Source organism: Pseudophaeobacter sp. (assembly GCF_048267565.1).
Classification (GTDB): Bacteria; Pseudomonadota; Alphaproteobacteria; order Rhodobacterales; family Rhodobacteraceae; genus Pseudophaeobacter; species Pseudophaeobacter profundi.
The window spans coordinates 111,196-221,963 of the sequence record NZ_JBLWXG010000005.1 but is presented as its reverse complement, the minus strand read 5'-3'; the positions used below and the strand labels follow the sequence as shown (position 1 = coordinate 221,963).

General features: G+C 59.8%; 110 protein-coding genes (2 of these 110 only partly in view). 61 read left to right on the top strand and 49 right to left on the bottom strand.

The window, feature by feature from the left end; genetic code table 11:
• Positions 1 to 148 carry the start of a MurR/RpiR family transcriptional regulator gene (locus tag ACN0VH_RS13715; protein WP_278923107.1) on the bottom strand. Its footprint begins 791 nt before the window's first position, so only the first 148 of its 939 coding nucleotides appear in the window; it begins with the start codon at positions 146 to 148; the stop codon falls past the left edge of the window.
• A gap of 173 nt (positions 149 to 321) precedes the next feature.
• Between ACN0VH_RS13715 and ACN0VH_RS13710 the strand changes: the two genes are divergently transcribed.
• From ACN0VH_RS13710 to ACN0VH_RS13680, 7 genes are all read left to right on the top strand, one after another.
• Entirely contained in the window at positions 322 to 828 is a 507-nt protein-coding gene (locus ACN0VH_RS13710; protein ID WP_278923106.1) for a TRAP transporter small permease, read from the top strand.
• Positions 825 to 2,111: a TRAP transporter large permease gene (locus ACN0VH_RS13705; protein WP_278923105.1), complete on the top strand. Its 1,287-nt coding sequence runs from the start codon at positions 825 to 827 to the stop codon at positions 2,109 to 2,111. Before ACN0VH_RS13710 ends, ACN0VH_RS13705 begins: the two co-directional genes overlap by 4 nt.
• Positions 2,112 to 2,139: 28 nt before the next feature.
• Positions 2,140 to 3,177, top strand: coding sequence for a TRAP transporter substrate-binding protein (locus ACN0VH_RS13700; RefSeq protein WP_278923104.1), 1,038 nt, complete (start codon positions 2,140 to 2,142; stop codon positions 3,175 to 3,177).
• A gap of 60 nt (positions 3,178 to 3,237) precedes the next feature.
• Positions 3,238 to 4,704: a M81 family metallopeptidase gene (locus ACN0VH_RS13695; RefSeq protein WP_417700885.1), complete on the top strand. Its 1,467-nt coding sequence runs from the start codon at positions 3,238 to 3,240 to the stop codon at positions 4,702 to 4,704.
• The gene (locus tag ACN0VH_RS13690; protein ID WP_278923102.1) at positions 4,704 to 5,756 is read left to right on the top strand and encodes a D-TA family PLP-dependent enzyme; all 1,053 of its coding nucleotides are present in this window, start codon (positions 4,704 to 4,706) and stop codon (positions 5,754 to 5,756) included. The genes ACN0VH_RS13695 and ACN0VH_RS13690 overlap by 1 nt, the downstream gene beginning before the upstream one ends.
• Positions 5,757 to 5,814: 58 nt before the next feature.
• On the top strand, positions 5,815 to 6,216 hold the full coding sequence (locus tag ACN0VH_RS13685; protein WP_417700884.1) for a RidA family protein: 402 nt from the start codon (positions 5,815 to 5,817) through the stop codon (positions 6,214 to 6,216).
• 517 nt (positions 6,217 to 6,733) lie between these two features.
• Positions 6,734 to 8,965 carry a histidine kinase N-terminal 7TM domain-containing protein gene (locus ACN0VH_RS13680; RefSeq protein ID WP_278923100.1) on the top strand — a complete coding sequence of 744 codons (2,232 nt, stop codon included), beginning with the start codon at positions 6,734 to 6,736 and terminating at the stop codon, positions 8,963 to 8,965.
• A gap of 166 nt (positions 8,966 to 9,131) precedes the next feature.
• Here ACN0VH_RS13680 and ACN0VH_RS13675 read toward each other — a convergent pair whose 3' ends face one another.
• The 5 genes from ACN0VH_RS13675 to dctP form a co-directional block, all read right to left on the bottom strand.
• Positions 9,132 to 10,649: a malonate--CoA ligase gene (locus ACN0VH_RS13675; protein WP_417700883.1), complete on the bottom strand. Its 1,518-nt coding sequence runs from the start codon at positions 10,647 to 10,649 to the stop codon at positions 9,132 to 9,134.
• A 13-nt stretch (positions 10,650 to 10,662) separates the two neighbouring features.
• Positions 10,663 to 11,910, bottom strand: a complete 1,248-nt coding sequence (locus tag ACN0VH_RS13670; protein ID WP_417700882.1) for a malonyl-CoA decarboxylase — start codon at positions 11,908 to 11,910, stop codon at positions 10,663 to 10,665.
• On the bottom strand, positions 11,907 to 13,223 hold the full coding sequence (locus tag ACN0VH_RS13665) for a TRAP transporter large permease (RefSeq protein ID WP_278923097.1): 1,317 nt from the start codon (positions 13,221 to 13,223) through the stop codon (positions 11,907 to 11,909). Before ACN0VH_RS13665 ends, ACN0VH_RS13670 begins: the two co-directional genes overlap by 4 nt.
• 5 nt (positions 13,224 to 13,228) lie before the next feature.
• Entirely contained in the window at positions 13,229 to 13,774 is a 546-nt protein-coding gene (locus ACN0VH_RS13660; protein ID WP_278923096.1) for a TRAP transporter small permease, read from the bottom strand.
• 113 nt (positions 13,775 to 13,887) lie between these two features.
• Positions 13,888 to 14,874: a TRAP transporter substrate-binding protein DctP gene (gene dctP, locus ACN0VH_RS13655; RefSeq protein ID WP_417700881.1), complete on the bottom strand. Its 987-nt coding sequence runs from the start codon at positions 14,872 to 14,874 to the stop codon at positions 13,888 to 13,890.
• A gap of 138 nt (positions 14,875 to 15,012) precedes the next feature.
• Between dctP and ACN0VH_RS13650 the strand changes: the two genes are divergently transcribed.
• Complete coding sequence (locus tag ACN0VH_RS13650; RefSeq protein WP_417700880.1) at positions 15,013 to 15,666, top strand: GntR family transcriptional regulator; 654 nt, start codon at positions 15,013 to 15,015, stop codon at positions 15,664 to 15,666.
• A gap of 97 nt (positions 15,667 to 15,763) precedes the next feature.
• Here ACN0VH_RS13650 and ACN0VH_RS13645 read toward each other — a convergent pair whose 3' ends face one another.
• The 4 genes from ACN0VH_RS13645 to ACN0VH_RS13630 are packed head-to-tail and all read right to left on the bottom strand — an operon-like array spanning position 15,764 to position 18,952.
• Positions 15,764 to 16,543 carry an ABC transporter permease gene (locus ACN0VH_RS13645; protein WP_278923093.1) on the bottom strand — a complete coding sequence of 260 codons (780 nt, stop codon included), beginning with the start codon at positions 16,541 to 16,543 and terminating at the stop codon, positions 15,764 to 15,766.
• Positions 16,540 to 17,292, bottom strand: coding sequence for an ABC transporter permease (locus ACN0VH_RS13640; RefSeq protein WP_417700879.1), 753 nt, complete (start codon positions 17,290 to 17,292; stop codon positions 16,540 to 16,542). The genes ACN0VH_RS13645 and ACN0VH_RS13640 overlap by 4 nt, the downstream gene beginning before the upstream one ends.
• Before the next feature lie 8 nt (positions 17,293 to 17,300).
• Complete coding sequence (locus ACN0VH_RS13635; protein ID WP_278923091.1) at positions 17,301 to 18,071, bottom strand: transporter substrate-binding domain-containing protein; 771 nt, start codon at positions 18,069 to 18,071, stop codon at positions 17,301 to 17,303.
• A 41-nt stretch (positions 18,072 to 18,112) separates the two neighbouring features.
• Positions 18,113 to 18,952 (bottom strand): ABC transporter ATP-binding protein, encoded by an 840-nt coding sequence (locus ACN0VH_RS13630; protein WP_417700878.1) that lies wholly within the window; start codon positions 18,950 to 18,952, stop codon positions 18,113 to 18,115.
• 92 nt (positions 18,953 to 19,044) lie between these two features.
• Between ACN0VH_RS13630 and ACN0VH_RS13625 the strand changes: the two genes are divergently transcribed.
• The 3 genes from ACN0VH_RS13625 (at position 19,045) to ACN0VH_RS13615 (ending at position 21,449) form a co-directional block, all read left to right on the top strand.
• Positions 19,045 to 19,677, top strand: a complete 633-nt coding sequence (locus ACN0VH_RS13625) for a TetR/AcrR family transcriptional regulator (RefSeq protein WP_417700877.1) — start codon at positions 19,045 to 19,047, stop codon at positions 19,675 to 19,677.
• A 323-nt stretch (positions 19,678 to 20,000) separates the two neighbouring features.
• On the top strand, positions 20,001 to 20,621 hold the full coding sequence (gene rpsD / locus ACN0VH_RS13620; protein ID WP_278923088.1) for a 30S ribosomal protein S4: 621 nt from the start codon (positions 20,001 to 20,003) through the stop codon (positions 20,619 to 20,621).
• 255 nt (positions 20,622 to 20,876) lie between these two features.
• On the top strand, positions 20,877 to 21,449 hold the full coding sequence (locus ACN0VH_RS13615) for a PA14 domain-containing protein (protein WP_278923087.1): 573 nt from the start codon (positions 20,877 to 20,879) through the stop codon (positions 21,447 to 21,449).
• A gap of 51 nt (positions 21,450 to 21,500) precedes the next feature.
• On the opposite strand, the gene ACN0VH_RS13610 is transcribed toward ACN0VH_RS13615, so the two are convergent.
• Positions 21,501 to 21,962: an Lrp/AsnC family transcriptional regulator gene (locus ACN0VH_RS13610; RefSeq protein WP_278923086.1), complete on the bottom strand. Its 462-nt coding sequence runs from the start codon at positions 21,960 to 21,962 to the stop codon at positions 21,501 to 21,503.
• 107 nt (positions 21,963 to 22,069) lie between these two features.
• On the opposite strand from ACN0VH_RS13610, the gene ACN0VH_RS13605 reads away from it, so the two are divergent.
• From ACN0VH_RS13605 to ACN0VH_RS13585, 5 genes are all read left to right on the top strand, one after another.
• Complete coding sequence (locus ACN0VH_RS13605) at positions 22,070 to 23,521, top strand: aminotransferase class V-fold PLP-dependent enzyme (protein WP_278923085.1); 1,452 nt, start codon at positions 22,070 to 22,072, stop codon at positions 23,519 to 23,521.
• A gap of 95 nt (positions 23,522 to 23,616) precedes the next feature.
• A complete protein-coding gene (locus tag ACN0VH_RS13600) occupies positions 23,617 to 25,272 on the top strand; it encodes a peptidoglycan-binding protein (RefSeq protein WP_417700876.1) in 1,656 nt (551 codons plus the stop codon).
• Between the two features lie 185 nt (positions 25,273 to 25,457).
• Positions 25,458 to 26,549 (top strand): histidinol-phosphate transaminase, encoded by a 1,092-nt coding sequence (gene hisC, locus ACN0VH_RS13595; protein WP_278923083.1) that lies wholly within the window; start codon positions 25,458 to 25,460, stop codon positions 26,547 to 26,549.
• On the top strand, positions 26,546 to 27,466 hold the full coding sequence (locus tag ACN0VH_RS13590; protein ID WP_417700875.1) for a prephenate/arogenate dehydrogenase family protein: 921 nt from the start codon (positions 26,546 to 26,548) through the stop codon (positions 27,464 to 27,466). The genes hisC and ACN0VH_RS13590 overlap by 4 nt, the downstream gene beginning before the upstream one ends.
• The gene (locus tag ACN0VH_RS13585; RefSeq protein ID WP_417700874.1) at positions 27,463 to 28,389 is read left to right on the top strand and encodes an extensin-like domain-containing protein; all 927 of its coding nucleotides are present in this window, start codon (positions 27,463 to 27,465) and stop codon (positions 28,387 to 28,389) included. Before ACN0VH_RS13590 ends, ACN0VH_RS13585 begins: the two co-directional genes overlap by 4 nt.
• A gap of 134 nt (positions 28,390 to 28,523) precedes the next feature.
• Here the strand turns inward: ACN0VH_RS13585 and ACN0VH_RS13580 are convergent, their stop codons facing one another.
• Entirely contained in the window at positions 28,524 to 29,531 is a 1,008-nt protein-coding gene (locus ACN0VH_RS13580) for a DUF2125 domain-containing protein (RefSeq protein ID WP_417700873.1), read from the bottom strand.
• A 70-nt stretch (positions 29,532 to 29,601) separates the two neighbouring features.
• Between ACN0VH_RS13580 and ACN0VH_RS13575 the strand changes: the two genes are divergently transcribed.
• The 3 genes from ACN0VH_RS13575 (at position 29,602) to ACN0VH_RS13565 (ending at position 33,806) form a co-directional block, all read left to right on the top strand.
• Positions 29,602 to 30,132, top strand: a complete 531-nt coding sequence (locus tag ACN0VH_RS13575) for a gamma-glutamylcyclotransferase (RefSeq protein ID WP_278923079.1) — start codon at positions 29,602 to 29,604, stop codon at positions 30,130 to 30,132.
• Positions 30,133 to 30,206: 74 nt separating this feature from the next.
• Positions 30,207 to 31,427 (top strand): biopolymer transporter ExbB, encoded by a 1,221-nt coding sequence (locus tag ACN0VH_RS13570; protein WP_417700872.1) that lies wholly within the window; start codon positions 30,207 to 30,209, stop codon positions 31,425 to 31,427.
• Positions 31,428 to 31,430: 3 nt separating this feature from the next.
• Positions 31,431 to 33,806, top strand: coding sequence for a peptidoglycan -binding protein (locus tag ACN0VH_RS13565; protein WP_417700871.1), 2,376 nt, complete (start codon positions 31,431 to 31,433; stop codon positions 33,804 to 33,806).
• A 57-nt stretch (positions 33,807 to 33,863) separates the two neighbouring features.
• Here the strand turns inward: ACN0VH_RS13565 and ACN0VH_RS13560 are convergent, their stop codons facing one another.
• The 3 genes from ACN0VH_RS13560 to gloB form a co-directional block, all read right to left on the bottom strand.
• Entirely contained in the window at positions 33,864 to 34,865 is a 1,002-nt protein-coding gene (locus ACN0VH_RS13560; RefSeq protein WP_278923076.1) for a M23 family metallopeptidase, read from the bottom strand.
• 2 nt (positions 34,866 to 34,867) lie between these two features.
• Positions 34,868 to 37,195, bottom strand: a complete 2,328-nt coding sequence (gene clpA / locus ACN0VH_RS13555) for an ATP-dependent Clp protease ATP-binding subunit ClpA (protein WP_278923075.1) — start codon at positions 37,193 to 37,195, stop codon at positions 34,868 to 34,870.
• Between the two features lie 210 nt (positions 37,196 to 37,405).
• Positions 37,406 to 38,173 carry a hydroxyacylglutathione hydrolase gene (gloB, locus tag ACN0VH_RS13550; RefSeq protein WP_417700870.1) on the bottom strand — a complete coding sequence of 256 codons (768 nt, stop codon included), beginning with the start codon at positions 38,171 to 38,173 and terminating at the stop codon, positions 37,406 to 37,408.
• A gap of 61 nt (positions 38,174 to 38,234) precedes the next feature.
• Between gloB and ACN0VH_RS13545 the strand changes: the two genes are divergently transcribed.
• The gene (locus tag ACN0VH_RS13545) at positions 38,235 to 38,981 is read left to right on the top strand and encodes a class I SAM-dependent methyltransferase (protein ID WP_232405213.1); all 747 of its coding nucleotides are present in this window, start codon (positions 38,235 to 38,237) and stop codon (positions 38,979 to 38,981) included.
• Between the two features lie 86 nt (positions 38,982 to 39,067).
• Here the strand turns inward: ACN0VH_RS13545 and ACN0VH_RS13540 are convergent, their stop codons facing one another.
• Complete coding sequence (locus ACN0VH_RS13540) at positions 39,068 to 39,250, bottom strand: hypothetical protein (RefSeq protein WP_417700869.1); 183 nt, start codon at positions 39,248 to 39,250, stop codon at positions 39,068 to 39,070.
• A gap of 156 nt (positions 39,251 to 39,406) precedes the next feature.
• Here ACN0VH_RS13540 and ACN0VH_RS13535 point away from each other — a divergent pair, with 156 nt between their 5' ends.
• From ACN0VH_RS13535 to ACN0VH_RS13510, 6 genes are all read left to right on the top strand, one after another.
• Positions 39,407 to 39,967 carry a F0F1 ATP synthase subunit delta gene (locus ACN0VH_RS13535; RefSeq protein WP_278923072.1) on the top strand — a complete coding sequence of 187 codons (561 nt, stop codon included), beginning with the start codon at positions 39,407 to 39,409 and terminating at the stop codon, positions 39,965 to 39,967.
• Positions 39,968 to 41,506: a F0F1 ATP synthase subunit alpha gene (gene atpA / locus ACN0VH_RS13530; RefSeq protein WP_278923071.1), complete on the top strand. Its 1,539-nt coding sequence runs from the start codon at positions 39,968 to 39,970 to the stop codon at positions 41,504 to 41,506. It begins immediately after the preceding gene.
• A 12-nt stretch (positions 41,507 to 41,518) separates the two neighbouring features.
• Entirely contained in the window at positions 41,519 to 42,394 is an 876-nt protein-coding gene (locus tag ACN0VH_RS13525; protein ID WP_417700868.1) for a F0F1 ATP synthase subunit gamma, read from the top strand.
• Positions 42,395 to 42,415: 21 nt separating this feature from the next.
• Positions 42,416 to 43,840, top strand: a complete 1,425-nt coding sequence (gene atpD / locus ACN0VH_RS13520; RefSeq protein ID WP_278923069.1) for a F0F1 ATP synthase subunit beta — start codon at positions 42,416 to 42,418, stop codon at positions 43,838 to 43,840.
• An 11-nt stretch (positions 43,841 to 43,851) separates the two neighbouring features.
• Complete coding sequence (locus tag ACN0VH_RS13515) at positions 43,852 to 44,265, top strand: F0F1 ATP synthase subunit epsilon (RefSeq protein WP_278923068.1); 414 nt, start codon at positions 43,852 to 43,854, stop codon at positions 44,263 to 44,265.
• Positions 44,266 to 44,430: 165 nt separating this feature from the next.
• On the top strand, positions 44,431 to 44,781 hold the full coding sequence (locus ACN0VH_RS13510) for an H-type lectin domain-containing protein (RefSeq protein ID WP_417700867.1): 351 nt from the start codon (positions 44,431 to 44,433) through the stop codon (positions 44,779 to 44,781).
• 128 nt (positions 44,782 to 44,909) lie between these two features.
• Here the strand turns inward: ACN0VH_RS13510 and ACN0VH_RS13505 are convergent, their stop codons facing one another.
• Entirely contained in the window at positions 44,910 to 45,932 is a 1,023-nt protein-coding gene (locus ACN0VH_RS13505) for a ribose-phosphate pyrophosphokinase (RefSeq protein ID WP_278923066.1), read from the bottom strand.
• A gap of 106 nt (positions 45,933 to 46,038) precedes the next feature.
• On the opposite strand from ACN0VH_RS13505, the gene ACN0VH_RS13500 reads away from it, so the two are divergent.
• Both ACN0VH_RS13500 and ACN0VH_RS13495 read left to right on the top strand, forming a co-directional pair.
• Positions 46,039 to 46,632: a 2-hydroxychromene-2-carboxylate isomerase gene (locus ACN0VH_RS13500; protein WP_417700866.1), complete on the top strand. Its 594-nt coding sequence runs from the start codon at positions 46,039 to 46,041 to the stop codon at positions 46,630 to 46,632.
• A 19-nt stretch (positions 46,633 to 46,651) separates the two neighbouring features.
• Positions 46,652 to 47,473, top strand: coding sequence for an alpha/beta fold hydrolase (locus tag ACN0VH_RS13495; RefSeq protein ID WP_417700865.1), 822 nt, complete (start codon positions 46,652 to 46,654; stop codon positions 47,471 to 47,473).
• On the opposite strand, the gene ACN0VH_RS13490 is transcribed toward ACN0VH_RS13495, so the two are convergent.
• The 8 genes from ACN0VH_RS13490 to ACN0VH_RS13455 all read right to left on the bottom strand — a co-directional run bounded on the left by ACN0VH_RS13490 (position 47,470) and on the right by ACN0VH_RS13455 (position 53,304).
• Positions 47,470 to 48,516, bottom strand: a complete 1,047-nt coding sequence (locus tag ACN0VH_RS13490) for a threonine aldolase family protein (protein WP_278923063.1) — start codon at positions 48,514 to 48,516, stop codon at positions 47,470 to 47,472. The two genes, ACN0VH_RS13495 and ACN0VH_RS13490, sit on opposite strands and share 4 nt — an antisense overlap.
• Entirely contained in the window at positions 48,516 to 48,986 is a 471-nt protein-coding gene (locus ACN0VH_RS13485; protein ID WP_278923062.1) for a YcgN family cysteine cluster protein, read from the bottom strand. Before ACN0VH_RS13485 ends, ACN0VH_RS13490 begins: the two co-directional genes overlap by 1 nt.
• Positions 48,983 to 49,930, bottom strand: a complete 948-nt coding sequence (locus ACN0VH_RS13480) for a bifunctional riboflavin kinase/FAD synthetase (protein ID WP_278923061.1) — start codon at positions 49,928 to 49,930, stop codon at positions 48,983 to 48,985. The genes ACN0VH_RS13485 and ACN0VH_RS13480 overlap by 4 nt, the downstream gene beginning before the upstream one ends.
• 118 nt (positions 49,931 to 50,048) lie before the next feature.
• Complete coding sequence (locus tag ACN0VH_RS13475) at positions 50,049 to 50,492, bottom strand: MaoC family dehydratase (protein WP_278923060.1); 444 nt, start codon at positions 50,490 to 50,492, stop codon at positions 50,049 to 50,051.
• A gap of 235 nt (positions 50,493 to 50,727) precedes the next feature.
• A complete protein-coding gene (locus ACN0VH_RS13470; RefSeq protein ID WP_278923059.1) occupies positions 50,728 to 51,603 on the bottom strand; it encodes a TIGR01459 family HAD-type hydrolase in 876 nt (291 codons plus the stop codon).
• 232 nt (positions 51,604 to 51,835) lie between these two features.
• Positions 51,836 to 51,970, bottom strand: coding sequence for a hypothetical protein (locus ACN0VH_RS13465; RefSeq protein WP_278923058.1), 135 nt, complete (start codon positions 51,968 to 51,970; stop codon positions 51,836 to 51,838).
• Between the two features lie 16 nt (positions 51,971 to 51,986).
• Positions 51,987 to 52,172 carry a hypothetical protein gene (locus ACN0VH_RS13460; RefSeq protein WP_278923057.1) on the bottom strand — a complete coding sequence of 62 codons (186 nt, stop codon included), beginning with the start codon at positions 52,170 to 52,172 and terminating at the stop codon, positions 51,987 to 51,989.
• Between the two features lie 211 nt (positions 52,173 to 52,383).
• Positions 52,384 to 53,304 (bottom strand): manganese-dependent inorganic pyrophosphatase, encoded by a 921-nt coding sequence (locus tag ACN0VH_RS13455; RefSeq protein WP_417700864.1) that lies wholly within the window; start codon positions 53,302 to 53,304, stop codon positions 52,384 to 52,386.
• Positions 53,305 to 53,505: 201 nt separating this feature from the next.
• Here ACN0VH_RS13455 and ACN0VH_RS13450 point away from each other — a divergent pair, with 201 nt between their 5' ends.
• From ACN0VH_RS13450 to ACN0VH_RS13425, 6 genes are all read left to right on the top strand, one after another.
• Positions 53,506 to 54,186 (top strand): DUF2161 domain-containing phosphodiesterase, encoded by a 681-nt coding sequence (locus ACN0VH_RS13450; RefSeq protein WP_417700863.1) that lies wholly within the window; start codon positions 53,506 to 53,508, stop codon positions 54,184 to 54,186.
• Positions 54,187 to 54,552: 366 nt separating this feature from the next.
• On the top strand, positions 54,553 to 54,840 hold the full coding sequence (locus tag ACN0VH_RS13445; protein ID WP_278923054.1) for a co-chaperone GroES: 288 nt from the start codon (positions 54,553 to 54,555) through the stop codon (positions 54,838 to 54,840).
• Between the two features lie 65 nt (positions 54,841 to 54,905).
• The gene (gene groL / locus ACN0VH_RS13440; RefSeq protein WP_278923053.1) at positions 54,906 to 56,555 is read left to right on the top strand and encodes a chaperonin GroEL; all 1,650 of its coding nucleotides are present in this window, start codon (positions 54,906 to 54,908) and stop codon (positions 56,553 to 56,555) included.
• 196 nt (positions 56,556 to 56,751) lie between these two features.
• Positions 56,752 to 57,612: a DMT family transporter gene (locus ACN0VH_RS13435; RefSeq protein WP_417700862.1), complete on the top strand. Its 861-nt coding sequence runs from the start codon at positions 56,752 to 56,754 to the stop codon at positions 57,610 to 57,612.
• 42 nt (positions 57,613 to 57,654) lie between these two features.
• Positions 57,655 to 58,458, top strand: coding sequence for an esterase/lipase family protein (locus tag ACN0VH_RS13430; RefSeq protein WP_417700861.1), 804 nt, complete (start codon positions 57,655 to 57,657; stop codon positions 58,456 to 58,458).
• A gap of 14 nt (positions 58,459 to 58,472) precedes the next feature.
• A complete protein-coding gene (locus tag ACN0VH_RS13425; RefSeq protein ID WP_417700860.1) occupies positions 58,473 to 59,624 on the top strand; it encodes an alpha-D-ribose 1-methylphosphonate 5-triphosphate diphosphatase in 1,152 nt (383 codons plus the stop codon).
• A gap of 94 nt (positions 59,625 to 59,718) precedes the next feature.
• Here the strand turns inward: ACN0VH_RS13425 and ACN0VH_RS13420 are convergent, their stop codons facing one another.
• From ACN0VH_RS13420 to ACN0VH_RS13410, 3 genes are all read right to left on the bottom strand, one after another.
• A complete protein-coding gene (locus ACN0VH_RS13420; protein WP_278923049.1) occupies positions 59,719 to 60,795 on the bottom strand; it encodes a 5-(carboxyamino)imidazole ribonucleotide synthase in 1,077 nt (358 codons plus the stop codon).
• Positions 60,788 to 61,288: a 5-(carboxyamino)imidazole ribonucleotide mutase gene (purE, locus tag ACN0VH_RS13415; protein WP_232405190.1), complete on the bottom strand. Its 501-nt coding sequence runs from the start codon at positions 61,286 to 61,288 to the stop codon at positions 60,788 to 60,790. The genes ACN0VH_RS13420 and purE overlap by 8 nt, the downstream gene beginning before the upstream one ends.
• A gap of 259 nt (positions 61,289 to 61,547) precedes the next feature.
• Positions 61,548 to 61,772: a YdcH family protein gene (locus ACN0VH_RS13410; protein WP_278923048.1), complete on the bottom strand. Its 225-nt coding sequence runs from the start codon at positions 61,770 to 61,772 to the stop codon at positions 61,548 to 61,550.
• A 175-nt stretch (positions 61,773 to 61,947) separates the two neighbouring features.
• Here ACN0VH_RS13410 and ACN0VH_RS13405 point away from each other — a divergent pair, with 175 nt between their 5' ends.
• The 3 genes from ACN0VH_RS13405 to ACN0VH_RS13395 all read left to right on the top strand — a co-directional run bounded on the left by ACN0VH_RS13405 (position 61,948) and on the right by ACN0VH_RS13395 (position 63,630).
• Positions 61,948 to 62,361 (top strand): Hsp20 family protein, encoded by a 414-nt coding sequence (locus tag ACN0VH_RS13405; RefSeq protein ID WP_232405186.1) that lies wholly within the window; start codon positions 61,948 to 61,950, stop codon positions 62,359 to 62,361.
• A 5-nt stretch (positions 62,362 to 62,366) separates the two neighbouring features.
• Positions 62,367 to 62,591 carry a DUF1150 family protein gene (locus tag ACN0VH_RS13400; RefSeq protein WP_278923047.1) on the top strand — a complete coding sequence of 75 codons (225 nt, stop codon included), beginning with the start codon at positions 62,367 to 62,369 and terminating at the stop codon, positions 62,589 to 62,591.
• A 154-nt stretch (positions 62,592 to 62,745) separates the two neighbouring features.
• A complete protein-coding gene (locus tag ACN0VH_RS13395; RefSeq protein ID WP_278923046.1) occupies positions 62,746 to 63,630 on the top strand; it encodes a PhzF family phenazine biosynthesis protein in 885 nt (294 codons plus the stop codon).
• Here ACN0VH_RS13395 and ACN0VH_RS13390 read toward each other — a convergent pair.
• The 5 genes from ACN0VH_RS13390 to trxB form a co-directional block, all read right to left on the bottom strand.
• On the bottom strand, positions 63,627 to 64,739 hold the full coding sequence (locus tag ACN0VH_RS13390; RefSeq protein ID WP_278923045.1) for a hypothetical protein: 1,113 nt from the start codon (positions 64,737 to 64,739) through the stop codon (positions 63,627 to 63,629). The two genes, ACN0VH_RS13395 and ACN0VH_RS13390, sit on opposite strands and share 4 nt — an antisense overlap.
• 168 nt (positions 64,740 to 64,907) lie before the next feature.
• Complete coding sequence (locus tag ACN0VH_RS13385) at positions 64,908 to 66,983, bottom strand: bifunctional sulfate adenylyltransferase/adenylylsulfate kinase (protein WP_278923044.1); 2,076 nt, start codon at positions 66,981 to 66,983, stop codon at positions 64,908 to 64,910.
• Positions 66,984 to 67,162: 179 nt separating this feature from the next.
• Positions 67,163 to 68,848: an adenylate/guanylate cyclase domain-containing protein gene (locus ACN0VH_RS13380; protein WP_417700859.1), complete on the bottom strand. Its 1,686-nt coding sequence runs from the start codon at positions 68,846 to 68,848 to the stop codon at positions 67,163 to 67,165.
• Positions 68,849 to 69,011: 163 nt separating this feature from the next.
• Positions 69,012 to 69,350 carry a ribonuclease E inhibitor RraB gene (locus ACN0VH_RS13375; protein ID WP_278923042.1) on the bottom strand — a complete coding sequence of 113 codons (339 nt, stop codon included), beginning with the start codon at positions 69,348 to 69,350 and terminating at the stop codon, positions 69,012 to 69,014.
• Between the two features lie 5 nt (positions 69,351 to 69,355).
• Positions 69,356 to 70,297 carry a thioredoxin-disulfide reductase gene (gene trxB, locus ACN0VH_RS13370; protein WP_417700858.1) on the bottom strand — a complete coding sequence of 314 codons (942 nt, stop codon included), beginning with the start codon at positions 70,295 to 70,297 and terminating at the stop codon, positions 69,356 to 69,358.
• 301 nt (positions 70,298 to 70,598) lie between these two features.
• On the opposite strand from trxB, the gene ACN0VH_RS13365 reads away from it, so the two are divergent.
• Positions 70,599 to 71,099 carry an Lrp/AsnC family transcriptional regulator gene (locus ACN0VH_RS13365; protein WP_278923040.1) on the top strand — a complete coding sequence of 167 codons (501 nt, stop codon included), beginning with the start codon at positions 70,599 to 70,601 and terminating at the stop codon, positions 71,097 to 71,099.
• Between the two features lie 62 nt (positions 71,100 to 71,161).
• Here the strand turns inward: ACN0VH_RS13365 and ACN0VH_RS13360 are convergent, their stop codons facing one another.
• The 5 genes from ACN0VH_RS13360 to lgt all read right to left on the bottom strand — a co-directional run bounded on the left by ACN0VH_RS13360 (position 71,162) and on the right by lgt (position 75,409).
• Positions 71,162 to 71,941: a Hint domain-containing protein gene (locus ACN0VH_RS13360; RefSeq protein WP_278923039.1), complete on the bottom strand. Its 780-nt coding sequence runs from the start codon at positions 71,939 to 71,941 to the stop codon at positions 71,162 to 71,164.
• A gap of 326 nt (positions 71,942 to 72,267) precedes the next feature.
• The gene (locus ACN0VH_RS13355; protein ID WP_417700857.1) at positions 72,268 to 72,435 is read right to left on the bottom strand and encodes a hypothetical protein; all 168 of its coding nucleotides are present in this window, start codon (positions 72,433 to 72,435) and stop codon (positions 72,268 to 72,270) included.
• A 255-nt stretch (positions 72,436 to 72,690) separates the two neighbouring features.
• Positions 72,691 to 73,446 carry a peptidoglycan editing factor PgeF gene (pgeF, locus tag ACN0VH_RS13350; protein ID WP_278923037.1) on the bottom strand — a complete coding sequence of 252 codons (756 nt, stop codon included), beginning with the start codon at positions 73,444 to 73,446 and terminating at the stop codon, positions 72,691 to 72,693.
• Positions 73,443 to 74,513 carry a class I SAM-dependent methyltransferase gene (locus ACN0VH_RS13345; protein ID WP_417700856.1) on the bottom strand — a complete coding sequence of 357 codons (1,071 nt, stop codon included), beginning with the start codon at positions 74,511 to 74,513 and terminating at the stop codon, positions 73,443 to 73,445. Before ACN0VH_RS13345 ends, pgeF begins: the two co-directional genes overlap by 4 nt.
• Entirely contained in the window at positions 74,510 to 75,409 is a 900-nt protein-coding gene (gene lgt / locus ACN0VH_RS13340) for a prolipoprotein diacylglyceryl transferase (protein ID WP_278923035.1), read from the bottom strand. The genes ACN0VH_RS13345 and lgt overlap by 4 nt, the downstream gene beginning before the upstream one ends.
• A 96-nt stretch (positions 75,410 to 75,505) precedes the next feature.
• Between lgt and ACN0VH_RS13335 the strand changes: the two genes are divergently transcribed.
• From ACN0VH_RS13335 to ACN0VH_RS13315, 5 genes are all read left to right on the top strand, one after another.
• Positions 75,506 to 75,748, top strand: coding sequence for an accessory factor UbiK family protein (locus ACN0VH_RS13335; RefSeq protein ID WP_278923034.1), 243 nt, complete (start codon positions 75,506 to 75,508; stop codon positions 75,746 to 75,748).
• 542 nt (positions 75,749 to 76,290) lie between these two features.
• The gene (locus ACN0VH_RS13330; RefSeq protein WP_278923033.1) at positions 76,291 to 76,791 is read left to right on the top strand and encodes a type III secretion system chaperone family protein; all 501 of its coding nucleotides are present in this window, start codon (positions 76,291 to 76,293) and stop codon (positions 76,789 to 76,791) included.
• 128 nt (positions 76,792 to 76,919) lie between these two features.
• On the top strand, positions 76,920 to 77,735 hold the full coding sequence (proC, locus tag ACN0VH_RS13325) for a pyrroline-5-carboxylate reductase (RefSeq protein ID WP_417700855.1): 816 nt from the start codon (positions 76,920 to 76,922) through the stop codon (positions 77,733 to 77,735).
• Positions 77,728 to 78,066, top strand: coding sequence for a tRNA-binding protein (locus ACN0VH_RS13320; protein WP_278923031.1), 339 nt, complete (start codon positions 77,728 to 77,730; stop codon positions 78,064 to 78,066). The genes proC and ACN0VH_RS13320 overlap by 8 nt, the downstream gene beginning before the upstream one ends.
• 2 nt (positions 78,067 to 78,068) lie before the next feature.
• Positions 78,069 to 79,019: a 2-hydroxyacid dehydrogenase gene (locus ACN0VH_RS13315; protein WP_417700854.1), complete on the top strand. Its 951-nt coding sequence runs from the start codon at positions 78,069 to 78,071 to the stop codon at positions 79,017 to 79,019.
• 54 nt (positions 79,020 to 79,073) lie between these two features.
• Here the strand turns inward: ACN0VH_RS13315 and ACN0VH_RS13310 are convergent, their stop codons facing one another.
• Positions 79,074 to 79,658 (bottom strand): thymidine kinase, encoded by a 585-nt coding sequence (locus ACN0VH_RS13310; protein ID WP_278923029.1) that lies wholly within the window; start codon positions 79,656 to 79,658, stop codon positions 79,074 to 79,076.
• A gap of 528 nt (positions 79,659 to 80,186) precedes the next feature.
• On the opposite strand from ACN0VH_RS13310, the gene ACN0VH_RS13305 reads away from it, so the two are divergent.
• Complete coding sequence (locus tag ACN0VH_RS13305) at positions 80,187 to 80,660, top strand: hypothetical protein (RefSeq protein WP_232405157.1); 474 nt, start codon at positions 80,187 to 80,189, stop codon at positions 80,658 to 80,660.
• A gap of 88 nt (positions 80,661 to 80,748) precedes the next feature.
• Here the strand turns inward: ACN0VH_RS13305 and ACN0VH_RS13300 are convergent, their stop codons facing one another.
• On the bottom strand, positions 80,749 to 81,879 hold the full coding sequence (locus tag ACN0VH_RS13300) for a beta-ketoacyl-ACP synthase III (RefSeq protein ID WP_417700853.1): 1,131 nt from the start codon (positions 81,877 to 81,879) through the stop codon (positions 80,749 to 80,751).
• A gap of 193 nt (positions 81,880 to 82,072) precedes the next feature.
• Here ACN0VH_RS13300 and ACN0VH_RS13295 point away from each other — a divergent pair, with 193 nt between their 5' ends.
• The 4 genes from ACN0VH_RS13295 (at position 82,073) to ACN0VH_RS13280 (ending at position 87,102) form a co-directional block, all read left to right on the top strand.
• Entirely contained in the window at positions 82,073 to 82,621 is a 549-nt protein-coding gene (locus ACN0VH_RS13295) for a MarR family winged helix-turn-helix transcriptional regulator (protein ID WP_417700852.1), read from the top strand.
• A gap of 33 nt (positions 82,622 to 82,654) precedes the next feature.
• Positions 82,655 to 83,713, top strand: coding sequence for an efflux RND transporter periplasmic adaptor subunit (locus tag ACN0VH_RS13290; protein ID WP_278923135.1), 1,059 nt, complete (start codon positions 82,655 to 82,657; stop codon positions 83,711 to 83,713).
• A 10-nt stretch (positions 83,714 to 83,723) separates the two neighbouring features.
• Positions 83,724 to 86,780: an efflux RND transporter permease subunit gene (locus tag ACN0VH_RS13285; protein ID WP_278923026.1), complete on the top strand. Its 3,057-nt coding sequence runs from the start codon at positions 83,724 to 83,726 to the stop codon at positions 86,778 to 86,780.
• 160 nt (positions 86,781 to 86,940) lie between these two features.
• Positions 86,941 to 87,102, top strand: a complete 162-nt coding sequence (locus ACN0VH_RS13280; RefSeq protein ID WP_417700851.1) for a hypothetical protein — start codon at positions 86,941 to 86,943, stop codon at positions 87,100 to 87,102.
• 227 nt (positions 87,103 to 87,329) lie between these two features.
• Here the strand turns inward: ACN0VH_RS13280 and carB are convergent, their stop codons facing one another.
• Positions 87,330 to 90,686, bottom strand: coding sequence for a carbamoyl-phosphate synthase large subunit (gene carB, locus ACN0VH_RS13275; protein ID WP_278923024.1), 3,357 nt, complete (start codon positions 90,684 to 90,686; stop codon positions 87,330 to 87,332).
• A gap of 242 nt (positions 90,687 to 90,928) precedes the next feature.
• Between carB and ACN0VH_RS13270 the strand changes: the two genes are divergently transcribed.
• From ACN0VH_RS13270 to ACN0VH_RS13250, 5 genes are all read left to right on the top strand, one after another.
• Positions 90,929 to 92,110: an aminodeoxychorismate synthase component I gene (locus ACN0VH_RS13270; protein WP_417700850.1), complete on the top strand. Its 1,182-nt coding sequence runs from the start codon at positions 90,929 to 90,931 to the stop codon at positions 92,108 to 92,110.
• Positions 92,053 to 92,727: an aminotransferase class IV family protein gene (locus ACN0VH_RS13265; RefSeq protein ID WP_417700849.1), complete on the top strand. Its 675-nt coding sequence runs from the start codon at positions 92,053 to 92,055 to the stop codon at positions 92,725 to 92,727. The genes ACN0VH_RS13270 and ACN0VH_RS13265 overlap by 58 nt, the downstream gene beginning before the upstream one ends.
• A gap of 265 nt (positions 92,728 to 92,992) precedes the next feature.
• On the top strand, positions 92,993 to 94,846 hold the full coding sequence (gene aspS / locus ACN0VH_RS13260) for an aspartate--tRNA ligase (RefSeq protein ID WP_278923021.1): 1,854 nt from the start codon (positions 92,993 to 92,995) through the stop codon (positions 94,844 to 94,846).
• Positions 94,847 to 95,240: 394 nt separating this feature from the next.
• Positions 95,241 to 96,626, top strand: a complete 1,386-nt coding sequence (locus tag ACN0VH_RS13255) for a DUF1800 domain-containing protein (RefSeq protein ID WP_417700848.1) — start codon at positions 95,241 to 95,243, stop codon at positions 96,624 to 96,626.
• Positions 96,627 to 96,664: 38 nt separating this feature from the next.
• A complete protein-coding gene (locus ACN0VH_RS13250) occupies positions 96,665 to 97,909 on the top strand; it encodes a DUF1501 domain-containing protein (protein WP_417700847.1) in 1,245 nt (414 codons plus the stop codon).
• Positions 97,910 to 98,252: 343 nt separating this feature from the next.
• Here the strand turns inward: ACN0VH_RS13250 and ACN0VH_RS13245 are convergent, their stop codons facing one another.
• Positions 98,253 to 98,972, bottom strand: a complete 720-nt coding sequence (locus ACN0VH_RS13245; RefSeq protein ID WP_278923018.1) for a response regulator — start codon at positions 98,970 to 98,972, stop codon at positions 98,253 to 98,255.
• 255 nt (positions 98,973 to 99,227) lie between these two features.
• Between ACN0VH_RS13245 and mce the strand changes: the two genes are divergently transcribed.
• Together mce and ACN0VH_RS13235 are read left to right on the top strand one after the other, a co-directional pair.
• Positions 99,228 to 99,632 (top strand): methylmalonyl-CoA epimerase, encoded by a 405-nt coding sequence (gene mce / locus ACN0VH_RS13240; protein ID WP_278923017.1) that lies wholly within the window; start codon positions 99,228 to 99,230, stop codon positions 99,630 to 99,632.
• Positions 99,633 to 99,688: 56 nt separating this feature from the next.
• Positions 99,689 to 99,964, top strand: coding sequence for a DUF1467 family protein (locus ACN0VH_RS13235; protein ID WP_417700846.1), 276 nt, complete (start codon positions 99,689 to 99,691; stop codon positions 99,962 to 99,964).
• Between the two features lie 127 nt (positions 99,965 to 100,091).
• Here the strand turns inward: ACN0VH_RS13235 and ACN0VH_RS13230 are convergent, their stop codons facing one another.
• Positions 100,092 to 100,784 (bottom strand): EI24 domain-containing protein, encoded by a 693-nt coding sequence (locus ACN0VH_RS13230; RefSeq protein WP_278923015.1) that lies wholly within the window; start codon positions 100,782 to 100,784, stop codon positions 100,092 to 100,094.
• Positions 100,781 to 101,359 (bottom strand): nitroreductase family protein, encoded by a 579-nt coding sequence (locus ACN0VH_RS13225; RefSeq protein WP_278923014.1) that lies wholly within the window; start codon positions 101,357 to 101,359, stop codon positions 100,781 to 100,783. The genes ACN0VH_RS13230 and ACN0VH_RS13225 overlap by 4 nt, the downstream gene beginning before the upstream one ends.
• Positions 101,360 to 101,525: 166 nt before the next feature.
• On the opposite strand from ACN0VH_RS13225, the gene ACN0VH_RS13220 reads away from it, so the two are divergent.
• Positions 101,526 to 101,813: a DUF167 domain-containing protein gene (locus tag ACN0VH_RS13220; RefSeq protein WP_278923013.1), complete on the top strand. Its 288-nt coding sequence runs from the start codon at positions 101,526 to 101,528 to the stop codon at positions 101,811 to 101,813.
• A 104-nt stretch (positions 101,814 to 101,917) separates the two neighbouring features.
• Here the strand turns inward: ACN0VH_RS13220 and ACN0VH_RS13215 are convergent, their stop codons facing one another.
• A complete protein-coding gene (locus tag ACN0VH_RS13215; RefSeq protein ID WP_417700845.1) occupies positions 101,918 to 102,157 on the bottom strand; it encodes a DUF8831 family protein in 240 nt (79 codons plus the stop codon).
• A 158-nt stretch (positions 102,158 to 102,315) separates the two neighbouring features.
• Here ACN0VH_RS13215 and ACN0VH_RS13210 point away from each other — a divergent pair, with 158 nt between their 5' ends.
• The 4 genes from ACN0VH_RS13210 to ACN0VH_RS13195 all read left to right on the top strand — a co-directional run bounded on the left by ACN0VH_RS13210 (position 102,316) and on the right by ACN0VH_RS13195 (position 104,197).
• The gene (locus ACN0VH_RS13210) at positions 102,316 to 103,053 is read left to right on the top strand and encodes a M48 family metalloprotease (protein WP_278923011.1); all 738 of its coding nucleotides are present in this window, start codon (positions 102,316 to 102,318) and stop codon (positions 103,051 to 103,053) included.
• Positions 103,054 to 103,084: 31 nt separating this feature from the next.
• On the top strand, positions 103,085 to 103,468 hold the full coding sequence (locus ACN0VH_RS13205; RefSeq protein WP_417700844.1) for a YigZ family protein: 384 nt from the start codon (positions 103,085 to 103,087) through the stop codon (positions 103,466 to 103,468).
• A gap of 133 nt (positions 103,469 to 103,601) precedes the next feature.
• Positions 103,602 to 103,865, top strand: coding sequence for a DUF6455 family protein (locus tag ACN0VH_RS13200; RefSeq protein WP_278923009.1), 264 nt, complete (start codon positions 103,602 to 103,604; stop codon positions 103,863 to 103,865).
• Between the two features lie 53 nt (positions 103,866 to 103,918).
• Positions 103,919 to 104,197 (top strand): DUF6455 family protein, encoded by a 279-nt coding sequence (locus ACN0VH_RS13195; protein ID WP_417700843.1) that lies wholly within the window; start codon positions 103,919 to 103,921, stop codon positions 104,195 to 104,197.
• Positions 104,198 to 104,262: 65 nt separating this feature from the next.
• Here ACN0VH_RS13195 and rimO read toward each other — a convergent pair whose 3' ends face one another.
• On the bottom strand, positions 104,263 to 105,669 hold the full coding sequence (gene rimO / locus ACN0VH_RS13190) for a 30S ribosomal protein S12 methylthiotransferase RimO (RefSeq protein WP_278923007.1): 1,407 nt from the start codon (positions 105,667 to 105,669) through the stop codon (positions 104,263 to 104,265).
• A 193-nt stretch (positions 105,670 to 105,862) separates the two neighbouring features.
• Between rimO and ACN0VH_RS13185 the strand changes: the two genes are divergently transcribed.
• Positions 105,863 to 107,818: an AsmA family protein gene (locus tag ACN0VH_RS13185; RefSeq protein ID WP_417700842.1), complete on the top strand. Its 1,956-nt coding sequence runs from the start codon at positions 105,863 to 105,865 to the stop codon at positions 107,816 to 107,818.
• A gap of 129 nt (positions 107,819 to 107,947) precedes the next feature.
• On the opposite strand, the gene ACN0VH_RS13180 is transcribed toward ACN0VH_RS13185, so the two are convergent.
• The 3 genes in view from ACN0VH_RS13180 to ACN0VH_RS13170 are tightly spaced (at most 23 nt apart) and all read right to left on the bottom strand, a layout consistent with a single transcriptional unit that may run on beyond the window.
• Positions 107,948 to 109,444, bottom strand: a complete 1,497-nt coding sequence (locus ACN0VH_RS13180; protein WP_417700841.1) for a phosphomannomutase/phosphoglucomutase — start codon at positions 109,442 to 109,444, stop codon at positions 107,948 to 107,950.
• A 23-nt stretch (positions 109,445 to 109,467) separates the two neighbouring features.
• The gene (kdsA, locus tag ACN0VH_RS13175) at positions 109,468 to 110,301 is read right to left on the bottom strand and encodes a 3-deoxy-8-phosphooctulonate synthase (RefSeq protein ID WP_278923004.1); all 834 of its coding nucleotides are present in this window, start codon (positions 110,299 to 110,301) and stop codon (positions 109,468 to 109,470) included.
• Positions 110,302 to 110,304: 3 nt separating this feature from the next.
• Positions 110,305 to 110,768: the end of a KpsE/RkpR family capsule polysaccharide export protein gene (locus ACN0VH_RS13170; RefSeq protein WP_417700840.1), read on the bottom strand. It continues 1,288 nt past the right edge of the window; 464 of the gene's 1,752 nt are visible here — the last part of the coding sequence; its start codon lies beyond the right edge, outside the window; it ends in the stop codon at positions 110,305 to 110,307.

Here is a 110,768-nt window from a genome sequence, read left to right as displayed (position 1 = left end):
GGGCCTTGACGAAATCTGCAACCTTCTGTTCGCGGGCGGCAAAGCTGCCATCATGCATCCGGAGTTCCGAAATCACATCGGCTACCGCGGCGCGCCCGCGGACCGGAAGTTCAGCTATGGGCGCAGGATCGGGTGTCTTGTTTGACATGGCTAGGAACGGCTTTCAGATGTGTACCTTAGATACGCTTTAGGACACATAAGTACAGGAGAAGCAAGAATTTCAGCGCCATTATGTATCTTAGTAACGAATTTTGTTGATTTTGCGGCTCGATTTGCAGAAGTTGTATCTGAGGTACAAATGAGATTCGGGGGAGACGCATCGTGAAATCTTGGGCTGAAAAAGCCAGCGCAGGGGTCAATTCGGTTGTTGAGGGCATCGTGGCCTGCCTGATGCTGGCGCTGGTCCTGGACGTTTGGCTGGGGGTCGTGGACCGGTATTATTTCCATTGGCAGCTGCCCTGGCCGGAAGAATTTGCCCGCTATTTGATGATCTGGGCGGCGATGCTGGGGGTGTCTTGCGGCGTTGCCGGGCGCGAACATATCGGCCTGACGGCCTTTATTGATCAATTGCCCAAACCGCTACGTCGCGCCAGCCTGGTTGCGATGGATCTGCTGGCGCTGGCGCTTTTCCTATATGTTCTGTGGTTCGGCATTGCCTTTGCCAATGGGGGGGCAACCCGGCAGGCAGCGATCTTTGGCACCAGCCTGCGCCCTTATTACGCTGCAATCCCTGTTTCGGCGGCTATTGCTTCGCTACAGCTGATTTTGGTCTTGCTGCGCGATCTTGGCACCCATGGGGAACCCATGTTTGAAGAGGATGCGGTATGATCTGGGTTCTGGCGACATTCATTTTGCTGATCCTGTTTGGCATGCCCATCGGCTTTGCCATCGGCCTGGCCGGGGTGGTCGGTCTGATCGATCTTGGCGGGGCGCAGTTTCTGGCCGTCGGTCCGTCCAAGATCTTCAACGGGCTGAACGTCTTTCCCTTCCTGGCGATGCCGTTCTTTATCCTTGCCGGTGAAGTCATGAACGACACGGGTATCACCAACCGGCTGGTGGGGCTGGCGCGGGTGCTGGTAGGGCGGTTCCGGGGCGGTCTGGCGCATACCAATATGCTGGCCTCGGTGTTTTTTGCCGGGCTGACCGGATCGGCGACGGCAGATGCGGCCGCCTTTGGCCGCACGCTGGTGCCGGCAATGGTGAAAGAGGGCTATAGCCGGGACTATGCCTGCGCTGTCACCGCTGCTGGCTCTATCATCGGGCCAACCATTCCGCCCTCTGGGTTGATGGTGGTCTATGGCTCGCTGATGGGGGTCTCTATTGCCGGGCTGTTTGCGGCAGGGTTGCTGCCGGGGCTGGTGATCTGCCTGGTCTGCATGGCGGTCATCGCCATTGGCGGCAACCGTGAGAACCTGCCCAAGGCGCTGCGCGGCGCGTCGCTGCGAGAGGTCTGGCAGACCTTTGTCTCTTCGCTGACGGCGCTGGCGATGCCAGTGATCATTCTGGGCGGTATCCTGGGCGGCGTGGTGACACCTACCGAGGCGGCCTCTATTGCTGTGGGCTATGCGCTGTTCATCGGCACCTTTGTCTACCGCACCCTGACCTGGCGCAGCCTCTATGGCATGCTGGTACGGACCGGGCGTATTACCGGGGTGATCTTTGTCATCATCGCCTTTGCCGGCATTCTTGGCTGGTGGATGAGCTTTGAGCGCATCCCGCAGATGATCGCTGAAGGCGTGCTGAGCCTGTCGGACAACCGTTACATCGTGATTGCAATTATCATCTGCCTGTTGCTGATCATTGGCATGGTGATGGATATCACCGCGATCCTGATCATTCTTGCGCCGGTTCTGGTGCCCTTGACCGAACAGGTCGGACTAGAGCCGATCCACGCCGGGATCATCTTTGTGCTGGCGTTGAACATATCCTTGATGACGCCGCCGGTGGGGGCCTGCCTCTTTGTGCTGGCCTCGGTTACGGGGGAGAAGCTCGAACGGATCTCGATCAAGCTGTTTCCGTTCTTGATCGCCGAGGTGGCTGTTCTTTTCATCTTTGCGTTCTGGGAGGACGCGGCGCTCTGGCTGCCGCGCCTGCTGGGATTTGCCCAATAATCGTTTCATATCAATTGGAGGAAATAACATGAAACATCTTGCAACCTGTGCCGCCCTGGCTGGCCTGATGACAGCATCTGCGGCCTTTGCCGACAGCACCATCAAGTTTGGCCACGACAACAAGGCCGATCCATTCGAGAACCCGGCCCATGCCTGTACTGCCGTGTTTTCCAACATTCTGGAATCGGGCACCAATGGCAGTGTCGAGGTTGAGGTCTTTGGCTCCAACCAGCTGGGCTCTGCCTCGGAGCATGTGCAGCAGGTGCGGGATGGAATTTTGCAGGCAACGCTGACCTCGACCGGCGCGCTGGCCAGCTATTATCCACGTATCGATGTGCTGAACATGCCTTTCGCCTTTGCCGATAACAGCGCGACATATGAACTGTTCGACGGCGCCTTTGGTGCCGCCCTTGCGCGTGACATCGAAGAAACACTGGGCGATGTTGTCGTGCTGGGCTTCCCCGATACCGGTGGGTTCTTTGCGGTGACCAATTCGGAACGCCCGATTGCCAAACTGGCAGATTTTGAAGGCGTCCGGGTGCGGACCATGTCCCTGCCGTCGCATCAGAAAATCATGCAGGCGCTGGGGGCCGAGGCCTATCCACTGGCCTGGGGAGAGGTCTACTCTGGCCTGCAAACCGGCGTGATCGACGGCCAGATGAACCCGGTGCCAATCATCTCTTTTGCGAATTTCGCCGAAGTGCAGAAATACATGACGCTGACCAACCACCTGTTTTCGCCCTACACGCTCATGATCAACCGGGCGTTCTACGAGGCGCTTTCTGATGATGAACGCACCGTACTGCATCATGCGGCGGAAAACTGTGTCACCGCCAGCCGCGGCATCAGCCGGATCATCGAAGCTTCGGATCGGGGTCTTGCGGGCCTGATGGAGCAGATGGAAGTGACCGCGCTCAACGCTGAGCAGCGCAGTGCCATGGCGGCAGCAACCCAGCCGGTGTTCGAGGCCCATGTGCAGGAAAACCTGGACGCCAAGGCCGGCGAACTGCTGGAGCTTCTGAAGGCCAATGTCGCCACTGCCAATGGCAGTGTTTATCTCAAGTAGTTGTGAAAATGCGGGCCGGGGGCGCAGTGTCGTCGGCCCCAAGAAAATAGGTTTTCCAAAATGCGTGTCTTTTGTGCGTCCGTTGCGACGGAATGCAATACCTTTTCGCCGCTGCGCGCTGATTTCACTGATTTCGCCCAGAGCTTTTACGCCGCTCCGGGGGAGCATCCGGAAACGCCAACCCTGTGCAGTGCGGTTTTTCCAGCGCTGCGCCGCCGGGCTGTTGCTGGCGAAATAGAGCTGATTGAAGGCACCGCGACCTGGGCCGAACCGGGGGGCATCGTCAATGCACCGACTTGGGACCGGCTGCGCGACGAAGTGCTGGATCAATTGCGCGCGGCGCTGCCGGTACAGGCGGTTGTCCTGGGGCTGCATGGTGCGATGATCGCCAGCAATTGCGTCGATTGTGAGGGGGTGCTGATCGAACAGGTGCGCCAGATCGTTGGGCCGGATGTCACCATCGGCGTCAGCTTTGATCCGCATAGCCATCTTAGCGACAGGCGTATCGATAACGCCGATATCATCACTGTTTTCAAAGAGTTTCCCCATACGGATTTTGTCGAAGCGGCAGAGGCCTGCGTTGAGCTGACACTGCGCGCGGCGCGCGGCGAAATCACGCCTGTGCTGTCGGTTTTTGATGTGCGCATGATGGATGTGCTGCCCACCAGCCGTGACCCGATGCGCGGCTTTGTCGATAGGATGATCGCGCTTGAGACGCAGGGCGTGGCGCTGTCGATTTCGGCGATCCACGGGTTCATGGCGGGGGACTCTCCTGATCTTGGCGCCAAAATGATTGTCATAACCGACAATGATCGCGCCGCCGCAGACCAGCTGTCGCGGCGACTGGGGATGGAGCTGTTTTCCTTCCGGGGGGCGGCGCGGCCCGAATTCTTACCAGCTGACGAGGCGCTGCAACGCGCGGCTGCGGCCCCCAAAGGCCCGGTTGTTATTGCCGATGTCTGGGATAATCCAGGCGGCGGCGTGGCGGGGGACAGCACGCTTATCCTGCGGCAGGCGATGGCGCTGGGGCTGCGTGATATTGCCTTTGGCACCATTTGGGATCCGATGGCGGTCCGGCTGTGCCACGCGGCGGGCGAGGGGGGGCGGCTGAGCCTGCGGTTTGGTGGGAAGACCTCGCATTCGGCCGGTGATCCCGTCGATGGCGAGGTGCTGGTGAAACGGGTGCAAAAGGACGCGGTGCAGAGCTTTGGATCCTCGGTTGTGCCGTTGGGGGATTGCGCGGTGATCGAAATGGACGGGATCGAAATCGTGCTGAATTCAAACCGTGCCCAGGCCTTTTCGCCGGATCTGTTCACCGGCCTTGGTATTGACGCAGCTGCCCGCAAGATTCTGGTGGTCAAGTCGACCAACCACTTCCACGGGGCCTTTGCGCCACTGGCGGCTGATATTCTGTATGCGGCGGTTGATGGGCCCTATCCAAACGATCCGCGTACGAATGCCTATACCCGCGTGAACCGGAAGCTCTGGCCGATTGTTGACGCCCCGCATGAGGAAGAGGTGCTGTAATGTTTCCGGAAATTGACACGCCGGCGGTGCTGATCGATCTTGATATTGCCGAGGCAAATATCGACCGTTTCCAGGCGCATTGCGATGCCAAGGGGCTGCACTTGCGCCCGCATATCAAGACCCACAAACTGCCGCAGCTGGCGCGCAGGCAGATTGCGGCGGGGGCCATTGGCATCACCTGCCAAAAGATTTCCGAAGCCGAGGCGATGATCAGCGAAGGTGGCATCGAGGATCTGCTGCTGACCTATAATATCGTCGGCAAGGCCAAGCTGGCGCGCCTGCGCGCGCTGGCAGAGCGGGTGCGCCTCTCTGTGGTCTGCGACAATAGTCAGGTGGCACAGGGCCTGTCAGCGGCCTTTCAGGACGCACCAGGCCCGCTGGATGTGCTGGTTGAATGCGATACCGGTGCCGGGCGCTGTGGTGTCCTCTCGCCCAAAGCGGCGGCTGATCTTGCGGATGTCGTGAATGATCTGCCCGGTCTGCGCTTTGCCGGGCTGATGACCTACCCCCCGGTTGGCCACGAGGCAGAGGTGCAAGACTGGCTGGCCAATGCTATCGCCTTGATCGAAGCCCGCGGGCTGTCCGTGGGCGTTGTGTCAAATGGTGGCACACCGGGGATGTGGCAGGCGCAGGCCGTGCCTGCCACCACCGAATACCGCAGTGGCACCTATGTCTACAACGATCGCTCTCTGCAGGCGCGCGGGGTCTGCGGCTTTGCCGATTGCGCCCTGACGGTTTTGGCCACCGTGGTTTCGGTGCCCGCTGCGAACCGGGCAATCATCGACGCAGGATCCAAGGTGCTGACCTCTGACCTGCTTGGCCTGGAGGGGTTTGGCCATGTGCTGGGGCGCCCCGACATATCAGTCGCGGCCCTGTCAGAAGAACACGGTACGCTGAGCGCACAGGCCATTGGCCTGCAGGTGGGGGACCGGCTGCGCATTGTACCCAACCATGCCTGCGTTGTGACGAATATGCTGGATCAGATCGAACTGGTCCGCGGCACCACCCGCCTTGGCCCGGTGCCGGTCCTGGCCCGCGGCCAGGTCTGGTGAACGCCCGCGCCGCCCGCTTTCTTTCTCAACTTAGCTACACACAATCAGGAGTTTTAACATGAGCAACCCGGCCCTTCGCCGCTTTGATACCGCCGACGCCCAGGCCGGCGGCCAGAAACGCCCCTTCGCCAAGGCTGTCCGCGCCGGCGATTTTGTCTATATCTCGGGGCAGGTGCCTACCGTTGACGGCGAGGTCGTGACCGGTGGCATCGTTGCCCAGACAGAGCAGGTGGTCGTCAATGTCAAAGCCGCCCTGGCCCTGGCCGACTGCGACCTGAACGATGTCGTCAAGGTCAACTGCTGGCTGGATGATGCACGCGATTTTTCCTCTTTCAATGCGGTGTTCGAAAAGCACTTCATTGATCATCCGCCGACCCGGTCGACCGTACAGTCGCCGCTGATGGTCGATGCCAAGGTCGAAATCGACGTGATCGCATGGAAGCCTGTCGCGGCAGACTAAAAGCCGGTCCAAAGCTCTGCTGCGGCTTCGTAAAGGCGCCGCACAGGCCGCGGGGCTTTGGCACCATCCGCGCCGTTAAAACCTGGCGCAGCTTGCGGCCGGGGGCAGGCGTCAGACAGACCAGGCGATGGCAGCTATCTGTCTGGGGATCGTAGCAAAAGCGCGGATGTCGGCGCGCAAAGGCACCCGCAACTGGGCAGCTGCCATCAATTTATCGTAAAAACATTCTGGTCCAGGCCCCGGTCGCGGGGCCTGCGTTTCCCTTTGGGGCATGGTTCCTTCGGGTGGCGGCCAGGCCTTGGTGGGGAAATCCCGCTTACGGCCTGGATCAAGCCTGTCCTATTCTTGTCTCGCCATTTGCCGCAGCGTGATGAAATTTTACAATTTTCCACGCTGCCGACCGTCGATATTAATAGGTTTGCAATACATTTTCATCTTATTGGGGTAACAAATTCCGTATCGTTATGAGAGCAATAGTGGAGTTTATGAAACTTCAACCCGAATATCATGATCATCTATGACCTGCCTGAACAACCTTGAGGTAAACTTGGCCTCTGGCTCTGCAGCCGTCCTTTGGGTGGTCTGTTTCTTTGTCATGGTGGCGGTGGCGCGAAATAACCCCTTTGGGGGGCAGCCTGCTTTTGTTTTGACACTGGCTGCGATGCTGTGGTGGCTGTTCACTGTTGGCTTTGATCTGGCATCGCCCAGCGAAGGCTGCAAGATTGGCTGGTCTCTGGCGGCATGGCCGGGCATCATCTTGCTGCCCATCGCCTGGACCTTCTTTATTTTCGACTACACCCTGAACACCACGCAAGAGCGCCACCCGATCCGACTGTTTACCTATATCGGGCTGCCGGGATTGGTGAGTGTAATTGCCCTGACGAACAGCTGGACGCAGTTGCTCTATGGGCCGGATACCCATCTGGTGACCGAAGAGAGCAGCCACTATGTCGTCTTTGACCATGGGCCGATATTTTACCTGATTGCTTCCTGCCTGTACCTCTTCATCATGGCCACCCTCGGGGTGCTTTGCCTTGCCTTATTGAAATCAAAGAAGGTTATCCGTCCTTTCCTGAGCGCGTTGTTCGTTGTCACTGCTGCTCCGGTGGGCGCCAATCTGGCCTATATTGGCTGGGGGGTAACGCTGTTTGGCTTTGATCCGACGCCGTATACTTTTGCGGTTTCGCTGATCGCATTGAGCTGGCTGTTGCTGAACAATTCGATGATGGACACGGCGGCCCAGGGGCAGGCGCTGATTTTCTCTGCCACGCATGATCCGGTCTTGCTGGTGGATGGGCGCGGGCGGCTTGCGGATGCAAACCCTGCGGCGCGGGCTCTTTTTGGCCTGCACATGCCGGGGCTTGGGGACAGGATTGACCGCTTGCCGGGCATTGGGCCAGTGATAGAAGAGCTGATCCATACCAAGGTTCGCTGCGCGGCAGAACCAATACGGATTGGTCATCGCATCTTTGATCCGCGTGCCTTACCCATTGAAAGCCCGATCCAGACCACAACCTCGCTGCTGGGGTGGTCGGTTTCTCTTGTCGATATCACTGAAAGAGAGCGCACTGCCGAAGCCCTGCGCGCTGCCCTGGCCCAGGCCGAAGCTGCCAACCGGGCAAAGACGCATTTCCTGGCAAATGTCAGCCATGAGATCCGAACGCCATTGAACGGGGTGCTTGGCATGGCAACGGTGCTGAGCGAAACAAGGCTCGACGAGGAGCAGAAAGACTATCTGCAGGCGATTGAAGATTCCGGGCGCGTCTTGCTGTCGACAATCGGCGATGTGCTTGACCTGTCGAAGATCGAAGCTGGCAAAATGGAGCTGGAGAACAAACCCTTCCTGCTACGCGACGCTGTGAATGGCGCCTGCAATCTTTTCGCGGGGGTTGCCAAGGAAAAGAGCTTGCGGCTTAGCGTTATGGTCGATCCGGATTTGCCACAGACAATTGTTGCAGACGAATATCGCCTTCGCCAGGTTCTGCATAATCTGGTGTCGAACGCCGTCAAATTCACGCAGGATGGGGGCGTTACTATCATAGCAGAACCAACCGAGGGCGGCACGCTGCTGTTGCTTCGGGTCTGCGATACTGGGCCGGGTGTCCCGACGGCGGCGCGTGATACGATCTTTGAACCCTTCCAGCAGGCGGATGGCAGCGATGCCCGCAAATTTGGCGGTACGGGTCTGGGGCTTTCGATTTCAAGACAACTTTGCCAGGCGATGGGCGGCAGTCTGCAATTGGCTGCAGAAACGGATCAGGGGGAAACCTTTGAAATCAGATTGCCACTCCAGTCGGGGGCTGATCTGGTGGCAGGGCCAAGCCGTGGCGACGCGGCGTTGCCTCTTGGCTCTGATCTTCCCGAGCTTGCCGTTCTGGTGGTGGATGACAACAAGACAAACCGGCTGATCCTACAAAAATTCCTGGCTTCAACCGCCTGCCGGGTTGAAACCGCGGCCAGTGGCGGCGAGGCGGTGGATCTGGTTAGCAGATCGGCATTTGATGTGATCTTGATGGATATCCAGATGCCGGGGATGGATGGTGTCGAGGCCACCCAGAAGATCCGCTCTGTTGAACAGGCCAAGGAGCGCGATCCCAGTTTTATTGTCGCTGTGACAGCCAACGCAATGCCCAAGCAGATGGCCTATTACCGTGCCACGCATATGGACGACGTCCTGGCCAAGCCGGTCTCAAAACCACAGTTGCTGGCGATGATGCAGGGGGTCAGCCGTCGGGCCGTCCAAGTCTGACTGCATGGCATTTGCGTTGCCAAGGCCAACCTGCCTGAAAGCGACCGCAAGCTGGTTGGGAATGCCATCAGAAACCGCCCGGAGCAATTCTCCCTTCCCGAGGGTTGGCCTTCGCCCGGAAGGCCAACCCTGCTGGGTCTGCAATAATGTTATTGGCGCGCTGGCCCTAGGCCCCTGTGAACATTGATTGATAGCTGTCGCGTAGGATGTTCTTTTGTACTTTGCCCATCGTATTTCGGGGCAGCTCTTCCAGAACAACCAGCTTTTGCGGGTGCTTGAACCGGGCAAGCGACTGTTTCACCGCCGCCATGATGGCGTCAAGATCAGGGCTCTGGCCTGCTTCGGGGATGACGATGCCAACAACAGTTTCGCCAAAATCGGGATGCGGCACGCCGATAACGGCGCTTTCTAGCACGCCGGGCTGGTCATCCAGCACGAGTTCAATCTCTTTGGGGTAGATATTATAGCCGCCAGAGATGATCAGATCCTTGTTGCGGCCGACAATCTGCACATAGCCATCGGCATCAATGCTGCCCAGATCGCCGGTGATGAAGAACCCGTCGGCGCGCAGCTCTTCTGCGGTTTTCTCCGGCATCTGCCAGTAGCCCTTGAACACATTGGCACCACGCACCTCGATCTGGCCGACCTCGCCATCGGGCAGCGTGTTTCCGGTTGCCGGATCGGTGATCTTCAGTTCGACCCCAGGCAAGGGGAAGCCCACCGTGCCGGCGCGTCGCTCGCCCTCATAGGGGTTGGAGGTGTTCATGTTGGTTTCGGTCATGCCATAGCGCTCAAGGATCCGATGCCCGGTGCGACCCTCGAATTGGGCATGGGTTTCGCTCAAGAGCGGCGCAGAGCCGGAGATGAACAATCGCATATGCGCCGTCAGCGTGCCGGTGAAACGGCTGTCGCCCAACAGCCGGGTGTAGAAGGTCGGAACCCCCATCATCGTGGTGGCCTGGGGTAACATCTCGATGATCTGGTCCAGATTGAAACGGGGCAGAAAGATCATGCTTCCACCCGCCGCAAGAGTGATATTTGTCGCCACAAACAGCCCGTGTGTATGGAAAATCGGCAGGGCGTGCAGCAGCACATCCTCGGCTGTGAACCGCCAGTGTTCCACCAGGGTCTGGGCATTGGACAGCAGGTTTTCCTGCGTCAGCATCGCCCCTTTGGAACGCCCGGTTGTGCCAGAGGTATAGAGAAAGGCCGCCAGATCATCCCCGCCGCGCGCTACCGTTGCAAACTGCTTGGGGCTATTGTCTGCCAGGGCCATCAGGGATCCGGTGCCATCGTCATTCAAGGTTTCCAGTGTCGCGCCCAGAGAGGTGGCAATCGGCGTCAGGGCCGCTGCGCTGGTGCCACCACAGACAATCAGCGCAGCGCCGCTGTTTTCAATGAAATAGGTCAGCTCATCAACCGTGTAGGCGGTGTTGAGCGGCAGGAAGACCAGCCCGGACTGCACACAGGCCGCATAGAGCGCCAGCGCCTCGGGGGATTTTTCCACCTGAACAGCAACCCGATCACCGGGTTTCAGCCCGCTTTGCACCATGACATTGGCGATCTGCGCTGCCCGCGTGAGAAAGTCCTGATAGGTGACAATATCGCCATTTGACAGGTGTAAAAACGGTGCGGTCTTGCCAGCGTGGACCCCAAAAAGACTGTCATACAAAAGGTTTGCCATTGGATTGCCTTTCTTAGGCTTGCGATTGCGCGGCGGATTTTGCCAGCGCCTGAACTGCGGTCGAGGCCACGACCTCTTTGCCTGCGGCAAAGGCTTCGTGGTTTTGGGCGATATTTTTCAGATCGTATAGGTAATTTACCATTGCGCCGCCAGATTGGGCCTGCCCCTTTTGCGAGGTATCCGCATCGGCGTGCACCGCATGCACGATGGCACCATTGCCAAGGTGAAACCGCGCTACCGGGTCAAAGGGCGCACCGCCGCGCCCCTTTGCCGTCAGCAGGTAGTGCGCGGCGCGGGCCTGCATGTCCTGCGGCGTGGCGGGCTGCCAATCGGGGTCCTCCTGCGCGAGCCACTGCATCAATCCCGGAATGGGCGAGAGGGTGACAAAGGTGTCCAGCCCCGCCAGTTCTGCCGCCAGATCCGATGCAACCTGCTTGATCAGAGAATTGCCAAAGGAAATGCTGGCCAGCCCGGCCTGACAATTTGAGATCGAATAGAACACCGCCGTATCGGCATCTTCGGCGGGCAGGGGGGTGCGGTCTTCAGCCAGCAACATCTGGATAGATCCGGGAATGCCACGGGTCAGGGCCACCTCGACAAAGATCAGCGGCTCATCCGGCATTGCCGGGTGAAAAAAGGCAAAACAGCGCCGGTCGGCGGGTTGCAACCTGCGGCGCAGATCGTCCCAGCTGTGGATGGCGTGCACCGCCTCATAGGCGATGATCTTTTCCAGAATATATGCGGGGCTTTGCCAGTTGATCGGGCGCAGCACCAGAAAACCACGGTTGAACCAGGACGCAAAGAGATGGCGGAAATCCTGATCCAGTGCTTCCAGTTCTGGCATGCCCTTGCCCAGTCGCAACAGATCAGCTCGCATCCGCACCAGTGCCTCGGTGGTGCCGGGTATTCGGTTGATCCGGCGGATCAGCTCCTGACGGCGGGGCTCTGCTGCGGCCATAAAGGCCCGGTAACTGGCTTTGGAAGGATCCTGTTCATAGGCCGCCAGGGTGCTGCGCACCGCATCTGGGTCGATGTTCAGCGCGGTGGCGATATGGCGAAAAAACGCCAGCTTCTCATCATCATTCATTGCGGCGAAGCGCGATAGCAAATCCCCCGCCAGCGCCAGACCAGAGGTTTCGTCGGCCGAACCAACCAGGGCTTCGGCCAGGTCTTCGGCGGGGCGATCATCGCGTACCTGTCGCGCAGGCTGGCGATAGCGCCGTTCGAAAACGGTGGAAAGGAGATCGGCCAACAGGGTCATAGTGCTGCTCCCATTACATAGTTTGGTAACCAGGTGGCAATTCCGGGGAAAAGGCATAGCAGCACAATGGCCAGCACCATACAGGCCACAAAGGGCAGTGATCCCGTCAGGATGGTCTTGAGCGAGATATCAGGCGCAATGCCGTTGATCACATAGAGGTTCAGACCGACAGGCGGAGAGATCAGGCCGATTTCCATGTTTATGGTCAGCACCACGGCAAACCAGATCGGGTCAAATCCAGCGGTGTCGATGATCGGCAGCAGGATTGGCGCCGCCATCAGGATCACCGCGACCGGCGGCAGGAAGAAGCCGGCGATCAGCAGAAAGACATTCACTACCCCCATCAGGACCCAGCGGTTTACATCCAAGGTGCCGATCCATTCGGCAATCGACTGGGTGATGAACAGCGAGCTGAGCATATAGGAAAACACGCCGGCCGCCGCGATGATGAACAGAATCATCACGGATTCCTTGGTGCTGTCGCGCAGCACCACCCACAGATCCGCCGGATGCCACAGCTTGTAGATCACCATGGCGATCACCAGGCAGAGCAGGGCCCCGACAGCCGCTGTTTCAGATGGCGTGGCGATGCCGCCATACATGGCGTAAAGCACCCCAAGGATAATAGCGAGAAAGGGCAGGACGCGGGGCAGGATCTCAAATTTCTGTGCCCAGCTGTAGCTGCCCGCGCCCAGGCGCGCGGCATCACCCGATTTCCAGGTAGAGTAAAGTGACCAGGCCATGAACAGCCCCACCAGCATCAGCCCCGGCAGCACACCGGCAAGGAACAGCCGCCCGATAGAGGTTTCGGTTGCGATGCCATAGACGATCATGGTGACGGAGGGTGGGATCAGGATGCCCAGGGTGCCGCCCGCCGCGATCGACCCGGCGGCGACGCCATCGGGGTAGCCGCGTTTGCGCATCTCGGGGATGCCCATCTTGCCGATCGCCGCACAGGTTGCAGGCGACGACCCGGACATGGCCGCGAACAATGCGCAGGCACCGAGGTTGGAGACAACCAGCCCACCGGGCACCCGCGTCAGCCAGCGCTCCAGCGCCTCGTAAAGATCGGCACCGGCGCGGGTAGAGGCAATCGAGGCCCCCATGATGATGAACATCGGAATGGACAGCAGGGCAAAATTGTCCAGCTTGCCAAACAGCAGTTCGGGCATCAGTTCTAGCGAGCGTGCGCCATCAAATACCAATAGAAATCCGGCTGAGACGATCAACAGCCCGATAGCCACCGAAACGCCAGAGAATAGAACGAGGATCGTGACAATCGCCACAAGCCCGCCAAGCAAGAGAGGATCCAAGGGAGTTACTCCAGACCAAAGGGTTTTTCGATGCCGAGCAGCACAGCAACGAGGTCGGCGATAAGTTGCAGCAGGAACAGGCCAAAGCCGATGGGCAGGGCCAGATAGGGAATCCAGAGGCGCACGCCCCAAACGGTGTCTGATCGCCAGCCGCGTTCCCAGGCGAAATGCCAATACTCGGCGCCGTAAAACAGCATCAGCGCGACAATGGCGATCGACAGGCAAGAGGTCATGATGGCCATGACCAGGCGCGGGCGTGGTGGCAGTGACAGCGGGATCAGATCCACATTCACATGACCGCGCAGCCGCTGAACATAGGGCAGGCCAATCAGGGTGGCGGCGATGATCAGATAGATCACCGCTTCGGTCTGCCAGACGGTCGACCCGTTCAGCACGTAGCGGACAAAGATCATCTGACAGGTGATCGCCACGGCCGCGACGATCATGCCGGCGGCGCACCAGCCGGCGATGTTGGACAGCATCGCGACAAGGCGCAGAAACAAGTTGTTGCCGGATTGAGCAACGGGTACCGAGCTACCATGACCTGACATGATTGCTTCCCCCTTATATAGGTGTGTTTTTCGTCGTGCGGGGGCAGCATTTCACGGCTGCCCCCGACGAGATGAAAGCTATGTGCGCCCCAAAACAGGGTGCTCAGCGTTGGCTATTCGACAGCCAGCGCCAGATCGAGCAGGGCCTGCCCATCCGGAACTTCGGCGACGAATTTGGCATAGGATGTTTCCTGTGCCAGGGCGCGCCAGGCGGCAAAATCTTCGGCTGACATTTCAGCGATTTCAACACCTGCATCGCTGAACACCTTGGCTGAGGCCGCGTCTTGCATCTTGGCCTCTTCCAGATAGAAGGATTCGGCCTTTTCGGCTGCGGCACGCAGGGCGTTTTGCTGATCTTCGTTCAACCCGTCAAAGGTGCTCTTGTTCATCAGGACCGGCTGATACATGAACCACAGCGCCACATCGCCCGCCGGGGTGTAGCATTTCACCTGTTCATAGACCCGGTAGGATACAAAGGACGAAGACGATGTATTGGCGGCGTTCAACACCCCGGTCTGCATCGCGTTATAAATCTCGGATGAGGCCATAGAGGCAATCGAGGCCCCGGCGCCGGCCAGCATCTGTTCAAAGGCCTTGCCCGCCGCGCGGGTTTGCAGCCCTTTCACGTCGTCAGGGTGGGTGATGCATTTTTCAGTGCCGGCAAAGCCACCTGCCAGGTAGCCATGCACCAGCACCATAACATCATCCTCAGCCATCTTGGCCTCCAGGGCCTCCATGAAGGGGGATGCGCTGAGACGGGCGGCATGGTCGTGGTTCTTTACCAGCCCCGGCATCAGGGTCAGGTTATAGGCCGGCTGCTGTCCGCCCGCATAGCTGAGCGGCAGAACGGTCATGTCCAGCTGGCCGCGGCTAAGCGGCTTGTATTGCTCGCGCGGTTTGAACAGCGATTTGGAGCCAAAGATCTTGATGTTCAGATCGACATCGGCAGCCGCCACATCATCCGCGATCATCTGCGCAACTTGATGCCGGATATCCTTGTTCGACCACTGGTGCGACAGGCGCAATTCAGTTGCATTGGCCATGCTGGAAAGCGCCATCATCGCAACTGCGGCGCCGGTCATTAGCAAATTCTTTTTCATGTCATCCTCCCTAGGTGCCCATGATTTGAACTATGGGCTGACCATCGCAAGCATCGGTGAATGGCATTCAAAGTCAATCTTTTTGTATACAAGAAATAACATATTGCGCACAAATGCGCGACTTGCTACCTGTTTCATATGGGAATGAAGCGCGCAGATATTATTGCACAAGAACTGGAAGAGGCGGTTTTTTCTGGTGAATTCCAGGATGGAGACCGGCTGGATGAGATCAAGCTGGCGGCTCAGTTCAATGTGTCACGCACCCCCATTCGTGAGGCGCTGCAAAAACTGGTGAATTCAAACCTGGCGGAACAAATCCCACGGCGCGGGGTCTTTGTGCGCCAGCCCGGCCCGGTAGAGCTGATGGAAATGTTTGAAACCATGGCGGAGACAGAGGCCGTCTGCGGTCGCCTTGCCGCGATGCGCATTTCCGACACCGCCCTGGCAGAGCTGGAGGCCGCCAACCGCCGCTGCCAGGAGGCGATAGAGGCAGGCGATACCGATGGCTATTACCTTCATAATGAACGCTTTCACCACATCATCTACCATCAGGCGGGCAATGCCTATCTTGAATGTGAGGTGCTGAAACTGCATCGCCGTCTCAAACCTTATCGCCGGATGCAGCTGCGGGTGCGGGGCCGGATGGAGCAATCCATGACGGAGCACCTGGCGGTGGTTGCCGCCCTGCGCGCCGGAGATGCCACGGAAACTGCCAATATCCTGCGCGACCACATTGCGATCCAGGGCGAGAAATTTCACCATCTGATGGCCGGCCTCAAGATCGGTGCTTGACGGCCCTGCGGCTGTTCTGTGTGGCGGCAGTCTGGCATTGACCGCCGCCATATTGGGGGCTGGGCTTGGGGCGCTTGGGGCAACAGGCGGCAGCTGATTAGCGCCGCAACGTCGGCCCCATGTTTTCAAATCGTTTGAAGGCCAGGCCAATCAGTGCCGCGATGACCATATAGACCAGGGCGAGCAGCAAGAGTGGCTCGTAGACGATAAAGGTATCCGCGCGCACCCGTGAAGAGACGGCATAGATTTCAACCACGGTGATGGTGGCCACCAGCGGTGTCGCTTTGAGCTGCAGGATGGTTTCGCCGCCCAGGGTGGGCAAAACGTTGCGGATGGCCTGCGGCAGCCAGATGCGGCGGAACATGGTGAATCGCGGCATGCCAAAGGATTTCGCCGATTCCAGTTGCCCCTTGGCAACCCCGGAAAAGGCGCCACGCATCACTTCGCCCTCATAGCCGGCATAAGACAGGGTCAGCGCCAGCACCGCATAGGGCCAGGCCTGACGCAGATAGGGCCAGAGTTCGCTTGAGCGGATCCAGGGGAACTGCGGAAACAGCGATCCCAGCCCATAGTACAGCAGCCAGATCTGCAACAGCAGTGGCGTGCCGCGAATGACGGTACAAAAGATCCGTGCCGGGGCCGAAAGATACCAAGGCCCGATGGCCTGGGCCAGCCCAAGGGGCACCGCCAGTAAAAAGCCAAGCACGGTGGTGACTGCCAGGATCCAGAGCGTAGTCCAGAGCCCTTCGAGCGCGAGCGGCGCATATTTTGGCAACCAGTCCCAGCGCATCGACAGCGCGCACCACAGGACAAAAGCGGCAAACAGGGCCATCAGCACAAGGCGATGGGGCTGCATAAGAGACTTCAAACCAGTCATAGGCCCCCCTGTCTCAACGAAGGTTGGCCGCGGCGGGCCCATTTCTCGATGCGGGCAAAGACCACGCCAGAGCAAAGTGTCACCATCAGATATAGGCCGCCAGCAGCAAGGAAGAAGGTAAAGTATGAGCGGGTGCTGCTGGCAGCCTGCTTGGTTTCAAGCGTCAGTTCATTAAAACCGACAACCGCCAAAAGCGCCGTGTCCTTGGTTGCAATCAGCCACAGATTGGCCAGACCCGGCGTGGCAAAGGCCATCAGTGCCGGGACGGTCACCCGGCGCAGGGTCAGCAGGGCAGGCATGCCATAGGCGCGCGCCGCCTCGATCTGGCCGGGCGGGACCGCCTGAATGGCACCGCGCAGAATTTCGGTGGCATAGGCGCCCTGAACAATGCCCAGAACCCAGATGCCAGCTACCACGCCGCTGATCTCGACCCGGCCATAGCCCATGAACTGGGCCAGTTTGTTGATCAGGTCGGTGCCAACATAATAGAGGATCAGGATCAGCACCAATTCCGGTACTGCCCGAATAACGGTGGTATATATGGCGAGCAGATCCCGTAGAATTGGCCCGCCATATAGTTTGCCATAGGCCCCAAACAGCCCGATCACCAGCCCCATGCCAAAGGCCCCCAGCGCAATCTGGAGTGAATTTGCCAGACCGCGCAGCAGATTTGCGCCCCAGCCTGGGGAAGAGAGCGACAGCAAGGCCGCAGTCTCAGTGAGACCGAGCGTTTCGAGGATCAGTTCCAAGGGAAGCCTTATTCGCTGTAGATGCTGGCGTTGAAGAAGCGCGCGGTGATGGCCTCGTGTGTGCCATCTGCCAGAATGGCGGCAATCCCGCTGTTCAGCGCAGCCTGCAGATCTGCATCGCCCTTGCGGATGGCTGCCCCAACGCCAAGACCGAGGATGGCGGTGTCATTGGCAACGGCGCCCTTGATCTCGCAGCAGGCGCCCGCGTCAGAGCCGACAAAGTCGGCCATGGCGATGCTGTCCGCCTGGGTTGCGTCGATCCGCCCGGCAAAGAGATCCTGGTTGGCTTCATCCTGGGTCTGATAGACGCGGATTTCGGAATCCTTGAAGTATTCCTGGGCATAGGTCTGGTGGATGGTCGAGGCCTGAATGCCAACGATCTTACCTGCCAGCCCTTCGGGCGTGGGCGCGATATCCATGGATTTATCTGCCACGATCACCGCCGGAGTGTTGTAGTATGGGTTTGAAAAATCGATGGTTTTCAGGCGCTCTTCGGTGATCGACATGGATGCCATGATGGCGTCGATCTGCTGACCTGTAAGCGATGGAATGATGCCATCCCAGGCCACTGGCGTCAGCACGCAGTCCAGTTCTGCGGCGGCACAGACCGCATCAATCACTTCAATTTCCCAACCAACCCAGGTGCCGGAAGAATCCAGCGATGCAAAGGGCGGATAGGGTTCGGCGGCGATGCCGATCTTGACCTGATCAGCCTGGGCGGCACCAGCGGTGAGGGCCGCAAGCGACAGGCCTGCGGCCATAAGTGTTTTCAAAGACATTTGAGATCTCCCTGTTTTGGATTTGTTTTTCTTGTTTGTCGTTACGAGACGGACTGAAGGAACTGGCGCAGGCGATCGGATTTTGGATTGCCAAAAACCTCGGCCGGGGGGCCCTGTTCTTCGATCTGTCCTTGATACAGATAAACCACGTGATCAGCCACTTCGCGGGCAAAGCGCATCTCGTGGGTGACCAGCAACATTGTGCGCCCTTCGGCAGCCAGGTCGCGGATTACTGTCAAAACTTCGCCAACCAGTTCGGGATCAAGCGCGCTAGTAGGTTCATCAAACAGCATTACCGAAGGATCCACCGCCAAGGCGCGGGCAATCGCGGCGCGCTGCTGCTGGCCACCAGACAAAAAGGCCGGAAATGAATCTTCCTTGTTGGCCAGCCCGACGCGCTGCAACAGGGTACGGGCCTGGGCGATGGCCTCAGCTCGTGGTACCTTCAGCACATGGATTGGAACTTCGATGACGTTTTCCAGCAATGTGCGGTGGGTCCAAAGGTTGAAGGATTGAAACACCATTGCAAGGCGGGTGCGGATCCGCTCAATCTGGCGGCGGTTGGCGGGGCTGCCATCGGCGCGCATTTCGATTTCTTCGCCATCAATCACGATCTTACCAGCAGAGGGCGTTTCGAGGAAATTGATGCAGCGTAACATGGTCGATTTCCCCGAACCGCTGCCGCCGATGATGGCCACCACATCGCCCTGCTTGGCTGTGAGGGAGACCCCTTTGAGGACCTCTAGTGTGCCAAAGGATTTATGTAGCCCCTCAATTCGCACGGCGTCCTGTCCGGACGGGCCTTGCGCGGCAGAGGGGGGGCGGGTGCCGGGGGTCGCGGTGGCTGCGGGGTCGGGATCTGCGCTGGCAGCTGTTGGCATTGTCGGGCGTCCTTGGTTATTGGGGGTAGTAAGGCGTAGTTGGCTTAATTATGCAAGTGTATAATTAGATTGACGCCAGGGAGAGGGCAGGAATGCAGGAAGAGCGCCGAAAATTTACCCGCGAAAGCGCGGATGAACGCAAGCGGGCCTTGATCAACGCAACCCTGGAGCTGGTGGCGGACAAGGGGGTGCGCGGTGCAACCGTGCGTGGCATTGCCGAGCGGGCCCAAGTCACGCAGGGGCTGATAAGACACTATTTTTCCTCAAAAGAGGACCTGATAACCGCCGCTTTTGAATACCATATGACGCAGATGACGGACCAGACCTTTGCTCCGGCGGCTTCGGTCACGGACTCGGCGCGGGCGCGGCTGCGGGTTTTTGTGAAATCCTCGCTAGAGCCGCCAGTGGTGGACCCGCGCTCCATTGCGCTCTGGGCTGGGTTTCTGAACAAGGTGCAGCACGATGCGCAGATGAAGGCGACCCACGCGCGCACCTATGTCTATTTTCGCGATCAGCTAGAGGCCTTGATTCGTGCCGCCTTGGAAGAGGCCGGAATCGCCGCAGCGCCGGAACGGTTGTACCAGCTGGCAACTGCCTGCAACGCCTTGATCGACGGGCTATGGATGGAAGGCGGCGCACTGCCCGAAGCCTTTGCCCCCGGCGAGCTGTCGCAGATCGGGCTGACCTCGGTTGGGGCGATCATCGGTTTGCCACTGGAACCGTAGTCTGCGCGACACTGTTCTGCCCGAACTGTTCAGACGGGGATGCCGAAAGTGCCGGGGCGGCAAAAACCGGGGGAAGCAGTGTTGACTCTGTCTCCGTTGCGCCTATAAGCGCCTCTTCATTGGTGTTGGTGGACCCCGCAAGGGGAAACCTGTCATAGGTGTGGATCTTCGGACCCAACCCTAAGAGGACAACGCCCTTCGAATGTTGCGGTGAACCCGGAGCAGGTTAGCATTTTGGCTGGCATGTGCGAAAGCAGATGCAGCTGAACAGTGACAACCGGTTTTGGCAGAGCCCGTAACGCCATTTATGAAGGAGAACAGCCGTGACTAAACGTACGTCTGCCAAGTATAAAATTGACCGCCGCATGGGCGAAAACATCTGGGGCCGCCCAAAGTCCCCAGTCAACCGTCGTGAATATGGCCCCGGCCAGCATGGTCAGCGCCGCAAGGGCAAGCTGTCCGATTTCGGTATTCAGTTGCGCGCCAAGCAGAAGCTGAAAGGCTACTACGGCGATATCACCGAGAAGCAGTTCCGTCGCGTTTACGCCGAAGCTGAGCGTGTAAAAGGCGATACCGGTGAAAACCTGATCGGCCTGCTGGAGCGCCGCCTGGATGCTGTCGTCTACCGTGCAAAATTCGTACCAACCATTTTTGCCGCACGCCAGTTCGTCAACCACGGTCACGTCACCGTGAACGGCCAGCGCGTGAACATCGCCTCTTACCGGGTGAAAGAAGGTGACGTAATCGCCGTGCGCGACAAGTCCAAGCAACTGGCTGTTCTGCTGGAAGCCGTCGCCCTGGCCGAGCGCGATGTGCCTGACTACATCGAAGCCGACCACTCCAAAATGACAGCCACATTCGTGCGCGCCCCCGGTCTGGCCGATGTGCCTTACCCCGTTGTTATGGAACCAAACCTGGTCGTGGAATTCTACGCCAAAAACTAATCCCGTCGCCCCTTTGGGCGCTGGATTGGACTGTTTTGCAAAGGGCTGCCTTCGGGTGGCCCTTTTTGCGTATTGCGCTTTGCTGACGCCCGGCGCGCTGCACGATTGAGCCAGATCAGCGCCTGTCACTGACAGGATGTGGTATAGTCATGATCCGACCCACGCGGAAAAGCAGTTGTCTTTTGCCGGGACTCGTCGCTACCGTATGGGAAATCGGCCGGGCCAGTTTGGTGTCGGGCAAAACGGGAGTGTAGAATGAAACGCCTTTTGACCAGTGCAATTGCCGCTATTGTTGTGACCTGTGCGACGGCGCTCAGTGCGGCACCGCTGAAATTGCAGCCTGCCAGTCCACAGCCCTCTGGCCTGCAGCCGGGGCTTTCGGTTCGCTACGCCTATCCGCATGATGTGAAAACGCTGGTGGATGCGTCATCTGCCTTGAAGATCAAGTCTGAGCGGGGGAGCCCATTAAGCGGGCTGGATTACCGCGATACCAATGAAGGCGACCTGACCCTGACCTCGAAGCGGGCCGAACATGTGGTGGCCGCAATCACGGGCTATGTGCATTTCGACACGCCCGGCATTCACAATATCGACTTTCTGACCAACGATGGGCTGCGCGCCAGAATCGGCGGCCAGGTAGTGGGCCAATTTGATGGGCGCCAGACCTGCGACACCACAATCATGAGCGAAGTTGAGGTGCCATCGGCTGGCTGGTATGATCTGGATATCCTGTATTTTCAACGCTATGGCACCGCCTGCCTGCATATGCGTATGGGGGCGGCGGGCAAGCGGGTCTCCTGGATGGCAAACAAGGCTTTTGGCCACTAGGCGTTTACGATCCTCTTTTCAGGCCCCACTCGGTGGTCTGAAAAGGCACTGCTATAGTGGCAGGGGGCGCGCCTCGGCAATGGTTTCCATCGCAAAATAAGAGGTGACGCTGTCCAGTTCGACGCCGCTGATCAGCCGTTGATAAACCCGATCATAGCTGGCCATATCCTGCGTCACCACCTTGAGTTGATAGTCGTAATCGCCGCCGATACGGTGGAAATCGACCACCTCGGGGATGGTCAGCACATGGCGGCGAAAGGTGTCGAGCCATTCAGCCGAATGGTGCCGTGTGCGCAGCATCACAAAGACCACCAGATCCAGACCAAGTTTGACCCGGTCCACCCGCATGCTGGCGCCCTTCAGCACGTTCTTGTCATTCAGCGCTTTCAAGCGGCGCCAGCAGGCGTTCTGCGACAGGCCTACGACCTCGGCCAGTTCGCGTTGGGACAGGCTGGCATCGCGTTGCAGGGCACGCAGGATGGACAGGTCTATTTGGTCTATATTCTTGCTCATACTAAGATCATATGACACATATTTTTCTGGTTTCAATGAAAAAGATAGGAAGTTTTCGCGGGTTTAACGTGGGAGATTATCTGAACAGATACTTTGGAGACTCGCGCATGACCCTGGCAATATTCAAGGAAGAGCTGCAGCAGGCGGCGGTGGACGGCAGCCTGGCACAGGGGGTGATCGGTGAGGGGGCGATGATCCCCGGTGCCAAGGGTGATGTTCCATTGGTCTATGCCGATTACGTGGCCTCGGGACGGGCGTTGCGCCAGGTCGAGGAATATATCGCCACGCAGGTTTTGCCCTATTATGCCAATTCCCATACCGAAGCATCTTTCTGCGGTGCCTATATGACCCAGCTGCGCCGTGCGGCCCGCGCGGAAATTGCCCGCCTGACCCAGGCAACAGAGCGCGACGCGGTGATTTTTGCAGGCGCCGGGGCGACAGCGGGTCTCAATCGGCTGGTGAGCCTGTTTGGCGTCAATGAGGCCCGCAACCCGGTGGTGTTTATTGGCCCGTATGAACATCATTCGAATATTCTGCCCTGGCGTGAAAGCCGGGCCAGGGTGGTGGAAATTCCCGAAGCGCCAGAGGGTGGCCTTGATCTGCAGGCGCTGCAGCAGGCCCTGTTGGATCACGCCAGCAGTGATTTGATCATTGGCAGCTTTTCCGCCGCCTCCAACGTGACTGGCATCCTGACCAATCCAGATGCGATAAGCTGCATGATACATGCAGTTGGTGGGCTGGTGGTCTGGGATTACGCCGGGGCCGGCCCCTATGTGCCGATTTCCATGGCGGGCGGTCAGGACGCAGCGGACAACCAGCCGAGCCTGGGTACCCATAAGGATGCGGTGGTGATTTCGCCGCATAAATTCGCCGGTGGGCCGGGGGCGTCCGGGGTGCTGATCGTCAATCGCGATGCGGTGCGGCGGCGCAGCCCATCCTGGCCCGGCGGTGGAACGGTTAGTTTTGTGTCGCCCTGGGGGCATGACTACAGCACGGATCTGGTTGCCCGCGAAGAAGCTGGCACCCCCAATGTAATTGGCGATATCCGCGCCGCCCTGGCCTTTCTGGTGAAAGAGGCGGTCGGCGCGGATGAGATCGCGGCCAAAGAGGCCCGCTTTGCCGCCATGGCGCGCGCCGGTTGGGGGGGGAATCCGCAGCTTACCCTGTTGGGCCACCCTTCGGCGCACCGGCTGCCGATCTTTTCTTTCACGGTGCGCGGGCGGTCTGGCGCACCTGTGCATCAGCAACTGTTCACCCGTATGTTAAGTGATCACTATGGTATCCAGGCCCGTGGCGGCTGTGCCTGTGCAGGCCCCTACGCCCATCGCCTGCTGGATATCGACGAGGCGGAATCCACCGCGCTGTTTGATGCGCTAAAGGCAGGCAGAGAATTGCAGAAACCCGGCTGGATACGGCTTAATTTTTCCTATCTGATGACAGAGGAAACGGCGCAATACATTATCGACAGCGTCAATGATTTGGCCCTGCGCGCCGAAAAACTGGCAGCCAGCTATGAAGCCGATCCCAAGACCGCCCGCTTTCAGCCCTTTGCCGCCTGAGGGGGAAAGCGGCAGTCAAATCACCCCTGACAGGGGTCTGAACCTGTGGCAGACTTTACCTCTGTTACCTTTGTTTATTAGTTCGGAGCCTTGTTATGGCAATAAAGTTGTCAGCCCCGGTTGGGGATAGCACCCGCATTACCAAACCTGATGCCAAGGCGGGTGAAGGGAAATTCAAACCGGTCAAAAACGCTGCCGCCGACGTAGAACTGGTGCGTTTGATGCTGAAGGCAAATGGCTTTGGCAGCATCAAGATCTCTGGGAAATGCGATGCCGGGCTGATCAAGGATATCCGCAGCTTTCAGAAAAAATCACTTGGTTTCAAGAAGCCGGACGGCATCGTCGACCCTGGCATGCGCACCTGGAAGGCGGGGTTGGCAAAGCTGCAGGCCATGATCGCCCAGGATCAGAAGGTCGCGGTCTATGAGGTCAAGGAAGACGGCAAGATCAAGCAGGTCGAGGTGGCAGAGTTTGAAGCCGCAGAAAAGGCGCTGCGGCATCAGATCCTGTCAAAGGCCAATATGATGCGGGGGCAGGCCGATACCTGGGTAGATTTTTGCAACGATGTGGAAAAGACCCGTCAGGCCGAAGAGGGCCTGATGATGGCAATTACCGAATTCACCATGTCGACGCTGAATGACGATACCGACCCGCCCTGGACACCGATCTTGAATGCACGCTCCGAAGCCTCATTTCTCAAGACACTGGCGAGCCAGTCCAAACCGGATTGGAAGAAGATCCAGAAACAGGATGCCAAGGCAACCAAGGCCTATAATTCCGGGCAAAAGGCCTTTGATAAGTTCATTAAGGCCCGTATCGGCACGGCGGGTAAGGCGGTCTTTACGCTGGAAATCGTGCGCGAGACCTCTTTTACTGTGATCGAGGTCTATGCCACGGCACGTCTGATGGCAACCAAGGGGATGGATCCGGTACGGGCCCATGCCATTGCAGCTGCCGGGACCGAAGCGATGAAATCCAGCGCGGGGCAATATGGCGAATACCTGGCTGGGAACAAGGTTACCTTTGACGGCGCTGCCAAGAAGGTCGTGCTGGACACCCTGTTTGCCGGAGCGGCGGGTGCGGCGGGGGGCAAGCTGGGCGGTGCGTTTCTGAAAGGCATCGCAGGAAAAGTGGCGGCGCAATTGCCGGCAAAGATGTTCCAGACCTTTTCGCAAAAGGCGCTGACCAAGTTCATGGAAAAGATGCTGACCACTGGCGTTGGCCAGGAAATGGTCAAAAATGCCGCCAAAGAGGCGATCATGCTGTTCAAGCCGTTGGTTGAAAAGGGCCGCGCCCCCAACCAGAAAGAGGTAACGGATGCTGTGGTCAAGATCCTGTCTGGCGGCATCATGACCTCGGGGCCGATGAAAAGCGTCTCCAGCTTTGGTGCAAGCTACATCTCCAAATCTCAGGGTTTTCTGGCGCAGAAACTGGTGCCCAGTGCCATGGATGGGATGGTAAAGAAGGATCTCGTCGCCAGATATGGTGCCGATGTAGTCGAAGAATTCTCCAAGAAACATGGGCCTGCGATCTATGCGGATGTGGCTGCGGCAGTACAGGACAAGGTCTTTGTTGCCTATGGCAACAAGGTGCTTGAAAGCTCGGATGGGACGCAGTCTGCCAAAGTCTTGCAAAAGATGATGGAGGAAACGCTGCGCAAAGACACCCAACTGCGCAAAGAACTGGCGAAGATGGTGAAAAAGCAGGCCGAGGCCAAGCTGGATAAAATGGCTGGGGCCAAAGCTAGATAACACCAGCGCAGTGATCACGGGCCGATGGAATTTTCGTGCCCTGTCCCGTGCGCGGTGCCGTTTTGCCCCGCGTCTTGGCACAGTCTTACCCAGGCTGTGTGGGCGGTGCCGCTCTCTGGTTGATCTTGCCGCTTTCCCATTGGCTTGCGCCTCGTTATTACGAGGAGAACCAAGGAGCCAGACCAATGACCCAGATCACGCCGCAGCCAGGTATTATGGATATCGCCCTCTATCAGGGCGGCGCGGCCCATGTGGCGGGGGTGAGCAACGCAATCAAGCTCTCCTCCAATGAAAACCCACTGGGGCCCAGCCCGCTTGCGATTACAGCCATGCAAGAGGCCGCGGCGGATATGCATCGCTACCCCAGCTCTGACCACAGGGCGCTGCGTCAGGCGATTGGCGCGGTCGAGGGGTTGAACCCAGAGCAGATTATCTGTGGTGCCGGCAGTGACGAAATCATCGCCTTCCTGTGCCAGTGTTATGCCGGGCCGGGGGATGAGGTGCTCTATACGGAGCACGGGTTTGCCATGTATCGTATCAGCGCACTGGCCGCAGGGGCCACCCCGGTCGAGGTCAAGGAACGCGAGCGTGTCACCGATGTGGATGCGCTGCTTGCGGGCTGTAGCGACCGCACCAAGCTGGTCTTTATCGCCAATCCGAACAATCCGACCGGCACGATGATTTCGGCGGCCGAGGTTGCGCGTCTGGCCGATGGCCTGCCCAAGGGGGTGCTCTTGGTGCTGGATGGGGCCTATGCGGAATATGTCGAAGGCTTTGATGCCGGGGCGGATTTGATCGCGGCGCGCGACAATATCTTCATGACCCGTACGTTTTCCAAGATCTACGGTCTTGGTGGGGCACGCATTGGTTGGGGCTATGGCCCGGCGCCTATCATTGATGTGCTGAACCGGGTGCGCGGGCCGTTCAATGTCTCCGCCACGGCGCTGGCCGGGGCCGAAGCGGCAGTGCGCGACCGGGACTACCTGGAGCGCTGCCGACAGGAAAATGCCCAATGGCGCAGCTGGTTGGCACGCGAGCTGGCAGAGCTGGGCGTGGCGTCGGATACCTCTTGTACCAATTTCATTCTGGCACGGTTTGCCGATCAGGCCGAGGCCGAGGCCTGCGATCTCTATCTGCAACAACAGGGGCTGATTGTGCGCCGGGTGGCTGGATATAACCTGCCCAATGCCCTGCGTATAACCGTCGGAGACGAGGCGGCCTGCCGCCGCCTGGTTGCTGCGATCCGAGACTTCAAAGCAAAGCAAGGTGCCGTATGAGCAATGTCGTTTACAACCGTGTCGCCCTGATTGGCTTGGGGCTGATTGCGTCTTCGATGTTCTGGGCCATGAAGCGCGCCGGTTTGGCAGGCGAGGTCACGGGGTTTGCCCGCAGTGCGCAAACCCGTGAAACCGCCCGTCGCATTGGCCTGTGTGATCGCATCTGCGACAGCGCCATCGAGGCGGTCGAAGGTGCCGATCTGGTGGTGCTTTGTGTGCCGGTGGGGGCCATGGGGCCAGTCATGGCTGAAATTGGTCCGCATCTGAAACCCGGCGCGACGGTTTCGGATGTGGGGTCGGTCAAGGGGCATGTGATAGAGGTGGTGACACCGCATATTCCCGAGGGGGTTCATTTTGTGCCAGCCCACCCGCTGGCGGGCACCGAACATTCCGGCCCGGAATCCGGCTTTGCTGAACTGTTCGACAACCGCTGGAGCCTGCTTGTTCCGGTTGATGGCAGCGACCCCGCAGCGGTGGCACAGCTGCGCGACCTGTGGGAAGGCATGGGCGCCAATGTCGATGAAATGGAGGCGGACCATCATGATTTGGTACTGGCTGTCACCAGCCACGCGCCGCATTTGATTGCCTATACGATGGTAGGGGTTGCGGATGATCTGCGCCGGGTGACCGATAGCGAAGTGATCAAGTATTCGGCAGCCGGCTTTCGGGATTTCACCCGCATCGCTGCTTCGGATCCAACCATGTGGCGCGATGTCTTTTTGACCAACAAAGAGGCAACGCTGGAAATCCTCGGGCGCTTTACCGAAGAACTGTTTGCACTGCAACGCGCCATCCGGACCGGAGACGGCGACCATCTGCACGACTATTTCACCCGCACACGGGCGATCCGGCGCGGTATCATCGAGGCGGGCCAGGATACAGCCGCGCCTGACTTTGGCCGGGGCAACAAGCCGTGATCGGCGGGGAACAGCTCCGGGGCTGGGCGGTGGCGCTGGCCACTGTGACCTGCCTTCTGCCCGTCAGCAGTCTGGCCGTTCAGGCCGACGCGCCTGAAACATCGCTGCGTCCGACCCTGCGCCCCAGTCTGTCACCGGCCGTGGCAGCGACCGTGGCGTCAGATGGGGCCATTGCGCGTGCCGATGTGGTGGCAGCAGTCGCCACCGGTGCGGGATCAAGCCGCGTGGCCAGCCCTTCATCCGGGCTGCGGCCCCAATTGCGCCCGGTATCAGCCCAGCTCCTCGCGGTGGCGGCGCGGCCTGCGGATCTGGATGCGTCGCTTCTGGATCAGTCCTTGGTGCCGCTAGTCCGCCCGGATGGCATTGCGCAACAGGCCCTGTTCAAACGCCGCCGTCTGCGTCAGGGCTCTGTCTGCGGTGATATTGATATTCAGGGCAAAGAGATTGGCGCAGTGGTCGGCACCATGCCCGGCTGTGGGGCCGCGGATGCGGTGCAGGTGACCTCTGTCGCCGGGGTCACGCTGAGCCAGAGTTCAGTGATGACCTGCGAAACCGCTGCGGCGCTGAAACGATGGGTTTCAAAGGATGTGGAAAAGGCCTTTGGTCGCCGCAATCGGGTGGTCAGCCTGCGGGTGGCGGCGCACTACGCCTGCCGCACCCGCAACAATCGCCCCGGCGCCAAAGTGTCGGAACACGGGCGCGGCAAGGCGATTGATATTTCCGGCTTCAAACTGGAAGATGGCACCCTGGTAAGCGTGCTGTCAGGGTGGAACGCCCGTGCCACCCGCAAACCGATGCGCAAGATGTGGAAAGCGGCTTGTGGTCCCTTTGGCACCGTTCTGGGCCCCGAATCTGATCGCCATCACCGGGATCATTTCCACCTTGATGTGGCCAGCTATCGCAGTGGGTCCTACTGCCGCTAGGGCTGGGACATGCGGGCAGGGCGCGGTGGTCTTAGAGCATATCGCTCGAAAGTGGTTTCCGGTTTCGAGCTATTCGACATGCGACATCAATAAACGAGCGCCTGTCGCCTGAATGCAAATGAACGCGACAGGCTCTAGCGCAGCCGGATTGGCGGTGCGGTGCCGATGGGCAGCGGCCCGATCCACATCTGCCCCTGCTGAAAGCGCAGGGTGGTGTTGATTCTCTCCCCCTGGCCAGCAGGGCTGGAAAACAGCGCCAGCACCCGTTCTATGGCGGTGCGGGTCTGCGGCGGCAGCAGGCTGCTGCGTTCTGCCATATCAAGGATCGCGCGCCAGTTCCTGACCTGTAGCGCCAGATCGCCCGTTGCGCGGCCCTGATCATCCATCTGCAGCTGGCCGCTGGCCTTGAAATGCATCTCGCCCCATTTGGCCTCGGCCAGGTCAAGGGTGATCTGACGCGGCTGCGGGCGGCGCTGTTCAAGCGCCCGGCGATCCCAGGGGATATCAAAGTCGATCGCCCCCTGCAGCTGTAGCGCGTCAAACTGTTTGGGCAGATCATTTGCCAGCTGGCTGATGCGGCGAAAGGCACCACCGGGGGCAAAGCCGCTGATGGCCATACGCAAATCATACTGGTTTGGCTGCGCGCTCTGCTGATGCAGGATCAACTCAAGATCCTGCGCCTGCCACTGGGGCATGGTCGCCTGATGTTGCAGGATCTTCCAGACCTGCGCCTGCAGTTCAAGGCGCTCTAGCGTCAGGGCTGCCCCCGGTGCCAGCTGCATTTCGGCGGTCATGTCCTGCGCGGTAAGGGCGCTGCTTTGATCAAAGACGGAAAACCGCTGCTGGGTCTCCGGAAAGGAGAGCGTCAGCGCCCCGGGCCAGATCGCCGGGCTGTCGAGATCCAGCCAATCTGCGCTCCAGGCGGCGCCGGTTCCGGGGTCGGCCAGCAGGGGCTGATCAATGCGGGTGCGGTGGCGCAGTGGAAAGCCAGCAGTCGAGAGCTGCCCATGTGAGACCTGCCAACCCTGGCGCGCTTGTGCGTCGAACCAGCTTTCCAATCCGCTGCGCAGTGCCCAGGCCGCCAGCCCCCAGTAGAGCCCCCAGACCACCGCTCCAAGGCACAGGTATTTCAGCAGTCGCATTCTGCGAAGACCCCTTTTTCTAGCCGTCAATTTGCTGTTTATAGGCGAGGATAAGAAAGGGCCATAGATCATGACAATGTGGGTATTCGGATATGGATCGCTGCTGTGGAATCCGGGCTTTCCGGTGGCTGGCAGCGAGATCGCAACCCTGCAGGGCTATGCCCGCTCTTTTTGCATGTCGTCGATCCACCATCGTGGCAGCGAAGAGGTGCCGGGGCTGGTGCTGGCCCTGGATGAGGTCCAGGGGGCACAGTGTCAGGGATTGGCGCTGGCGGTTGCGAGTGGCGCGGAAGACCAGACGCTGGACTATCTGCGCGAGCGCGAATTGATCTCTTCGGCCTATCTGGAGCGCAACCTCGCGGTGCAGCTTGCTTCTGGCCAAGAGGTCATGGCCGTGACCTATGTGATTGATCCGCATCACGAGCAGTATTGCGGCGGCATGGCGCTGGAAAAACAGGCGCAGATTATCGCCACTGCGGTGGGCGGGCGTGGGCCCAATACCGAATATCTGTATAATACCGCTGAACATCTCAGCGAAATTGGCCTTGGCGATGCAGAACTTGAATGGTTGATGGGACGCGTGCGGCAAATAACAGCATAAAGCCTTGGGCTTTGCGATCTTTGTCTTTAAGCTCTTTTGGGAATTGAGCAAAAATCCGTCAGGACCTTTTGAATATGGCCCAACCAGCCCGTAAGACAAGGCCGCAGTTTTCCCAACCGGTCAGACAGATTATCATGATGCTGATTGCCCTTGGCCTTGCTGGCTTTGGGATATTTATGGCCCTGCCCAAGGTGCTGCCGGTGTTTCAGGCAAATCCTTGGCTCAATGGTTTTATCGTCATTGTCTTTGTCATCGGGGTGCTGGCCTGTTTCTGGCAGGTGGCGCAGCTGGTCGGATCGGTGCGCTGGATTGAAAGCTTTGCCTCTGGCGGTACGCGCGGCGACAAACGGGCACCGTCGCTGCTGGCTCCGCTGGCGGCTTTGCTGCGCTCGCGGGCGGCGCGGATGCAGTTGGGGTCATCGTCGACCCGGTCTATTCTGGATTCGGTGGCACAGCGGGTGGACGAAGAGCGTGAGATCACGCGATATATTGTCAACCTGCTGATTTTTCTTGGACTTTTGGGCACGTTTTACGGTCTTGCCACCACTGTGCCTGCGGTTGTCGATACCATTCGCAGCCTGGCCCCGCAGGAGGGCGAGGAAAGCATTGCGGTCTTTAACCGGTTGATGACCGGGCTGGAAGCACAGTTGGGCGGCATGGGCGTGGCCTTTGCCTCTTCGCTTTTGGGGCTGGCAGGGTCGCTGATCGTTGGCCTGCTAGAGCTGTTTGCCGGCCATGGCCAGAACCGGTTTTACCGCGAGCTGGAAGAATGGCTCTCTTCTTTCACGCGGGTCAGCTTTTCCTCTGGCGAGGAGGGCAGCGGCGGCGAGACCGGCGTTGTATCCGAGGTGCTGGACACCATGGCAGAGCAAATGGACGCCTTGCAGGCGATGTTTGCCCAAAACGCCGAGAGCCGGGCCGAGATCGACAATAAACTGTCCAATCTGGTGGATGTCATCAGCGATATGAACGCGCGTCAGGATCAGTCCACTAGCGTTGCCAATGCGCTAGAGCGGGTTGCCGTGGGGCAGGAAACCCTGACCGAGATCATGCGCGCCCATGGCGATGTGGGCATGGATGCCGAAAGCCGGATGCGGCTGCGCTCGATCGATGTGCAGATGCTGCGCATTCTGGAGGAAATCTCTGCCGGTCGGCAAGAAAGCCTGGCAGAGTTGCGCAAGGATATCGACCTCATGGTCAAGGCCTTTGCAGTGCCGCGTGGCCGGGGCCGTCGGGCGGCAGAGCTAGCGCCAGCCGGGCCGGACGGCGGGCAGTTTCTGCAGGGCGAGGATTAGAGCATGGCCTTGTCGCGGCGCAGTGGGCAGCGATTCCAAAGCTCGATCTGGCCGGGTTTCGTCGATGCGATGACCGGGCTGTTGCTGGTGCTGATGTTCCTGCTGACCATCTTTATGGTGGTGCAATTTGTCCTGCGCGAAACCATTTCAGGCCAGGAAAGCGAGCTGGACGAACTGTCCACTGAAGTGCAGGCGCTGGCCAATGCGCTGGGGCTGGAAGAACGCGACAACAGCCGCCTTTCGGCGCGGCTTGGGGCGCTAAGTGCGACGCTAACCACCACCCAGAGCGATCTGGCGCAGGCGCAGGATGCCATTGATCAACAGCGTGCGGTGATTTCTGGGCTGACCGCCGAACGCGACCAGCAGCTGGCAGATCTGGCGCGCGCCCAAAGTGATATCACCGCCTTTGAGGCCCAGGTGGCGACCCTGCTTGCTGGTCGCGCCGAGGCCGAGGCACAGATCGCGCAGCTGAGCGAAGATCGCGACCAGTTGGATGCGCAGCGCGCCGACTTGGTTGATGAACGCGAGTCCTTGAATCTGGCGCTGGCACAGGCGCGGCAGGAAATTGACGCTGGGGTAGAGACCGCGCGCCTGGCCGCAGCCAGACGCGAGGCGCTGGAGGCAATGATTGCGGATTTGCAGCAGCAAGACGATGCCCGCGCGGCAGAGTTGGCTGATCTTTCAACCCGGCTGAGCGCCGAAGAAGAGGCCCGCCTGGTTGAAAGTGCCGCTGCCGAGGCCCTGCGCGCCCGGCTGCAAGACGCCGATGCCGAGTTGACGGCCATGACCCTGTCGCTGGAACGTGAGCGGCAAGAGGCCGAAGATACGCTCACGCTTTTGGCTGCTTCCAAATTGGCACAAGAGCGCCTAGCACAGGATCTTGAAGAGGCGCTGACCACGCTGGAGGCCGCCACAGCGCAGAGCAAAGAGCGTGATGCCCTGGCCGAGCGCCTGACCCGCGTTCTGGCGCAGATGCAGGTGTCGCAATCCTCTGCCGAAGGCCGGGTCACTGCCCTGGAGGCAGAGCTGGACCGGCTGCGCCTGGAAAATGACACAACCCAGGCCCGGCTGAACCAGGAATTGGACAGCGCCCGCCAGCAGGCCGCGCAAAGCAAGGCCGCGCTGGAGGCAGAGCTGGCCCGTCAGCGGGCGGCAAACGTCGAGACCGAAACCCAGTATCAAAGCGAATTGACAAATCTGCAAAAACAACAGGCTGCCGCGCTTGAGCAGTTGGAACAGCAACTGACCCGCCAGCGCAGCACGGCAGAGGCAGAGCAGCGTCGCCTGCAAGAAGAACTGGCCAGCCTGCAGGCCGATACCGCCGCAGTGATGTCCGGTCTGCAGGCCGAGTTGGCCCAGGCTCAGGATGATCTGGCCGCCGCCCGCAAGGCCGCCTCTTCGACGGCGCAGGATCGGGCCGCGGTAGAGCTGCGTCTGCTAGCCGCGCTGGATGCGCTGGAAAATGCCCAGGCTGCCGCTGGTGATCAGGCTGTCTTGCAACAACGGCTCTTGGCGGCGCTGAACGCGCAGGACGAGGCCAGGGGGAGCGCGGCAGAGGCGCGCAGCCTGGCCGAGGAACGCGCGGCGCTGTTGGCGCAGGCCAAGGCGGCGCTGTCAGAGCAGACAGCAGTTTCGACCAAGGCGCAGCGCGAGACCGCCTTGCTGAACCAGCAGGTGGCGGCGCTGCGGGAACAACTGGGCGGATTACAGGCGATTCTGGATGACTACCAGGCACGCGATGCTGCCCAGAAGGTGCAGTTGCAAAACCTTGGCCAGGATCTGAACGCGGCGCTGGCACGGGCCGCCTCGGAAGAGCGCCGCCGCCGTCTGACAGAAGAAAAAGAGCGCAAGCGACTGGAGCTGGAGGCGGCAGAGCTTGCCAGCAAGGCGGATAGTCTGGAAACCAAGGCCGAGGAGTTGGAGCGCTACCGCTCTGAGTTCTTTGGCCGCTTGCGCAACGTGTTGGGCAAGCAAGAGGGGGTGCGCATCGAAGGCGACCGCTTTGTCTTTGCATCAGAGGTGCTATTTGCGCCGGGCAGTGCCACACTGTCGTCGTTGGGCGAAGTCGAGATCGCCAAGGTGGCGCGAATTTTGCAGACTGTGGCGGCAGATATCCCACCCGAGATCAACTGGATCATCCGGGTGGATGGCCATACAGACAATACCGCCATGCTGGGCCACCCCAAGTTTTCCGATAACTGGGAGCTGAGTCAGGGGCGGGCACTGTCGGTGGTGCGCTACATGATCGAGAGCCTCGGCGTGGCGCCGGATCGGCTGGCGGCAAACGGATTTGGTGAGTTCCAGCCGGTAAACACGGCTGATACACCGGAGGCCCGCGCCCAGAACCGCCGGATTGAGTTGAAGTTCACTGAACGATAAAGCGCCCCGGTCTGGGGCAAGAGGCCGCAGCCCGGACCCAAAGGGCGCCCTGGGCCGTTATCTTAAAGAAATGGCTTGCTCGATCCGATCGATTTCCACGTCATCGCGCAGCAAAACTGCCAGACCGGTATAGAGGCCATACTCCCAGATCTGGTCGCGCAACCGTTTGCCCGAAGCGCGGAAAAACTGGGCCTGATTGCGATCCAGCGTGATTTCATGCACCGAAAAGACCCCGGTTGGGCCAGAAATGGTCAGCCGCACCCGGTCGCCTTGTTGGCCGCCAAAGGCATAGGCCCAGAAAACCAGGGCCGGTGATTGCCGCGTCATGCGGATCTGGCTGGCCTTGCCGGATTTGATCTGCCGGAAACTGGGCACCTGGGTGCTGAAGCCAGCGCCCAGAAATCCCCCGGGTTCATAGGCAGGCGGATCGGCCCAGAGGTTGGTCGTATCGGCGGTTGCACCGGCCGCGCTTACCTGATCGATGCCAGCCGCACAGTCCTGCGCTCCGTTGGGGGCAAAGGGATCGATCACCTTCCCATCGCGGCGCAGGGACAGATGAAGATGCGGGAATTGTGTCTTGCCGGAAAGGCCGACCTCACCCAGCTGGGTGCCGGCTTGAACCTGCTGGCCCTTTTGCACCCGCACAGAGCCCTGGCGCATATGGCAATATTGGGTTTCCCAGCCATCCGCGTGCAGCAGGACCACGCCATTGCCGCACTCGCGCCCCTGCAGGGCGGCAGCGTTTTCTTCGGTGGAATAGGTGTCGGGCATCCGATTGCGCAGGCCCTGAACCACGCCTGGTGCGGCGGCGCGCACGGCAACACCGCGATACATATCGCTTAGATAGGGCAGGGCGATATCTGTTCCCTTGTGACCAGAGTAAGTCAGCCCTTGGCAAGCATAGTCACGGCTGCCGGGGCCGGGATCGTGGTCGACATATTGCTGAATGTGACAGGTATCGCCCTGGCTGCAATCAAGCGGCCATTGCAAGGAAATGTCGCCCGCCACGGCGGGGGCCGTGACGAGCGTGAGCAGCAAAGCTGCAAGGGAGAGCCGCATGATTAGTCGGCAGTCAGCAATGGCGGCTTGTCACCAGAGATGCGCGGCTTGATCGGACCTTCTATGCGCAGATCCAGCTTGCCATCCTTGATGCCAACCTTGACCAGCCCACCCTTTGCCAGCTTGCCAAAGAGCAATTCTTCGGCGAGTGGTTTCTTGATGTGCTCCTGGATGACCCGCCCCAAAGGCCGTGCCCCCATGCGATCATCATAGCCCCGGTCCGCCAGCCATTCAGCCGCCTTGCGGGTCAGTTCGATCGAGACATTCCGGTCCATTAGCTGGGCTTCCAGTTGCAGGACGAATTTCTCGACCACCTGCAGGATGACCTCTTTGGGTAGCGGTGCAAAGGCGATCACGGCGTCCAGCCGGTTGCGGAATTCCGGCGTGAAGGTGCGTTCAATCGCGGCGGTGTCTTCACCCTCGCGGCGATCACGGCCAAAGCCGATGGCAGCCTTTGCCATATCCGATGCACCCGCATTGGAGGTCATGATCAACACAACATTGCGGAAGTTCACCGCGCGGCCGTTGTGATCTGTCAGCTGGCCGTTATCCATCACTTGCAACAGGATGTTGAACACATCCGGATGCGCCTTTTCGATCTCATCAAGCAGCAGCACGCAGTGCGGGTGCTGATCGACCCCATCAGTGAGCAGACCACCCTGATCAAAGCCGACATAGCCCGGAGGCGCGCCGATCAGACGGGAAACCGCGTGTTTCTCCATGTATTCCGACATGTCAAAACGCAGAAGCTCTACCCCGAGTGTATCGGCCAGTTGTTTGGCCACCTCGGTTTTGCCAACCCCGGTGGGGCCTGCAAAGAGGTAGTTGCCGATGGGTTTTTCCGGTTCGCGCAGCCCTGCACGGGCCAGTTTGATGGCACTGGAGAGCGCGTCGATCGCATCGTCCTGGCCAAAGACCACGCGCTTCAGGCTCTTCTCCAGATCTTTCAGCACCTCTGCATCGTCTTTGGTGACGCTCTTGGGCGGAATGCGGGCGATCTTGGCCACCACGGCTTCGATTTCCTTGACGCCAATGGTTTTGCGACGTTTGCTTTCCGGCACCAGATGCTGTGCCGCACCTGCTTCGTCGATCACGTCGATCGCCTTGTCGGGCAATTTGCGGTCGTTGATATACCGCGCCGCCAGTTCCACTGCGGATTTGATCGCATCCGCTGTAAACTTGACGCTGTGATGTTCTTCAAAATAGGGTTTCAGCCCTTTGAGGATTTCAACCGCATCCTGTACCGAGGGTTCGTTCACATCAATCTTCTGGAAGCGCCGCGCCAGGGCGCGGTCTTTTTCAAAATGCTGGCGGAACTCTTTGTAGGTGGTGGATCCCATGGTGCGCAGTTTGCCGCCCTGCAGGGCAGGTTTCAGCAGGTTGGAGGCATCCATTGCCCCACCAGAGGTGGCACCCGCACCAATCACGGTGTGGATCTCATCAATGAACAACACACCATCCGGGTGGTCTTCCAGCTCTGTCACCACGGCCTTCAGACGTTCTTCGAAATCGCCACGATAGCGGGTGCCAGCCAAGAGCGCCCCCATGTCGAGCGAGAAGATGGTGGTCTTGGACAACACTTCAGGAACTTCGCCCTGCACGATCTTGCGGGCCAGGCCTTCCGCGATGGCGGTCTTGCCGACGCCAGGATCGCCCACCAGCAGCGGGTTGTTCTTGCGGCGGCGGCACAGCACCTGGATGCAGCGCTCTACCTCGTGGCTGCGTCCGATCAGCGGGTCAATGTCGCCTTCGCGCGATTTGGCGTTGAGATCGACGCAGTATTTATCCAGCGCGCTCTCTTTTTTGTCGCTCTCGGGGGCACCGCCGCCCATAGAGGCATCTTCGCCCTCGGGGGCGCCAGTGATGGGACGGGATTCGCCAAAGGCAGGATCCTTGGCCACGCCATGGGCAATGAAATTCACGGCATCATAGCGGGTCATATCCTGGTCCTGCAGGAAGTAGGCGGCATCGCTTTCGCGTTCTGCAAAAATCGCGACGAGGACATTGGCCCCTGTAACTTCGGTGCGCCCCGAGCTTTGCACATGGATCGCGGCGCGCTGAATGACCCGCTGGAAGGCTGCGGTGGGGACCGCTTCGGACCCGTCGACATCAGTCACCAGATTGGCAAGATCTTCATCGACAAATTCAATCAGTGAAGTGCGAAGATGCCCAAGATCGACGCTACAGGCGCGCATTACACGGGCGGCTTCCGGTTCTTCGATCAATGCCAACAGCAGGTGTTCCAGCGTGGCAAACTCGTGGCGCCGCTCATTCGCCAACGCGAGCGCGGCGTGAATGGCTTGTTCTAGTGTGCTCGAGAATGAAGGCACGGGCGTGCTCCTCTGTTCTTGGGGTGACCGGGGCTTGGACGTTCTGCCGCTTCCCCTGTATCAACCATGTCCTGATAGTATTAGAGTTTGGTTGATAGACGCGGAGCTTCAAGGGCTTTCTTTCAAAATTAGGTCACATTCTTTGTGAGAGAGGTTAATTTATGACCCCTTTGAGCCGGTCACGATAGCATCAGACCGGCAGAAATGGGGCTAAAAGCGGTCTTTCAGATCCCGAATTTTTGCAAAAACATCCTTACTTTCAGCGCCTTGCATCCCGATAGCGGATTTTACCTCATCCAGGTGGGCCCGCAAAAAGGGATTTGTCTCCAGCTCTTGCTGCAACAGTGACGGAATCGTGGCCTCGCCTTTTGCGCGTGCCTTGATGATTTGCGCAGCGCGCAGTTGCAATGCGGTGTTGTCCGGTTCAATTGTCAGGGCAAAGCGGGCGTTGGATTGGGTATATTCATGGCCGGAATAGACCCAGGTCTGCGGTGGCAGGGCCATCAGACGGTTGAGGCTCTGCCACATCATATCGGGGGTGCCTTCGAACAGGCGCCCACAGCCAAGCGCCATCAGGCTGTCGGCAGTAAAGACGGCTTGGCTTTCGGGCAAGTAAAACGCGATATGGCCGATTGTATGGCCCGACACATCCAGAACCTGGACCGGCTCCCCGAAGAGGTCAAAGCTGTCACCGTCTTCCAGCGCATGGGTCAGGGGCGGCAGGCGGGCGGCATCCGCCTTAGCGCCATAGACCGCAGGATTATACTGCGCGCAGAGCTCGGCGACGCCATCGATGTGATCATAGTGATGGTGCGTCAAGAGAATCACATCCAGGCGCCAGCCACGGGCCGCGAGCGCGGTTTTGATGGCGTCGGCCTCGGGTGCATCGACCAAAGCGGTTTTACCGCTCTTGGAATCATGCAGCAGATAGGCATAGTTGTCCGAGAGACAGGGCAGGGTAACGATTTCTAGGGGCATGGTCTTTCGCCTCCGCATGAGTAAACTGCCCCCAGATTGGCCCAAGCAGCAGGCACCCGCAATGCACCTTGATGTTCAGGACCTTAGGAATTTCTACTATCGCAGCACCCTGGGGCGGGCGTCGCAGGCATCGGTGCGCAATCGGCTGCTGGAGTTCTGGCCGGAAGCAGCCGGGCAGACCGTGGCTGGCTTCGGCTTTGCCGCGCCCTTGATGCGCCCCTATCTGGCCGAGGCCCGCCGGGTGATTGCCCTGATGCCGGGGCCGCAAGGGGTGATGCAATGGCCGGCGGGGATGCCGAATGTATCTGTGCTGTGCGAAGAGACCTTTTGGCCGATTGAAACCGGTCGGGTGGATCGGCTGGTGGTGATGCATGGGCTGGAAACCTCGGAACGGCCCACCCAGGTGCTGGAGGAGTGCCGTCGGGTGCTGGGGCCTGGCGGGCGGGCGATCTTTGTGGTGCCCAACCGGGCCGGGTTCTGGGCGCGGTCGGATAATACGCCCTTTGGCTATGGGCGGCCCTATACCTTGACCCAGCTGGAAAACCAGCTGCGCCTGCATGAATTCACCATCCAACGTCATACAGCGGCGCTGTACCGGATGCCCAGCCAGAAACGGTTTTGGCTGAAATCCGGGGCACTGCTGGAACGGGCCGGGCGCCGCCTGCCTGCCATGTTGGTGGGGGGCGTCTTTATGGTCGAGGTCAGCAAACAGACGCATCCCCAGCATGGGCATATGACACGCGTCAAACGGTCTAGTCCGATCCGGGTTTTGGAGGGGCTTTCCAACCCGGTGGCGGAACCGGCCTGAGCGGGTTGGCTGACAACAAGGAGGCATCGGGCAAAAGAGGTGCCCTGTGGTCGATCCGGGGTGACGCGGACAGATGATTCTGTTTTTCAAAATTGTCGATCCGCGGTGAGGCCGGAAAAGACCTGTGAGCGCTGATTTGCGCCTTTCGTGCGGATTTTGACCTGTTCGGAAAGGTAAATAACACGCCCGAGGTGCATAAAAATAGTCGAGTTTCGGGAGGCAAAGAGCCGCACTTTGGCTAAGATGTTGAAAACATTAAGGTCGATCATTTTGCCCCTGCCACTATAGACAGTTGATAGGTTGCTACCGCTCTGTTACATCCACGCTGATTTTAACGCCCTGCCGTCTTGGTGGGGTATGCTCACGCCCCCGGTGCCGTCTGTCTTGCGACAGGCCAGTCGGGGCCAAATGTCGGAAGGGTGGACGTGTCCGAACCAGCTTCGATTTCAGCAGGCATTGCTGCACGCTATGCCACTGCGATCTTTGAGATCGCCGAAGAGAGCAAGGCACTTGATAGCCTTGAAACCAGCATCAATGATCTGGCAGCTGCCCTGGCTGACAGTGACGACCTGCAAACCCTGCTCAGCTCTCCGCTGATTTCGCGGGATGAGCAGGAAGCCGCAATTGCGGCGATCGCCAAGAAAATGGGTCTGGCACCTGTTTTGGGCAACAGCCTGGCGCTGATGGCGCAAAAACGCCGCCTGTTCGTGGTTCCTGCTCTGATTTCTGCCCTGCGGGATCGTCTGGCAGAGGCACGCGGTGAAGTGACCGCCGAGGTGATTTCCGCCAAGGCACTGACAAAAACCCAAAGCGACAAGCTGGCCAAGACGCTGGCCGCGCGCGTGGGCAAACAGATTACCATCAATGCAACCGTCGATGAAAGCATCATTGGCGGTCTCGTCGTTAAAGTGGGCTCGAAGATGATCGATAGCTCGATCCGCTCCAAGCTCAACTCCCTACAGAATGCAATGAAAGAGGTCGGATAAATGGGTATCCAAGCAGCAGAGATTTCTGCGATCCTAAAAGACCAGATCAAGAACTTTGGTCAGGAAGCCGAGGTGGCTGAAATTGGTCGCGTGCTGAGCGTTGGCGATGGTATCGCCCGCGTCTACGGCCTTGACAATGTTCAGGCTGGCGAAATGGTCGAATTCCCTGGTGGGATTATGGGCATGGCGCTGAACCTGGAGGCCGATAACGTAGGTATCGTTATCTTTGGCTCCGACCGCGACATCAAAGAAGGTGACACTGTAAAGCGCACCAACTCGATCGTGGACGTTCCTGTCGGCCCCGAGCTGCTGGGCCGCGTTGTTGACGGTCTGGGTAACCCGCTGGACGGCAAAGGCCCGATCAACGCTGCAAAGCGTGGCGTTGCCGACGTCAAGGCACCTGGCATTATCCCACGTAAATCGGTTCACGAACCGATGGCGACAGGCCTCAAATCTGTTGATGCGATGATCCCCGTTGGCCGTGGCCAGCGTGAGCTGATCATTGGTGACCGTCAGACCGGTAAAACCGCGATCGCCCTGGACACCATGCTGAACCAGAAATCCTACAACGATGCAGCAGGCGACGATGAGTCGAAGAAACTGTACTGCGTCTACGTAGCGGTTGGTCAGAAGCGTTCCACCGTTGCCCAGCTGGTGAAAAAGCTGGAAGAAGCCGGCGCCATGGAATATTCGATCGTGGTTGCTGCAACCGCGTCCGATCCTGCGCCTCTGCAGTTCCTGGCCCCCTATGCGGCCACCGCGATGGCGGAATATTTCCGCGACAGCGGCAAGCACGGTCTGATCATCTATGATGACCTTTCCAAGCAGGCTGTTGCCTATCGTCAGATGTCGCTGCTGCTGCGTCGTCCGCCCGGCCGTGAAGCCTATCCTGGTGACGTTTTCTATCTGCACTCCCGTCTGCTGGAACGTTCGGCCAAGCTGAACGAAGATTTCGGCGCTGGTTCGCTGACGGCTCTGCCCGTTATTGAAACCCAGGGTGGTGACGTTTCCGCCTTTATTCCAACCAACGTGATTTCGATCACCGATGGCCAGATCTTCCTGGAAACCGAACTGTTCTACCAGGGCATCCGTCCTGCTGTGAACACCGGTCTGTCGGTTTCGCGTGTTGGCTCCTCTGCGCAGACAAACTCGATGAAGTCTGTTGCGGGTCCGGTGAAACTGGAACTGGCTCAGTACCGCGAAATGGCGGCCTTTGCTCAGTTTGGCTCCGATCTTGACGCCGCCACACAGCAGCTGCTGAACCGTGGTGCCCGTCTGACCGAGCTGATGAAGCAGGCGCAGTACTCGCCGCTGACCAACGCAGAAATCGTCTGCGTGATCTTCGCCGGTACGCAGGGTTACCTCGACAAGATCGACGTAAAGTCTGTTGGCCGCTACGAGGAAGGCATGCTGGCGCATCTGCGCAGCAAGCACGCCGATCTGCTCGAGTGGATTTCCAACGAAGATCCGAAGATCAAGGGCGATGCTGCCGACAAGATCAAAGCAGCGCTGGACGAATTCGCCGCAGATTTCGCGTAAGGGGATAAGGCAATGCCAAATCTCAAGGACCTGAAAAACAGGATCGCGAGTGTCAAAAGCACGCGTAAGATCACAAAAGCCATGCAAATGGTGGCCGCGGCGAAACTTCGCCGCGCCCAGGAAGCTGCTGAAGATTCGCGTCCCTATACCAAACGGTTCAATGCCGTGATGGCAGGGCTTGCGGCTTCGGTTGGCGGCAGCGATAGCGCACCAAAACTGCTGCGCGGCACCGGTAGCGATCAGGTACAACTTCTTGTTGTTCTGACCGCCGAGCGGGGGCTGTGTGGTGGCTTTAACGCCAATATCGCCAAGCTGGCGCGCCAAAAGGCGCAGGAGCTGAAAGCGGCTGGCAAGACGGTCAAAATTCTGACCGTTGGCAAAAAGGGCCGCGACGCGCTGCGTCGTGACCTGGGTGATGATTTCATCGGCCACGTGGATCTGAGCGAGGTCAAGCGGATCGGCTATGCCGATGCGCAGGGCGTCGCCAAGGATATCCTGACCCGCTTTGACGCTGGTGAATTCGATGTTGCGACCCTGTTCTTTGCAGAGTTCGTCAATGTCGTGACCCAGGTGCCAACAGCGCAGCAGATCATTCCGGCCTCTTACGAGGGCGGTGTCGTCGAAGAAGCATCGGCCGTTTACGACTACGAACCCAGCGAAGAGGCAATCCTTGCCGATCTGCTGCCACGTGGCGTATCGACCCAGATCTTTTCGGCGCTGCTGGAAAATGGTGCATCCGAGCAGGGTGCCCGGATGAGCGCGATGGATAACGCCACGCGTAACGCTGGCGAGATGATCGACAAGCTGACAATCGAGTTCAACCGCTCGCGTCAGGCCGTCATCACCAACGAGCTGATTGAAATCATTTCGGGCGCAGAGGCGCTCTAAGAGACAACCGGAGACAAACACATGGCAAACGCAAAAGGCAAAATCACGCAGGTGATTGGCGCCGTTGTGGACGTGCAGTTCGAGGATGCCCTGCCGGAAATCCTGAACGCCGTTACCACGGACAACAACGGTAAGACACTGGTTCTCGAGGTTGCTCAGCACCTGGGTGAGAGCACAGTTCGGACCATCGCTATGGACGCAACCGAAGGTCTGGTTCGCGGCCAGGACGTGACCGACACCGGCGCGCCTATCTCGGTTCCAGTTGGCACCGCCACACTGGGCCGTATCCTGAACGTCATCGGCGAGCCTGTTGACGAAAAGGGCCCCGTAGAGGCGACCGAAACCCGTGGCATCCACGGCGATGCACCTTCCTTCGCTGATCAGTCGACCGCAACTGAGATCCTGACCACAGGTATCAAGGTTATCGACCTTCTGGCCCCCTACACCAAGGGTGGTAAAATTGGACTGTTCGGCGGTGCCGGCGTTGGTAAAACCGTTCTGATCATGGAACTGATCAACAACATCGCGAAGGTGCACTCTGGTGTGTCCGTGTTCGCCGGTGTGGGCGAGCGGACCCGTGAAGGTAACGACCTTTACCACGAGATGATCGAATCCGGCGTTATCGTTCCCGATAACCTGGTCGATTCCAAAATTGCGCTGGTCTACGGCCAGATGAACGAACCTCCCGGTGCGCGTATGCGGGTTGCTCTGTCGGGTCTGACCCTGGCGGAACAGTTCCGTGACGACAGCGGTTCGGACGTTCTGTTCTTCGTGGACAACATCTTCCGCTTCACCCAGGCCGGTTCCGAAGTTTCGGCTCTGCTGGGGCGTATTCCTTCCGCCGTTGGCTACCAGCCAACACTGGCCACCGACATGGGTGCGATGCAGGAACGGATTTCTTCGACCAAGAACGGTTCGATTACCTCCGTTCAGGCCGTTTATGTTCCCGCGGATGACCTTACCGACCCTGCGCCTGCAACCTCGTTTGCGCACCTCGATGCGACAACCGTTCTGGATCGTGCGATCTCGGAAAAGGGTATCTACCCTGCGGTTGACCCACTTGGTTCGACATCGCGTCTGCTGGATCCACTGATCATCGGTGACGAGCACTACAAAGTTGCCACCGACGTTCAGCAGATTCTTCAGCGTTACAAATCGCTGCAGGACATCATCGCGATCCTCGGCATGGACGAGCTGTCAGAAGACGACAAACTGGCCGTGGCCCGTGCACGTAAGATCGAACGCTTCCTGTCCCAGCCGTTTGACGTTGCTAAAATCTTCACCGGTGCCGACGGTAAGCAGGTTCCGCTGGAAGAAACTATCGCATCGTTCAAGGCCGTTGTGGCTGGCGAATACGATCACCTGCCCGAAGGCGCCTTCTACATGGTTGGCGGCATCGACGAAGTGATCGCAAAAGCCGAGAAAATGGCTGCTGACGCGGCCTAAGGAGGGCCCTGATGGCTGATACCATGCAATTTGACCTCGTAAGCCCGGAGCGCAGCCTCGCTTCGCTTCAGGTGAACGCGGTGCAGATCCCCGGCGCGGAGGGTGACATGACGGCGATGCCGATGCATGCACCCACCATCACCACCCTGCGTCCGGGTGTCCTGCGGGTTGAAAGCTCGCAAGGCACTTCGGAATTCGTGGTCACTGGCGGTTTTGCCGAAATCAGCGCTGAGGCCCTTTCGGTCCTCGCTGAAAAGGCAATCCCAATGGATGAGATGACCCGCGCCCATCTGGACGAGCTGATCGAAGAGGCCCGCCAGACCTACAAGACCGCCAAGGAAGACGATCAGCCCCATGGGTTGGTCGAAGATGCAGCCAAGCTGCTGGCGGATATGGAGGCCCTGGGCACCCATATGAGCCTGTAACGGCGCATGTGATCACCTGCCTGGTGTATCTCTCTGCACTTTTAGAACCGGCCCTCCGTTGTGATGGGCCGGTTTTTCCGTATTGTTACCTTGACTGTATCAAGGGCAAAGACCGGGCCTACATACCGGCAAGCTCTGGTGCGTATGCGAGCGGAGCCGAGGGTGATGAAAAGACTACGCAATCTACATATCGGAATAGACCAGGGCGATCTGGCGCTGTTCTCTGAGTTTGAAGAGGGCGGCAGCATGTGGACCGGCGAGGGGGCACGCGAGCGGCGCATGCAGGTCCCCTTCAAACAGACCTATCGGCGGGTGCCGACGGTGCATGTGTCGATGTCGCTCTGGGATATGGACACCAGTGCCGCCATTCGCGCCGAACTGGTGGCCGAGAACATTACAACCTCTGGCTTTGACATGGTCTTTCGCACTTGGGGCGATAGCCGTGTGGCCCGTGTGCGTGCGGCCTGGATGGCCATTGGCGATCTGCCGCATGAGGATGACTGGGAGGTTGACTAGACCCTGTTGCGCAACCTGGAAGGAGATAAGCGGGCAGGATCTGCCCTGCATTTCACCGGGCCAGACCATAAAAAAAGGCCCCGCGCAGGATACTGCGCGGGGCCTTTTTCTTGTCTCATTCCTTGGCGTCAGACGCCGTTTGAATAAAGCGACTCGTAGATGGGAACCAAGGTCTTGTCTTCAAACAGCGAGGACACGGAGGTGCCGTGCCAGATGTTCAGGATCGCCTGGGTAAACAGCGGTGCTGTGGGCAGGATGCGGATGTTGGGTGTGTTCAGGATCTCTTCGCTGGGCTGAATGGAATCGGTCAGCACCAGAGATTTCATCACTGAGTTCGACACACGCTCAACCGCAGGGCCGCTCATCACGCCGTGGGTGATATAGGCGTGGACTTCCTTGGCCCCATTGTCCAGCAGCACCTGGGCGGCCTTGCACAGGGTACCGGCCGTGTCGCACATGTCGTCGATGATCAGGCAGATCTTGTCCTGCACATTGCCGATGACGGTCATCTCGGCCACTTCGCCGGCTTTTTCGCGGCGTTTGTCGACGATCGACAGCGGCGCATTGATGCGCTTGGCCAGTTCCCGCGCGCGGGCAACGCCGCCCACATCAGGAGAGACCACCATCAGATCATCCATGCTGTCCTTGAACTGGTTTTTGACATCCAGTGCAAAAATCGGCGAAGCGTAGAGGTTGTCTACCGGAATATCAAAGAAGCCCTGGATTTGCGCGGCATGCAGATCCATGGTCAGCACCCGCTCTACGCCGGCGCCGGTCAGCATATTGGCGACCAGCTTGGATGAAATCGGTGTGCGGGCCTTGGTGCGGCGGTCCTGACGGGCATAGCCGAAGTAGGGGATCACGGCGGTAATGCGTTGCGCAGAAGAGCGGCGCAGCGCATCAGAGATGATCAGCAGTTCCATCAGGTTATCATTCGCCGGATTGGAGGTCGGCTGAATGATGAACATGTCCTCACCGCGTACGTTCTCGTAAACCTCGACAAAGATCTCGCCGTCGTTAAAGCGTTCAACGCGAGCATCAACCAGACCTTGGTCGACACCACGGTGCATGCTCATTCGGCGGGCAATGGAAGTGGCAAGAGGGAGGTTGGCGTTCCCAGCAATAAGCTTGGGTTCGTGTAAAGTCGGCATTGGCTGATATCCCCGGCAGCAATGGCTATGTGACAGATTCGTGATCTTGCTCACCGCTTAACATGTGCGTAGCTTTCAGCCTAGTTCTAAGCGGGAGAAAACCACCATGGCCGTCATTGATTTCTACTTCTCGACCCTGTCGCCCTACGCATATCTGGCCGGAACCCGACTGGAAGAAGCGGCAGAGCGACAGAATGCGACGATCAATTACAAACCTTTGGACATTATTGCCCTGTTTGGTCGCACCGGTGGCACCCCTCCGAAGGATCGCCATATCTCGCGCCAGGAATACCGGGTGATAGAGATGCAGCGGCAGGCAAAAAAGAATGGGCTGGTGCTGAACCTCAAACCCGCCCATTGGCCAACCAACCCGGCGCCGTCGTCCTATGCGATCATTGCCGCACAGGCCGCAGGCGGCGGTGATATGGGGGCGCTTGTGCATGGGATCCTGCGGGCCGTCTGGGCGGAAGAACGCGATATTGCCCAGGACGATGTGATCAAAGCCTGCCTGCAAGATGCCGACTTTGACCCTGCACTGGCGGATAGCGGTCTCTTGGCCGGTGCCGAGACCTACGCGCAAAACCTAGAGGATGCCGTCAATGCCGGTGTCTTTGGTGTGCCGTTTTATATCACCGAAGATGGTGCGCGGTTCTGGGGACAGGACCGGATCACCGATCTGGAAGAACATCTTGCGGGCTGATACGGCTGGTGGGGATCAGATGAAGGATATCATTTTGAGCGAAGTTTTTTCCCGGCGTTTTGGGGCCGGGCCCCGTCAGGTTCTGGCGGTTCATTGTTCGCTTGCCCATTCGGGGGCCTGGCGCGGGCTGGCCACAGAGATGGAGCAGGAGATCACGCTCACCGCCTTTGATATGTTTTCCCATGGCCGCAGCCCGGATTGGGATGAACAGGCGACGGATTATCAAACGGCCAATGTGGCGGCCGGGCTGGCGCAACTGGGGGCCGCCGGGGCGCCGATGGATTTGATCGGCCATTCCTTTGGAGCCACCGTGGCGCTGCGCATGGCGCAGGCGCGTCCAGATCTGGTTAATAGCCTGACCCTGATCGAACCCGTGCTTTTTGCGGTGACGCGCCAGGACGCCCCCGATGCGCAGGCGGCACTAGAGGCCATAGAAGCCCCCTTTGCAAAGCTTTATGCCGCCGGAGACATTGCGGGTGCCACCCGGTTTTTTAACCGTATGTGGGGCACGGGCAAGCCAAAATGGCCGGATCTGACAGAGCAGGCGCGTGCGGCGATGATCCGCGCCATGGCAGTAGTCCCCAAGAGCTATGACACGCTCTATCTGGACAACAACGGGGTGCTAGAGCCTGGGGCGTTGGCGGCTGTATCCATGCCGGTTCTGTTGCTCAGCGGCGGTGACAGCCAGCCGGTGATGCCGCTGATCAACGAAGGGCTGGCCCGGCGCCTGCCACAGGCGGTGAGCGTGGTTGTGCCTGAGACTGGGCATATGCTGCCGATCACCCATCCGACCGCGACCGCAGATCTGCTGCGCCGTTTCTGGGGGCAGGCTGCCCGCTAGAGCAGGGCCAGAAACTGATCCATCTGGGCTGTACTGATGGCCCAGTCGCAGACAAAACGCGCGGTGACCCGTTCTGTCAGATCACCCTCTAGCGGGCCATCCCATAGATGGTAGGCGGCGCCCGCTTCAAACAGGCGCTGATGGGTGGCACGGGGAAGGGCGGCAAAGATCATGTTTGCCTGCGGCTCATGCTGAAAGCTGGCCCCGGCCTGGCGCAGACCCGCCGCCAGATAAGCGCAGTTTGCATTGGCCTTGCGGGCGCTGTCGCGCCACAGGTCATCGCTCAGATAGGCCAGCATCTGTGCCGAAAGGTAACGATGCTTGGAAAACAGGTGGCCGCCGCGCTTGCGCCGTAGCTCAAACTCGCGGGCGTGTTTTGGATCAAAGAAGATCACCGCTTCGACCCCCATCAGCCCATTCTTGGTGCCGCCAAAGGACAGGGCGTCGACGCCAGCTTTCCATGTCATTTCAGCCGGGGTGCAGTCCAGGGCCACCATGGCATTGGCAAACCGGGCACCATCCAGATGCAGCGAAAGACCAAATTCGCGGGTCACAGCTGAAAGCGCCTGCAGTTCGTCCAGACTATAGAGCGTACCGCGTTCGGTGACCTGCGTCAGCGAAACAGGCCCACGCTGTGGCCCATGTACGCCGCGGGTTTCCTCTGCTGCGATGGTGGCGTACAGCGCCTGCGGTGTCATCTTGTCGTCACGCCCGGGCGCGCCAGGAACCAACGTCAGCTTGGCGCCGCCTGTGTAAAATTCCGGCGCATTGCATTCATCTTCGTGGATATGCGCGGTGGGGGTGCAAAAGATGGTTTCAAACGGCTGGCTCAGGGTGGCCAGCGCGATAGAGTTTGCCGCAGTGCCGGTAGCCACCAGATGCACCGCTGCCTCGGGCGCCTCGAAAATATCCCGCAGGCGTTTGGTTACTTCGGCCATTTCCGCATCGGCACCATAGCCCATGGCATAGCCTTCGTTGGCTTTTGCAAGGGCGTGCAGAACCTGGGCCGGAACCGGACCGGAATTGTCAGAGGCAAAGTACATCAGATCGGCTCCTCGATGATATGGTCTTCCCAGTCTTCTTCCGGGATATCGAATTCTGAAACGGTCCAGCCGCGCACGGTAACGCCTGCGGCATGGGGGCTATCGGGGTCGCCAGTCAGCAGGGGGTGCCACTGGGGCAGGGGCTTGCCTTGCCAGAGCAGCCGATAGGCGCAGGTCTGTGGCATCCAATAGGCATGGGTATCCAGGTTATCGGGCCGGAGCACGATGCATTCCGGAATGAACTGGTGGCGATTTTCATAATGGGCGCAGTGGCAGCTGTTGTCATCCAGCAGGCGGCAGGCCACGCGGGTCAGGGCGATCTCACCGCTGTCCTCGTCTTCAAGCTTGTTCAGGCAGCATTTTCCGCAGCCATCACAGAGAGCTTCCCATTCCTGTTGGTTGAGCTTGTCGAGCGGCTTCTTCTCCCAAAAGCGCGGCGTCAGCCCTCTGCGATCAATCCCGTCGCTCATGTGGTCACCTGCGGTTCAGCGGCAAGGATGGCGCGGGCACGGGCGCAATCGGCGTTCATCTGTTCAATCAGTGCCTCAAGCCCGTCGAATTTCATTTCCGGGCGCAGATATTCCACCAGCGCCACCGAAAGCGTCGCGCCATAGAGATTGCCTGTAAAATCAAACAGGAAGGTTTCGATATTGGGGTGGGCCCCGTCAAACATGGGTCGCACCCCAATAGAGGCCGCCCCCTGATAGCTGCCCTTATGTGGTCCATCCAGCACATCAACCAGCACCGCATAGACGCCGAAGGCCGGGGGATGCAGCCCGTCGATCGACATATTTGCAGTGGGAAAGCCCAGGTCACGGCCGCGTTGTTCGCCGCCGATCACCTTACCTTCGATCCGGTGCCAATGGCTGAGCATGGCCGCCGCATCCCGCGGTCGTCCCTCGCTCAGCGCAGTGCGGATTGCGGTAGAGGAAACGGTATGTTCTGAATGGGCCATCAAGGGCGCGATGGTGACGCCAAACCCCATTTCAGCACCAAAACGCTGCAGATCGGCGGCAGTGCCGCTGCGCCCCTTGCCAAAACAGAAATCAGCCCCCACCACCACATGGCGCAGGCCAAGCCCATCGGCGATGACGCGGCGGGCAAAGTCTTCCGGCGGCAGGCTCGACAGGGCGGCGTTGAAATTCAGCTCATAGAGCCGCTCTACCCCCAGTTTTTCCAACCGCGAGGCGCGGGCCTCGGGCGACATCAGGCGGAACGGTGGGGCGTTGGGGGCAAAAAAGGCGCGCGGGTGGGGTTCAAAGGTCATCACCCCCAGCGGGGCATCGGGGGCCGCGGCGCGGGCCTGCTCGATGACCGATTGATGGCCCCGGTGAACGCCGTCAAAATTGCCGATCGCAACGCTGGCGCCACGATCTTGCTGTTCTACGAATTGATAGTCTCGGATGATGCGCATGGCGTCTGCCTAGCGCCCTGCACTGGGGCTTGCAAGCATCGGATGGCTGTGCAGGCGGTGAAAGATGACCGGACTGCGGATCCGCCTTGGGCTACAGCCCCGCGCTGCAGGTGACGCGTCAGTCGAACTTGCGCGAGGGGGCCATGACCATGGCTTCACCGACCAGAACCTTTTTGCCATCCACCATGCAGCGACAATCCAGTTTGACCCGGCGTTTGTCGATGACGATATCAGTGACTTCGACCTCGGCCAGGACCATATCGCCGGGCCGCACCGGGGCGAGAAATTTCAGCGATTGGCTCATATAGATGGTGCCATGGCCGGGCAGCTGTTCGCCAATGACCGCAGAGATCAGGCCGGCTGTCAGCATGCCGTGGGCAATGCGACCCTGAAAGATGGTGTCCTGAGCGTAAGCGTCATCCAGATGCACCGGGTTGCGATCAGTGGAGACCTGCGAGAACATCTCGATATCTTCGTCGGTGATCACTTTGCGGACAAAGCGCGTCATGCCCATCTCTATGTCTTCGATGCAGATGGTTCCGCGCGGCAGGTTATCCAACATTTGACCCTCCATGAGATCACCCTGACCGGGGCGGTCTTGCAATTTTCGAGCGCAAATATGCGCCATTTGGTAACTTTATTACTTTGCAGGTGCAGAAAATCAAGTGGTTTTTATGGCTGTTCCGGTGGTTCCATAGCCTAGTGCTGGGGGGGCAGTGCGTGAAAGCTCGACGTCAGAGGGGGCGACGTCGAGCGAAGGAGGATGTGCCATAACTTTGAAAGTTAGGTGTTTTTTGCTACCGAAGAAACCCGATGCTGAAGGTTGGCGCTGCGCTTTCCTGTTCCAGATAGGCGGTGAGCGCTGCAGCATCTGGCTGGGTTGTTGTTTTTGTTTCACGGGCCGCCAGCCCGCCGGTGATAAACAGGGAATCAATTCCTTCGCCCATCGCGCCGGCCACATCGGTGTGCGGCCCGTCGCCAATGGCCAGAATGTCACCATCGGGAATATCGGTGCCCAGCTCGGCCAGACGACGACGGGCAAGGTCATAGATCGGCGGGTAGGGCTTGCCAAAGTAAAGGCTCTCGCCGCCCATCTCGGTATAAAGCCGCGCCAGCGCACCGGCACACCACTCCCGCTTTTCGCCGCGATCAACGATGATATCGGGATTGGCACAAAGCAGTTTCATGCCCATTTGTTTGGCCAGCATGAAATCGGCGCGGTTCACCTCTGGGTCGGCCATGGTATCAAAGGGGCCACAGCAGACGATGCCCTCGGCCTCGGCCAGGGGAACGCGGGTGATTTCGACCGGGTTGTGAATCACGTTCAGGGGTTCAAAAAAGCCGGCATCACGCTGCCATTCACCCATGAAATAGACTTTGCTGCCAACAGCGCCCGTAAACATCGCCGAACGGGCAGAATCGCCAGAGGTGGCGATGGTGTCATAGGCATCCTCTGGTACGCCAAATTCGGCCAGCTGCCCGGCCACCCCGGCGCGCGGTTTTGGCGAATTGGTCACCAGCACCACGATACCGCCACGGGCACGGTAGGCCTGCAGCGCGGCGACGGCTTCGGGAAAGGCGGTAACCCCATTGTGGACGCAGCCCCAGAGGTCGACAAAAAGCGCGCTGTAGCGGTCGGAGACCTCTGCGAGGGATTGGATGATGCGGGACATATATGCGCCTTTCCTGTCTGCGCCGCGCCGTCTGGTTTTGACGGGGCTAGGCTGTGCGGGGCTAAATATGACCGAGTTCCCCGGCCGATGCCACCGCGAAACGTGCAGGCCGCACTGACGCAGGGGAAAATCGCCAGCAAACCGACATCCGGAAAAAGACGGGGAAAGCGCAGGCTGGGGCGGGTGGACCGGCGGCACCAAGGCGCCGCTGGCCAGAGATAACAAGCAGCGCTTAGGCGGCTTTTTTCAGCGCTTTTTTAGCGGCCTTCAGTTTTTCTTCCTGACGGGCAACCTTGGCTGCGCGCAGTTTGACTTCTTTTTTCAGGTCTTTGATTTTTGCTTTTTTGGCGTCGGCTTTTTTGCTCATGACGTTTGTCCTTGTCTCAAGTTTCAGAAGTAGTGTTGTCATGCTCACGCAGGAACCCACGGATGAAGCGGCGAATTTCGCGGGCGGCACTGGTGTCCAGCCCGTCGCACAGATCTACAAATGCGTCCCGCTCTTCCTTCGAGATCCGAATGATAAGCTGGGCATCCTTGCGGACCTTTTTGGTCTTTTCTGCTTTGGCCATCTGTGGCGGCTCCTAAGTAAGCGTGATTTTGTTACTACAATGAATATCGTTTGTATATACATAAATTCCCCCGGTGGACGATTGTATCCGTCCCCAATCAAACAGGAGGGTATAAACAGGCTGGTATAAAACAGGCGGGCGCAAAAAGGGCGCCCCATTGGGACGCCCTGAAACAGTCAGCAGTCAGATGCTGTGGGTGACAGCCTGCTCATCAGAGTTTGAGGTTCGGAATGATCTGCTTTTTGCGGCTCATGACGCCGGGCAGGACAACCGAGTCGCCTTCAACAGTGACGCCAAAGCTCTTCTCGGCGACGGATTTCACCAGATCGTTGGGCACCATCAGGGTGGCTTCTTCGTTGAGGATATCCACCACAAAGAGCAGAACCTGATCAACACCGTCTTCGGCGGCCACGGTGGTCATGGTCTCCATCAGGCTGGCCTGACGGTCCAGCACCACGGCAGGAGCTGTGGTTTCCAGCACGGAAACGCGGAACTTGGTGCCCTCAACCGCGTATTCCTTGCTGTCCATGCGCAGCAGTTCTGCGTCCGAGAAGGACGAGACGTCGGATTTGGCGGCAAACATATCGGCGGCATAGGCGGCGATATCAATGCCCAGATCCGCGGCCAGCTTTTCGGCTACGGCACGATCATGATCGGTGGTGGTGGGCGAGCGGAATTCCAGCGTGTCCGACAGGATGCAGGTCAGCGCCGCGCCTTTGATGGCTTCGGGCATCTTTGCCATGTCGTCACCGATCAGATCATACATGATGGTGGCGGTGCAGGCGAGCGGGCGGATGGTGATGTCGATGGGACCTTTGGTCTCCAGCCCGCCAACCAGTTTGTGGTGGTCGATGATGGCCTGAACGTCGGCGCCATTGATATTGGCGGGCAGCTCGGCGGGGTTGTTGGTGTCAACGATGACAACGGCCTGATCGTCGGCCACATCGGCGATGATTTCAGGTTTGTCCAGGTTCCAGCGCTGCAGCATAAAGGCGGCTTCGGTGTTGGGTTCCCCCAGCAGCTTGGCTTCGGCGGCGATGCCTTTGATCTCGTTCAGGTACCAGGCCCAGATGATTGGGGAGCCGGTGGAATCGGTATCGGGGGATTTATGGCCAAAAACTTGGACGGTCATGATGCTATCCTGTGAACAAAGGGGAGTTTGGCCGCCTTATAACAGGGTAAAACCACTTGTCACCCCACCAAGGCTGCAATGCGGCGCTTAGCCCTGTGCATGGCTTGTGCATCGGTCTGCACCGGCAATGCCGCCCGGCCGTCAGGCGCAGGGGCTGCGTGGCTATTTTGTTTTGCCAAACCTGCGGTTATGGTCGCGCGCATGGAGCGTGAAGATCAACTATATCCGCCTGTTAAGGCGCTGCTGCAATCCCAGGGCTATGAGGTCAAGGGCGAGGTCGGAGCAGCGGATGTGATGGCACGGCGCGGGCAAGAGGATCCGGTGATTGTCGAGCTGAAGTTGCGGTTTTCACTGTCGCTGTTTCATCAGGCGGTGACCCGCCAGTCGGTGACGGATCTGGTCTATATCGCAGTGCCGCGACCCAAGGGGCGGCAGTCGCGGCGGATGCTCAAGGATAATCTGGCCCTGTGCCGCCGTCTGGCTCTGGGGCTGATCACCGTGCTGCCAGATGGCCGCTGCGAGGTGCACTGCGACCCAGGTCCCTATGCACCGCGCAAATCGAAAAAACGCCAGCAACGGCTGCTGCGAGAATTTGAGCGCCTGCGCGGTGATCCCAACGCAGGCGGAGCCACCCGGCACGGCATTGTCACAGCCTATCGCCAGGATGCCCTGCGCTGTGCGGCCTATCTGGCCGAAGCAGGGGCCACCAAGGGATCCGAGGTGGCAAAGGCCACGCAGGTTGCCCGGGCCACAGCGGTGATGGCGGCCAATCACTATGGCTGGTTTGAGCGGGTGTCGACGGGCATTTATCAACTGACCGAGGCAGGCAGCGCCGGGCTGACGCACTGGGCCTATAGCTGGGAAGGCACCGGTGGCGACTAATCGCCAAGCCGGCGCGGGACCAAGAAGGCGGGCGCCTATGGAAGAATGCAGTCCCTATGATTTCACTGATGTTTATAAATTACTATTAAAATTAAATAGCTTAGCTGTGTTCTCCGTGGCGCGGGGCCTGGGCGAAATCGCCGAAGGCGCTTGGGGCTGGGCCTGGCGGCATAAGGCGTGATCGGCTTCACTGCTTCCCCGTTGCGCAGCGGATGCAAGAAAAATGAATCCAGTGGTTGACTCACTCTGTTTTGGCTCCTAGCTATTCGATCGTTAGCACTCACCAGTCTTGAGTGATAACGCCTCTTGCAACGCGCAGGAGGGAACAGAGATAACAACCTTTGAGCCTATAAAGGAGCTGCAAAGATGGCCTTGAAACCACTCCACGACCGCGTGTTGGTTCGTCGCACCGAAAGCGAAGAAAAAACCTCTGGTGGGTTGATCATTCCTGAATCCGCCAAAGAAAAGCCCAGCGAAGGCCAAGTCGTCGCAATCGGCGAAGGCGCACGCAAGGACAGCGGTGAACTGATCGCGATGGCCGTTTCGGTTGGCGACAATATCCTGTTTGGCAAATGGTCCGGCACCGAAGTCACCGTCGACGGCGAAGAGCTGCTGATGATGAAGGAAAGCGACATCATGGGTATCATCGAGTAAGCTTCGCCGCTTCTCTGATCTCATATCACGCTTATTTACAAAGATTTTCTCGAGGAGAATAAAACATGGCTGCTAAGGACGTCAAATTTGACACCGATGCCCGTAACCGTATGTTGGCCGGCGTCAACATCCTGGCCGATGCTGTCAAGGTAACCCTGGGCCCCAAAGGCCGTAACGTGGTTCTGGACAAGAGCTTTGGCGCACCACGCATCACCAAAGACGGTGTGTCGGTTGCCAAGGAAATCGAACTGGAAGACAAGTTCGAAAACATGGGCGCCCAGATGGTGAAGGAAGTTGCTTCCCGCACCAATGACGAAGCGGGCGACGGCACCACCACCGCCACCGTTCTGGCCCAGGCCATCGTCAAAGAAGGCCTGAAGCAAGTTGCAGCCGGTCTGAACCCAATGGACCTGAAGCGCGGCATCGACCTGGCAACAAGCAAGGTTGTTGAAGGCATCAAAGCAATGGCCCGCGAAGTCAAAGACTCCGCAGAAGTTGCTCAGGTTGGCACCATCTCCGCCAACGGCGAAGCTGAAATCGGCCAGCAGATTGCTGACGCGATGCAGAAAGTCGGCAACGAAGGCGTGATCACCGTTGAAGAGAACAAGGGTCTGGAAACCGAGACCACTGTTGTCGAAGGCATGCAGTTCGACCGCGGCTACCTGTCGCCTTACTTCGTGACCAATGCTGACAAGATGGTTGCAGATCTTGAAGACTGCATGATCCTGCTGCACGAGAAGAAGCTGTCCTCGCTGCAGGCGATGGTGCCTCTGCTTGAGCAGGTGATCCAGTCGCAGAAGCCTCTGCTGATCATTGCTGAAGACGTCGAAGGCGAAGCGCTGGCAACTCTGGTTGTCAACAAACTGCGCGGCGGCCTGAAGATTGCGGCAGTGAAAGCACCTGGTTTCGGCGATCGCCGTAAAGCCATGATGCAGGATCTGGCCATTCTGACCGGCGGTCAGGTGATCTCCGAAGATCTGGGCATGAAGCTCGAGTCCGTCACCATGGACATGCTGGGCACCGCCAAGAAGGTCGAAATCACCAAAGACGAAACAACCATCGTTGACGGTGCAGGTTCCAAGGCCGAGATCGAAGCCCGCGTTGGCCAGATCCGCGCCCAGATCGAAGAAACCACTTCTGATTACGATCGTGAAAAGCTGCAGGAACGCGTTGCCAAACTGGCAGGCGGTGTTGCCGTGATCCGCGTTGGCGGAATGACCGAAACCGAAGTGAAAGAGCGCAAAGACCGCGTTGACGATGCCCTGAACGCAACCCGTGCGGCTGTGCAAGAAGGCGTGATCGTTGGTGGTGGTGTTGCTCTGGTTCAGGCAGGCAAGGCGCTGGAAGGTCTGGAAGGCGCAAACGCTGATCAGACTGCAGGTATCGTTATCGTGCGTAAAGCGATTGAAGCACCTCTGCGTCAGATCGCCGAAAACGCCGGTGTTGACGGTGCTGTGGTTGCTGGCAAAGTACGCGAAAGCGACGACAAGAACTTTGGCTTCAACGCGCAGACCGAAGAATATGGCGACATGTTTGCCTTTGGTGTGATCGACCCTGCCAAAGTGGCACGGACTGCCCTGGAAGATGCAGCCTCGATTGCTGGTCTGCTGATCACCACCGAAGCCATGGTTGCGGACAAGCCATCCAAAGACGGCGGCGCAGGTGGCGGCATGCCCGACATGGGCGGCATGGGCGGCATGGGCGGCATGATGTAAATCACGCCATCCTACCGGATGAATTGGGGGTCGCCTTTGGGCGACCCCCTTTTTGTTGCGCGCAGTCCTGCCGCGACGCCCTCGCACCCCGCTTCACAGGGCTGCGAGGGTGGTTGCGCTGTCGTGCCCCCTGGGATAGCGATCTGCTGACACGACATATCTGTGCCGGAATTCCCGGTCCGCGCGAGGCCCCGTGATGCAGCTGATCTTTCTGGTTCTTCTTGTCTTGATTGCCTTTGCGGCCAATTCTGTGCTTGGCCGGATGGCGATCAGTTGGGGCTATATGGATGCGCTTGGCTTTGGGCTTTTGCGGCTGGCTGCGGGCGCGGTGATGCTGTCGAGTCTGTGCCTGTTGCGCGGCGGTCATGGGCTGCGACAGCCGCTCTGGGCCAGTATCCGCGGCGGTGCGGCACTGACGCTCTATATGATTGGGTTTTGCCTGGCCTATCAGGGGCTTGATGCAGGGCTTGGGGCCTTGGTCCTGTTTGGTGTGGTACAGATTGCGATGTTTGGCTGGGGGGCGCTGCGTGGCAACCGGGTTGGCGCGGGGCAATTGGCGGGAGCCGGTCTGGCCTTTGTGGCGCTTGCCTATGTGGTCTGGCCGGACCAACAGTTGCAGGTGCCACTGTGGGAGGCGGGCCTTATGGCACTTAGCGGGCTTGGCTGGGCCGCCTATAGCCTGCTGGGGCGCGGCGTGCGCGATCCGATTGCGGCCAGTGCGGTCAATTTTCTTTGGGCCACCGGGCTGATGCTGCCCTTTGTCTGGCTGTTCCAGGTCGAGGCGGTGATTTCTGCGCCGGGGGTTGCCCTGGCGGTTCTGTCCGGTGCGGTGACCTCGGGGCTGGGCTATGCGCTGTGGTATCGGGTCCTGCCGCAGCTGCAGCCCGCCGTGGCTGCAACAATCCAGCTGAGCGTCCCGGTGATTGCCATCCTCGGCGGTGTGATCTGGTTGAGCGAGCCCCTGGGGCTGCGACTGGTTCTGGGCACGCTTGGGGTACTGGCCGGCATTGCCTTGGTGATCTGGGCGCCAAGGCTGGCCAATTTCAAACGGGCCTGATTTGGGGTTTTCTCATCCCGTGCAAGCGCCTATCTGAAGGGTATGCAACCACTGACCAAAACCCTTGTACCGGCGGCTCTGTTGTTGGTGACCCAGCTGACCCCGGATCCGGCAGCGGCGGATTGTGTCGTGCTGCTGCATGGGCTGGCCCGCACCGAGAGCTCTTTTGTGGTGCTGGAGCAGGTACTGGAAAAACGTGGCTACCAAGTGGAACGGCCGGGCTACCCTTCTACGGAACACACCATCGCAGAGCTGGCGGCGCAGACCCTGCCAGCCGCGATCACCGCCTGCGGCAGCGATCAGCCAATCCATTTTGTGACCCATTCCATGGGGGGAATTTTGCTGCGCTATCATCTGCAGGATCCGGCGCACCGGCCTGCAAACCTGGGGCGCAGCGTGATGCTTGGGCCGCCGAACCAAGGCAGCGAAGTGGTGGACGAGCTGGGAGACTGGGCCGTCTTTGGCATGATCAACGGACCGGCGGGCGGCAGCCTTGGCACCGGCCGTGACAGCCTGCCCAAACACCTGCCGCCAGTGGATTTCCCCCTGGGCGTTATCGCTGGAAACAGATCTATCAGCCCGGTGTTTTCGGCGATGATACCTGGTGATGATGATGGCAAGGTCTCTGTCGAGAGCACGAGGGTTGACGGCATGCTCGATCATCTCACGCTGCCTGTCACCCATACCTTTATGATGAATGATCCCTTGGTGATGACCCAGGTGCTACAGTTTATCGAACAGGGCGCATTTGACCCGGAAATTACCTGGATAGAGGGCCTGTCCGAGGTGATGGAGGGAACCTGCCTTGGCGCGGACTGTGGCTATGGGCTGCCGAATATCAGATAGAAGGGCATAGACCGATGACATTGCAAGAACTGCGCCTTCAGGGCGGTGATGTGCTGACCCCTGCGGGACTGGAGCGCAATGGCGAAATTGGCCTGGCGCAGGGGTGGATCAGTGCGGGCGGCTCTGGCCGTGCAGTCGATATGTCGGGCTATCTGCTGCTGCCGGGCATCATTGATGCCCATGGCGACGGGTTTGAACGCCACTTGGCCCCCCGACGCGGCGCCATGAAGCAGATGGCCGAAGGGGTTGTCGCCACCGAGGCAGAGCTGGCCGCCAATGGCATCACCACGGCGGTTCTGGCCCAGTTTCACAGTTGGGAGGGGGGGCTGCGTAGCCCCGACTATGCCGGCCAGGTCTTTGCCGCCCTGGCCGAGGTTCGCGGCGATCTTGCGACCGATCTGATCCCGCAGCTGCGTTTTGAAACCCATATGCTGGACGATTATGCAGCGCTGCCACAGAAAATTGCAGACTGGGCCGTGCCCTACATCGTTTTCAACGATCACCTGCCGCATGACCGTCTGGCCCAGGGTAAAAAGCCGCCCCGGCTGACCGGACAGGCGTTGAAGGCTGGACGCAATCCTGACAGGCATTTTGAGATGCTGCTGGAGATGCACCGCCGCAGTGGCGAAGTCCCTGCCGCCCTAGAGGCGCTTTGTACGCAGTTGCATCACCTGGACCTGCGCATCGGCAGCCATGATGACCAGACTGCGCAGGACCGTGCCACATGGCGCGCACGCGGCGCGCTGATTTCCGAGTTTCCCGAAACCCAAGAGGCCGCCGAGGCGGCGCGGGCAGGCGGCGATCATATTATTCTGGGCGCGCCCAATGTGGTGCGGGGGGGCTCGCACAAGGGCAACGCCTCGGCGCTGGATCTGATTGCCATGGGGCTCTGTGATGCGCTGGCTTCGGATTACCATTATCCTAGCCCACGTCGCGCGGCCCTGATGCTGGCGCGGGCCGGACTGCTAGATCTGGGCGCGGCCTGGGGCCTGGTCTCTTCCGGGCCTGCGCAGCTGCTGGGGCTTTCTGATCGGGGGGATTTTTCCGTGGGAAAACGTGCTGATATGGTGATCCTGGACAGGGCAAGCGAGCGGGTCGCGGCCACGCTATCGGGCGGGCGGCTAAGCTATATGTCTGGCGAGATCGCAACACGGTTCATCGGGTAGCTTGTCGCAGATCAGGTTTGCCTGTCTGCGCCGAAAGACCAAGCGCCCGCCCTCAGTCGAGAGCGGGCGCTTTGCCTGTGCCATGACAGGGATGTCACTTTTGCGCGCGGATGATCCGGTTCACATGGGCCATCTTGCGGCCTGGCTTGGCCTCGGCTTTGCCGTATAGGTGCAGGGCGCAGTCGCGCTCTTGCGCCAGTTCGGGCAGGCGGTCCATATCGTCGCCGATGAGGTTTTCCATCACCACATCCGCATGACGCTGCCCATCGCCCAGGGGCCAGCCTGCCACCGCGCGGATATGCTGTTCAAACTGATCAACCGCGCAGCCATTCTGCGTCCAGTGGCCAGAATTATGCACCCGTGGCGCGATTTCATTCACCACCAGCCCCTGTGGGGTGACAAACAGTTCGACGCCAAGCACACCGACATAGTCCAGCGCGTTCAGCACCTTGGCGGCAAGCAGCACCGCATCCATCCGCTGCCCCGCGCTAAGGCGTGCAGGCACGGTGGTGGTGTGCAGGATACCGTCGCGGTGAACATTTTCACCGGGGTCATAGCAGGCGACTTCACCGGTGATGCCGCGCGCCGCGATGACAGAGACCTCGTGGCTGAAGTCCACAAAGCCTTCCAGCACAGATGGGGCACCTGCCATGGCCTCCAGCGCGTCACCCGCCTGGTCAGGCGACATGATGCGGGCCTGGCCCTTGCCATCATAGCCAAAGCGCCGGGTCTTGAGGATTGCAGGCGTGCCGATCTCGGCCAGCGCGGCATCTAGGCTGGCGGTATCTGTGATATCGGCAAAGGCGGCGATTTTCAGATCCAACCCCTGCAGAAAGGTCTTTTCGGTCAGGCGATCCTGTGAAATTCGCAGCGCCTCGCGGCCGGGCCGAATGGGGCGATGCGCCTCCAGGGTATCCAGCGCGGCGGTGGGGATGTTTTCAAATTCATAGGTGACCACATCCACCGCATTGGCAAAACGCAGGAGCGCCTCGGTGTCCTCATAGCCGGCGGTGGTCACCTGATCGGCAACCTGGCCTGCGGGGGGATTGGCACCGGGTTCAAAGATATGGGTCTTGAAGCCAAGTCGCGCCGCCGCAACCGAGAGCATGCGCCCCAGTTGGCCGCCGCCTAGGATACCAATGGTCGAACCGGGTTTTAACGCATCAGTCATCAACGGGTTCCTCTGGGATAGAGGCCGACAGGGCAGCGCGCCAGGCGTCCAGCCGTTCGGCCAAGGCCGGATCCTGCAGTGCCAGAATGCCCGCAGCCATCAGGCCCGCATTGGCGGCGCCGGCGGCACCGATGGCCATGGTCGCCACGGGAAAGCCCTTGGGCATCTGCACGATGGAGTAGAGCGAATCCACCCCCGACAGGGCGCGGGTCTGAACTGGCACGCCAACAACGGGTACCCGCGTTTTTGACGCCACCATGCCTGGCAGATGCGCGGCCCCTCCGGCCCCTGCAATGATCACCTGCAGACCGCGATCCGCTGCCGATTTCCCATAGGACCAGAGCCGATCCGGGGTGCGGTGTGCCGAAACGATCTTTGCCTCATAGGGGATGCCGAGTTCATCGAGAAGCGTGGCGGCCTCTTTCAGGGTGGGCCAGTCGGACTGGCTGCCCATGATGATGCCCACTTTGATGTCGCTGGGGGTGCTTGGCATGTGTTTTGTCCTGTCATGCCGCAGATTCCACGCGGGGAAGACTGCTTGGGTGGAAGGAGTGCGCACTATAGTCAAACTTGTCCATGGTGCAATGCGACAATGCGGTGATGTGCTGTAGAGGGCGGCTTGCCCTTGAAGAGGCCGCGCCGTGCAGATACCCGTTTGGCTGAAATCCTTAGCGGCAACCCTTGCCCTCCCTCAGGCGGGGGAAGGGGGCATTGGGGGGGCAATCCGCCGTGGCGTGGGGCAGGCCGTGACGTCAGGCAATGATATCGGGTGTCAGGCGGTCTTCGATCTGCGAGATCTTATCTTTCAGGCCGAGTTTTTGCTTTTTCAGCCGTCGGATTGTCAGCTGATCGCTGGTGCCACGTTCCTGCAGGGCGGTGATCGCCTCATCCAGATCGCGGTGCTGTCTGCGAAAGACTGCCAGCTCGACTGTGAGAACCTCGTCGTTCTTCATTGACATATCAGCAGGAGCATTCATGGGCGACTCAAACCATAAGGGAACCGGGAGGGCTAAGGTACTTCCTTAACGCCTTTTCCGCTAGACCTAGCGGTCAGAGACTTGAGAATTCTATATAAGTCACCATATTCTAGATACGCAGTTGCCGCTCAGGGACTGTGGATCAACGTCGCTTTGAAGTAAAAGGACGATACACGTGTCGAAACTCACCTTGGGTTCATACCCGCACATGCTGGGGTTTGAACAGTTGGAACGCCTGCTGGAACGCTCTGCGAAATCTGGAAACGAAGGCTATCCACCTTATAACATTGAACAAACTTCCGACTTTTCCTATCGCATCACCCTCGCTGTGGCAGGTTTTGCCGAGTCTGATCTGGCGATCACCGTCGAAGATCGGCAACTGGTAATCCGTGGCCGACAGGGCGATGACGGCGACGGGCGGGTCTTTTTGCACCGGGGAATCGCGGCGCGCCAGTTTCAGCGCATGTTTGTGCTGGCGGATGGCGTCGATGTGGGCGAGGCGGTTATGGAAAACGGGCTGTTGCACGTTGATCTCACACGCTCGCGTCCGGAAACTGTGGTTCAGACGATCAATATCAAAAAGGGGTAAGAGCAATGCAAACGCCATTTGACACCAATTCCACCGGTCCGCGTATCGTCTATGTCAAAGCGGTCGCGGTATCTGATCTGCCTAAGGACGTGCAGGCCAATGCCGAAGGGCGCGATCTACTCTATGCCGTGCATGATTCCGAGGGCGAGCAGCTGGCGGTCGTCACTGACCGGAAGCTGGCATTCTTGCTGGCGCGTCAGAATGACCTTTCTCCGGTTGCTGTGCACTAGCCCTGGCCTCGAAAGACCTGTAGGCTCTGGCCTCAAAACGCTTCTGCGCCCTCTCATCCGAGGGGGCGCTTTTGTTTGCGATGGCCAGAGGTGGTATTCACGTCGTTTAGGTGTGTTATGCTTTGGCAAAACTCAGCCAAACAGGTGGGGCGTGATGGGCAGATATGATTTTGATTGGGTCGATGCGTTTTCGGATCGTGCCTTTGGCGGCAATGGCTGTGCGGTGGTTCATGGGGGGGCGCATTTGCCGGTCGATATCTGCACCGCCTATGTGCGCGAAACGTCTTTGGTGGAATGCACCTTCACCGGCCCTTCTGAGGTGGCAGACCTTCAGGTGCGCTATTTCCTGGCCAGCCGCGAGATCCCCTTTGCCGGCCATCCTACCATTGCCACCGTGGCGGCGCTGCGCGACCGCGGCCTGATTGGTGATGGCGCGCTGCGGTTGGAAACCGGGGCAGGTGTCGTGCCAGTCGCGGTGCGCGGGGATCAGATCGAAATGACCCAGGTGGCGCCGCAGTTCGGCCTCTGTCCCGATTCGGCTCTGGTGGCCGCAGCAATTTCGCTGCCGGTCGAGGCCATTCTGGGGCGGCCGCAAACGGTCTCTACCGGGTTGCCCTTTTGTATTACCGTGCTGAAGGACCAGGAGGCGCTGGCAGCAGCCCGGCTTGACCTCGCGGCACTGGCGCGGCTGGGGCAGGCGCAGGGGGCGGATGGGATTGATATGATGGAACCCTTTCTGGTGACCCTGCAGGGGGCCACAGAAGTGGGCGATACCTATGCGCGGTCGCTGATGGCGCCCCCCAGTCCGCCGGAAGATCCGTTCACCGGCTCTGCCAGCGGCGCGATGGGCGCCTATCTGTGGCGCAACGGCCTGATGCAGAAAGATAGCTTTGTGGCCGAACAGGGCCATGGCATGGGTCGCCCTGGGCAGGCGCGTATCAGCCTGGTTGGCCCCGCCGAGGCCCCCGAAGGGATCCGGGTTGCGGGCACAGGGTACGTGCTGATGCGCGGCACGGTGGATCTGCCGGATTCAGCCTAACCCCGCTTCAGGCGTCGGGCGTCACGTTCTGCGCGGCGTTTGGATTTCCTGCGGTCCCAGGCGCGGCGCAGCCCTTGGGTCTTCAGCTCTGCTTCGGGGTCGAACATCAGGATCGAATTGCGAAAAATCCATTCGCCAACCGAACCGCGGCATCCCTTTTCCGGCCATAGGGACCGTTCTGACCAGATGTAATTCTCCCTGCGCTCGTCTGATTGTACCGGCTGCGCCATCGCCTGGTGCGACAGGCGGATCATCAGCTGCATGATGTTCTCTTCTTCCAGAACTTTGTCTCGGGCGGTGCGAATGGCTGCCTGGGCGCCTTCCCAGCGGCCATTTTGCATATCGCGGACCATGCGCTGGGCTTCCTGTTCCGGGTTGCTAAGGTCCAGGGTCGCAAAGCTGTCTTCTGGGAAATACGCAGGCACATTGGTGCAGCCGGCATAGAAGGGAAAGGACCAGCACAGCCATGGATCGGTCAGCTTCTCTGTCCAGACATGCGGGCCTTCGCCGTTTTCAATCGCAAGATTGTATTTGTTGGGCAGCAGCGCGTCGGCCTTGTCATCAACCGGGGTAAAGCCGCGACCGTATAGTTCGATATGTTCCGGGATCAGCTGGGTCATGGCCTCGACAAAGCGCATGCGCTTGCGGTGAAATTCCGTATAGACCTTGTTCGAGGTGACGATCGCGATTTTGTCTTGTTTCGCTGGGATGGCCAGAGTCTTGAACCAGTCATAGCCATGCGGCGCGCGCTGACCCGAAAAATCGGTACCAACCCACCAATACCAGCAGACGGCCCGGTGCCATTTCTTGGTGGTCAGCGGTTTGTCCGTGGTGGTCAGGGCCAGGCCAAACTGATTGAGAAAGCGGCAGCTATAGGGGTGAATGACATCCGGTTCCGCTGCGATAAAGATGCTGCGTTCGCGCGGTACCCGGCTTTTGATTGTGTACGAGGCGCGGTTAAACGCGATCAGGACGTCGGTATCTTCCGGGACGGTAGAGCCAAAGGTGAACCTGACATTCCCAATCTGCGATAGTCCGCCGGGTGCTTGTTTGAGAAATGAAATCTGGGGGATGTCGGTGAAAACATGAGTCTTAATCTGCTGGGGCATCTGTATCTTTACCTGTGAATAGGCCCAGTTTAGGTGGGAAACCGCCTACACGAAAGTGTGAATACCGCCGAAATCGCCATAAAATAACGCGCGCCCCTTCGTCAAAAGGGACGCGCGTCGCTGATATTTGTTGACTGCCTGTGGCAGCCTGGCGGGGCTGATCGCGCCTTAGCCGGAGATCAGGCCCATGTTTTCCAGCTTCAGCAGCACCTGATGCGCGCAGTTGTCGACATCGACGTTTTCGGTCTCGACGCTCAGCTCGGGGTTGGTGGGCACGTCATAGGGATCAGAGATCCCGGTGAATTCCTTGATCTTGCCTTCACGGGCCAGTTTGTACAGGCCCTTGCGGTCGCGGCGTTCGCATTCTTCCAGCGAGGTGGCGACGTGGATTTCCACAAAGGCACCAAAGGCTTCGACATCTTCACGCACGGCCCGGCGGGTGGTGGCGTAGGGCGCAATGGGCGCACAGATGGCGATGCCGCCGTTCTTGGTGATCTCGGACGCCACATAGCCGATGCGGCGGATGTTGAGGTCGCGGTGCTCTTTCGAGAAGCCCAGCTCGGAGCTGAGGTTCTTACGCACGATATCGCCATCCAGCAGGGTCACGGGGCGGCCGCCCATTTCCATCAGCTTGATCATCAGCGCGTTGGCGATGGTGGATTTGCCGGATCCGGACAGGCCGGTCAGGAAGACGGTAAAGCCCTGCTTGGAACGCGGTGGCTTGGTGCGGCGCAGTTCCTTGACCACTTCAGGGAAAGAGAACCACTCGGGGATCTCCAGACCCTCGGAGAGGCGGCGGCGCAGCTCGGTGCCGGAAATGTTGAGGATGGTAACGTTATCCTTGTCTTCGATCTCGTCGATGGCTTCATATTGGGCGCGCTCGGACACCCAAACCATATGTTTGAAATCGACCATTTCGATGCCCATTTCTTCCTGATGGGTGCGGAACAGATCCTGCGCATCATAGGGGCCATAGAAATCTTCACCGGCCGAGTTCTTGCCAGGGCCAGCGTGGTCACGGCCAACGATGAAATGGGTGCAGCCGTGGTTCTTGCGGATCAGCCCGTGCCAGACCGCTTCGCGGGGGCCTGCCATACGCATCGCCAGGTTCAGCAGGCTCATCGAGGTGGTGGAGGCGGGGTATTTGTCCAGCACGGCCTCGTAGCAGCGCACGCGGGTAAAGTGATCGACATCGCCGGGTTTGGTCATGCCGACAACCGGGTGGATCAGCAGGTTGGCCTGGGCTTCACGCGCGGCGCGGAAGGTCAGTTCCTGGTGGGCGCGGTGCAGCGGGTTGCGGGTCTGGAAGGCCACAACTTTGCGCCAGCCCAGCTTGCGGAAGTAGGCGCGCAGTTCGTTCGGGGTGTCGCGACGGGCGCGGAAGTCATAGTGCACAGGCTGCTGGATGCCGGTGACAGGGCCACCCAGATAGATCTTGCCGGCCTGATTGTGCAGGTAGTTGACCGCAGGGTGTGCGGCATCGTCGGCGCCAAACACCATTTCGGCTTCGCGCGCTTTGTTTGGCGTCCAGCTGTCGGTGACAGTCATGGTTGCCAGGATCACGCCTTCCTGATCGCGCAGTGCGATATCCTCGCCCACTTCCAGCGAGGCGGCAAATTCTTCGGATACATCCAGGTTGATCGGCATTGGCCAGAGCGTGCCGTCGGCCAGGCGCATGTTTTCCACAACACCGTTGTAGTCTTCCTCGGTCAGGAAGCCTTTCAGCGGGTTGAAGCCGCCGTTCATCAGCAGTTCAAGATCGCAGATCTGGCGTGGGGTCAGGTCGTGGCTTTTCAGTTCGCCCGCCTCGGTTTTCAGCTTCTGGGCAGAGTCATAGGAGACATAGAGCTCGGGGATAGGAGCCAGGTTATTCTGCATTGGATGAGTCCTGTGTTTGATATGGGGCAAGCCGCTTGCGGTGCCGGTAAGTTCCGCGTGCAGCACATCGTATTCAGCCAGCTTGCGGGAGAGGAATTGATCGGTGAGTCGTCTTTTTTCAGCGGCGCCACGTCGTGTCAGCGTGTAGGCAAAGCGCTGCCGCTTATCGGGGCCAGCCCTGTCGCTTATGGTTATCAGCCCGCTATCGGCGACACTGCGCAACAGTGTGTTCAATCGCCCCAAAGAAAGACCCAGCGCTGTTGCCGTGGCGCGCTGTGACGCCTCCGGTGCCAGATCAAGCTGGCGCAGGAGGCGGAAGATCTGGTCTTCCTCGTTTGGGGTGGCGGGTGTGGCGGGCAGTGTCATGGCGCGATGGTATCTGGGTCAATGTGTGTTCACGCGTGAACGCATCGCATAAATGGCCCTGCGAGCAAAGGCCAAAAATACCTGCAATGCTTGGGATCGGGAGGCGTTGCTGCGCTGCAACGCCATTTGATCTGCTATGGCCTTGATTGCCGTAATACTGTCCCGTCCGGCAGGGATAATCAGGACTGTGGTTCAGATTTTTGCAAAATTTCGGGAAGTGTCGCAGCCTGACGCAGGGCAAGGGCCATCAGCGGCTCTGCGACGCCGCGCAGGTGAAAGCTGCGCAGATCGAGATCTGAGGTGGCGTAGCCTGCCGCGTATAATACTGCGGCCGAAACCATCAACTCGACCCCTTCGTTCTTGCTGGCGCCCTCCAGGCGGCTGGCGGCATTGACGGTATCACCGATGATGGTGCGTGGGGCATGGCCTGCGGCGCCAATCTCGCCAATGACCAACTCGCCCAGATGCAGCCCCATGCCGATCTTTATGGGTTCATCCCCTTCCGCCTGCAGGGTCTGGTTGAAGGTTTCAAGTGCCAGGCCAATCTGGCTGGCGGCCCGAAGCGCCGCCAGGGCGGATTGCTTGGCCTCTGCCGCATCAAAGACGGCAAGAAAGCCATCGCCAAGGTATTTGTCCACATGGCCGCCGCTGCTGGTGACGCAGGGGACAACCGCATCAAAGAATCGGTTCAGCAAAAAGACCACATCATAGGGCAATTGCGCAGAGGTGCGGGCGGTAAAGCCGCGCATGTCGAGGAACAGGATCGCCAGCTGCTGTTCACGCCCCTGGCTGGCATGGGCGCGCTTTCGACGGCCGTTGGGGTGAAACATGCGGGTCACGGTGAGCGGTGTCTCTGGGCGGATCTGGCAGGCCAGCCGCATATTGGTCTGGGCTTTGACCGCCGCCAGGCTGCGTGCCTCGGGTGGGGCAGGGGGGGGCAGGCTGTCGCTGCCCGCGTCGATCACGACCCGGCAGGTGGTGCAGCGGCCCTTGCCGCCGCAGAGGGAGGTATGGGGCACCGCGTGGCAGCGTGACATTTCCAAAAGGGTCATGCCCTTTTCCGCAGTAATCGAGGGGCCGTCGGAATAGCTGATACGCACGGATCGGCCACTGCGGCGCAGCTTTTGTATCGCATAGGCGCAGGCAGTCAGGGCAAGCAGCAGCAAGAAGATCTGTAATAGCCGGGTTTCGGTCAGGCGCAGGGTGGCAAAACTCTCGGGGGTGGGCCAATTGAAATAGGCCATCAGATCGGCGCGCCTGCTGCCCTCGACAAAGATGTCATAGATCCGCCGCCCTTCGCTCAGCAATCCGGCCAGGGCGAAACTGGGAATGAAAACCGCCAGTCCGATCATGTAGGGGAGGGGCTTGCGCCACCATCGTGTGAGGCGCAGCCAGAAATGCAGCCCTATGCAGCCATGGATCCAGACCACCAGCAGCAGCGCCGACTGCCACCAGATCACCGGGCTGTTCCACATCAGCACGATAATATAGGGGTAGTCATCGCGCACTGCAAAGAGGTGATGCGCAACAGAGCTATGGGTGATGTGGGACAAGAGCTGCAGCGGGATCAGCAGGCCCAGAATGGTCTGAACAGCCTCGCCCAGGGGCATGCGCAGGCTACGTTTGCGCGCCAGCCGCCACAGCGCGAGGCCAGGATGCAGCAACAGGGAACTTGCCATGATGACAATCCCCAGGGGATTGCGCGTAATGACATGGCGCGCGTCTTGCATCGCCTCCATCGCGGTTGGTGAAAACAGTCCAAGCCCAAGGTTGATGAAATGAAAGAAAGCATAGGTCATCAACACCAGCCCGGTGATGATCCTGGTGCGGGTGATCCAATTCCCCTGCCAGAGTGCGCTTGCCACCCGCCGCTTCTCCTGTCTTGTGGGTTCTGTCCAGAAGCAGAGTGCCGGGCGTAGCCGCCCGGGTCAATGGCAGGGCAATGCCCCGTCGATCCTGGGTCGATCCTGCGGCGGCCGTGCCGATGCCAGGGCTGGGGCCGGGGCCAGGGCCGGGCGAGGGCGGTGTCTAGCTCTCCAGCCCCCAGCCATCGGGGGAAAACCCATGCTTCAGTGCGGCGCGGGTGGCCACTTCCTCGCCGATCCAGATGCCGGTGGCCGAAACCATCTGATCTGACAGCGTCGCGGCAAGATAGGGGGCACCATCTTCTGCGTCATCGGCACTGACATAGGTGCAACTATACTCGCTGCGGCTCAGCTCCTCTGCCAAGGCACGCCAATCGGCCCCGTCGTGGGTGGGGACAAAGAAATAATCCACGTCCGCCACCTCGGGCAGGCCATGTTCGGCCTGCAGGGCGTTGAATGCCGCTACGGTTTCGGCGCGCTGGGTGTCGAAATCCTGCGGCATCCGGCTTACTCCTGTTCCGCGATAAAGCGTTCCGCGTCCAGCGCGGCCATGCAGCCCATTCCGGCCGAGGTCACCGCCTGGCGGTATTTGTGATCGGTCAGATCTCCTGCGGCAAAGATCCCGGGAACCGAGGTTTCGGTGGTGCCGGGCTTGACCGAGACGTAGCCGCCATTGTGCATTTCAAGGCTATCCTTGACCAGTTCATTGGCCGGGGCGTGACCGATGGCCACAAAGACGCCCTTGCACGGGATCTCGGTGATTTCGCCGGTCTTGCTGTGTTTGACGCGCACGCCCTCAACCCCAAGCGGGCTTTCACTGCCGATTACCTCGTCCAGTTCGTGGAACCAGAGCGGCTCAATCTTGGGGTTTTTCATCAGCCGATCAATCAGGATCTTTTCGGCGCGCAGTTCGTCGCGGCGGTGGATCAATGTCACCTTGGAGGCAAAATTGGTCAGGAACAGCGCTTCTTCGACTGCGGTGTTGCCGCCACCAATTACCACGATTTCCTGGCCGCGATAAAAGAAACCGTCACAGGTTGCGCAGGCGGAAACGCCAAAGCCCTTGAACTTTTCTTCCGTTTCCAGACCCAGCCATTTGGCACGGGCGCCCGTGGCCAGGATCACTGCATCCGCCGTATAGGTGGTGCCGCTGTCGCCCTTGGCGGTGAAGGGACGCGCAGAGGTGTCGAGCGAGGTGATGATGTCGCCGATGATTTCGCAGCCCATGGCCTGGGCATGTTCCTGCATCTTGATCATCAGATCCGGGCCCTGCACCTCGGTAAAGCCGGGGTAGTTTTCCACTTCGGTGGTGGTGGTCAGCTGGCCGCCGGGCTCGATGCCCTGCACCAGGATGGGTTCCAGCATGGCGCGGGCGGCATAGACGCCAGCGGTATAGCCGGCTGGACCGGAGCCAATGATCAAAACCTTGGTGTGGCGCGTGTCGCTCATCTCGTATCCCCAATAACTGCGCAGTATTTGCACATTGAATCAGCAAAAATGGCGTCCGTGGCCGCCGTCAGGCTTGCATATAACGATAGGGGGGCGGCTCTTAAACCCCTGTTGCGCGGGCAAGGCGGGGCCTGGGGCGCACGATTTGGTGTGATTTGCGGCACCGGCTGCGCGACCTAGGGGAGGGGGCGTTTGCCGCTTGAACTTGGCAGGGGCAAAGAATATTGCGCCATTGTGAAATAATATTGCGCAGTCTTGCAGCAGTGCTATAAGAAACGCAATCTGACAGGAGCTTTACACCATGGTCACAACCCGTCTTGATCCGATTGATCGCAAGATACTCTCGGAGTTGCAGGCCGATGGGCGCATGACTAATGTCGAGTTGGCCAAGCGTGTGGGCATTTCTGCCCCGCCCTGCCTGCGCCGGGTGCGCGCCCTGGAAGAGGCTGGCCTGATCGGCGGCTACCACGCCGATGTCAACGCCCGCGAGCTGGGCTTTGAGGTGCAGGTCTTTGCTATGGTGGGGCTGGAAAGCCAGGCCGAATCCGAACTCACCGCCTTTGAAGAGCAATGCCGCAGTTGGCCATTGGTGCGCGAGTGTCACATGCTGAACGGTGAGGTGGATTTCATCCTGAAATGCGTCGCTCCGGATCTGAGCACCTTTCAAAGCTTTCTGACAGCGCAGCTCTTGACCACTCCAAATGTGGCCAGCGTGAAGACATCGCTGGTGATCCGTGGTGCCAAGGATGAACCAGGGGTGCCCTTTGATGTTCTGGAAGAACGCCTGCAACGCGAGGCCTGAGCCGCGCGATCCCCCCCATTTCCTATCTTGCTGCGGCTGTTTGGCCAAGGGTGATGGACCGGCTAGGGCTGGTCACCACGTTCTGGGGCCTGGCTGCGCTCATAGGCCAGTGGGCCAAAGCCTGAAATCGTATCGATATGGCTAAAGAGGTTGAGATAGAGGGTCTTGATGGCATAGCTGACCAGCTTCAGCGCCTCTGGGCCGGGATGATAGGTCTCGAACTCTAACCCGCCGACCCGGATCACCGCATGTTTGGGCAGGCAAAGGTGAAACAGATCCACCACTGTCGGTGGCGCGGTTTCAAAGATGTTCATGCCATCCTGAAATTCTTCCGCCAGGGTCAGCAGCGGTGGTCGATCGGTGCCGACCCGCAGATGTGGCGGCATCCGCAAGAGCCGCGCAGCAGGCCCCGCCACCACGCAGGAGGTTGGCTTTTGCAGGCCCAGGCTGTCAGCCATGAAACTGGTCAGGCGATGGCTGCGCCCCTTGGCATCAGCGCGGGCGGGCACCAGGCTGGTGCTGCCTTTCCAGATCAGCGGCTGGCAAGAGCCGTCCTGGGTGATCAGTTGGTCGCCGGGCAGGAGGTCTTCGACGGCGATTGGCCCGTTGCAGGTATCCACCATTGATCCTCGGGTAAAGGCGCTGAAGGCATCTTCGAAAATCGGCAGGGCTGGGGCGATATGGCGGGTTTCAGCGATTGCGCCATCGGGCAGCAGGGTGCTCACCTCATAGCGGCGCAGCTGGGGCTTTGTGCCCAGGCGAAGGGTCGCCGGATCCTGAAGCAAGGCCCGGGCTTCGGAAGCCCTGGCCGCGGCCTGTTGGAGTGACAGTGGCAGGGTCATGTGCTCTGGCCCTTCGGTCGGCCCTGCCACCCGAATGCCGATCCCCATCGGCGCAGCGAACTGGCAGGGTGGTTTGGGGGAAAGATTATTGTCTGCATAATATGGCTCTGCACCAAAGTGCTTTACGGGTTACTATTTGGTCAATCTGCGAGATGCGGCCAATAGCCAGAGCATCCTGCGGGCGTTTCCTTAGGCGAGTGTGGTGGCGAATACCTAAGAAAGGGTCACTGCGCTCACAGATATCGCATGGTTTGCGGGCTGTTTACGGGCGGTTTGTCGTGGTTTTCGATCAGGATTGGCAGTGGCGCAGGCGGATCGGCCCTATGCTAGGCGCGCTGCTGTTGCGCGGACAGGTCGCTCTGCGCGGGATCCAGCGTCAATGGCTGTCTGGACTGCGGCAGCTGCCTTTTACAATGTTTCTGCCAAGGGAGCCGCTGAATATCTGATTTTGCTTCTGAAATCATCGATTTTAGAAAACGTGATCCGGTGCTCATTTTGCAACTCCCAGCTGTAGGCCTCGGTGTGACCCAAGGCTTGTTTCAGCTTACTATCGGTAATCATTGCGTCATGAATATGGCTGGCCCATGGAAATTCCCAAGCGCAGAGTTACCTCGGGCTGCGGCACTGTGTTCGGATATTTCGCGGTTAAGATATTGATATTTAATTTTATTTTTTTACGTTTTTGCGATCCGGGTGTCATCTGCGGCGAAATCGGGCCAAACCTGTGCGGCGCTGCCCTGATTTCGACCCTATAGGGCGATGCAGGAAATTAACCTTCCGTAGTCGGCTTCCCCCGCGTGGGTGGTGCGTCGGTAGGAATAAAACATATCCGCATCGCTATAGGTACAATGGCGGGTCCATTCGACCTGACCAATGCCTGCGGTGCGCAGCAGGTGCAGCCCCAGGCCGGGCAGGTCGAACTGATAGCGCCCCGCCGTACCATTGGCAAAGAAACGGGCGTGATCCGGGTCTTGCTGCAGGAAGTCTTCGTAGAACTCCGGTCCCACCTCATAGGCGCGTTGCGAAATGGACGGGCCGATCACTGCATGGGTCTTGCTGCGATCAGCGCCGAGGTCTTCCATCGCGTTCAACGTAGCCTCCAGCACGCCGTCCAATGCGCCGCGCCACCCTGCATGGGCGGCACCAATGACCCCTGCCTCGGCATCGGCAAACAGCACGGGCTGGCAGTCGGCGGTCAGAATCCCAAGGGCGATGCCGGGCGTTTTGGTCACCATGGCATCGGCGCGCGGGCGGTCGGTGGTGGGGGCGGTGATCACCGCCACATCGGCGGAATGCACCTGATGCACCCCAACCAGCGCCGTAGGTGCCACCTGCATGGCCTTGGCCACGCGCGCGCGATTCAGCGTTACCGCATCACGCTGATCGCTAGAGCCGAAGCCGCAGTTCAACCCCTTGAACACGCCGGTAGAGGCACCACCGCGACGGGTGAAGAACCCGTGATGAACACCGTCCAGTAGATCAGAGGTCAGAATTTCCAGCGTCATGAGATCAATCCAGGTGGTAATGAGGTCGTGGCGGGGGTGATCCCCAGAACTTTGAACAGGTTTCCCATTTCATCCGGGTGCGTCAACCGTCGATGTGCGGCAACCAGGCTGTCGAGCGCGGCGCCCTCCAGTCGGTTCGCCAGGGCGCGGGCGCGTTCGGTTATGCCAAGCCGCTCCAGAAAGACCCCCTGCGGTGTGACCCTGCTGTGGCTGCAGCCCGCACCGGTCGCCACGCTGCACAGCACTTCAAAATCCACATGCGCGGTCAGGTCGGCAGTCCCTGGCACAAGCAGAGGATCCACTGGTGCATGCGATTTCAACGCCTGTAGCGTGTCACCCAAAGAACGCCAGTCGCCATAGTCGATGATCAGCGCAGCGCCGCCATGCTGGGCAATGCGCTGGGCCAGGCTGGCCGTGATGGGGGGGCTTGCGGGGCATAGCTCTACCAGATCGTCGGATTTGGTATCGGCCAGGCGGTGTTCCAGCGCGGGCTGTGGTGCTGCAGGGCCAAGCCCGAAGCACAGCGCGCCCTCGGCCAGGCCAACGCAGCGTTCGCGCCAGCCATCCCCATCGCGGACAAACTGGCGGATGGGAAGGGCATCAAAAAATTCATTGGCCACCAGGAACAGCGGCTGCTGCGGCAGCGCCTCTATGCTGTCGGCCCAGGTGACCTCATAGCCTTGCAGGGTCTCGGCCTGGGTGCGGCGCAGGCTTGGCGAGGCCTCAATCAGATGCAGGCGCAGCGCGGTGTGAAAGCCGGGCACGGCGCGGGTGGCGCGCAACAGATCCGCCATCAGGGTGCCGCGTCCGGGGCCCAGTTCGGCCAGGGTAAAGACCTTGGGGGCGCCCTGATCCAGCCAGCTTTGCGCCAGAGACAGGCCGATGAGTTCGCCAAACATCTGGCTGATCTCTGGCGCAGTGGTGAAATCCCCTGTCGTGCCAAAGGGTTGCTGGCGGGTGTAATAGCCATGTTCCGGATGCAGCAGGCAGTCTGCCATATAATCAGCCAGGCTGATCGGACCGTCGCTGCGGATACGGGCGGCCAGCTGATCCAGCAGCGATGTCATGCCGGGGCACCCACCACGGGCCGAGCTCGCAGCGCAAAGTACAGCCCCAGCGCAATCATCGGCAGCGACAGGATTTGCCCCATCGTCAGACCATAACCGCCCAGCTGCCAGGCCAGTCCCAGCGGGTTGCCCGGGCTGACAAAATGCGCATCGGGCTGGCGAAAGAACTCTACCAGGAAGCGCGCCGCGCCATATCCCGCCAGGAACAGGCCCAGGGCCAGACCTGGGCGCAAGAATGCCTGACGCCGCCAGACCAGCCAGATTAGCAGGCCGCCCAGCACCAGCCCCTCCAGCAGCGCTTCATAGAGCTGCGATGGATGACGGGCGCAGAGCGCGCCCAGGGCCTGTCCGCAGCTTTGCGCCGCATCCCCCGGGAAGACCACGCCCCAGGGCAGCTCGGTGGGGCGGCCCCATAGCTCGGCGTTGATGAAATTGGCCAGTCGCCCTAGCAGCAACCCCGTCGGCACCGTATAGGCGACCAGATCGGCCATCTGTATCTTGGCGATCCCGTGGCGTGCGGCATAGGCCCAGGTCGCGACAATCACCCCAAGCAGGCCGCCGTGAAAGGCCATGCCGCCCTGCCAGATGCGCAGAATTTCCATCGGATGGCTGAGATAGTAGCCCGGCTGGTAGAACAGCACAAAGCCAAGCCGCCCCCCGAGAATCACCCCAAGAATGATCCAGGTCATCAAATCTTCGACCTGCTGGGGCTGCATTGGTGGGGTTTGCGCGGGCCAAAGGCGCTGCGTTTTCAGCGCAGCGACCGCCAGGCGCCAGGCAATCACGATGCCAACAATATAGGCTAGGGCGTACCAACGCAGGGCAAACTCCATGCCAAACAGGGAAATCGAGAAAATCTCGGGCGAAATATCGGGGAATGGGATCATGGCCTGCATGTGGTCCTGAATGCCTCTGGTCGTGAAGGGAAGTCAACGGCTTGCCGATGACCCTTTGCACCCCATATAGGGGGGGAGAGCGATACGGAGAAGATGATGCAGAGCCGCAACAAGATCATGGATGATATTTCCCAGCTGATGACCAATGCGATGGGCGTGGCCCAGGGTGCAAAGGACGAAGCAGATACCGCGATGAAGGGGCTGATGGATCGTTGGTTGGCCGACCACGATTTTGTCACCCGCGAAGAATTTGATGCGGTGCGCGCCATGGCGCAAAAGGCACGCGAAGAAAACGAGGCCCTGAAGTTGCGCCTGGAGGCGCTTGAGGCCAAGGGCTAAGTGAGGCTGATCTGCCTGGCGCTGTTTGCCGGGTGCTTTTCGTCCGCTGTGCTGTATGGCGCAACGTGATGGCGTGCTGTGCCTGCGCCTGACGTGGTTGACCCATTCCATCCTGCCTGCGTCGATTTTTCAGGGCGCTAGCTTGGCTGTCCTCGCCCGTGCCTCTGCGCCGCTGTTTGGGGGCAAGGGGGCACGGGATCTGTGTCTCTCTGCTACCCTCACCCTCTGTTGCGCTGGGCAGTACCCGCGCGGCCTTCCCGTCGATTTATGCTTTCGCGGCCTGTTGCTGTGCCGGGGGTGCCGGTCCTGTTCATGGCCAGGCCGTGGAAGGTGCGAGGCGGCCTAGTATGCAATATTTTGCGGCTGAAGCGCTTTCGTCCACAACTTATTGCAGATATCCCCAGATAAAGGGTTGCCAGGATCACTCCCTCTTGCCACCATATATGGTATAGAGGCGGGGATGCTCCTCGTTCTGTAGACCAGAAACCTAGCTGTAGCGGGCATGCAGTGCCCCAGCGGTTAGAGACCCGAGAGGTGAGACTATGGCCCTTTCCGAATATCTTCTGGACGACGAGGCACACCCGATTGACATCGTCGAAAACCTTGCTGCGCATCATGATTGGGATTTTGACCGCATTGGCGACGATCAGATCGCCATGGCCGTCGAAGGCCAGTGGCGCACCTATTCGCTGACCCTTGCCTGGTCAGGTTATGAAGAAACGCTGCGGCTGATTTGCAGCTTTGAGATGGAACCACCCACCGCGATGATTCCGCAGCTGTATGAGTTGATCAATCTGATGAATGATCAGTGCTGGGCAGGCGGTTTCACCTATTGGGCGGATCACAAGGTGATGCTCTATCGCTATGGGCTGGTTCTGGCGGGCGGGCAATCGGCCAGCCCCGAGCAGATCGACGCGATGATCCATGCGGCAGTGTCCAGCTGCGAGCGCTACTATCCGGCGATCCAGCTGACCACCTGGGCTGACAGATCCCCCAAAGATGCTATTCAGGTCGCCATTGCAGAGACCTACGGCCGGGCATAAGATCCTGCCGTTCTAGGGTATTTTTGGAAACTTGTGCGGCGGGCGCCGTTTGGCGCGGTCGGCTGAACCCCTGACATTTTGTGCATTGGCCGGTACGTGACGCGCGATTGACTTGGGAAGATGAACAGATGACCATATCACAGATTGAAACCGGCGGGCTGGTTCTGCTGGGCTGCGGCAAAATGGGCTCGGCTATGCTGGCAGGTTGGCTGGAGGGCGGATTGCCTGCAAGCTCGGTCTGGGTGCTGGACCCACACCCGTCAGAGTGGTTGCAGGGCACTGGGGTGCATATCAATCAAGACCTGCCCGGAGAACCAGCTTTGGTGCTGGTGGCGGTAAAGCCCCAGATGATGGGCGCGGCATTGCCAAAATTGCAGGCGCTGGGCAATGGCAAGACGCTGTTTGTGTCGGTTGCGGCAGGCACGTCAATTGCCAGTTTCGAAGAGATCCTGGGCGATCAGACGCCGATTGTGCGCGCCATGCCCAACACCCCTGCCGCCATTGGCCAGGGCATCACGGCACTGGTTGGCAATCGGCGCGCCTCTGCCGCCGATCTTGACGTGACCGAAGAGCTGCTGTCCGCAATTGGCGAGGCCCTGCGCCTGGAGTCCGAGGCCCAGATGGATGCAGTCACCGGGGTCAGCGGCTCTGGTCCGGCCTATGTGTTCCACCTGATCGAAACGCTGGCTGCCGCCGGAGAGGCCCAGGGCCTGCCGGCTGACATGGCGATGAAACTGGCCAAGGCCACTGTGGCCGGGGCCGGGGCATTGGCCAAGGCCGCCGAGGAAAGCCCCAGCCAGCTGCGGGTGAATGTAACCAGCCCCAATGGCACCACCCAGGCGGCGCTAGAGGTTCTTATGCAGGAAGAGGGCGGCTTTCCCGATCTGTTGAAACGCGCCGTTGCGGCGGCGGCCAACCGATCAAAGGAGCTGTCGCGTGGCTGATCTTGATTTTGATGACTTCCTGAAGGTGGATATTCGCGTCGGAGAGGTGATCCGCGCGGAGCCCTATCCAGAGGCGCGCAAACCGGCGATCAAGATCTGGATCGATTTTGGCGCTGAGATCGGCGAGAAAAAGACCTCTGCCCAGGTGACGGCGCATTACACGCCGGAAACGCTGATTGGCAAACAGGTGCTGGCGGTGGTGAATTTCCCGCCGCGTCAGATCGGGAAATTCATGTCAGAGGTGTTGGTGCTGGGGCTGCCGGATGACGACGGAGAAATCCGCCTGGTTGGCCCCGACGGGCCGGTTCCGCTGGGGGGAAGGATGCATTGACGATGAAGCTGTTGATTACACGCCCGATGACCGCCGCAGTCGAGGCCCGCGCGCGGGCCGAGTTTGATGTTGATATTCGCGCTGACACCCGCGTTATGTCCCGGCAAGAGATGACGGCCGCATTGCGGGACTATGATCTGGTGATGCCAACGCTGGGCGATACCTTTGATGCTAGTGTCTTTGCCGAAGTGGCAAACCCACGCTGCAAGCTTTTGGCCAATTTTGGCGTTGGGATCAATCATATCGATGTGGCCGCTGCACATGCCCATGGGGTGCAGGTGAGCAACACGCCCGGTGCCGTCACCGATGCCACGGCGGATATTGCCCTGACACTGATCCTGATGTCGGCGCGCCGGGCAGGCGCGGGGGAACGGCTGGTGCGCAGTGGCGACTGGTCCGGCTGGCATCCGACCCAGATGCTGGGCCAGCATGTGACCGGCAAAAAACTGGGTGTTGTCGGGATGGGCCGGATTGGCGCCGCGATTGCCCGGCGCTGCCACTTTGGCTTTGGTATGCAGGTTTCCTACATCGCGCGCAGCGACAAGGATCTGGATTTTGCCGCAGTGCGGATGCCCGACCTTACACAGATGGCCGCAGCGGTGGATTTCCTGGTGGTGGCGGTGCCGGGTGGGGCTGAAACGCGGCATCTTGTCGATACAGCGGTGCTGGCGGCGATGCAGCCAACGGCGCATCTGGTCAATATCGCACGCGGCGAGGTGGTCGACCAGGCGGCGCTGATTGCCGCCCTGCAAGCGGGAGGTATCGCAGGCGCGGGGCTTGATGTCTATGAATTCGAACCCGAGGTGCCGCAGGCGCTGCGGGATTTGGATAACGTGACGCTCCTGCCGCATCTGGGCACCGCCACCGAGGAGGTGCGCAGCGCCATGGGCCATATGGCGCTGGACAACCTTGCCGCAGGGCTTGCCGGTGACACGCCGCCAAATTTGGCCTGAACCCGGCCCCTGGGTAAACAGGGGCGGAACAGGGGAGGGGCGAGAGCGGTTAGGTCAATCGCCCGCCCGCATGGCGGCGCGCCAGTGGCGGCGGCACAGTGAAACATAGCTTTCGTTGCCGCCGATCTGCACCTGATCGCCCTTGGTGATGGCGCGGCCTGTCCCATCCTGGCGGATCACCATGGTGGCCTTTTTCCCGCAGTGGCAAATCGTGCGGACCTCGCGCATTTCATCGGCCAGCGCCAAGAGACTGGCAGAGCCGGGAAACAGCTGGCCTTGAAAATCCACCCGCAGCCCGTAGCACAGCACCGGTACGCCGAGATCATCCACGACATTGGCCAGCTGCCAGACCTGATCAGGGGTCAGGAACTGGGCCTCATCAACAAAAATGCTGGCCAGTTTTCCCTGGGCCAGACGGGTGCTGATCTTGGTAAAAAGATCATCGTCCGGCGCGAAGGTATCGGCAGCTGCGCTGATGCCAATGCGCGAAGCGATTCTTCCGGCGCCTTCACGGGTGTCGATCTGCGCGGTCAGCAGATAGGTGTCCATGTTGTTTTCACGGTAGTTATGCGAGGCCTGCAAGAGAACCGCCGACTTTCCCGCGTTCATGGTTGAGTAATTGAAATAGAGCTTTGCCATGGCGCTCCCATATCGCGCCAGAGCGGGGCTGGGCAAGGGGCAGAGCTGCCGGTGGCGGTGCCGGAACGACAGAAATGCCCCCCGGTTGTAAGCGCGGCTGATGGTTCTCTTCTGGCGATCCGCCAAGCCGTGGAATTGCGCGGTCAACGCGCATCCCCTTAAATCTAGAGGGAAAATGGCAATCCTCCGAGGCCGCGTACGGGGATAGAGCAAATCGTACCCTTCCCGATCCTTCGCAGGTGATGGCCTGAAAGGGGAGGCCCGGCAAATGTGACCGGGCAGGCAGGAAGGGTACCTGTTTGAAAAGTTTGCCCATCTCAAAGCATGGGAAAATGCATTTTCTCTCGAAGACAGCCCACTCACAAAGCCGACTTCGCAATAAAATGGAGGCTGAAATATATCCTCCGTCACTCTCTAAATCCCTGAAAACCTTAGGGATGGCGCAAGAATAACAAATACTTTACAACACCCTTATGGGAAATTTTTCCCGACCTTCCCCTTTTGGCGCGGCATAGCTGGTGAGAGTTAATGGCAGAGATTGGTACCTATCTGAAAAAGCATACAGAGGCCCTGGTAAAGGATGTCGGGATTGAGGCGGCCTGCCAGATCACCGGAAAATCCAAGGCAACTTTGGGGCGGTATTATTCAGACAACGCAGAACACGCTGATCGTTTTATGCCGGTGGATGCGGTGGCCAAGCTGGAGAAAGAATCCTCTTATCCGCATGTGACCTCTGCGCTTGCGGATCTGAAGAATATCACCCTGTCTTACGAAAGCAGAAGTGGCGGCAATGCCGAAGGCGGTGCGGGTCGCAATGGCGGGGTCAACGCGGATGTTATCGCGCTCAGCCAGCGGTTTGCCTTTTTGATGAGCGAATACCAGACGGCAATCGAAGACGGTATTATCACCGTGAATGAAGCCAAGCGGCTGTTGCGGGAAACGGTGCTGTTGCAGCATGTCCTGTTGGATATGAAGCTGCATCTGGAAGAAGAAAGCGCCTAGCGCAAAAGGGTGGGCCAGGGGCTAGGCCAAGGCCAGACCGCTTTGATTGCGGGGCCTCGGCTGCCTTCTTCTGTATCGGCCTGCCTGCTTAGCTGGCGTGGTGGCGCCGCAGCAGAACCGATCCCACGGAATAGCCCGCGCCAAACGAACAGATCAGCCCCAGATCGCCCTCGGCCAGATCTTGCGAATATTTGGCAAAGGCAATGATCGACCCGGCAGAAGAGGTATTGGCATAGTCCTGCAGGATATTGGGTTGTTCCCCCGGCTGTGGGGTGCGGCCAAGGGCCTTTTTGCCGATGAAATCATTCATGGACTTATTGGCTTGATGCAACCACAGCCGCTTTAGCGCGTCGCTCTGAATGCCTTCATCCGCCATATGGGCGGCGATGTGCTGGCTGACCATTGGCAGCACTTCCTTGAAGACCTTGCGCCCGTTTTGCATGAACTGCATATCGCGCCGGTCTTTCACCCCATCAGGGCGAGAGCGCCGCAGGAAACCGTTGTTGTTGCGGATGTTGTTGGAAAATTCAGTGGCACAGCGGGTTGAAATCACCTCAAAATGATCGCCCTTGGCGTCTTCGATCCGCTCCAGCAGGGTTGCTGTTGCCACATCGCCAAAGATAAAATGGCAATCGCGATCGCGCCATTCCAGATGGCCGGAACAGATTTCGGGGTTCACAACCAGGGCCGAACGAATGCTGCCAGAGCGGATCATATCGGCGGCAGTCTGAATGCCAAAAGTGGCCGAAGAACAGGCGACATTCATGTCAAAGGCAAAGCCCTTGATCCCCAGAAGATCCTGGATTTCAATCGCAACTGCCGGATAGGCGCGCTCTAGGTTAGAGGCGGCGCAGATCACCAGATCGACATCTTCAGCGGTCTTGCCCGCCTGGGCCAGCGCCTTTTGGGCTGCGTCCAGTGCCATTTCGGCTAGGATGCCCGGCTCACCGTCGTCGCGCTGGCGCAGCTGTGGATACATGATATCCGGGTTAAGCACCCCGGTCTTGTCCATGACATAGCGCTGTTCGATCCCAGAGGCCTTGAAGATGAACTCCTCCGAGGAATGCTGCAGCGGTTCAACGTCGCCTGCGGCAATGGCCTCGGCGTTTTCGGCGTTGATCCGGTCGGCATAGGCATTGAAGGCCTCAACCAGTTCGGCATTGGTGATGACTTGCGAGGGGGTGAAAACCCCGGTGCCGGTGATGGCGGCTGTGTACATGGCTTTGGACCTATGGGGATGAAACCCCGCAGTTGTGCCGCTTTTTTGTGCCAAAGGTCAAGGTTTACGACAGGTTCCGCGAAGGGGGCGCACAAAGAAGGGCGCCGAACAAAGAAGTGTGAACTTCATCACATGAAAGGTTCATTGGCTGAAGTATGTCAGAGGGAATCACTTCTTTGCCGCCTGGAGCCAGATGTCACCGTCCTCACCAAAATCCTCTCTGCCTTCAGGGGCTGGTGCTGCCAGCGGGCCTGCCGTGTCGCGCGCGGATCAACCCAGTCAGCCTGCCAAGGTGATGCTGACGCCGGAAATGCGGGCGCTGCGGGGCGTCCTGGCCTTGCATCTGCGGATGGAAGAGGCCTTTGAACAGCAGGGGCTTGGTGCCGGGCTTGGCCGCATGGAGTGCTATCTGCTGATGCAGCTCGATTGCCCGCGCCGTATGGGAGAGCTGGCAAAAACGCTCTTGCTGGTGCCCTCCAGCGTGACCCTGGCGGCGGACCGGCTGGAACAAGAGGGGCTGGCGCAGCGCCAGCGTGATCCGCAGGATCGGCGTGCCCTGCAGCTGCAACTGACCGAAAAGGGGCGCCTGATGCGCAGCGCTCTAGAGGATCGCGCCGGGCGGACCCTGCGCCAGATCAGCGGGCTGACTCCGGATGAGATAGGCCAATTCGCGGAACTTTCCGACAAGATACAAGAGAACATTCTAGGCGCTGGTGACCAGCTGCTTGGCACAGAAAGGTAGAAGATGCAGCTATTGCAAAAATTAGCCGTGGCGATGGTGCCGGTTTTGACAGGTACTGCCCTGGCGGTTTCCAGTGTGGCAATATCTGGGCTGGCCCTGGCGGTGCCGGCACAGGCGGAAGAGGTGCTCAAACCGGTGAAACTGCTGACAACCCAGTCGGGCACCCGGTTGCTGGAACGGCAGTTCTTTGGCCAGGTGGCCGCCCAGCAGACGGTTGATCTGGCCTTTCAGGTGCCTGGCCAGGTGATGCGCTTCCCGGTGGCCGAAGGCTATATCGTGCCCAAGGGGCAATTGATTGCGCAGCTTGATCTGGAACCCTTTGAACTTAACCTGGAACAGGCGCGGCTGCAAAAGGAACAGGCGGATCGGACGGTTCACCGGCTGGAGCGGCTGAAAGGTACGGTAAGCGCGGTGTCGATCGAAGATGCCACAACCCAGGCGGGGCTGGCACGGGTGGCGCTGCGCAATGCCGAGTATGAACTGCGTCATGCCACCTTGAACGCCCCGTTCGAGGCGTTGGTTTCCACCCGCGAAGTTGAGAATTTCACCACCGTATCTGCCGGGGTGCCGATTGTGCGCCTGCATGACATGTCGGTGCTGCATATCGAAGTCGACGTGCCAGAGATCCTGTTCCAGCGGGCGGATCGTGGCGACGACGTTTCGACCACCGCGCGCTTTCCCGGCAGCGACGAGGAATTTCCTCTGGAGATCCTTGAATTCAAGGCCGAAGCCAGCAATATCGGCCAGACCTTCCGGGTGACCTTTCGTATGACCCCGCCAGAGGGGCGAGAAATCCTGCCGGGGGCCTCGGCCTCGGTGCGGATCAAGGTGGACACCGGCGAGCGGGGCATCCTGGTGCCGGGCACTGCGATTGTGACCTCTGCGGCGGGCGAAGTTGGCGTCATGGTCTTTTCCCCCAAGGGTGGCGAGACCGGGGTGGTCAACTGGGTCGCAGTAGAGCTGCAGGCGACGCAGAACGGCGATTTCGCCATTTCCTCTGGTCTGGACGGCGGCGAAGAGATCGTTGCCACCGGTGGCAATGCGCTGACCGACGGTCAATCGGTCCGCCGGTTTGCCGGTTTTGCGAGCTGAGGCCCGGAACATGGATATTGCACGCGCCTCGATCAATCGGCCACTTTATACTTGGATCATTATGCTGGTGGCCCTGCTGGGCGGCATATGGGGGTTCCTGAACCTGGGCCGCCTGGAAGACCCGGCCTTTACCATCAAACAGGCGGTCATCATCACTGCCTATCCCGGCGCCAGCGCCGAGCAGGTCGCCCGCGAGGTGACTGAGCCACTGGAATCAGCGATCCAGAAAATGGGCGAGGTAAAGACCATCACCTCGATCAATCGCCCCGGCAGTTCGCTGATCGAAGTGGAAATGCAAGACATCTATGATGGCAGTGAATTGCCTGCGATCTGGACCGATCTGCGGGCCAATATTCGCGACGCGGCGCGCGGGTTGCCCGATGGGGTTTCCCAGCCCTTTGTGAACGACAGTTTCGGCGATGTCTTTGGCCTGTTTTATGCAGTTACCACCGAGGGCTATACCGACGCCGAAAAACACGAACTGGCCACCTTTTTGCGGCGAGAACTGCTGGCGGTGGACGGGGTCGCGGATGTCGAGATTGCCGGCCTGCCGGAAGAGGCGGTTTTTGTCGAACCTGATATGGCGATTTCGGTCAATCAGAACATCTCTATCAATGCCATCGCCGGTTCTATCGCCACCTCCAATACTGTACGTTCTGGCGGGTTTCTTGATGCCGGACAGTCCGAGACCCGCATCAGCGCCCCGGCCGGATCAGATACCGTGTCGGAAATCGCCGGCCTGTCGATTGGCGCCCAGGGCGAGGTGATCAATGTGGTTGATATGGCCAAGGTCTTTCGTGGCCGTACCAGCAATCCCGACCTGATGATCCGGTTCAACGGGGTCGAAGCCTTCACCCTTGGCATTGCCGGCCTTGCCAGTGAAAATATCGTCGAAGTGGGCACACGGGTCGATGATCGTCTGGCAGCGCTGGACCGGCAGATCCCCTTTGGGGTAGAGCTGCTGCCGATCTATCAGCAGCATCTGGTGGTGGATCAGGCTTCCAATGACTTTCTTGTCAATCTTGCGACCTCGGTGGCGATTGTGGTTGCGGTGCTGGCCCTGTTCATGGGCTGGCGGGCGGCTGTGGTTGTGGGCACAACCCTGTTGCTGACTGTGGTGGGCACGCTTTTGTTCATGAACCTGTTTTCCATTGAAATGGAGCGGATCTCGCTGGGGGCGCTGATTATCGCCATGGGGATGTTGGTGGATAACGCCATTGTGGTGGCCGAAGGCATGCAGATTTCCATGCAGCGCGGCCGCGATTCCCGTGCGGCGGCCCATGATGCGGCCGCCAAGACGCAGATTCCGCTTCTGGGGGCGACGGTGATTGGCATCATGGCCTTTGCAGGCATTGGGCTAAGTCCGGATTCCGCTGGTGAATTCCTGTTCTCGCTCTTTGCGGTGATTGGCATTTCCCTGTTGCTGAGCTGGCTTCTGGCGCTGACCGCGACGCCGCTCTTGGGGCATTATTTCTTCAAACAGGGCGATGGCGACGACACGGATGCCTATGGCGGACTGTTGTTTCGCGCCTATGGTAGCTTGCTGCGGATCTCGCTAAAGCTGCGTTGGCTGGTGGTCGTGGGGCTGTTTGGCCTGACGGTGGTGTGCTTTGCCGCCTTTGGCACCGTCAAGCAGCAGTTCTTTCCCGATGCCAATACGCCGCTGTTCTTCGTGCACTACAAACTGCCGCAGGGCAGCACGATAGAAACAACTTCGGCGCATCTGGCCGTGGTCGAGGACTGGCTGAAAACGCGCGAAGACGTGGTGGATTTCACCACTTTCGTGGGGCAGGGTGCCACCCGTTTCATGCTGACCTACAACGCAGAGAAACCTAACCCAAGCTATGGTCATATGATCATTCGCACCGCCAGCCTGGCTGATATTCCGCCACTGCAGCAAGAACTGGAAGCCTTTGGACAGGCGCAGTTCCCCGAGGGCGAGTTCCGGACCAAGCGGCTTGTCTTTGGGCCAGGTGGCGGCGATCCCATCCAGGTGCGCTTCTCGGGTCCGGACCCAAAGGTGCTGCGTCAACTGGGAGAAGAGGCCAAGCGCCGCCTGGAGGCCGCTTCGCCCAATATCCTCAATACTCGGCAGGACTGGCGCGAGCAGGAACTGGTACTGACTCCGCGCTATGCGACCGAGCGTGCCCAGACCGCTGGCATCGCCCGCGAAGACATTGCCGACACGCTGTTGTTTTCAACCGATGGGTTGCAGGCCGGGGTCTTTCGCGAACAGGACCGGCTGATCCCCATCATCATTCGCCGCCCCCGCGATGGCGCCTATAACATCATGGATCAGGTGGTCTATTCCAATAACGCGCAGAAGTTCCTGCCGATCGAACAAATGATCGATGGCGTCGATCTGAAGCTGGAAAACACCTTGCTGCACCGTCGCGACCGGGTGCCAACCCTGACGGTGGGCGCCGATATTCCGGTTGATTTGACCGCCGCCACGGTCTTTTCCGAAATCCAGGCCAGCATTGAAGAAATGCCGCTGCCTCCTGGCTATGCCATGGAATGGGGCGGAGAGCACGAAAGCTCGGGCGATGCCAATGAAAGTCTGGGCAAGCAGCTGCCTGTGACGGTGCTGATCATGGTGCTGATCTCGGTGCTCTTGTTCAACGCGCTGCGCCAGCCGATCATCATTTGGCTCTTGGTGCCGATGTCTGTGAACGGGGTGGTTGTCGGCCTGCTTGGCACCGGTCTGCCCTTTACCTTCACCGCGCTTTTGGGCCTGCTCAGCCTGTCGGGGATGCTGATCAAGAATGGCATCGTTCTGGTCGAAGAAATCGACCTGGTGCGCGAGACGGGCAAACCCCTGCGCGAGGCCATCGTCGAGGCATCCGTGTCGCGTCTGCGCCCGGTCATGCTGGCGGCGGTTACGACGATTTTGGGGATGATCCCGCTGCTGTGGGATGCCTTTTTTGTCTCCATGGCGGTGACCATCATGGGCGGTCTGGCCTTTGCCACGGTGCTGACCCTGGTGGCTGCGCCGGTGTTCTACCTGATCTTCTTTGCCCGTGATGAGAAGCGAGAGCGGAAGGCGGCACTGGCACTGGCGGCATAATGGGGCTGTGCTCTATCAAAACCATCTTGGGGGCTGCGGTGAAGACCGCAGCCCTTCTTGTTTCTATGCACTATGGTTCGCACAGGTAAGAATGGCGGGAGCAGTTTCCTTTTTTGGGGCTTCGCTGGTATCTTTGGCTGCGTGCGAAAAATGCAACGGATTGGACCATACGCCGCTTTATAAGTTTTTGCTGTCAAAGGTTGGGCAGGACTGGGACGATATCTATAGCGAAGCGGTGGCGTGGTTGGACAAGGATGAACCGATATTTCGGCTTGTCGCGCTGCAGCCAGAGGATGGCGAACGCTACATGCGCACGGGGTAAAGCACCTATTTCAGCGGCCTGTTTGTGGGGGAAGACAATCGCCTTGCGCTGCTTGATCCCGAGCTTACGGTGGATCAGATGAAGCCCTGGTGCCCCTGCTGCACGCATACGCTTGACGGCGCGCGATTTACACAAAGCTATGAAGGCGAGGATTGGGACCTGCCAAAAACCGAAACCCCGGCTCAATGAACCGGGGTTTTGTGTTTTCTGCTTTGAAAATGCGTCAACTAGCCCTGTAGGCTCTTCACTTCCACATCGCCTTCGGCCTGGGCCTTGATCGCCAGCGCCGCTGCATTCGAGGCTGCGGCGGTGGTGAAGTAGGGGATCTTGTCATAAAGCGCGACGGAGCGCATTTCCTTGCTGTCTTCCACAGCCTGCGCACCCTCGGTGGTGTTCATGAGCAGCTGCACATGGCCGTCTTTCAGCAGATCCACCACATGCGGGCGGCCTTCATAGACCTTGTTGACAAGATCACAGGCGACGCCATGGCCTTCCAGCCATTTGTGGGTGCCACTGGTGGCCATCAGGGTAAAGCCTTGCTCGATCAGCACATTTGCGGCCTCGAGCATCGGGGCGCCCTTGTCGTCGTCTTTGATCGAGATAAAGGCACGACCCTCAGATGGCAGCACCATGCCGGCTCCCATCTGCGCCTTGAGGAAGGCGCGTGGGAAGTCGCGGTCCCAGCCCATGACTTCACCAGTCGAGCGCATCTCTGGCCCCAGAATGGTGTCAACGCCGGGGAAACGGGCAAAGGGCAGCACCGCTTCTTTCACCGAGAACCAGGGCATATCAGGATCGGCCAGGGTCATCGGGTCGGCCATTGGCGTGTCGACATCATAGCCGGCATCGGGCTTGTATGGGCCACGGTGCGGGAAGGCGGTGAGCTTTTCGCCGGCCATCACCCGCGCCGCAATGGAGGCGATGGCGCTGTCGGTGGCCTTGGCCACAAAGGGCACGGTACGGCTGGCGCGTGGGTTCACCTCAATGAGGAAGATCTCACCGTCCTTGATGGCAAACTGGATGTTCATCAGGCCGACAACATTCAGCGCCTTGGCCAGCGCATAGGTCTGGGTCTTGATCTCTTCGATCAGATCCTTGGACAGGGAGTAGGGGGGCAGCGAACAGGCACTGTCGCCCGAGTGCACGCCGGCCTCCTCGATATGCTGCATGATGCCTGCCACATGCACGTCGGTGCCGTCGCAGATCGCATCCACGTCCAGTTCAACCGCGCCAGAGAGATAGCTGTCCAGCAGCACCGGGCTGTCGCCGGAAACCACCACGGCCTCGGCGATGTAGCGGCGCAGCTGATCCATATCGCGGACGATTTCCATCGCCCGGCCCCCCAGCACGTAGGAGGGGCGGATCACCAGCGGGAAGCCGATTTCTTCGGCGATCTCCAGGGCTTGCTCATCTGTCGAGGCAATGCCGTTATGCGGCTGCTTCAGCCCCAGATTGTTGACCAGTTCCTGGAACCGCTCTCGGTCTTCGGCCAGGTCGATGGCATCGGGCGAGGTGCCGAGGATTGGAATGCCTTCCTGCTCCAGCGCATTGGCCAGTTTCAGCGGGGTCTGGCCGCCAAACTGAACGATGACGCCATGCAGGCTGCCATTTTCCTGTTCAACCCGCAGGATTTCCATCACGTGCTCAAAGGTCAGCGGTTCAAAATACAGCCGATCCGAGGTGTCATAGTCGGTTGAAACTGTTTCCGGGTTGCAGTTGACCATGATGGTTTCATAGCCCGCGTCCGTCAGCGCGTAGCAGGCGTGGCAGCAGCAATAGTCAAACTCGATACCCTGACCAATCCGGTTGGGACCACCGCCCAGAATGACAACCTTCTTGCGATCCGAGGGCCGCGCCTCACATTCCACGTCGCCCATCATCGGGGCCTCATAGGTGGAATACATGTAAGGGGTCTGGGCCTCAAATTCGGCGGCGCAGGTGTCGATGCGCTTGAACACCGCAGTCACGCCTTTGGCAATCCGTGTATCGCGCACGGATTTTTCGCTCGCTTTGGTCAGGTTGGCCAGACGGGCATCGGTAAAGCCAAGCATCTTGAGGTGGCGCAGCGCCTTCTCATCGCTTGGCAGACCGTTGCTGCGCACCTCTGCTTCGGCTTCGACGATCTCGCGGATACGATCCAGGAACCAGGGGTCAAATTTGGTGACACCATGGATTTCATCATTGCTCAGACCGTGGCGCATCGCCTGGGCGATGGTGCGCAGCCGGTCCGGGGTCTGCTGGCTGATCGCCTTGATCACCGCGGCCTTGTCGGTGGCAATATCCCAGGTGCCGATGGTCAGACCAGGGATTTCGATCTCATCAAAGCCGGTGAGGCCCGATTCCATCGAGGCCAGCGCCTTTTGCATCGATTCGTGGATGGTGCGGCCAATCGACATGGCTTCGCCCACGGATTTCATCGCGGTGGTCAGATAGGGTTCGGAGCCGGGGAATTTCTCAAAGGCGAATTTGGGGATCTTGGTGACCACATAGTCGATCGAAGGCTCAAACGAGGCCGGTGTGACCTTGGTGATGTCATTGTCCAGTTCGTCCAGCGTGTAGCCCACAGCCAGTTTGGCGGCAATCTTGGCAATCGGGAAGCCGGTCGCCTTGGAGGCCAGCGCCGAAGAACGCGACACCCGCGGGTTCATCTCAATCACCACCATACGGCCATCGGCGGGGTTCACCGCCCATTGCACGTTGGAGCCGCCGGTTTCGACGCCGATCTCGCGCAGCACGTTGATCGAATGGGTCCGCATGATCTGGTATTCTTTATCCGTCAGCGTCAGCGCCGGGGCCACGGTGATCGAATCGCCGGTGTGCACGCCCATGGGGTCGATGTTTTCAATGGCGCAGACGATGATGGCGTTATCCGCCTTGTCACGGACCACCTCCATCTCAAATTCTTTCCAGCCCAGCAGGCTCTCATCAACCAGGATCTGATTGACCGGCGAGGCATCCATGCCGGTGCGGCAGAAATGTTCATAGTCTTCGCGGTTATAGGCCACGCCACCGCCGGTGCCGCCCATGGTAAAGGCGGGGCGGATGATCGCGGGCAACCCGATATCTTCGAGCGTTTCCAACGCGATGCGCACACCTTCATTCAGGTCGGCCTTGCCGTCTTCCAGCTTGGGGGCGGTGACGATGGTGGCGCGGGGGTTTTCAATGCCCAGACGATCCATCGCATCGCGGAACAGTTTACGGTCTTCGGCCATTTCAATGGCGTCGCGCGTGGCACCAATCATCTCGACGCCAAATTCCGCCAGCACACCCATTTCTTCCAGCGCCAGCGAGGTGTTGAGCCCCGTCTGGCCGCCCATGGTGGGCAGCAGCGCGTCGGGGCGTTCTTTTTCGATGATCTTTGCAACCACTTCGGGGGTGATTGGTTCGATATAGGTGGCATCCGCCAGACCGGGGTCGGTCATGATGGTGGCCGGGTTGGAGTTCACCAGGATAACCCGGTAGCCCTCTTCCTTGAGGGCCTTGCAGGCCTGGGCACCGGAATAGTCGAATTCGCAGGCCTGCCCAATGATAATGGGCCCCGCACCAATGATCATGATCGACTGGATGTCGGTTCTTTTTGGCATGGGTAAGCTTCCTTCGTTATGTGCGAGCGGCAGGCCCGAGCGGTTTGCTCAGGTCGTTCAGAGATCGTTAGGCGAGTCGGGCAGCCCCAAGCGCCCAAATTGTCCTGCGTTATAGGGGTAGCGCAAAAAGGTGCAAGGGGGATCGGCGTTGCGCATCGAATTGCCGCTTTTATTGCTTTTGTTCGCATAGCGTACAGATATAAGCATCAGCAAGAGATTTGGCTGAATTCAGGGGCTGCGGCGTGCAAATTCGTTTTGATCAGGGGCCGCGTCTACAGGCGGCTATGGGGCAAGAGATGCTGTTTGCCGCGCCCCTGCGCATGATCCGGGCTGATTCTGTCGCTGAGGTTCCAAAGGCGCTGGCAGATCTGGAGACGGTGGGCCGTCAGGGCCATTGGCTGGCGGGCTATGCAAGCTATGAACTCGGCTATGCGCTGGAGCCAAGCCTTGTGGCGCGTCTGCCGGTGAACCGGCGTCTGCCGTTGTTGTGTTTTGGGGTCTTTGACCCGCCGACCTGCGTTTCGCGCGCGAAACAATCGCCGCATCCGCACCATAGCGTTCAAAGTTCCACCGCAGGCCTGAGCGAGCTGCATCCGCGCTGGAATTTTGAACGCTATAGCGGGGCCTATAGCGAAGTGAACCGCGCCATTGGGGCAGGCGATATCTACCAGGCCAATCTGACCTTTCCGATTGATGCGGGTGTTGCGGGCCGTTCCAGCGATCTCTACGCGGCGCTGGCGGCGCGCCAGCAGGTCGGTCACGGCGCCCTGGTTCTGCAAGAGGGGTTGCCGGATCTGCTGTCGCGCTCGCCGGAGCTGTTCTTTCGTACCGATGCTGCGGGCCGGATCGAAACGCGGCCGATGAAAGGCACGCAACCGCGCTGTGCCGATCCGGTCGAGGACGCACAGGCCCGTGCCTTCTTGCAGCAGGACGCAAAGAATCGCGCCGAGAACCTGATGATCGTCGATCTGCTGCGCAATGATATCTCGCGCATCGCCGAGCTGGGATCGGTCTCGGTGCCGGAACTGTTCGAGGTCGAGAGCTATGCCACGGTGCATCAGATGGTCTCGACCGTGCAGGCGCAGCTGCGTCCGGGGGTCGGGCTGGGGCAGATATTGCAGGCGCTGTTTCCCTGCGGCTCTATCACCGGTGCGCCAAAAATCCGGGCGATGGAAATCCTGTCCGATCTGGAACCCTGGGCGCGTGATATCTATTGTGGCAGCATTGGCTGGCGGGCTCCGGATGGCAGTTCTGAATTCAACGTGGCCATTCGCACCTTGATGGTCGAAGAGGGGCGCGCCACCCTGAATGTTGGCGGAGGTGTTGTCTGGGACAGCACCGCCCAGTCGGAATATGAGGAAGCCCTATGGAAAGCCCGCTTTGCCCAGCTGACGCCATCGCCCAGGATGCCGATTTCCGCCTGATAGAAACCTTTGGTTACCGGGCTGGCTGCGGGATCAGGGGGCTGCAGCATCACCTGCACCGGTTGCAGCGATCAGCCAGGGTATTTGGCATTCCCTTTGACCCAAGGGCCCAGATGGCACCTTTGCAAGCGCTGCAGGCAGAAGAGGACCTGCGCTGCCGTCTCTCCCTGGCGGCAACTGGCGCAGTAGAGCTGAGCACGGTTCCGTTGCCACCCACGCCGCAGTCCTGGGTTGTTGCGCTGGCAAAACAAAGAGTCAGATCCGATGATGCCTGGCTGCTGCACAAGACCACCCATCGTCGGCTGTATGATGCGGTGCGTAATACTCTGCCTGCCGGGGTGGATGAGATGCTGTTTCTCAATGAAAGGGATGAGCTCTGCGAGGGCACGATCACGAATGTCTTTGTGACACTGCGCTCTGGTCGCCGGGTAACGCCGCCCCTTTCATCTGGCTTGCTGCCCGGCGTGCTGCGACAGCAGCTGTTGGAGGCAGAGCAGGTTTCAGAGCAGGTGGTCACGCTTCAGGACTTGCGGGATGCGCAAGCTGTCACCCTGGGCAATTCCCTACGGGGGGAGATCCGTGCGATCTTTTCCGGTGTGGTGGCGCCGTCTCGGTGATCCGGAATGCCGTCGGATGGTCCTGGTGCTGGGCCCCAAAGCCCGACTGCGGGGCTGGCCCCCCGCCCGGCCTGGCCGGGGAACCAGCACGACGGGGGCAGTATATCTTCAGATTGCGGCGAAAACGTCGCGCTTTGCTTGACAAGCGCGCCGCAACCCTGTGTATCGGCCCAGACGAATTTTGCGCCGAATTCCCAGCGCCAACGCGCATATCCCGAATGACGGCCCGCCCAAAGACTAGACCCGCATACCGAAAGGTCACGCCATGCATGCCTATCGCAGCCATACCTGCGCCGAACTGAACAAATCCAACGTGGGCGACACCGTGCGCCTCTCCGGCTGGGTCCATCGTGTCCGCGATCATGGCGGGTTGCTGTTCATCGACCTGCGTGACCACTATGGCATTACCCAGGTGATGGCCGATCCTGACAGCCCCGTCTTTGCCGAGATCGAAAAGGTGCGCTCCGAATGGTGTATCCGCATCGACGGCAATGTGCTGGCGCGCGACGCAAGCCTGGTCAATGACAAGCTTCCCACCGGTGAGATCGAGGTCTTCATCCGCGACATCGAAGTCCTGGGCAAAGCCGAAGAACTGCCGCTGATGGTCTTTGGCGAACAGGAATACCCGGAAGAAACCCGCCTACGCTATCGCTACCTCGACCTGCGCCGCGAGAAGATGCAGGCAAACATGCTCTTGCGCTCCAACATGGTGCAGTCAATCCGCAAGCGCATGTGGAACAAGGGCTTCAACGAATACCAAACCCCCATCATCACCGCCTCCTCCCCCGAAGGGGCGCGTGACTTCCTGGTACCCTCGCGTCTGCATCCCGGCAAATTCTACGCGCTGCCGCAGGCGCCGCAGCAGTTCAAACAGCTGATGATGGTCTCGGGCTTTGACAAATACTTCCAGATCGCGCCCTGTTTCCGGGACGAAGACCCGCGCGCCGACCGCTCGCCCACCGATTTCTACCAGCTTGACCTCGAAATGTCCTTTGTCACCCAGCAGGATGTCTTTGATACCATCCAGCCAGTGATGCAGGGCGTCTTTGAGGAGTTCGGCGGTGGTCGCAAGGTTGACACAGACTGGCCGCAGATCTCCTACCGTGATGCGGCGCTTTGGTATGGCTCGGACAAGCCCGACCTGCGCAACCCGATCAAGATGCAGGTGGTCTCCGAACATTTTGCCGGTTCCGGCTTTGCCATCTTTGCCAAACTGCTGGAACAGGAAGGCACCGAGATCCGCGCTATTCCGGCGCCCACCGGCGGCAGCCGCAAGTTCTGCGACCGCATGAACGCCTTTGCGCAAAAAGAAGGCCTGCCCGGCATGGGCTATATCTTCTGGCGCAAACAGTCGCCGGACAGCATTGCCCAGGAGCGCGGCATCACCGTCAAAGAGGTCAACGCCCTGGTCAAATCCGGCGAGATCACCCTCGGCAGCGAGGCCGCAGGCCCCCTGGCCAAGAACATCGGCCCCGAGCGCACCGAAGCGATCCGCCAGCAGCTCGGCCTTGACGTGGGCGATGCCGCCTTCTTCCTCGGCGGCAAACCCAAAGCCTTCGAAGGCGTTGCTGGCCGCGCCCGCAACGTAATCGGCGAAGAACTGGGCCTCACCGACAAGGACCGCTTTGCCTTTGCCTGGGTTGTCGACTTCCCGATCTACGAAGCGGATGAGGAAACCGGCAAGATCGACTTCGAGCACAACCCTTTCTCGATGCCCCAGGGCGGAATGGAAGCGCTTGAGGGCAACCCGCTTGAGGTGCTCGGCTACCAATATGACCTGGCCTGCAACGGCTACGAGCTGGTCTCGGGTGCGATCCGGAACCACCGTCCCGAAATCATGTTCAAAGCCTTTGAAATCGCCGGCTACGGTAAGGACGAGGTTGAAAAACGCTTTGGCGGCATGGTCAATGCCTTCCAATATGGCGCCCCGCCGCACGGTGGCTGTGCTGCCGGCATTGACCGGATGGTGATGCTGCTGGCGGATGAGGCCAATATCCGCGAGGTCATCATGTTCCCGATGAACCAGCGCGCCGAAGATCTGATGATGTCGGCCCCAAGTGAGCCAATGTCTGAACAGTTGATGGAACTGGGCCTGCGGGTCATCCCCCAGGACCAGTAGGCCGCGTCTCGCGGCGGTCCCTGCAGCTCTGTACAACGACGACACCCGGAAGGTTTCTTCCGGGTGTTTCTGCATCGGCCTACCAGCGCCTCTCAGCAACAGTGGCATCGGGGTGCGCTTTGCCGACTTCATTTGGCCTGAAATATCCCGGGGGAGCGCCCACCGGGCGCGGGGGCAGAGCCCCTATATTCAAGTGCGGCAGCCCCCTCATAACTATCACCGGTCTTGGGCAAAGACGCGCATGGGCGGGAAGATGCGCAAGAGACCATGCAGTGGTGCAAAGCCTGCCAGTCGGGGGTAGCCTGTCAGTCAGGCCCTCTGGCTGACAGGCCCCCTCGCTGATAGACACTACGGCGCTCGGTGCTACAATACTGAACCATGTCGGGAGAATACGATGCCCTATGATCCTGAACTGGCAGCGATCCGCTTTGGCTGTGGGTTGTCGCCAGGGATCCCTGCGCCAGGATCGGCCGACCAGATGCTGGCGCAGTTGCAGGGGCCGGATCTGGCGGCGCAGCACTTTCCCATCGCGGGCGCTACAGCGGGCCTGGCGGCCGTGCAGGGGTTTCGCCAGATGCGCAAAGAGGCCCGGCGCAGTCAGGGCACGCCCGAGGGCGAGCAAAGCCAAGAGGCCTTTCGCCGCTATCGCCGCCGCCATTTGCAGCAGCGCGATCACTGGTTTCGCCAGCTGTTGTTGCGCCAGATCACCACCCGGGATGGCCTGCGGGAACGACTGACGCTGTTCTGGGCAGATCATTTCACGGCTCAGGGCAAAGGTCAGGCGATGCGGCCCCTGGGGTATGGCTATGTCGAAAGTGCAATTCGCCCGAATATAACTGGCAGGTTCGAAGATCTTCTCATTGCTGCCGTCACCAGCCCCTTGATGTTGCACTACCTTGATCAGACCCACTCTCGGGGGGCGCACAGCCAGGCTTCGCGGCGTCAGGGGGGGCGTGGCGGGCTGAATGAAAACCTGGCGCGCGAGGTGTTGGAGCTGCACACTCTGGGGGTGAACGGCCCCTATAGTCAGGCGGACGTTGGGCAACTGGCGGAACTGTTCACCGGGCTCAGCTATCGCGTCAAATCCGGTTTTGTCTTTCGCAGGGCCCTGGCCGAATCCGGCGCAGAGCAGGTGCTGGGCCAGAGCTATGGCGGCGATACCGCGGGGCTGGAGCCTGTGTTACAGGCGCTGCGCGATCTGGCCCGTCACCCGGCCACAGCCGATCACATTGCCTGGAAGCTGGCAGTGCATTTCACCCGCGACGCCCCGGACCCCGCCCTGGTGGCGGACCTTGCCGCCAGCTACCGCAACAGCGGCGGCCATCTCGGCGTGCTGTATGAACGGTTGTTGACCCATCCGCTGGCCTGGGAACCGGGGCTGCAGAATGTAAAACCCCCCTTTGATTTCATTGCCTCCAGTTGTCGCGCTCTGGCGCTGTCACCCGCTGCACTGTCCGGGCTGAACGGCAAGCGCATCCGACAGAGCTTTCTTGTGCCGCTGAAAGTCATGGGTCAGAACTGGCAGGCGCCGAGCGGGCCGGATGGCTGGGATGAGGCAGATGAGGCCTGGATTACCCCACAGGGGCTGTCAGCGCGGCTGCGCTGGTCTATGTCTGCCCCCAGCCGTCTGCTCGATACTCTGCCTGACCCCGACGCCTTTGCCCGCCAAAGCCTGGGCGCGCGGGCTGATGCGCAGGTGCGGTTTGTTGCATCGGCGGCCGAAACCCGGGCCGAGGCCATTGGTCTGGTGCTCTGTGCACCAGGTTTTCAACGGCGCTAGGCCCAAACGGGGCCGGTGCTACAAAAGGGAGATCGCAGATGACGCTCTCACGTCGTAAATTTCTTGCCCGTAGTGGCCTGTTGGGCTGTTCATTGGCAGCCAGCCCGCTGATCACCCCGATGAGCTTTGCCGCCGCGCCCTGGGATCGGCGTCTGGTGGTGATCATTCTGCGCGGCGGCATGGATGGGCTGGATGTGCTCAGGCCCTATGGTGATCCTGGCTTTGCCGGACTGCGCCCCGGCTTGTTGCAGGCCAAGAACGCGGATGCGGCGGGCGGGCTTGATCTTGATGGTTTTTTTGCGATGCACCCGGCGCTGGCACCGCTGATGCCCCTGTGGCAGCAGCAAGAGCTGGGCTTTGTGCAGGCGGTTTCTACCCCTTATCGCGACCGGCGCAGCCATTTTGACGGGCAGGATCTGCTGGAGGCGGGCACCATTGGACTGGGAGAGCGCCGCGATGGCTGGCTGAACCGTCTGTTGCAGGTGCAAACCGGGGTGGTCGCGCGCACCGCATTTGCCATTGGAAATGGCGATCTGCGGCTGTTGCAGGGGGCCGCGCCAGTGTCGGACTGGTCGCCGGATGCCGATCTGGCGCTTAGCCCGCAGGCGGAACAACTGGCGACACTGATGATGCAGGAAGACCCGCTGTTTTCGGCGGCCCTGTCCGAAGCGCTGGCCCTGTCACGCGACGCGGCAGCGGCGGCGCCCGCCTTTGGGGGGCAAGCGGTCGACATGATGGCAGATATGGCAGCAGGCGCGATGGAAATGCCTCGCCCGGCCCCCGGCAAGCCGCATGTAAAGCTGGCCAGCTTTGCGGCGGAACAGTTGCGTGGGGATACCCGGATCGCGTCGTTCTCGCTGAATGGCTGGGACACGCACAACCGCCAGAAGGCATCTCTGAAACCGGCCCTGACACGGCTGAGTGATTGCATTTTAACGCTAAAACAAGAGCTTGGAGAAACTGTTTGGGACAAAACCGCAGTTGTTGCCATGACAGAATTTGGCCGTACAGTCCGCGAGAACGGCACCGGGGGCACCGATCATGGCACCGGGGGGGCGATGGTTCTTGCCGGGGGGGCAATCCGGGGGGGGCGCGTCTATGGGCGCTGGCCAGGGCTGGAGGAGGCGGCGCTGTATAATCGCCGCGATCTGATGCCCACGGGCGATGTGCGTGAGGCAACCGCCTGGATCATGCGGGGGCTGACAGAGACAGGCCAGAGGGATCTGGAAACCACAGTGTTTCCGGGGCTGCAAATGGGGCAGGACCCCGGATTTCTGCGGTAATACTTGGGATTTGGTGCCCAGCCCCCTGCCGATCAAGGGGCCCGCCAGCTGCGATAGCGCCAGACAGCAGCCGAATGAGAGGAACTGACACCAGAGTCCGTGGCGCCAATTTGCATTCGCGTGACTGGCTCTGCTTTTGTGGTGTCGCATGTCTTAGGTGCGCAAAACCGGTCCCCGGTGTTGCGCTACAGATTCTAGCGTTTCGTGGGGTGGATCAGCAAGGATTGCACGCTATCGGCTGCCCGAGCACGGTTGCGGCGGATGGCCCGGGCAGAATGTCGTGCTTGCAGGTAGAAAACAATGGCAAGGGTTGCCAGGGAAATGACAAGAACTTCCAGCATGATTAGATGGCGATCTTTTGTTCCAGTCGTTTATGCACCAGTCCGGCCATCAGCGCAGCATCACTGGCAACAGGGCGACCTTCCGACCGGGCGCGGGCCAAGTCTTCTGCGGCCTTGGCCAGGGGGGCATCGCCAGCGCTGCGGGCAACACCACCGACAAACTGTGCCAGATAATCCAGGGTTTTTTCTTCGCCCCTGTTGGTCAACAGGTCCGCCGCATGGGCCATGTCGTCCATAAATGCAAGGAGATCTGGCTCTATGGTTTCAGCGCTAACCTGACGAGGACCGCTAGGTTGGTCGTCACAGGGAAGGCGCGACAGGATGGCGTTTTGAAAACTCGCGAGTGAGGTGATCGGCTTGGCGATGAAGCCATCGGCACCAGCCTTGAGCGTGGCCTCTTCGACGCCTTCATCGCCGGAAATGGCGAGGACAATCCGGACCCTTGGGCGCGCAGCGTTCATTTCTCTGATGAGATCCAGACCAGAGCCATCTGGCAGGCCAACATCCGTGATCACCACCGAGGGGCGGTAGACCTGTAGGTGACGGCGGGCAGATTTCAGGCAATCGGCACGTCGAATACGGGCACCACTGCGCAGGCAGAGCAAACGCAGTGCCTCGCAGGCATAGCGACTGTCTTCGACGACCAGAATGGTCAGCCCCAACAGGGGGCGGCGGGCATTTGGCAATCTTTGGGCGGCAGCAAACAGTTCCGAATCGTCCATTACTCATACTCCTTCCGCGATACACAGGCTGACGCTATAAATTATTGGCTAATTCAAAGTTAACAGCGTCCAGCCGTGGCAGAGAGTGGGGCAGGGCGCAGACAGCGGCACAGGGCGCAGTTTGGCGGGCAGGGATGGCACGGGCGCGGTGGAACCCCGCGTGATATGGCGACCTGGGCGCATTGGCGCACTTGCACTGGCTGGCGGCACTTGTGCATATGGCAGCATAACGCATCGCCAAGGAGAAGCCAGATCATGATTGGACGCCTGAATCACGTCGCCATTGCCGTTCCCGACCTAGAGGCCGCATCGGCGCAGTATCGCAGCACGCTTGGTGCCAAGGTCGGCGCGCCTCAGGATGAACCTGATCACGGGGTGACGGTTGTCTTTATCGAACTGCCAAACACCAAGATCGAACTTCTGTATCCGCTTGGCGAAAACTCTCCTATCAACGGCTTTCTGGAAAAGAATCCGGCCGGGGGCATTCATCACATCTGCTATGAGGTCGACGATATCCTGGCCGCGCGCGATCACCTTCTGGCGGAAGGCGCGCGGGTACTGGGCGGCGGAGAGCCGAAGATCGGTGCCCATGGCAAGCCGGTCTTGTTCCTGCACCCAAAAGATTTCAATGGCTGCCTGGTGGAACTTGAACAGGTTTGACATTAGGTAGGTCCTGCTCTGACTGAGGGGCAGCATGCAAGCAAGGAAGATGCACAATGGGGATTACATCCGGTTTGGTTTTGTTCGCGGTGATCTGGTTCATGACCTTTCTGGTCATCATCCCGATCCGCATTGAAACACAGGGCGACAAGGGGGTGATCGCACCCGGCACCCATGCGGGCGCACCCGAAAATCATTATCTCAAGCAGAAGGCGCTGATCACCACCGGTGTTTCCTGTCTGTTGTGGATGCTGATTGCCGGCATCATTTTGTCCGGGGTGATCAGCGTCAATGATTTTGACTGGTTTGATCGCCTGCCAGACCCTGTCTAAGCCGAGATGGACCGGGGTCGCTGTAATCTGACAAATCAGTAACCTGACAAACGAAAGACCCGGCGCCACAGGCTATGTGGCTGCCGGGTCATTGTTTTTTGGGTGCTTGCTTTGGCGTGTCGGCGTTTCAACCCTGGCGCCACAGGGCATGAAACAGGTGGGTAAAGGTCGCCGCGCCCAGGATCGGGATCACCAGATTGACCAGTGGGATCGACAGCGGCATGGCCATCAGGATGCCGGCCCCCCAAATCGTGCCCTGATGCCTGCGGCACATCTTGCGGGCCTCAACCGGGCCGACGCGGCGGCTGGCGGCCAGGGTGAAATATTCCCGCCCCAGCAAGAAACCGTTCAGGGCCCAAAAGATAAAGGGCGCGGCGGGTGGGAAGATGACATAGAGGATCAGCGCCAGAATATTGGCCCCGATCAGCACCCCCAGAAAATTCATCGTATCCTTGACCGCTTCCCAGATGGGAATAGCCGCGACCTCTGGAAGGTGGGGGAAATGACGGTCTTCTACCGCCTGCGCCACCTCGTCCAGAAACAAAGAGGTAATGGCCGAGGCCACCGGCACCATCAGGAAGACCGATAAAAACATCATCAAAATGACAGAGCCGATGGAAAACACATCATCCAGCCAGGTGACGGACCCAATCAATGGCAGGGTAACGCTGGACGCGGTCAGCCATTGCACCAGCCCCAGAAACCCAAGGGTGGCGCCAATCAGCAGCGCCAGCGTCAGTCCGACACCAAGGAACAGAACCCGGCGAAACCGTGGGTCGCCCATTTGGCCAAGAGTTTTGAAAAACGCATCAAATATCATGCCGACATCCAGGTGGTCAGCTCTTCAAGATCCGGGCGGGGGCGTTCCGGTGGGATGGCGCCCTGGGTGGCGATATGGATGATCCCGGCGATGCGCTCGTTTTTGGCGAGGTTAAAGCCTTCCTCGCAGAACTGGCGGTCATGGCTGGCCCAACCTGACAGCCAATTGGCCCCCCAGCCCGCCGCCAAAGCCGCATTCAACAGTGCCAGGCAGACTGCCCCAGCGCTGTAGCTTTGTTCGATCGCTGGAATTTTTGCGCTTTCTTTCTGCACTTCGATCACCGCCACGGCCAGATGCCCCAGCTCGAACTGGCTGCGGCCCTTGGCAATATCCTCTGGTGATTTGCCCAAACGGGCGCCAGCCTGGCTGGTCAGATCGGCGAGGCGCGCCATGGCCGCCTTTTCGATCACCACAAATCGCCAGGGTTCCAGTTTGCCGTGGTCGGGGCTGCGGGCCGCAGCCTGCAACAGCGGTGCCAGCTCTGCGCGGCTGGGGGCGGGTGCGATCAGTGTCTTTGCCGGACGAGAGCGCCGCGACAGCAGGAATTGGAGGGCAGGAGCATTGGGTTGGGTCATATGTAAAGCCTTTTTACATCAATGAGCGTAATTTCGGCATCTATAGGCGGAAATTCAAGAGGAGGGGAGCGCAGTTTCTGTGCAACCCGTCAAGAGGACCCGGCAGCAGCCTGGGGCGCGGCAAAAATCTCTGGTCATGGGGGGGCTTTGCAGGCATCCCTTGCACATGGGAAAGCCAAAGAAGAAAGACCTGCCGGATCTGTCGCATCTTGCGGTCAGGGATGGATTGATTGCCGTGAAGGTGGTGCCAAAGGCGGCGAGGAACGCCCTGACCGTGGCGGATGGCCTGATCAAGGTTGCGGTGACGGCCGCGCCAGAAAATGGCAAGGCCACCGAGGCGGTGCGCCAGCTCTTGGCTCGCGCCATGGGGACGGCCAGCTCCAACCTGGAATTGCGCCGGGGTGCCACCTCTCGCAGCAAGGTTTTTGTCTATATCGGTGCAGAGCCGCGCTAGCGCATGTTGCGCAACTCAAACATGCGAAATCAGATGGGCAGGCATGCGGCCAGACTGCACATGGTTGCGACAAGCGCTAGACCAGATCTGATCTGTTCTTGCGCCTAGGGCTTGTCTGTCACCAGTCGATAGACGCCTTCGGGCAGGTCCAGGGCGGCTGCAAGGTCTCGCACCTGAGTATAAGAGAGGGTGATCTTTTGCACCTGATCGGTGCGCGCATCCAGCTGTTCAATCGTCACACATTCTGCAAAGGCATTGAGTGTAATGTCTTCTTGCAGCGGTGTTGCGCCTTCATCCAGCAGGGTGACGGTGGTGCAGTCAAAGTCATGTTCGATACTAAACATGGCTTATAGGGTGCCCCCATTTCCAAAGACTTGCAAGGCCATAGCGGGGCTGCCACAAGGTTCCCCAGGTTGGGCCGGTGGGGTACAATGCCGCGAACTGTGATTGTACCCCAGGCTCAATGCGGCTTATGATCCATGGCAGCAGCAGGGAACCCGATATGCGCCGTCCAATTTCCAAACTGGCTCTTGCCGTCACCGTTGCGTTTCTGGCGGGCTGCGGCATTGACATTGATGCGCCCCCTCCCGGTTCAGCGGGGGGTGGGGGATCGGTGGCGCCGCAGCTTGCAGGCATGGCCCCGGCGCAGGCGCGGCAGGCCTTTGCCACGGTCAGCCGCAGCGTGGAACCGGTTGCTGAACGCAGCTGCCGCGAGTTGTCCAAAGGGGTGAACTGCGATTTCCTGATCCGGATAGAGCCGAACCCGAATGCGCCGCCAAACGCCTATCAAAGCCTTGATAAATCCGGGCGGCCGGTGATCACCTTTACCCAGTCGATGCTGGGACAGATTGCCAACCGCGATGAACTGGCCTTTGTCATGTCGCATGAGGCGGCGCATCACATCCGTGGCCATCTGGCGCGTCAGCAGCAAAATGCAGTTGCGGGGGCCGTTTTGCTGGCGGGCCTGGCAAGCCTTGCGGGGGCTACGGCGGCAGATGTGTCGGCGGCTCAGGACATTGGGGCCAGTGTTGGCGCGCGCAGCTATTCAAAGAATTTTGAGCTGGAGGCCGATGAACTGGGTACGCTGATCACCCACAAGGCCGGGTATCGGCCCAGTGTTGGCGTGCAGTTCTTTTATCGTCTGCCCGATCCGGGGGATCGCTTCTTGGGCAGTCATCCCGCCAATCCCGACCGGGTGCGCGTGGTGCAGCAGACCATTCAACGCTATGGTTTGAACTAAACCTTCACTGTGACAAAACGGATGCCCCCAGATGACCTCGACTGACACCCCTGCCATTCCGCTGACCCAGCTGGGGGTGGTTCTGACGGATCGTGGCTCGCGCTATGCGGTGACGGGCGCGCCTGTGACATCGCGCGGGCAGGTCGATCAGGTACTGGCCGACCTGAAACAGGATCGCAGCTACGCCAAGGCAACGCACAACACCTGGGCGGCCCTTTTGCCGACAGGCGGGCTAAAGGCGGATGATGGCGAAAGCGGCGCGGGCATGGTGATCCTGCGGATGCTGGAACGTGAGGGCCTGCGCGATCACATTATCATCGTGACCCGCTGGTACGGCGGCAAGAAGCTGGGTGGCGATCGGTTTCGCCGGGTGCAGGACGCGGTGCGCGCCTATCTGGAACACCGCGCGGGATAAGTGGCCTTTGGCCTGTCTCTGCTTTCTATGGCGTGCTTTCCGGCGCTGTCCGCGCTGGCGTTGATCTGCATCAAAGCAAGTGTTCCCCTTGGTGCTAGGTTGTTTTCCAGCCATCACAGACGGAGGAATAAACATGCCTGACCTTCCAACACTTACGCGACATGCAGCCCTGTTTGATGACATGGGGCAGGCCCTTGGGCTGGATCTTCAGGAAGAAGCCATTTCCGGGCGGCTGCAGTTTGACGAAATCTGCGAGGCGGTCCTGCGGTGCGGTCGCTGTGCCCATCCAAACTACTGCGCGGCACAGCTCGCGCGGGGGACGAATAGGCTGGCTGTCGCACCCGACTATTGCCGCAACCGTGATCTGCTGGGGTTCCTGAAAGAGGCTGTCGCCTGATCCGCTCGGGCTGCTCTGATTGCCGCCACTCTCCACGGTAAAGGAACTTTGACATGCATCCGCTTGGGGAGCCAATGCAGCATCTTCATCTCTTGACCCGGATGGGAAAGGCCCTGGGCGTAGATCTGACCGAAGCCTTTCACCGGGGCGAGATCAGCGCCGAAGACTGGGCTGGGATGATCACCTCTTGTCGTGGATGCGATGCGCCAGAGGGCTGTAGAAGATGGCTGGACGCGCAGGAACGGGCCAGGGGCGCACCATCTGCGGTTCTGCCATTGGGCCAGTGCAGCAACGCTGCGCGCCTGTTGCATCTGCGCGACGGATCCCGCTAGCGGTGGCAATCCATGACAGCGCGGTCAGCGCCCCTGTACCCAGAACATACGCTGCCAGAGCATATCTATTCCGGGATGCATCCCCAAAGGTCATATTCGCCAGCCTCGTCCACCTCGACCGTCACCAGATCGCCGACCGATAGCCCATCGGTGCCTTCATCAATGAACAGGTTGCCGTCGATTTCCGGCGCGTCAGCCTTGGTGCGGCAGGTGGCGATGCCGTCTTCGTCGATATCGTCGACGATGACCTGCATGGTCTGACTGACCTTCGCCTGCAGCTTGGCTTCTGAAATGGCCTGCGCCTTTGCCATGAAGCGTTCCCAGCGGTCTTGCTTTACCTCGTCGGCCACATGATCGGGCAGCGCGTTCGAGCGCGCGCCAGCGACGTTTTCGTATTTAAAGCAGCCAACCCGATCCAGCTGCGCCTCATCCATCCAGTCCAGCAGGTGCTGGAACTCGGCCTCGGTTTCGCCGGGGTAGCCGACAATAAAGGTGGACCGCAGGGTGATGTCGGGGCAGATCGCGCGCCAGGCGGCGATTTCGGTCAGGGTTTTGGCGGTATGGGCGGGGCGCGCCATGCGTTTCAGCACATCCGGGTGGGAATGCTGAAACGGGATATCCATGTAGGGCAGCAAGGCATTGTCCGGGTCGGCCATCAGCGGGATCAGGTCGCGCACATGCGGATAGGGATAGACATAGTGCAGCCGGATCCACAGTTCATCCGCCGGGGCCAGCTTGCCCAGCTCGCGCGATAGATCCAGGATATGGCTGCGGACCTCTTCGCCGTTCCACGGGTTCACGTCGTATTTGCGATCCAGCCCATAGGCCGATGTGTCCTGGCTGATCACCAAGAGCTCGCGCACGCCGGCCTTGACCAGCTTGTCGGCTTCGCGCAGCACCGCATGGGCCGGACGCGAGGCCAGACGCCCACGCATATCGGGGATGATGCAGAACTTGCACTTGTGGTTGCAGCCTTCCGAGATCTTCAGATAGCTGAAGTGGCGGGGCGTCAGCTGCACGCCAGTGGCAGGCAGCAGATCAATGAATGGGTTGGGGTCGGCCGGCACGGCGGCATGGACCGCATCCAGCACCTGTTCGTATTGATGCGGGCCAGTGACGGCCAGAATACGTGGGTGATGTTCGCGGATGTAATCGGGTTCAGCCCCCAGACAGCCGGTCACGATGACCTTGCCGTTTTCCTTCAGAGCTTCGCCAATGGCTTCCAGGCTTTCAGCCTTGGCACTGTCGAGAAAACCGCAGGTGTTGACGATCACCGCATCTGCGCCTGCGTAGTCTGGCGAGATGCCATAGCCTTCGGCGCGCAGCCGGGTGAGAATCCGTTCGCTATCAACCAATGCCTTGGGGCAGCCAAGAGAGACCATGCCCAGGGTAGGCTGGCCCGCGCGGGCAGGCTCTCCCAGGATGGCTTTGGGGGCGAGGTCGGGGCGAAGCTCTGGCGGATTGCTGGTCATGGCTGCGCATATAGTACGGGCGGGCGCCTTTGGGAATGGAGGATTTGCATGCAGGCTCGGTGATGCCTCTGCGGTCTTTGTGCCAGGATTGGCCCCACAGGGCGGGGCAAGCGACGCAAAAGCCTTGCATTGCCGCATTGCACCTGCTGTGGCTTGCGCTAATCTGTTTGAAATCAAGGGGCAGGAGCAGAGCATGCGGTGGATTTTTCGGATATTGAGCGCATTGGTCGCGACGGCGTTGCTTCTGGTTGCGCTGGTCTTTGTGTTGCCGGGAGAGAAAATCGCTGGTCTGGCTGCGGATCAGATCGAGGCCCAGACGGGCCGACGCCTGACATTTCTTGGGGATGTGCGCTTTACGCTTTGGCCGATTCTCGGGGTGAAATCCGAGGCGGTCACCCTGTCCAACGCGGACTGGGCCGGGCCAGAGCCGATGCTGACCGCTGAACGCCTGTCGATTGGGATTTCGGCCTCTGATCTTTTGCTGGGTAAAGTCCGCGTTACCGAGGTTTCGGCGCTATTGCCGCACCTGAACCTGAGCGAGCGAGAGGATGGCCTGGGCAACTGGGTGTTGGAGGGCCGCGGCGCTGCGGCCCCTGCGGGCAGCGGGGGGCAGTCGCAGAGGCAGCAGGCCGACATTCCCGCTATCAGCATCGAAAAACTGACCCTCGCCGGGGCCTCTGTGCGCTATCGCCCGCACCAGGGGGCACCAGTTGAATTGTCGGCGATGGATCTGGTTTTGAACTGGCCGGACCCCAGTGGCACCGTCAATGTGGATTTGAACTTCCTCCCGCTTGGGGCACCCATGCGTGTACAGGCCGAGGTCGGCACCTTTACCTCTTTCCTGAGCGGCAATGTCGCCTCGGTCGGGGCCACGGTTTCGGCGAATGGTGGTATGCTGCGCTTTGACGGGCGGGCCGATCTTACCGGGGCGGCAACCGGGCGGATCACCGCCAAGGCGACAGATACCAGCGCCTTTCTCGCGGCCTTTGGTCAGGCTGGTATCACCCTGCCACGCGGTCTGGGTCAGGCGCTGAGCCTGGGTGCGGATGCGACCTATACCACAGACGGCCGCCTGGCCCTGCGGGATATGGCGTTGGATCTGGATGGCAACCAGTTGCAAGGGGCGCTGGATTTGACCCTGACGGAGGTGCCGCAATTCACCGCGCAGCTGAACGGCACGCATTTGCAGGTGCCGGGGCTTGCGCCTGTAGCGGCCGGGGGCGGATCCGGCGCGCCCTCCGGTAGCGCGGCGGCCAGTTCTGTCGGCTGGTCAAAAGAGGCGATAGATGCCGCGGCGCTGGGGCTGGCCAATGGCACGGCAGTGCTGAGCTTCAAGAGCCTGAATGCGGCTGGCTATGAGTTGGGGGCCAGCAAGCTGTCGCTGACCCTGGATCGGGCGCGCGGGGTGCTGAAATTGCAACCGGCGGTGCTGTTTGATGGGCTGGTGCAGGGGCAGGTGGTTGCCAATAACCGCAATGGGTTCTCGACGGGTGGCAAGCTGAGTTTTAGCGGTATCCGGTTGGAAAAGGCGTTGGACCAGGTCGCAGGCTATGACCGGATGAACGGCGAAGCGCTGGGCGAGCTGGAGTTTCTTGCCTCTGGCAACACGGTGGATGAGCTGATGCACTCGCTTTCGGGCAAGGGCTGGCTAGAAGTCAACAAGGGCTTCTTTTCGGGCTTTGACCTTGAGGGGCTGATGCGGTCTGGCAAGGGCAATGGCGGCAGCACGGTGTTTGACCAGTTGACCGGCAGCTATGACATCGCGCAGGGGAATATGCGAAATGATGATCTTCTTGTGACACTCAAGGGGTTGCGGGCCGAGGGGGCCGGGCGGATCGGACTGGGGGCGCGGGATCTCGACTATCTGTTTTCACCCACGATTGCCGGGGTGAACGGCGGCAATGGTTTGACCATTCCCGTTTCGATCACCGGTCCCTGGGCCGACCCCAAGATTCGGCCTGATCTGAAAAACGCGCTGCAACCGCAGATCGACGAGGTGGAAGCCGAAGCCAAGGAGCGCCTGCGTGAAAAGCTTAGCGAAGAGCTGGAAACAGAGATCACGCCAGAGCAGGACCTGAACGAGGTAATCCGCGACCGTATCGAGCAGGAGGCCAAGGATCAGTTGCAGCGCCTATTGCTGGGCGATTGATACGGGGAAGCGCGCCCTGTTACATTGGCCCGCCTGGCGGCGGGACCGATCAAGCAAAAGGGCCTGCCGTTCGGCAGGCCCTTTTACGATTGGAGACCCTGGCTGAAGAGCGATGATCAGCAGATCGGATCAGATGGTTTGATCGTAGTCCCCGACCAGGGGTTCGCTACGGACCACTGCGTCGATATCGGCGAAGATAGCGCGCATTTCTTCTTCACTTTCTGAACTTTCGCAGACCACAACCAGGTTTGGCGTATTGGAGGAGGCCCGCACCAGGCCCCAGGAGCCATTGTCGAGGATCACACGGGCGCCATTGACGGTGACCACCTCTTTGATGGCGCGCCCGGCGATGGTTTCTTTGGCGGCGTGTTTGGCGACCAGTTTTTCGACCAAGCGGTCCAGTACGGTGTATTTTTCCGTGTCGGCGCAATAGGGCGACATGGTTGGGGTCGACCAGGTCTTGGGCAGCGCCTTGCGCAGGTCCGACATCGACATTTCCGGGTTGCGGTCCATCAGTTTGCAGATCTCAACCGCAACGCGCATGCCACAGTCGTACCCGCGGCCTATGGGCTCGGCCAGGAAATAGTGGCCGGATTTCTCAAAGCCCGCCAGCGCGCCGATTTCTTTCACCCGGCGCTTCATGTGGCTGTGGCCGGTTTTCCAGTAATCTGCTGTCACGCCGTTTTTGATCAGTTCCGGATCTGAGGCAAAGAGCCCGGTGGATTTTACATCGGCCACAAAGGTCGCGTTAGGGTAGATCTTGCTGAGGTCGCGCGCCATGATGACGCCAACCTTATCGGCAAAAATCTCTTCGCCCTCGTCATCCACCACGCCGCAACGATCACCGTCGCCATCAAACCCCAGCGCCATATCGGCCCCCGAGGCTTTGACGCTGGCAGACATATCATGCAGCATTTCCATGGCTTCGGGATTGGGGTTGTAGTGGGGGAAGGTGTAGTCCAGCCTGTTGTGGCTGGGCACCACTTCGACGCCGATCCGTTCAAACAGCTCTGGCGCAAAGGCCGAGGCGGTTCCATTGCCGGTGGCGCAGACGACCTTGAGCTTGCGGGTCATTTTGAAATCGCCAACCAGATCGTCAAGATAGGCCTCTTTGACACCATCGACAAATTCGTAAGAGCCGCCTGCGCGGGCCTCGCCTTCGCCGTTCAGCACGATATCGCGCAGTTCCGACATTTCGTCCGGGCCATGGGTGAGGGGACGTTCAAAGCCCATTTTAACACCGGTCCAACCATTGGGATTGTGGCTGGCGGTGACCATGGCGACCGCAGGCACGTCCAGGTGGAACTGGGCGAAATAGGCCATGGGCGACACCGCCGGGCCGATGTCCTTGACCTGAATACCCGCCTGCATCAGGCCCAGAATAAGCGCCTGTTTGATCGCCAGAGAATAGTCGCGGTAATCATTTGCAACGGCGATGACCGGGGGAATGCCCCGGCGATGCATCTGGGTGCCCAGGCCAAGGCCAAGCGCAGTCATGCCGGGCAGGTTGATTTCTTCGGGGTATTTCCAACGGGCATCATATTCACGAAAGCCGGTGGGGGTAATCATCGGGTCACGCAAAAAATTCCAGGTGTTTGGCTGCACCGGAGAGCTTGGTTTCTTCATCTTAAAAAAAATCCCTTTTGGGCTCAAATATGTATGGGGTTGGCTTTGGCAAGCGCATCAAAGGCCATCAAGGTCTCGATAAGTTTCGGCATCTGATCGAGATAAATCATGTTTGGCCCGTCGCAGGGGGCATTGTCCGGGTCTTGGTGGGTTTCCATAAAGACCGATGCAATGCCAGTCGACACTGCGGCGCGGGCCAGGACCGGGGCAAATTCACGCTGGCCGCCCGATGCACCGCCAAGACCGCCGGGCTGGGCCACGGCATGGGTGGCATCCATCACCACCGGATATCCGGTGCGCGCCATTTCCGGCAGGCTTTGCATATCGACGACCAGACGATTGTAGCCAAAAGAGACGCCGCGTTCGGTCAGCATGATGCGGGTATTGCCGGTGCTTTCGATCTTGGCCACGACATTGGGCATGTCCCAAGGGGCCAGAAACTGGCCTTTCTTGACATTGATTACCGCACCTGTGTGCCCTGCCGCGAGCAAGAGCGAGGTCTGGCGGCACAGGAATGCCGGGATCTGCAGGATGTCGACCACGGCTGCAACGGGGGCGCAGTGCTCGGCCTCGTGAATATCGGTGAGCACAGGCACGCCGATGGCATCCTTGACGGATTGCAGCACCTCCAGCCCCTTGTCGAGGCCAAGCGCGGGCTTGGCATTGATCGAGGTGCGGTTGGCCTTGTCGTAAGAGCCCTTGAAGACATATTGCGCCCCGGCCTTGTCACAGGCTTCTTTCAGGGTGCCCGCAATCATCTGGGCGTGATCTGCGCTCTCGAGTTGGCAGGGGCCAGCCAGAATGGTCAGGGGGCGATCATTGCCAATGGAGAGGTCGGCGACTTGGATGTTTTTCATGACTTACGATGAAACCTGTTCCCGGAGAATGGATGCTGTGAGTGAACACAACAGATAGATACCGGAAAAGATCAGGAATGCCAAAATCGTATTTTCAAACTTGCGCGGATAGGAGGGTTCCTGGCTTGCGACGGGGGCAACAGCGGTGGTCAGATACCGCACCTGGCGGTTGGCCTCCATACGGGTTGATTCCACTTGCTGCAAAGCCGATTGCAGCATCAAATCGCGGGTGGCGAGGTCGGCCTGGGCCATCTGGATTTGCACCCGTGAATTGGCCAGCGAATTTTCGCCTTCCGAGGCATCGGTCATGCGGTCATTCAGTCGATTGATCACCACAGTCAGGCGCGCGATATCGGCCTCGACACCGTCGACCTTGGCGCGGTTGGGGCGGGTATTGTCCATCAGGGCGGCCAGTTCCAGCTCTTTTTGCTGCAACTGCACCTCAAAGGTGTTTATCTGCGAGCGCA

Coding starts and splice junctions, on each gene's coding strand:
- ACN0VH_RS13295 (WP_417700852.1), top strand. CDS start 82,073: ATGTCACCGTCCTCACCAAAATCCTCTCTGCCTTCAGGGGCTGGTGCT.
- ACN0VH_RS13290 (WP_278923135.1), top strand. CDS start 82,655: ATGGTGCCGGTTTTGACAGGTACTGCCCTGGCGGTTTCCAGTGTGGCA.
- ACN0VH_RS13410 (WP_278923048.1), bottom strand. CDS start 61,772: ATGAATGCTCCTGCTGATATGTCAATGAAGAACGACGAGGTTCTCACA.
- ACN0VH_RS13225 (WP_278923014.1), bottom strand. CDS start 101,359: ATGACCCAACCCAATGCTCCTGCCCTCCAATTCCTGCTGTCGCGGCGC.
- ACN0VH_RS13200 (WP_278923009.1), top strand. CDS start 103,602: ATGCCTGACCTTCCAACACTTACGCGACATGCAGCCCTGTTTGATGAC.
- ACN0VH_RS13400 (WP_278923047.1), top strand. CDS start 62,367: ATGCAAACGCCATTTGACACCAATTCCACCGGTCCGCGTATCGTCTAT.
- ACN0VH_RS13195 (WP_417700843.1), top strand. CDS start 103,919: ATGCATCCGCTTGGGGAGCCAATGCAGCATCTTCATCTCTTGACCCGG.
- ACN0VH_RS13220 (WP_278923013.1), top strand. CDS start 101,526: ATGGGAAAGCCAAAGAAGAAAGACCTGCCGGATCTGTCGCATCTTGCG.
- ACN0VH_RS13680 (WP_278923100.1), top strand. CDS start 6,734: ATGACCTGCCTGAACAACCTTGAGGTAAACTTGGCCTCTGGCTCTGCA.
- ACN0VH_RS13305 (WP_232405157.1), top strand. CDS start 80,187: ATGGCAGAGATTGGTACCTATCTGAAAAAGCATACAGAGGCCCTGGTA.
- ACN0VH_RS13690 (WP_278923102.1), top strand. CDS start 4,704: ATGTTTCCGGAAATTGACACGCCGGCGGTGCTGATCGATCTTGATATT.
- ACN0VH_RS13265 (WP_417700849.1), top strand. CDS start 92,053: ATGGAAAGCCCGCTTTGCCCAGCTGACGCCATCGCCCAGGATGCCGAT.
- ACN0VH_RS13565 (WP_417700871.1), top strand. CDS start 31,431: ATGGCCTTGTCGCGGCGCAGTGGGCAGCGATTCCAAAGCTCGATCTGG.
- ACN0VH_RS13540 (WP_417700869.1), bottom strand. CDS start 39,250: ATGATCGACCTTAATGTTTTCAACATCTTAGCCAAAGTGCGGCTCTTT.
- ACN0VH_RS13390 (WP_278923045.1), bottom strand. CDS start 64,739: ATGCCCCAGCAGATTAAGACTCATGTTTTCACCGACATCCCCCAGATT.
- ACN0VH_RS13685 (WP_417700884.1), top strand. CDS start 5,815: ATGAGCAACCCGGCCCTTCGCCGCTTTGATACCGCCGACGCCCAGGCC.
- ACN0VH_RS13430 (WP_417700861.1), top strand. CDS start 57,655: ATGCAACCACTGACCAAAACCCTTGTACCGGCGGCTCTGTTGTTGGTG.
- ACN0VH_RS13660 (WP_278923096.1), bottom strand. CDS start 13,774: ATGTCAGGTCATGGTAGCTCGGTACCCGTTGCTCAATCCGGCAACAAC.
- ACN0VH_RS13455 (WP_417700864.1), bottom strand. CDS start 53,304: ATGACCGTCCAAGTTTTTGGCCATAAATCCCCCGATACCGATTCCACC.
- ACN0VH_RS13445 (WP_278923054.1), top strand. CDS start 54,553: ATGGCCTTGAAACCACTCCACGACCGCGTGTTGGTTCGTCGCACCGAA.
- ACN0VH_RS13500 (WP_417700866.1), top strand. CDS start 46,039: ATGGCCGTCATTGATTTCTACTTCTCGACCCTGTCGCCCTACGCATAT.
- ACN0VH_RS13525 (WP_417700868.1), top strand. CDS start 41,519: ATGCCAAATCTCAAGGACCTGAAAAACAGGATCGCGAGTGTCAAAAGC.
- ACN0VH_RS13505 (WP_278923066.1), bottom strand. CDS start 45,932: ATGCCGACTTTACACGAACCCAAGCTTATTGCTGGGAACGCCAACCTC.
- ACN0VH_RS13255 (WP_417700848.1), top strand. CDS start 95,241: ATGCCCTATGATCCTGAACTGGCAGCGATCCGCTTTGGCTGTGGGTTG.
- rimO (WP_278923007.1), bottom strand. CDS start 105,669: ATGACCAGCAATCCGCCAGAGCTTCGCCCCGACCTCGCCCCCAAAGCC.
- ACN0VH_RS13705 (WP_278923105.1), top strand. CDS start 825: ATGATCTGGGTTCTGGCGACATTCATTTTGCTGATCCTGTTTGGCATG.
- ACN0VH_RS13695 (WP_417700885.1), top strand. CDS start 3,238: ATGCGTGTCTTTTGTGCGTCCGTTGCGACGGAATGCAATACCTTTTCG.
- ACN0VH_RS13210 (WP_278923011.1), top strand. CDS start 102,316: ATGCGCCGTCCAATTTCCAAACTGGCTCTTGCCGTCACCGTTGCGTTT.
- ACN0VH_RS13420 (WP_278923049.1), bottom strand. CDS start 60,795: ATGACTGATGCGTTAAAACCCGGTTCGACCATTGGTATCCTAGGCGGC.
- purE (WP_232405190.1), bottom strand. CDS start 61,288: ATGCCAAGCACCCCCAGCGACATCAAAGTGGGCATCATCATGGGCAGC.
- ACN0VH_RS13335 (WP_278923034.1), top strand. CDS start 75,506: ATGCAGAGCCGCAACAAGATCATGGATGATATTTCCCAGCTGATGACC.
- ACN0VH_RS13645 (WP_278923093.1), bottom strand. CDS start 16,543: ATGACTGGTTTGAAGTCTCTTATGCAGCCCCATCGCCTTGTGCTGATG.
- ACN0VH_RS13185 (WP_417700842.1), top strand. CDS start 105,863: ATGCGGTGGATTTTTCGGATATTGAGCGCATTGGTCGCGACGGCGTTG.
- ACN0VH_RS13250 (WP_417700847.1), top strand. CDS start 96,665: ATGACGCTCTCACGTCGTAAATTTCTTGCCCGTAGTGGCCTGTTGGGC.
- lgt (WP_278923035.1), bottom strand. CDS start 75,409: ATGCAGGCCATGATCCCATTCCCCGATATTTCGCCCGAGATTTTCTCG.
- ACN0VH_RS13635 (WP_278923091.1), bottom strand. CDS start 18,071: ATGTCTTTGAAAACACTTATGGCCGCAGGCCTGTCGCTTGCGGCCCTC.
- ACN0VH_RS13310 (WP_278923029.1), bottom strand. CDS start 79,658: ATGGCAAAGCTCTATTTCAATTACTCAACCATGAACGCGGGAAAGTCG.
- proC (WP_417700855.1), top strand. CDS start 76,920: ATGACCATATCACAGATTGAAACCGGCGGGCTGGTTCTGCTGGGCTGC.
- groL (WP_278923053.1), top strand. CDS start 54,906: ATGGCTGCTAAGGACGTCAAATTTGACACCGATGCCCGTAACCGTATG.
- ACN0VH_RS13475 (WP_278923060.1), bottom strand. CDS start 50,492: ATGTTGGATAACCTGCCGCGCGGAACCATCTGCATCGAAGACATAGAG.
- ACN0VH_RS13425 (WP_417700860.1), top strand. CDS start 58,473: ATGACATTGCAAGAACTGCGCCTTCAGGGCGGTGATGTGCTGACCCCT.
- atpA (WP_278923071.1), top strand. CDS start 39,968: ATGGGTATCCAAGCAGCAGAGATTTCTGCGATCCTAAAAGACCAGATC.
- ACN0VH_RS13355 (WP_417700857.1), bottom strand. CDS start 72,435: ATGAGCACCGGATCACGTTTTCTAAAATCGATGATTTCAGAAGCAAAA.
- ACN0VH_RS13375 (WP_278923042.1), bottom strand. CDS start 69,350: ATGCCGCAGGATTTCGACACCCAGCGCGCCGAAACCGTAGCGGCATTC.
- ACN0VH_RS13580 (WP_417700873.1), bottom strand. CDS start 29,531: ATGCGACTGCTGAAATACCTGTGCCTTGGAGCGGTGGTCTGGGGGCTC.
- ACN0VH_RS13515 (WP_278923068.1), top strand. CDS start 43,852: ATGGCTGATACCATGCAATTTGACCTCGTAAGCCCGGAGCGCAGCCTC.
- ACN0VH_RS13575 (WP_278923079.1), top strand. CDS start 29,602: ATGACAATGTGGGTATTCGGATATGGATCGCTGCTGTGGAATCCGGGC.
- ACN0VH_RS13435 (WP_417700862.1), top strand. CDS start 56,752: ATGCAGCTGATCTTTCTGGTTCTTCTTGTCTTGATTGCCTTTGCGGCC.
- trxB (WP_417700858.1), bottom strand. CDS start 70,297: ATGAGCGACACGCGCCACACCAAGGTTTTGATCATTGGCTCCGGTCCA.
- ACN0VH_RS13395 (WP_278923046.1), top strand. CDS start 62,746: ATGGGCAGATATGATTTTGATTGGGTCGATGCGTTTTCGGATCGTGCC.
- ACN0VH_RS13490 (WP_278923063.1), bottom strand. CDS start 48,516: ATGTACTTTGCCTCTGACAATTCCGGTCCGGTTCCGGCCCAGGTTCTG.
- ACN0VH_RS13605 (WP_278923085.1), top strand. CDS start 22,070: ATGACCCTGGCAATATTCAAGGAAGAGCTGCAGCAGGCGGCGGTGGAC.
- ACN0VH_RS13545 (WP_232405213.1), top strand. CDS start 38,235: ATGCACCTTGATGTTCAGGACCTTAGGAATTTCTACTATCGCAGCACC.
- ACN0VH_RS13600 (WP_417700876.1), top strand. CDS start 23,617: ATGGCAATAAAGTTGTCAGCCCCGGTTGGGGATAGCACCCGCATTACC.
- ACN0VH_RS13345 (WP_417700856.1), bottom strand. CDS start 74,513: ATGACATCGCTGCTGGATCAGCTGGCCGCCCGTATCCGCAGCGACGGT.
- ACN0VH_RS13610 (WP_278923086.1), bottom strand. CDS start 21,962: ATGAGCAAGAATATAGACCAAATAGACCTGTCCATCCTGCGTGCCCTG.
- ACN0VH_RS13630 (WP_417700878.1), bottom strand. CDS start 18,952: ATGCCAACAGCTGCCAGCGCAGATCCCGACCCCGCAGCCACCGCGACC.
- ACN0VH_RS13470 (WP_278923059.1), bottom strand. CDS start 51,603: ATGTCCCGCATCATCCAATCCCTCGCAGAGGTCTCCGACCGCTACAGC.
- ACN0VH_RS13215 (WP_417700845.1), bottom strand. CDS start 102,157: ATGTTTAGTATCGAACATGACTTTGACTGCACCACCGTCACCCTGCTG.
- ACN0VH_RS13590 (WP_417700875.1), top strand. CDS start 26,546: ATGAGCAATGTCGTTTACAACCGTGTCGCCCTGATTGGCTTGGGGCTG.
- ACN0VH_RS13330 (WP_278923033.1), top strand. CDS start 76,291: ATGGCCCTTTCCGAATATCTTCTGGACGACGAGGCACACCCGATTGAC.
- carB (WP_278923024.1), bottom strand. CDS start 90,686: ATGCCAAAAAGAACCGACATCCAGTCGATCATGATCATTGGTGCGGGG.
- mce (WP_278923017.1), top strand. CDS start 99,228: ATGATTGGACGCCTGAATCACGTCGCCATTGCCGTTCCCGACCTAGAG.
- gloB (WP_417700870.1), bottom strand. CDS start 38,173: ATGCCCCTAGAAATCGTTACCCTGCCCTGTCTCTCGGACAACTATGCC.
- ACN0VH_RS13315 (WP_417700854.1), top strand. CDS start 78,069: ATGAAGCTGTTGATTACACGCCCGATGACCGCCGCAGTCGAGGCCCGC.
- ACN0VH_RS13700 (WP_278923104.1), top strand. CDS start 2,140: ATGAAACATCTTGCAACCTGTGCCGCCCTGGCTGGCCTGATGACAGCA.
- pgeF (WP_278923037.1), bottom strand. CDS start 73,446: ATGACGCTGGAAATTCTGACCTCTGATCTACTGGACGGTGTTCATCAC.
- ACN0VH_RS13460 (WP_278923057.1), bottom strand. CDS start 52,172: ATGGCCAAAGCAGAAAAGACCAAAAAGGTCCGCAAGGATGCCCAGCTT.
- ACN0VH_RS13235 (WP_417700846.1), top strand. CDS start 99,689: ATGGGGATTACATCCGGTTTGGTTTTGTTCGCGGTGATCTGGTTCATG.
- ACN0VH_RS13450 (WP_417700863.1), top strand. CDS start 53,506: ATGGAGCGTGAAGATCAACTATATCCGCCTGTTAAGGCGCTGCTGCAA.
- ACN0VH_RS13675 (WP_417700883.1), bottom strand. CDS start 10,649: ATGGCAAACCTTTTGTATGACAGTCTTTTTGGGGTCCACGCTGGCAAG.
- ACN0VH_RS13495 (WP_417700865.1), top strand. CDS start 46,652: ATGAAGGATATCATTTTGAGCGAAGTTTTTTCCCGGCGTTTTGGGGCC.
- ACN0VH_RS13670 (WP_417700882.1), bottom strand. CDS start 11,910: ATGACCCTGTTGGCCGATCTCCTTTCCACCGTTTTCGAACGGCGCTAT.
- ACN0VH_RS13570 (WP_417700872.1), top strand. CDS start 30,207: ATGGCCCAACCAGCCCGTAAGACAAGGCCGCAGTTTTCCCAACCGGTC.
- ACN0VH_RS13485 (WP_278923062.1), bottom strand. CDS start 48,986: ATGAGCGACGGGATTGATCGCAGAGGGCTGACGCCGCGCTTTTGGGAG.
- ACN0VH_RS13560 (WP_278923076.1), bottom strand. CDS start 34,865: ATGCGGCTCTCCCTTGCAGCTTTGCTGCTCACGCTCGTCACGGCCCCC.
- atpD (WP_278923069.1), top strand. CDS start 42,416: ATGGCAAACGCAAAAGGCAAAATCACGCAGGTGATTGGCGCCGTTGTG.
- ACN0VH_RS13180 (WP_417700841.1), bottom strand. CDS start 109,444: ATGAAGAAACCAAGCTCTCCGGTGCAGCCAAACACCTGGAATTTTTTG.
- ACN0VH_RS13230 (WP_278923015.1), bottom strand. CDS start 100,784: ATGATATTTGATGCGTTTTTCAAAACTCTTGGCCAAATGGGCGACCCA.
- ACN0VH_RS13205 (WP_417700844.1), top strand. CDS start 103,085: ATGACCTCGACTGACACCCCTGCCATTCCGCTGACCCAGCTGGGGGTG.
- ACN0VH_RS13510 (WP_417700867.1), top strand. CDS start 44,431: ATGAAAAGACTACGCAATCTACATATCGGAATAGACCAGGGCGATCTG.
- ACN0VH_RS13385 (WP_278923044.1), bottom strand. CDS start 66,983: ATGACACTGCCCGCCACACCCGCCACCCCAAACGAGGAAGACCAGATC.
- ACN0VH_RS13465 (WP_278923058.1), bottom strand. CDS start 51,970: ATGAGCAAAAAAGCCGACGCCAAAAAAGCAAAAATCAAAGACCTGAAA.
- hisC (WP_278923083.1), top strand. CDS start 25,458: ATGACCCAGATCACGCCGCAGCCAGGTATTATGGATATCGCCCTCTAT.
- ACN0VH_RS13300 (WP_417700853.1), bottom strand. CDS start 81,879: ATGTACACAGCCGCCATCACCGGCACCGGGGTTTTCACCCCCTCGCAA.
- ACN0VH_RS13365 (WP_278923040.1), top strand. CDS start 70,599: ATGGTCACAACCCGTCTTGATCCGATTGATCGCAAGATACTCTCGGAG.
- kdsA (WP_278923004.1), bottom strand. CDS start 110,301: ATGAAAAACATCCAAGTCGCCGACCTCTCCATTGGCAATGATCGCCCC.
- ACN0VH_RS13480 (WP_278923061.1), bottom strand. CDS start 49,930: ATGCGCATCATCCGAGACTATCAATTCGTAGAACAGCAAGATCGTGGC.
- ACN0VH_RS13360 (WP_278923039.1), bottom strand. CDS start 71,941: ATGACCCTGCCACTGTCACTCCAACAGGCCGCGGCCAGGGCTTCCGAA.
- aspS (WP_278923021.1), top strand. CDS start 92,993: ATGCATGCCTATCGCAGCCATACCTGCGCCGAACTGAACAAATCCAAC.
- ACN0VH_RS13650 (WP_417700880.1), top strand. CDS start 15,013: ATGGGAATGAAGCGCGCAGATATTATTGCACAAGAACTGGAAGAGGCG.
- ACN0VH_RS13285 (WP_278923026.1), top strand. CDS start 83,724: ATGGATATTGCACGCGCCTCGATCAATCGGCCACTTTATACTTGGATC.
- ACN0VH_RS13615 (WP_278923087.1), top strand. CDS start 20,877: ATGAAACGCCTTTTGACCAGTGCAATTGCCGCTATTGTTGTGACCTGT.
- ACN0VH_RS13245 (WP_278923018.1), bottom strand. CDS start 98,972: ATGGACGATTCGGAACTGTTTGCTGCCGCCCAAAGATTGCCAAATGCC.
- ACN0VH_RS13625 (WP_417700877.1), top strand. CDS start 19,045: ATGCAGGAAGAGCGCCGAAAATTTACCCGCGAAAGCGCGGATGAACGC.
- dctP (WP_417700881.1), bottom strand. CDS start 14,874: ATGAAAAAGAATTTGCTAATGACCGGCGCCGCAGTTGCGATGATGGCG.